Source organism: Nonomuraea sp. NPDC050663 (assembly GCF_044456985.1).
Lineage (GTDB): Bacteria > Actinomycetota > Actinomycetes > Streptosporangiales > Streptosporangiaceae > Nonomuraea.
In genome coordinates, this window is the sequence record NZ_JBITGL010000017.1 from 1 (window position 1) to 112,911 (window position 112,911).

Below are 112,911 nucleotides of genomic sequence, written 5' to 3' on the forward strand. Positions count from 1 at the left end.
GGCTACACGCCTACAATCACCACCGCGGTCACACCGCACTCGGTGGCCAGCCACCTGCCAGCCGCGTTCCTAACCTCTCAGGTCATTACAGCTAGCCGCTCGACTTCCGCGGCAACCGGCGCGGGCAGGCCCGAGGCGACATGGTCCTCGTCCGGATCGTACTCCCAGGCCCAGACGTCACTCACCGGCGGCGTCACGGCGCGCGGCGTCGGTGATCTCCTTGATCTCCGCCAAGACCGTCGCCACCAACGCGCGGTCGACTCCCGTGGCCACCTGCCGCTCCAGCTCACGCAGGCGAGCAGCGGTCACAGGGTGACGGTGAATCGCCACGAACTCACCCCACTGAGCTAGGAAAGCACGCAAGGGCGCCACCGTACTCTGCCGCGCAGCCTGCTCCGTCGCCTGGTCCAGATGCTCCACGAACTGCCCCAGATAGGCCGGCGCGATCTGCGCCACCGCCGCCCGCAACGCGGCCGTCGTCAACGGCGGACGAGGGATCAACGCCTCACCATGCTGATGCGGAGTGGACACCGGCGACCTCCAACCTGCCTATGCGCCCAGCCTACCCACGACAGACGGAATCCTCATCCCTTCAACGCACCCCGACGCCCGCAGGGCCTCATGACCCGTCTCGACAACACATCCCGGCCGCCTTCAGCGCTACACCAATCCGGACGCGGGCATACCCCAACCGCCGGCAAAACGCATTAGTCAAACCGACGCCAACCATGCGATGGATGCTCGGCGGTTGCTCTTCGGCATCCGATACGGCCTATCAACGGGCGTCATTCTTGGACATTCTTCACAGCGACATTGACGGCTGGAGTGGTACATTGGAATATAGAATGACAGTGCCTGATATGAGAGCTGCGGACTTTTAATCCGTAGGTTCCGGGTTCGAGCCCCGGGCGCCCTACCACTCCGACCTGCAAATTCACCCACCTCTAGATCAAAGAATCAAGAGGTGGGTCATGCCTGGGTCACGTCTGGGACAAACCGGCACCAGGGGCCTTTCCGGCAAAGCTCTCAGCGTGGCGGCCGGTTTACGGGGCGACGCCGGAGTTGAATCGTCCGCTTCCGTAGCCTGCGGCCTGTCCTCCGCGTCCACATGCGCCGCCAACGCTGTGGAGGCGGCGCCGTGCCGCAGGTCATGCAGCCGCACCGGAGGCAGCCCACTGGCCTTCACCAGATAGCGGAACCGATAGGTCAGGTAGTCAGGCCGTATCGGCCGGCCATCCTCGCGGGTGAACACCCGGCCGACGGTGTCGAGCCCATCCAGGTGCTGGCGTTGCCGGTGGCGGCGCAAGAGACGGATCGCCTCGGTGTCCAAGGCGATCGTGCGCTGACTTGCCTCACTCTAGGGCGGAACGACTCGCAGCCGGCCATTGACGTGAATGAGCTGCTGGACGACGGTCAGTTCACGGGTCTCCAAACTGACGTCCACCCACCGCAGCCCGGCGAGCTCGCCGCGGCGTAGACCGCGCAACGCGGCCAGCCACCACAACGGATACAACGCGTCCTCGCGGACGTAGTCCAGGAACGCCGTCAGGTGTTCGGTCGTCCACACCGCCACCGCCGGGCGCTGCCCCGTGGCCTGCCACACCGCTACCCGGCTCCGGGTCCAGACCTGGGCATGTGGACGCCGGGTGCGCGGCGATCAGACCTTCGCGAAGCGCCTCGTTGAGTGCCGCCCGCAAGGTGGCGTGGATCCGCTGCACCGTGGATGGCGACAGCGCCTTGCCGTACCGATTGCGCCGCTGAGCCAGATCGGTGAAGAAGCGCCGCAAATCTACTGGGCCAAGTTCCGCCAGCAGGATCTGGCCCAATCCGGGGATCAGGTGGATCCGCGCATGATCGGCGTAACCCTGCCGCGTGCGCTCGCGAATGGGCTGGAGGATGGTCAGCCAGTGGCGCAGCCACTGCGCTACGGTGCACGCTGCACTCACTGCGCCGGGGGCGTCGGCGGCGGCGAGTTCACGGGCAGCGTGCATGGCGTTCTCTGCGCTGTGGAAGCCGCCCCGCCGCGCCCGCTCTCTACGTCTGTTCGGGCCCAATACTTGGATCGCGAAGTACCACGAACCGTGATCTTCTTCGGCCAGGTTGGGGCAGGTCCTGTCCTGATCTGAGCAACCACACCGCTTGTACACCACCGGCTCGCCCATCTTGCTCCCCTCTCCTCCTCTACAAGACGGGCGGATCAGGGAGACATGACGTTGATGAGCGATGATTCACATCCGACTGGCAGCCGCCGTTCACACCATGCGGGAGGTGCCATCTGACAACCACGCATTGCCCGGACAGGCTCTACTGGCATCAAGGCCTCTCGACGGCGGCAAACTCATCCCGGAGATGTGGATGACAGCGCAGCGTCTTGAGACCAAGTCGTTCCTGTGGCACACGCCGGCGGGTGGAGAGCAGCTCGACCGCCCGTGGGCGTAAGGCGGGAGGCAGCCAGGCGCAGACCACGGGGTAGTCCGTGCCGGTGCGCTGGTTGCTGGCGTCGCTGGTACGCCAGCGTGACGGCCCATCCAGAAGAAGTCGGTAGCAGGAAGTTTCGTGGCGAGTTGATCGAGTCGGGTCGGCGGTCGCATGCCTCGGCTCGCCGGAGATCAGGCCACGCTGGTCCGGGACATGTGTGACGCCCGGGTCAAAACGTCCAACAGTTCGCCGGCATGGAGACGTGGACGTCACAACGCCAAAGGGCCAAGGGATCTATCTCCTCAAGGTTCCACGGGGCGCACGCGGCTGCGATACCGCTCCCAGAACGTCGCATTGTCCTCGTCTCCTGAAGCGAGATTGGCGGACACGAACACCGGCACCTCGGCCCCCCGCTCCATCAGGCGGCGGCACACGAGTTCGGTAAGCACCTGCGCGATGAGCACACCCGTCAGCGACGAGACCGCTCCCACCCGGAGTCCCGGCGCGAGCTCTACGCTCGCGTCGCCGGCGGGAGCGAGGTTGTCGATCACGACGTCAGCAAGATCGGCCAAGTGGAGACCGGCAGTGTGCCGCGCCGACGGAGAGCGGGTATGCATGAGGGAGGTGATGGCGACCACGCGGTGTCCCCGCTCGCGTGCCAGCTGCGCCATCTCCACGATGGAGGCGTTCACGCCGGAGTTCGACACGATCAGGAAAGAGTCGATCGGGTCGGGGCGTGCGAGGTCGTAGATCCGCTCGGCCAGACCGGAAACCCGTTCGTAGGTCGGGTCCAGGATCTGCTCCGGATCCACTCCGCCGAACATCACCAGGTCCTTGACGCTCAGCATGCCCGCGGACGCGAGCCCGCCGGCCCGTCCGGTGAGCTCGAGTGCCACGATTCTGGAGTGTCCAGTGGCGAAGGACTGCAGGACGCCTCCGGCGGCCACCGACTCGGTCACCAAGGCGGCGGCCTGGTGTATCGCGGGCATCTGCGTGTCCAGGACCCGGCTGATCAGGGCTGGGGCCTGCGCAGCGAACTCAGATGCGGTCATTGTTCGTCCTCCGGTTCATGAGTTCGGCCGCCACGTCGATCGCGGCCGCCACAACCAGTTCGCCGCTTCCCCTGGCGACCGGGCTGACCAGGGTCTCGTAACTCGTCGGCGTGTCACGGCTCGGCAGATAGCCGAGATAGCCGTTGGCGTAGCCCAGGACGACGACGTCGGTGCCCGGCGCCGCCGTGGCCCGGATCGTCTCTCCCAGATCGAGGAAGAGCTCGCCGGGCACGGCCACCAGCGTGATGGCGCCCATAGCGACCGCCTGCACCTCGATCTCGTACGGATCACGGTGATCGCGGGCCATAAGGTCGCAGGCGATTCGCCGTCCCTGTTCGAGAACGCTCGACCCGCGCCCCCCGGTGACGCTCCCGTCGCCGGACGCCACCGCCTCTGCCGGTTGCTTCGCCGTGAGCCGGATGCCTGCCGACACCGGCGGAACGAGTGTCATGCTCCCCGGTCCATCCGCAGGACGAACACTGGCATCAAGGCGATCGGCCACGAGCGCGCCGAGCCGGTCGATCTCGCGCTCGTCGCGTCCGCGCCGGGTGTGCCTGGTGCTGATGTCTCCAGCGGCCCCGGTGGCCGCCACCACCCAGCGCGCGGGAGTACGGAGCGCGCGCCTGATGCCTCCGCTGAGATCGGCGCTAGCGCTGTGGTTGCCGGACGGGAGAACCGTGGGATGCACGGGCGAGATCACGATCGCCCCTGTGACATGGCCCTGCGCGCTGACCACGAGCACGTCCACCGGGATGTCCATCGCTCGCAACTCCGGGAGGTGTCGACGGCTGGCAAGATCCGAAACCAGAACGCGGGTGGTGTGCAGTTCGGCGTCCCGTTCGTCCGCGAGCGCCGCGGAGGTGGCGCGCATCGCGGCCGACTCCAGGCGTTCGGCGAGCTCTGGAGGTGTCGGTGCGCCGCCGGGGCTGCAGCCCGCTTCCGGCCCCGCATGGGTGTGGGTCGCCGCGACCCAGCACGAGTCGACCCCCACGCCCCTCGCCCTGGCGCGGATGCGCTCCACCACGTCGCTGTTCACGCAGACCAGGTCCGCCACGATGAGGGCGAACCGGTGGTGCCCGTCGGTGAAGGTGACGGCGTGAACCTCGAGGGGATCAAGAACGCCGGACAGTCCCTGCGGGCGGTCGGCGTATCCTCCCATCGCCTCGCCTGCGACAGTCCGCAGGTGATCGACTCCGTGTCCAACTCTCATCTTCAAACTCTCAGGTTTCGGTACGTAGCAAGGATCGGTAAGGCTCTTCGCGCCGAAGGAGCACCGGCCCGCCCTCCAGCGGACCCGCTACTGGCGGTAGCAGGTCCAGCCCGCGATCTGCGAGCGCGGCGGCCAGCCTCGTGTGCAGGGGCCCGCTGGGAGCGACGAACCGGCCGCTCCACGAGACGCGACTGCCCGCCTCGGGAAGGCGGCAGACCGCAGCCGCCGCGGACGCGGCGAGGTCGGCTGCGGCCCTGTCGCAGATCGCGCCGGCCACGGCGTCGTGCTCGGCTGTCGCCACGACTTCGCGAGCGAAGCCGGCGATGCGCGCCACCAACGCGGCGTCACGGTAGAACTCCTGCAAACCCGCCAGATCGGTGCCGCCGAGTTCGCGCTCCAGCAGGCCGGTCAGCCGGGTGGTCGGCCCGGTGCCGTCGTGCGCCGCCGTCGCCGCGCGCATGCCCGCCAGTCCGATCGCGTACGCGCTGCCGCGGTCGCCGAGGGCGGGGCCCCAGCCGTCAACCTTCGCCCTCCGCCCAGACGCTCCGATGCTCAGGACCGTGGTGCCGGTGCCCGCGCAGATCACCGTGCCCGGCCCGGCGAGCGCGCCCGCGTGCGCCAGCAAGCCGTCCTCCACGACCAGCGCCGGGCCGCCGAAGAGCTCCTCAAGGCAGCGGGTGAGCCGGCGCAGGTGAGCCGGATCGCCTGGCATCGCGGTGAGGCCGGCGACTACGGCCGTCGGCGCCGGGGGGCGTGTCAGCATGGCCACGGCTGCCCGGACGCTGTCGAGTATCCGGGCGACGCCGTCCTCGTGCGGGTGATAGGCCAGGCCGGGGCCGACGCCGTACTCGCGGCGTTCTCCGTCGGTGACCAGCAGGCGGAGTTCGGACTTGCCGCCATCGATGCAGGCGACGGCGCTCACTTGGACATCCCCGCCGTCAGCCCGGCAATGATCTGCTTGGTGGCGAAGGCGAAGACCAGGGCCAGCGGCACGAGCGCGATCACCAGGCCGGCGAAGAGCGCCGCGCGGTCGGTCGCGAACTCGCCGAAGAACCGGGTCAGTCCCACTGGGATGGTGTATTTGTCGCTGTCCCTCAGCAGGACGAGCGGGTAGAAGAAGTCATTCCAGGTGGGCGCGAACTGGAAGACGGTGACCACGGCGAGCGCGGGCCGCATGAGCGGCAGCGCGACCGACACGAACAGCCGCCCCTCCCCCGCGCCGTCCAGGCGGGCGGCCTCCTCCAACTCGATCGGCAGGCCGCGCATGAAACCCATGATCACGAAGATCGAGAACGGGATGCCGCTCGCCGCATAGAGGAGGATCAGACCGAACCTGGTGTCGATCAGCCCCATGGACTGGAACATGTAGAACACCGGCAGCAGCCCGAGCTTGGCCGGGATCATCAGACCAGACAGGAAGAACGCCGCCAGCAGCGCGCGGCCGCCGAACCGCCAGCGGGACAGGGCGTAGGCGGCCATCGCCGACACCGCCACGCACAGCGCGACCGCGACCACCGTGACCAGGACCGAGTTGGCGAAGTAGGTCGAGATCGAGGCGGTCTCCCAGGCGCGCAGGTAGTTGTCCAGGTCGAGCGAGTCCGGCAGGCCCACGGGCCGCTGCAGGATGTCGGCGTTGGAGCGAAACGACCCGAGTGCCACCAGGACCAGCGGCCCGAAGGCGATCGCGGCGTAGGTCCACAGCATGAACTGTGCGCCGAGCGGTGCCACCCGCCTGTTCACCCGCCCACCTCCCGCCGGCGCAGGAACCGCTCCAGGACGATGGAGATCCCGAAGACGACGGCGAAGATCATCATGGCGATCGCGGACGACTCGCCGATCGCGTTCGTGCCGCCTTCGAACGCAGTGCGGTAGTAGAGCAGGCCGAGCACGTCCATGGCGCCTCCAGGTCCCCCGTCCGAGCCTCCCAGGGCGTACACCAGGTCGAAGATGTTGAAGCATCCGATGAACGTCAGCACCGTGATGACTCCCACCGCCGGCATGAGCAGCGGGAAGCGCACGCTCCAAAAGGCGCGGAAGGCGGAGGCGCCGTCCATGGCGGCCGCCTCCTCCAGCTCTCGCGGGATGCCGCCCAGCGCGGCAAGGAAGATCAGCATGGGGCCGCCGATCCACTGCCATGCGTTGACCAGGATGAGCACGGGCAGCGCGGTGTCCGGCTCGCCCAGCCACGGCCGCGCCCACGATTCCAGCCCAACCGTGCGCAGCATGAAGTTGATCGGGCCGAAGGATGGGCTCAGCAGCAGCGACCAGATGTAGCCGACGATCAGCGGGCTGATGAGGTACGGGAGGGAGAAGATCGTCTGGAAGAAGCGCTTGCCCCGCGGGTTGCGGTAGAGCAGGACGGCGAGCCCGAGACCGACGGTGTTCTGGATGGCCATGGTGCCCACGAAGAACAGCACGTTGTGCCAGAGGGCGGTGGGGATCTCCTCGCTCAACGGATAGCGGGTCAGCACCTCGCCGTAGTTGCCCAGGCCGACGAACTCCGCCTGGCGGATACCCTCCCAGCGGAACAGGCCGTAGTAGAACGCGGTCACAAGGGGGATGACGACGAACAGCCCGTAGAGCGCCAGCGCGGGCAGGCAGAACGCCACCACCCAGCGCCAGGCGACCCTGTCGGCGCGGTAGCCTCCTCGCTCCCGCGCCGCCAATCGCCGCCCCTGCTTCACTGCGTCGGCTTGAACCACTGGTCAATACCCTGCTGGACGTGTTTGGCCGCCTCCGCGGGGGTGGAGCGGCCGATCACGAGCTTCGACAGCGACTCCGACGCGAGGTCCCAGGCGGTCGGCGTGCCTCCGGAGAAGTACGCGTAGGTGATGTACGGGCTCGGGTTGGCGGTGTAGGCGGCCAGCGCCTCGGCGAGGAGCGGGTCCTCCGGCGCGACGTCAGGGACCGCGGAGATCTGGCGGAGCTCCTTGGAGAAGGCCTTCCCGAATTCGGCAGACGCCATCCAGCGGAGCAGGTCCAGGGCCGCCGCCTTGTCGGGCGTCTTGGCGGATACGCCGAACGAGCCGTCGACGTAGCCGGGCACGAGCGTCTTGCCGACCGCGGCGCCGGGCGCCGGGGGCACGTTGAAGATGCCCATCTCCAGGTCGGGGTTGGCCTTCTCGAAGGCCGCGAGCTCCCAGACCCCGCCCGGGAACATCGCCGCCTTCCCCGAGGTGAACAGGGCCTGGGCGTCTGTGTAGCTGGTGCCTTCGAACTGCGGGCCCCAGTACTTGCTCGTGCCCTTCCAGATCTTCAGCGAGTCCACCCAGGGGCCGTCGGTGAACTTGGCCTGGCCGCCCAGCATCTGCTTGAGGTAGTCGTGGCCGCCGTAGGTGGTGGCGCCGAAGATCTCCTGTTGGATCGGCAGCATCCAGGTGTCGGTCACCGTGGCGGCGAGCGGGGTGAGCTCGGCTGCCTTCAGCTTGTCGAACGCCGCGGTCATCGACTCCCAGGTGGTGGGCGGGGTGATGCCGTGCTTGGCGAACAAGGCCTTGTTGTAGATGACGTGCATGGTCTGTACGGCGAAGGGCACGCCGTACACCTTCTTGTCGCTCTCGCCGCGTGCGCCGTCCAGGACCGCCTCGGGGAAGGCGCCCAGCTCTTGGACCTCCTCAGCGAGGGGGACCAGGCTGCCCGCTGCGACGAGCGGCTGGAGCAGGCCGTAGGAACGTAACTGGGCGACGTCGGGCCCGTTCGCGTCCGCGAGTCCGGTGCGGAGAATCGTGTCGTACTCCGTCGACTTGTACGGCATGTACTTCACCTTGACGCCCGGATGGGCGTCCTCGTAGATCTTGAAGATCTTCTTGTAGGCGGCCACGTCTTCCTGACGCCAGCCCCACACATCGAGAGTGATCTGCTGTGCGGCTCCGCTGGAGGCCGCACTCTGGGGTGCGCTCGGCGCGCACGCCGTGAGCCCGATGATCAGCGGGGCGACTGCGGCCACCACAACGCGGCGAGTGCGAAGCATTGGGATCTCCCTGGATAGGTTGGTCGCACCATGGCGCGGACGCTAATACTGGTATAGACCGAATGTCAACACTTCCATCCTGGCCGCCCCAAGCACGCAAGTGCTCGTAAGATGGGGCAGCCGGCGTGACAGAAATAAGGAGCCTGCTGTGTCAAGGCAGCGACACGAACCCAAGAATGTCGCGCCGGAGATCTTTACCGCCGACGATGGGCAACCCAAGGGCCAGCACATCAAGAACGTCCTGACGGCGCTGGTACACGACTCGCGGGACGGCGAACTACTGCCATCGGAACGCGTGCTTGCCGAACGCTTCGGAGCCGCCAGGATGACCGTGCGGAACGTCATGGTCGAACTGGAGTCCCAGGGCCTGGTGCGACGCGAGGCGGGCCGTGGCACGTTCGTGCAGCACCCGACGCTGGTCCACTCGGAGATCTTCCGCTCGTTCAGCGAGGACATGCGCATGCGCGGCATGGTGCCCGGCGCAAAGAGCTACCGCAGCCGAACGCGACCTGCGCCGCGCGACGTGGCCGCACACCTCGACGTCGCGCCAGGCACCCTCGCCCACTTCATCGAGCGGGTGCGCACGGCGGACGGCGTCCCCATGGCCTTGGAGCGTACGAACCTGTCGGCCGAACGCTTTCCCACCCTGCTCACCGAGATGGGGCGGGACGACTCCCTGTATGAGGTGCTCGGCAGGGTGTACGGCACCCGCCTGGAAACCGCCGAGCAGAGCGTCTCAATCGCCAGGCTCAGCCCGGCGGACGCTCGGCGGCTCGAAGTGCCGGACTACGACCCTGCCTTCCTCGTGGAACGCACCGCCGTAGACGCCATGGGCAACATCGTGGAATACGGCCGGTCGCTGTACCGAGGCGACCGCTACGCCATTCAGATGCATGTCAGCAGGTCAGCCAACCGCTGACGGCCAATCCCTCCCGTACGCCTCTTGTCACCCTGCTGCAGCGGTGTTACGTTCCGCATCAAAATACTGGTCTATACAGGAATTCCTGGATGGTGATCATGAGACGTCCCATCACCGCGGCCGTAGCGGCAATCGCCCTGCTCCTGACGACACCCATCGCTGCCGACGCCAATGCCATGTCATCGGCCGAGCAGGGCGGCCGGAAGATCCGGATGCTCGACTTCAACTTCGCCGGAAACGGCTACAACAAGGGCAGCACTGGCGCGCCCGTGGACGACACGGTGGCCAAGATCTCCGGACTGAACGCCGAGATCATCGGCCTCAACGAGATGTGCTACACGCAGTGGGTGGCCTTACGGGACCGACTGAAGGCCAAGCCGGGCTACGGGGAGCTCTCCGAGCAGGTCGTCGTCACCAACTACAACATCCCCAACTGCTACGACCCGGTCGTCAACCCCGACGGCTGGTATGTCATGGGGCTGATGAGCAAGCACCCGTCCCAGCGGGTGATGTTCGGCGACACCCCCTACCTCGACCTCGGGTACCACTACCGCCAGAGATTCCGCAAGCTCGTCTGCGGCGACGTCGCCGTGCCGAATGCGGCCGTCGTCCGCGCTTGCGTGACGCATACCGAGGTGCCGCTGGTCATCATCAACGAGACCAGCTTCCCCAACGATCCCGTCATAGCCGACGACCCCTACTACGGCCGCTCGATCAACTACGCCCAGGCGAAGCTGATCGCGGACACCATCACACCGATGGCCAGGCAGATGCCGGTCGCCCTGCTCGGAGACCTGAACGAGCTGCCCTTCCTGCCCTCACTCGAGCTCTTCTACGCCAAGTGCGGCGGCCGGGGCGTCTTCAACGAGGTCGACGGCGAGGACCCGCGCTGGCGCGGCAACATCCGGCGCTGGGTACTCGGGACCGAGGACTGCCCGCACCGCCAGGGCGAGTGGACCATGGGCGCCGAGGGTCTTCCCGATGACTACAACCGGCCCTACCAGAGCAATCGGAAGATCGACTTCATCTTCGTCGACCACCGTCACTTCAAGGTCGACGCCGACTCCGGCTGGGTCATCTCGACCCCGTACTCCGACCATCGCATCGTCGTCGGCGACGTGACGCTCCGGCGCTGAGGAGGCGTGATGCGCAAGAGGAAAACGGCCTGCGTGCTGATGGCGGGCCTGCTGCACATCGGTCTCCTCGCCTCACCCGCAGCAGCGGCACGACCGTTGCAGGAGTTCCGAGTCCTGCCCTATCTACAGAGTCCCAGTTCCTCCGGGATCACGCTGACATGGTTCACCGAGGACGGCGGGCCCGGACGGCTGACCGTTCTCGGGCCGGGCATCGGCGGCAGGAGGACCTACGAGGTAGCCGGGGACGCGCAGCCCGATCTGGCCTACACACAGCTCGAACTCGCCGAGGAGATCCCCGGCCTGGACAAGGGATCGTGGCTGCGAGGGCAGGGCAACCACAAGCACACCGCCAGAATCGACGGTCTGCGGCCGGGCAGCCGCTATCACTACACGGTGGAGCAGGGCACCGCAAGGCACCGCGGCAGCTTCCAGACCGCACCGGCGAAGGACCACTGGAAGCACATCAGGCTGATCGCGATGTCCGACTCCGAGACTGAGCCGCGCGGCCGCGTGCAGCGGCGGGAGTGGTCGCCGGGCGCGCTCGCGGCCGGAAGCACCACACGCCCGTCCGCCGAGCCCGGATCGATCTGGGATCGCACCTACGGCACCACCACACTGCTGGGCTCTCGAGTCCTGCGCTACCCCCTCACCGAGGACGAAGGGCTGCGCGCCAACCTGGCGACCGTGAAGAGCCGCGCGCCGGACGCGGTGCTCCTCACCGGCGATCTCGTCCAGGGCGGCGGATACCAGCCGGGCTGGGACGAGTTCTTCCGCCACACCGCGGGCGAGAGCGGCGACCTGCTGACGGGCGTCCCGATCCTGCCCGCCTTCGGGAACTGGGAGAGCTTCGGCGCGCTCAACGGCGGGTACGGCACGCCCCAGGACCGCGCACCGGTCGTACGATCCCGGGCGAAGTACCACGCCTATTTCGACGCTCCCGACAACGGCACGGCCGCGCACCGCGACAACTACTACCGGGTCGACTACGGACCGGTTACGGTGATCACGCTCGACAGCAACAACGGCGAGCCGGACGACCGCGCCGCGGCCTATCCTGCCGCGGAGAAGCTGACCGGCCGCCAGTACAACGGCCCGGGAACCGACACGCAGGAGAACTTCACCCGTGCCGAGTATGAGGCGGCCGGTGGCGGCGACATGTCCGCCTTCAACCCCGGCGGCCCGCAGTGGGCCTGGGCGGAGGAGCAACTGCGCGCGGCCCGCGCCGAGGGCCAGATCGTTCTCGTGCAGTTCCACCACGCGCCCTACAGCAGCGGTGAACACGGTCTGCCGATGAACCACGCCCTCACCTCAGGTCAGGGAGGCACGCCGATGCGGGTCTACCACGAGATGTTCGAGAGGTACGGCGTAGCTGCTGTGATCTCCGGTCACAGCGAGATGTTCGAGCGGAGTTTCGTCGACGGTGACGGCGACGGCGTGGGAGTCCACTACTACGACGTCGGCGTGTCCGGCGACGGTCTGCGCGGCGTTCGTCGCGACGGGCCGACTCTGAACAGCCCGCTGCTGGGCTACAACGCCTTCAGCCGGTGGACGGCCGACCAGAGCGAGCCCGAGACCTGGGAGAACGCTGGGGAAACGCCGCATCTGACCTCAGGGGGCAAGCACTACGGCCACCTGGAGATCGACATCGACCGCGGTCAGGGCAAGGATCGCTCGCCACGCCTGACGCTGACTCCAGTGCACCTGTTCCCCGTGCTCGACGCCGACCTCCGCGTCGTCAGGACCGAGCGGCGAACCTACGACGACCGCACCGTGATCCACATCACCTCCAACGGCACCCCGACCGGCTAAGGAGCAGGCGTGAATCACTTACGTAGCGCACTTGTCATCGCGCTCTGTGCGGCGCTGATCGCGCTGCCTTCGAGCGTTTCGGCCTCGGCCCTGACGACATTCAACGTCTGGCAGTGGAATGTCTCGGGCAACAAGATGCACCACGGTTCGACGACCGACGGGCTGGTCTCCGAGGCCGTCAACTCGATTCTCGACAGCGACGCGCACCTGGTCGCCTTCAACGAACTCTGCTGGGGTCAGTACAAGGCCCTCCAGAGCGCGCTCAGAACGGCGGGGTGGCCCAACGACTCGACCAACTACTCCCGATTCGCCACCATCCTCGGTCCCACCGCGGGAGTGTGCAACGGCAATGAGGACTACGGCAACGCGATCTTCAGCAAGCAGCCGCTCTCACCGGCGAGCCGGTTCACGCTGCCACCGGACGGCACGCGCGAGCAGCGGAACCTCCTGTGCGCCGGACTGCTGACCACTCCAGGCGCGAGGTTCTGCACCACGCACATCACCACCAGCAACGCCCTCGCAGCCAACGGCAAGAAGAACAACGAGAACCAGCTGAACTTCGTGCTGGACCAGATGGAGGCTTACCGCGCGGACGGCCAGACGGTCGTCATAGCGGGAGACTTCAACGCGCAACCAGACTACGGCCGACTCAACAACTGGTACTCCAGCTCACTCAACACCGTGAACAACGGCAACAACACCGGTCACTACCGGGAGATGGACGACAACGATCCCACCGCATGCCTCGGCTACGGCGCGTGGACCGCGAACGCGATACCCGCGGACCCGTCCCCGTGTGCCGCCGTCGAACCGCGCTCGAAAGTCGACCTGATCTTCGTCAGGGAGGACCGGATCGCCGGAACGTATACCGGCAACGCCCTGGCCATCCCCGCCACCTGCGCGGGCATCCCCGAGGGTGCCTGCTCTGACCACCGCATCGTGATCGGCACTGTGCCGGTCCTGATCGGCTGACCCTTCCCCGTAGCCGGCCCGGCTTCCGCTACGTAAGCCGGGCCGGCCCTGTCAGAAGTACGGAGCCCAGCCGGGACCGACCGGGGTGGCTGGGCCGAACTTGTTACCGCCCTTGCCGTTCCAGACGGTCAGCGTTCCGGTTTCGTCGTGCACGGCGCCGATGTCGGTGTGGCCGTCCTGGTTGACGTCACCCAGGGACATCAGCGTGTTCTCGTACGTCTTCCAGCCGGGACCGAGCTCGATGGCGCTGGAGAAGGTGTTGCTGCCTTTGCCATTCCAGACGTGGAGCGTGCCGGTGTCCTTCTTGACTGCGAGCAGGTCGCTGATCCCGTCACCGTTGACGTCGCCTGCGACCGGGCCGGTGAAGAAGCTCCAGCCCGGACCGACCGGGGTCGCTGGGCCGAACTTGTTACCGCCTTCGCCATTCCAGATGGTCAGCGTTCCCGTGGCGGCAGAGAAGAGGTCGCCGATACCGTCACCGTCGAAGTCCGGCGTGGCCGAGGCGCCCATTCCTACGCCTTTCGGGTTCTGCGCGTGGGGAGGGTCTCCCAGCCCAGGAAGTGCGACGCCCCGACAGGGCGTTTCTGCTCGACCCACTTCTTGGCGTACGGCATGTCGTAGCCAAGGCGGTCGTGCATGGCGTTGTAGCCGACCCGTCCTGTACGGACCCGAGGTCGGCATCTATCTCCAGGCGGTCCACGACATCGACCCCGACACCGGCCTGTTCATCGTGACCGAGATGGCCACCGGCCTGCGCTGGGGCGAGATCGCCGGACTCCATGTGTCCGGCCTGGACCCGGCCGGATGCGTGATCCATGTGACTCAGACGTACGCCTACCTGCTGAACGAGACGACCAGCCGCCGGCAATGGCAGCTCAGGCTCTACCCGAAAGGCAGGAAGCAGCGCGACGTACCCATCTGCCATGAGTTGGCCATACTCCTGGCGCGCCACGCGAACGGTAAAAACCCTGGCCAGCCTCTCTTTCCGGAAAACGGCGGCGGCTACATCGACTACGCCAACCAGCGCAACAACGTGCTCCAACCCGCCCTCGAATTTGCCCACCAACGCGGGCTGGCCCAACACATCACCCCGCACGCACTTCGCCACACCATGATCACCATGCTCCGTGACGCCGGCGTAGCACCAGGCGTCATGCAACTCATCGCCGGACACGAGTCTTACCAGACAACCGCCAGATACTCCGGCCAACACACCCCTGCCCAACGCGCACTCATCCTCAACTCCGTCCACCCCATCATCAAGGCAGCAGAAATCTTGTTCAACAATCCAAGAATCGATCATGAATGACGGAACTCCGTTTCGCCGCCATGTTCAAAGGCCTCACGTGAATTCGTCCACGCCCCCTCGTGAGAGCACCTGCCAAGCGCTGCCATGTTCAGCCCTGCTTGGCTGCATGAGAAAATCACGCAGGATAGGTCCGTGGACCTATGGGACGACCCGGTCGAACTACGGATGCAGTTGGTCATCGCGTTGGTCGAGATCGCAGAGCTGCGTGAGGAGAACGACCAGCTCAAGCAGCTGCTCCTGCCGCTAACCACGGCCTCGGGCGAGCGCGATACGTAGGTCCTGTCCAGCCCCCTCCATCCCCGTCGATCAGCCACAGGACGGCTTACCGTATACAGACGCATCATCGTCTCCGCCTGAGAAGCTGGCGTTGGTCGGCCACCATGACGTGTACGCAACCCGCTTCTTCAGCCGCAGTCCGGCAGGAACGGTGAAGCCCGGCGGAGACAGAGTTCTGAGTGTTACCGCTGCCGCCGGTCTTGATCACAGCTCCGCGAGGACGCGAGCTCGTCCTCCGAGTCCATGACAACGGGCCCGACATCTCCCCATCGGCGGTGTCCTCGATCTTCGGCCGCTCACGATGCCTGCCGTTCCTGCCAGGCCGACGGCACGGGCGTAGGACTGGCCATCGTCGCGGCGGTCACCGAGCGCACGGGGGCGCGTCCAGGTGACGAGTTTCCCGGCGACATCGTCTTTGCGGTAAGACTCTCTGCCGCTCCAGAGGGACCGCCCCTGCTCGAGGAGGACGACGAACCCAGCCCGGACCGATTGTGAGATGCTCCCGTCAGCGGATCTGCGAGGCGGCGGGGAGGCCATGGACGAGTCCCATCACCGGGCCGGGGCCAGATCATCAGCTGGTGGGGCGAGAGCCGCGCGTGGCCTCACCTTCCAGGCTCAGGTTTTCGCCTGGTGGGCCGTGCGCGCCATCGTGGAGATGCCGCTGACCGAGCTCGGGCTTGGCACCGCTGTGCGGATCGAGGAGGTGGGGTGTGAGACCGGGCTCCCCGTCGACGATGTGGGCGTCACCGTGTCCGGCGGCGGGTTCATCCTCATACAGGCGAAGGCCGGGATGAGACGGCTGGACGCGCAGACCGAAGATCTGGTGAAGGCCATCGACCAGATAGTGCGCGCCTTCGTCGACGGTATCCACACGAGTTCGGGCGTCCGTCCCGTCGACCACTCGCGAGACCGGCTCGTGATCGCCACGAACCATGACGGGAGCCGCGCCTTCGACCAGCTGGGCATCGTGCTCCTGCGCCTCCGTGGACACCCTGCCGACCTCCCTCTCCGGGCGGCGGCACCGACGATCTCCCAGCGGAGGGCGCTCGAAACCTTCATCGAGGTCGTCGTAACCCGTTGGACGGCCATCATCGGCCATGAGCCCTCCGATGCCGACTTGCGAGCGTTCCTTCAGTGTGCTGAGGTCATCCGGCTGGATCTCAAGGAGCCCGACGGGATCGACCTCTTTCGCAGTGAGCAGGCCCTGCGGGCGGCTCTGGGTGACTCGCTCATCGACGAACCCTTCACCAAACTCGCCGGGCGCGGCAGCGAAGCAACAGCGGTCCAGCGGTGGTGGCGGCGGGAGGAACTGGTCCAGGCCGTGCTCCGCGAGGAAGGGCATATGCAACCCGCGGCCGGCCCGCGACGCAACCGCCTTCCCGCCCTCCCTCAGCCCTACGTGCGCCGCGGCGACCACGATCTCCCCGACGCCGGACCGACGGCGGAGCGTCTCCGCATCGCTGTCACCGGCGGCCCCGGCTTGGGAAAGACCACTCTCGCCATCGACATGGCCAACGAGGCTGCCCAAGACTTCCCCAATGGGCAGTTGTTCGTCGACTTCCGAGGCTTCGGTCCGACCGCCGCCATGTCGTCCGCCGAGGCGGTCGAGGCGCTCCTGGAACAGATGGGCGAGGACGCCGCGGCCGCAGGCAAGAACCCGGAAGGCCGCCGACTGCACTACCTGGACGCGGTCGAGGCGAAGCGGTTCGTCATCGTCATGGACAACATCCAGGATAGTGAGAGCGTCCTCCCCCTGCTCCCGCGCCACGGGCCCTCCGCCGTCATCGCCACCAGCCGCACCAGCCTGGGCACCCTCCTGCGGAGAACCGACGTCACGCACCTTCACCTGACTCCACTGCCGACCCACGAGTCCCGGGATCTGCTGATCCGGCACATAGGCGCCGACCGAGCGTCTGCCGAGCCCGCGGCAGTCGCCACCGTTCTGGCCGCCTGCGGCGGCAACCCCCTAGCCCTGGCAATCGCCGGATGTCACATCCGACACCTGCCCGAGCTGTCACTGGACCAGATCGTGTCCGTTCTGACCGACGCCGACAGCCGACTGGACTTTCTCGACCTACACGAGCCGAGCTCCGCGCTCCGCACCGTCTTCTCCTGGACGTATCTCGCGCTTCCAGCCGAGCTGCGGGATTTCTTCGTCCTGGTCGGTGCGGCCCCGGGCCCTGACATCGACAGCATGGGAGCCGCCGCGCTCGCCAGCCCCGAGGACAGACGAACAGCGTTGGCCCTGCTCCGCCGGTTACGCCATTTCCACCTGCTCCAAGACAGCGCGCACGGTGGCTTCCAGATGCACGAGCTCCTCCGTGACTACGCCCTCTCCCTCTGCCGTGGGGATCGGCGCCTCCAGGACCTCCACGACCGTGCCGGCGAAAGGCTCATCAAGCACTACGCCGACCTGGCCACCGCCACGAGCCCCGGCACCCGTCTCAATAGCCAGGACTCGCCGCGCTTCCTCGCCGCCGTGCGGTACGCCGAGGAACACGGCCTGGAGAGCAAGGCCCGGGCAATCGTGGACTCTCTCATCGAGAACATGTGGTACCACGGGCGATGGGACGATTGCGCGACGATGTTGCGCTCGATCACGGACGACCCATCGAAGCCTGAGGACCCGGAGATCCGGTCCTACTTCCTCCGCCAGTTAGCCGTCACCCTGCGCCGGCTGGGAGCACACACCGAGAGCGTCGAGTACGGCCGGCAAGCCTTGACCACGCTGGGGCCGGGACGATCGGCGCGAGCGCAAGCCGACTGCCGCTATGTCCTGGCGGTCAGTCATGCCTACGCGGAGGATCACGAAGCTGCCCTGGAGCAGTACCACCTCGCCGCCGACGGATTCCGGGAGGCTGGAGCCGAAAGCGGGCTCGCGGACGCCCTGAACGGCATCGGCTGGAGCCTGGCCATGCGGGGAGAACACCAGGAGGCCCTGACGTACTGCACGCGGGCCGCCGACCTGCACGGCGAGCTGAACGTCCTCAATAGCCGGGCAGCCGATCTCGACAGCATCGCTTGCATCCACCAGTTCCTCGGCGATCACAAGGCCGCGCTCGGCTACTTCGAGCAATGCCTTCGCCTGTACAGGGAAATCGGCTACCGCGCCAACGAGGTCCGTACGCTGGACAGCCTGGGCGACAGCGCGCTGGCGTCAGGTGACCGGAACAGCGCCATCGAGCACTGGCTCCTCGCCCTCGCCATTCTTGAGGACATCGGTCAGGGGGACACCGACCAGGTCCGCGAGATACGTGCCAAGGAGGCGGCGGCATCATTCCAGAAATAGCCATCGCCGGACAAGTGGAAGCGATATACTGGCGCAGTAGCTTAGCGGGCCGAATGCTCCGCGGCTTCCCGCGGAAACTCTCAGAACCGGGAGACGCTATGACGAAGAAAAAGCGGCCCACGAATCCGAAGCGACCGAAGCGATAGTACGAGACGGGCGGGCCAACTTCCTCGCCTGTCATTCTTTCCCCGACTCGTATCTCCTGAGCAGTTCACGCACTTCCACTGCCCGCCTGTCCCGTCTGCCCAGTTTGATGTCGAAGATCCGGAGCATGTCCCTGAGCTCGCCGACCGCCTCGCCCACGCGCCCCACGGCGTGGAGCCACTCCGCGTAGAGCCGCCAGGCCCGCACAGCCCCTTTCCCCACGTCGCCCTGCTCCCGCCTGGCCTCCTCCATCACGTACTTGACAAGACGGAGTGCCGCGTCACGGTCGCCCGAGTCCCAGAGCTCGCGCGCATGTCCCATCTGCGCGTCTCCCGCCGACATGGCGACCCCCGCCACCGCGACCGTCGCCGGGCGGAAACTGTCGTCCGGTCGCGCGAGGGGAGCGAACGGCGTCCTGAACGGCAGCGTGACATCGAACTCCGCAGGATGGCCGATACCCGGAGAACCTACCGCGGGGACATGCCTCCTCATCAGGGCTGATACCTCACGGGCACCGACGAGGCGCTCCGCCGGATCCTTGATCAGCAACCGGTCGACGACCTCACCCAGGTCCCGCGGAACCGCTGGCCTTCGCTCACACAAAGGCTGCGGGTCCTTGTACAGATGCGCGGCGTCGAGGTCCGCGGCTGTGGCCGCGAGGAATACAGGTCCCCCCAGCAGCTCGTATACGACGATTCCCAGCGCGTAGAGATCGGCCGCCGCACCTCCCGGGCTGGCTCCCTTCAGAACCTCCGGCGCCACGTATCCACTCGTTCCCGGGCTGAAGTACCTGCTCCTGGTAATCCTCGACTTTTCGGAGTCGACGATGAACGCCACGCCGAAGTCGATAACCTTGATCATTCCCGAAGGACTGACCATGAGGTTAGCCGGCTTGAGATCCCGGTGGACGACGTTCCCCTCGTGCGCCACTGCGAGCGCCGAACACAACTGCACCGCCAGGCACGCCGCCTCCTCCGGCTCGAGAAAGCCGCCCCTCTCATCCTGCAGGTCCTCGACGGTCTTGCCCTCGATGTACTGCATAACGAGGTAGGGAACCTCCCATCCGGAAGAGCCGTGCCAGGCGCCCCGGTGGTGAACGGCCGGGATCGCCGGGTGATCGAGAGCCGCCGTCGCCAGGGCCTCCAGTTCGAACCGTCGGCGCAGGTCGTGGTAGTCGTCCGTCGAGAACGCACCGGTCTCGACGATGGCGGACCTCTCGACCATGAACTTGATCGCGACCTTCCGCTCGAAGTCTCCATCCCACGCAAGCCAGACGTCGCCCATCCCTCCGCGCCCCAGCCTGTGTTTGAGTTCGAAGCGGTCGTGGATTCTGTCCCCGACGTCCACCACACCTCCTGTACGGCTGCCCCACGCAGCCAGAAAAGCCTTTTGGGCTAGCAAATTAATCGGCTCTTATGCACAGCGGAAGCTCATGCTAACCTGACGCCCCCGGAGGTCAAATGAGCCCACCGAACCACGAGGACGGCAATGCCGTCATCCGTATCTACAGTAGCTCTGCCACAACTTCTCAGAAGAGTTGTCCGGCCTACCTAGCCGCCAAAACCGACTACTCGGTGAAACGGCCGGAAAGAAAAAAGTTCTCACGTTTCGCCGACGTGGCTTTCTCACCCTTCAGTGCCGTCCTCGAACTCGTCGAAAACCGCCAGGTGCCGCTGGACGAAGCCTTCTCTCACCTTCCCCTCCGCGGCGACTCGGCGCGTGACATCGCCGGCGAGCTGATCGCCCCGCTGCACGAGGGACTGCTGGCGTGGACGCATGACGCAGTGCGCAACTACCTTCGCGCGCTCGAGGAGGACTGTCACCTCCAAACCGCGACCGGCCTCCGGCCAGCCGGGCCCTGGGTGCGGCCCTATCCATCCAGGGACGCCGTCGTCAACTCCCGTCCCCATGAGCTCTGCGCGTGGGGACGCGGCTACATCTATCGCCACGAAGACGACACCGTCCGTGAGCTCCGCATCCCGGTCATGGGCAGAGCGGGCGCCAAGCGACGAGCCGACGCAGAGCTGGCCACCGCCGCCCACGTGCTGGCGACGGGATCCTGTGTCGACCGGGATGTCATAGACAGGAAACCCGGCCCCTACCGCGGTGGCAAGCCGTTCCCGCTCCTGCCATTCACCGCTTCGTCTCCTGCCACCGTACTCCCGAGCCGGGTCCGTCTCGTGGAGATCGGATGCGTGGACGGGTTAGCGCGAGTGCTCTACGACGATACGGCCGAAGCCGCCAAATCCTTCTTCGTCTCGGCGGCCGCCGACACTCTGAGCGCACTCCGCCGTCCGGTCACGGAGATCGCGGGACGAGACTGCCTTAACTGCAAAATCCGGTCGGAGTGCCGTCGGCTCCACAGCGCTCCCGGGTTCTTGGACATCCGTGACTCGTCCCTCCCGAGACGGATCTGGTCGGTGACGACCGGAAGATACTTCAACGACTGTCCCGCCAAGGCACATTTCCGCGCGCTAAGCCTCCCGCCCGACGAGGAGTCCGAGAAGACCGCGTTCGTACGCCGGGGTGATGCCGTCCACGCGTGGTTGAAGCGGCTGCACGGCAGGAAGCCCAGAAGGCCCTGCGCTCCAGACGACCTCCCGGAGAACCCCGACTCCTGGTCGGCGGGCGAGTGGACGTTGGAAGGCGAGCACGCGCGGCATGGAGCGGCGATGCTCGCGGCTCACCTGGAGGTGTGCCCCTTCCTGGACACGGCGCCCGACAGCACCGCCTACCCCGAGCAGACAGTAGCCGCCGACGACCGGCACGCGGACGTCCTCATCGTGGCGGACGCCGATCTCCTCTACCGGCGCGACGGTTCGTGGGTGTACCGCGAGCTGAAGACCACGGCAGGCGATTTCGTGGCCGACGGCGCCGACCTGCTGACCCGGTACCAGCAGCTCGCACTCGCTGTGCTCTTGTTCAAGACCGGGGCGATTCCTGCGGGCCCGCACTCCGCCGTCGAGCTGGAGCTGCTCACCCCCACCGGACCCGACATCAGGGTGATCGACCCGAACTCGACGTCGGTTCAGGAAAGGGCCAGAGATATGATCTACGGCCTCACCCGGAGCTGGCACGCGGACGAGGAACACCTCGCGATGCCCAGCGAGAAGGTCTGCGGCCGCTGCTCCTACCAACGATGGTGCCCGGTCTCGCCGAGGAACACGCAGGATCGGAGCGCTCCATGACGGACGATCCTCGCCCCCCGTCCTCGCCCACCGCCTTCGATCACGCCAGGGGCGAGGCCTACGACGAGGCAGAATCCCGGCGCATCGTCGGTATGGTGGCAGCGACGGTGGCACAGCTGGCGGACTGGCCGAAAGAGGAGGCTTTCAGTGTTCCCTACCCGCCGCTGGCCCAGCACGTGGTCGACCGTATCGCCCTCATCGGCGTCCTGAGACACCCCGGCGGATACCGCCTGACGCCCTACCGCAAACAGCTGAGTTGCCCCCGAACACTTGCCGACCTCATGACCCTCTGCTGGAGCAGCCCCATCGACGCGTGGCCGTTTCTAAGCCTCCCCGACGACGAGGATCTGGCCGGACTGCTCGTCGAGCTGGATCCGATCCGTCCGTCGGAGCTCTGCCTCAGACTCGCCCTGGAGTTCCGTCACCCGGACGCCCCCGACAGAAGGCTGGAACGGCTCGCGCTGCTGGAGGCGCGTTCACTCTACGAGGAGGCCGGTCATCCCGACGGCTTCCCGGCATTGCTCGAACGACTGATAGACAATCCCGTACTGTCCCGCGAGGACATCGCCTTCCTGAAGCTGGAGCGGATCGGCGGCGTCCAGGTGACCGACGAGCTGATCAACATCCTCTACCTCCGCGTTCACGAGCGATACTTCAGCTCCGCGGAAAAGATAGCCGTCTGTGCCCATTGCGGCCTGGTCCTGGTGCCCGTCAGAGGCGATTCCGGAGATCGCTGGCAGTGCGAGACCACGAAGTGTCGCGGCCACCGCAACGTATTGGTCGGCGCCGTACGCCATGTCGCCGAGGATCTCCACCACGCCGCACGGCCGATCCGCGAGTTCGTCATCGCGCCCCACCGGCTCCGCACATCGGAAGGCTCCAGTCGCCAACCCCCAAGCCCGCTCAGGGACGTCGAATACTGAGAGGCTCGTATGCGTAACCTTCGCAACCACCTCCGTGACGCGTTGTCGGCCATCCCTGCTGCGGAAGCCGCTGAATACGACGATCTCCGCAAGAGGCTCGACTACACCGTTGAGCTTGGGCTCCGTGTCATCGAGCTGGTCAGCCCGCAGCTCGCTCCTATCGACGGGTGGCCCTTGTTCGGCGGGTATCCCTTCTCTCGCGCCCGAGGCCTTGTCGCGGGCGGGCCGGACGACAGGCTCCGCCGTATCCTGCGCGCAGCCCGGTACCACCTGGAGTCCATGCACCGGCGAGAGGTATGGCGTTCCGCCCTGCTGCGGTACCGGCACCTGCCGGAGCGGGACCGCGCGTACGACTTCGCGGAAAGCCTGGCCTGGCCGGCGGTTCGGAAACAACCCTCGCTCGCGGCGCATCGCCTGGAGATGTACGACGCCCTTCTGAGCTCTGCCCCGCCCTTCACCACGAGCCGAATCACCATTGCGGATCCGGGTCCGCATCTCTTCCATGGGCGCACCATCGGTGCTCAGCACATCACCATCCCCGAAGACCTGCCGCCTCCGGTGAACTCCCGTCTCCCTCTGGAGCCCCAGCACCTCCAGGAGCCCTTCAACCAACCCGTGGAATCGCTCCGGCAGACCGCCAAGAAGATGGCGGAGCTCGACCAGCCGAATCAGGGCCAGTCCAAGGCGCTCACCGACTGGGAATCACGGTATCTCGGCATGCAGCTCTCCACGCTGGACGAGGAGAGCGGGCGCTTTGCCAAAGCCGATCGGCTGGTCGTCGACGGTCTGCTCAACCTCATCGGGATTCCAGGAGTGGGCAAGAGCACACTGCGCGACATCCTCGCCACGCACGCCGTGGCCGAACTGGGACAGCGCGTCGTCCTCGTCGTCGGCGATGTCGCCGAGGCACTCCGTGTGGCACAGGGCTTCAACAAGTTGCGTGAGGCCGCCGACCGAAAGATCGAGGAAGGCGTCAAGGCGTACACCGGATGGGACAGGCTGCACGCGATCCCCCTCATCGGAGCATCCACCCGTGACCAGCACACCAGACGGCTGCACCGGCGGCTCCGGCAGGTCTCTCCGCTGCCCCTCCTACATCAGGATGCCGCGTTCGCCTACCTGAGCACCGCCTGCCCGCTCAGCGCGCTGCGGGGTGCGGAGGCGGACGGGCCTCTGCCGTACCAGGAGGCTCCATGCCAGTCGCTGATCCCGCTGGACCACCCCCCCAAGGGGGCGAATCCGCGGCCGACCTCACGGAGGAGAAGCGGAAGCCCCGGCGGGGATGTCCGATCTGGAGCCACTGTCCGAGGCACGATGCCGCACGAGGGCTCCGCGAGGCGACCATCTGGGTCGCCACTCCTGAGGCTCTCACGGTCTCGTCGGTGCCCGTTCAGCAGAACCCTGAACGCATCCGCTACCTGGAGCTGGCCTGCAGGACCGCAGACCTACTGATCGTGGATGAAGCCGACCAGGTCCAGATCAGGTTGGATCACCTCTTCGCCCCGACCGCGACCTTGTACAAGCGGGGCGACGACTCCTGGCTGGACGAGATCAACCGGCACAACGTCGCCGAGTTGGCACGCGAGGGCCGCATCCAGCTCTCCAACGAGATGGTCCAGCAATGGACCGCCGCGCTGGACACCGTCTCGACCGCGGCCAATCGCATCTACGCCATGATCGTGAGTGACGACGAACTTCGCGACTGGCTGGGGTCGGATCTCTTCACCGTCTGGTCGCTCCAGCTCGAGCTCGTGGGCCAGTGGCCCGCGACCCGGCTGCCCGACCGTGTTCCGTCAGCAGCCGAGTGGGTGAACCCCAAGCATGAGACGAGGCAGGAGGCGAGCGCGAAGCTGCTGGCCTACCTGAGCCAGGACCCTGGCGTCGCTCAGGAGTCCCGCGACAAGCGACGCGAAGCGATCCTGAAGATACTCGACGGCTTCCGTGACGATCCGGTTGGCGACAATGACGAGGCCGAGCTCTCCGACGACGCGCCAGCCAGGGAGACGCTCCAACTGGCGGAGCTCGCCCGACGCCTGGTCACCAGCAGGCCGGGCAGCCCGAGGGTGGCCGAGGAGCTCAACGCCCTTCTTGCCCAGCTCGCGGGCTTGCGTGACCCTGAGGAGCTCTCCGGCAACGATCCGAACGCCGAGGTAAGGGAAAACGTCAAAGAGGAGCTCCGTCGGGAACGCCGCAGGTTCGAGTTCACGCTGCTCGTCGCGATCCTGCATGACCGGCTGAACCTACTGACGACGCTCTGGCCCAGAGTGGAGATCGCGCTCAATCTCGATCCCTCCGCCAACGCGCTCTACCACAGCTCCCCGACCGACTACGCTCCGGTGATCCCCGAGTCGCCCATGGGCAACATCCTGGCGTTCCAGTTCATCCCCGACGCCAGGGACGTCTATGCGAAGACGGGCGAGCTGAGGTTCATCCGGTGCACAGGGGTGGGCCGCGAGCTTCTGTCCGTTCTTCCCACTCTGCACGCCGTGGACGGCAGCCATGGACCCAATGTGGTGCTGATGTCCGGAACGAGCTGGGCAGGCGCATCCACCCGTTACCACCTGGCCGAGCCGGTGAAGGCGGTGCTGCATGCCAAGGCACGCGTAGAGGAGCCGAAGAAACCCTCCATCCCAAAGATCGCCATGTTCACGTCCTTTGTCTATGACGCAGTCCAGGACGCCTCACCACGGGACCCCATGAGACCCCTGCAGCTCTCCGGCACGTCGTCCGACCGGAACGACGTGTTGTGGAAGATGCTTCGCGGCCTCGCCGATCCGGATCCGGCGGACCGAGGCGGGCGTTCCAGGTTCACGCAAGAACTCGAAAACCTGCCGCCCGCCCGTCAGCATCTGCTCGTACTCACCGGCAGCTACAAAGACGCCAAAGAAGCGGGCCGAGCTCTCCAGAGCTTTAGAGAGTGGAGGGACAGGATCTGCGTCCTCATCTCTGACGACGAAGAAGCCGCCGACGTCCCGCGGCACGACCAGGACATGAGCCGAGACGCTTCCACGCTCCGTCGTGGCGACCTCGCCACCTTCGGCGCGACCAAGCACACCATCCTCGTCGCACCGCTCCAGTCGGTCGAACGAGGACACAACATTCTCAACGATCAGGAGAAGGCCCTCTTCGGATCGGTCTACTTCCTGGCCCGTCCCCTTCCCACACCTAGCGACGTCAGCGTGCTCATCCACGCGCTCAACGACCTGACCGTCCGCCGTACCCGTCCCGGCGGTACCTTCGACGAGCTCGTCCAGAGCGCCATGTCGCTGGACGCCGCCGGCCTGGAATGGCGGAAGCAGGCCCGCAGGGAGCTGCATTGGCTTGCCAACCGGCAGCTGATGTGGAAACGACTGAGCGACAGCGACCGCGAGTACCTCACGTGGGATCTGCTCGTGGTGATGTGGCAGGTGATCGGCCGGTTGACCCGGGGCGGCGTGGGTGCTCGCGTGCATTTCGTGGACGCGGCCTTCGCACCCAAGCGCGCCGCGGGGCTTCGAGGGGATAGCCCGCGCTCCAGTCTGCTGGTCAGCATGCGCGACGTCCTGGCCCCATATTTCGGGGACGCGCCGGATTGGCAGCGCCGTCCCGCTCCTCCGCACCGGCTCCCGGCGACCGAGGCGAACATCTATCTCGCGGGCGCCCTCTACCGGCCGCTCTACGACGGCCTGAAAGAGCTTCTCCTGCAGTCTCCCAAGGCCGTCCCCCTCCATGGCGACGAGAGGAGATGGCGATGAAGTACGAGTCGATCACCCTGACCGCCTACCAGCCCTCAGAGAACTCACTGGTCAAGCCCTTCCAGGTCCTGCATGTCCCTAAAGAGCTACGGGCGGCGTTCGAGAAGGCCCATCGGTCGGGGCTCGGCGACACCCCCACCGACAAGGTGAAGACCTTTCCCATTAGGTCACTCAATGCGCTCCTTCCCCTGGCCGCACCGGATGTGATCTCGGTGGGCCAGCGGGCCTCCATAGAGGACGATGTCCCGTGGCTCTACGCCCATCACCCCGTGGACGACCGGATCGTCCGAGGGCTGCTGGGGGTCTGGCTCCTCGGCATGCGTGGCGAGGAGGACCTCCGTGAGCACGCCTATGGCCTGCTCATGGGAACCGCCCTACCATGGCAGACCAAGTTCGCCGACCTGGCCGGGCGTGTCTTGGGCGATGGGGAGACCGCCCAGCCCGAACCACCCTTGTACCACCTGCTTCCCGACTACGTGGCCCGCCTCATCCAGCGGCATGGCGAGTTCAGGGGAGCGAACGGACGTTCCTGGTCGTTTCTCGAGACCCCGACCACCGACCGGAGAGCGCAACTCGTTTCATGGCCCCCGCGTGGCGATCTGTCGGAAACACCAGGGGCACTGTTCTCCTACGTCATCACCATCACGGTGCAGACCGTGCCGTTCACCTCGCAGTTCCGGCTGCACGTGCGGACGGGCGTCCGGCGCTGGGTGACCGAAGTGAACGCCCAGGGCACCGTCTACACAGCAGGCCGGTCGGCGTCCGTGCACGTGATCACCGACACGCAGTGGCCTGGAGTATCGGGAGACAGCACCCGGATCGCGATCCACCAGCTTCGCTACGACTCCTGGAGAGCCGAGCACACGTGGCGGTCCATCGACAGGCCCGACCTGCTCCCAGCAGCCAGCCTGGTGCGCTCCGCGGTGGACGCGGCGGATCTGGGGAGGAATCCCAGAAAATACCTGGAGGGACTCGCGGGCATCAGGGCAGGAATTCCCCACCATACGACCATGGGAACCCACGGAGTGGGCGCCGGGCTCATGTCCGCGGACAGAGTGCCGCTCATGGCGTGGATCGACGAGGCAATCTCCCCCGAGTTCACCCGTGCCCCCGCTTGCCGTCGCGCTCCTTGGCCCACCAAGCCGTCCAACGCGCCGAAGAAGCTCCTGGCACCCAGGAAGGTAGCCGAGGCCGATCGCGTGCGGAGTCTGGAGCACATGAAGGCGGAGCAGGCGGTCAGGGAGGCCGTCGAACGACGCCGATTGCTCCGGGAGGCACTCGATGGCGCACCGCTGGTCGCCCGCGTCCATTGGCAGGAAGAAGCGACCCGCGACGCCCTGGTCACGTCCCTAAGCAGATTGCTCGACCTGCCCGCTCCGGACGGCGCGGAGAAAACCCTCACCTGGCGAACGCCTGAGCTCGACGTGATCCTGCAAGTACGGCCCACCGGGGACATCGGCGCCGCGCTGGAGGTCAGCGCCGCCAAGACACCCAGCAGCGAACAGTTGGGCGAGGCTATCGCCAAGCGGCGGAGCGAGATCGCGGACGCCATTAACGACGAGACCGGACCCAGGCCGCTGGTCGCACTGGTAGAGATCGAGAAGGATTTCAAGATCAAGCGTTCCGACTCGAAGTTCGCCGTCCGGCTGGGCTACGCCGACGCCGGAGTGATCACGCAGTTCCTCCAAACCGCCGTAGACAAGGCTCTGATAAAGAACCGTCCCCACCGCGCGAAGATGGCGTGGATCGACGCGTTTCGACAACTCGGAGCCTCACGCTTCCCGCGGCACACCTTCGTGGACACATTCCCAGGGGACCTGCAGTATGTCGCGGTATGGATGGCGAAACGCAGGAAGGACGGCCCTACCCGCCAGGCCATCCGGCAACTACTCGCCATCAGAGTGCGTCCGGCCGACGGCGTGCGCGGAGTGTCGGGCTGGATCGAGGACGAACGCCGCTGGGCACCCTACCCCGAGTACCTGCTGTGGCTGGCCAAAGGCGTCGACTCCCACGCTTCCGCAGGCGAGATCGCGGCGGACGACGAAGCTGCCGAGGACGGCACCCAGAGCTCCTTCTCCCAGTGGGACAAAGAGCAGAAGAACTTGCAGAGGAGAACGGCTGCCTTTCTCCGGCCGCTGCTGGCGCAGCTACGCGATCGGCCGACGCTCTTCATGGTGCATGCGCAAAATCTCCGTGGGGGCTGGCCGTGGCTGAACAACGGCATGGTCATGCGGGATCACATCTGGGTCGACGACGGCGCCCCCGTGCCCGTCGTCCTTTGGGGGAACCGGCTGCGTCTCCTGCGGGTGAGGGACAGCAGCCGCGACGAAACCCCTCAGTGGTACGCCACGGACGGCAACCACGGGATCCCGGCCGGCCTCTGGCCCCTCACCGAGACGCACGGCGAACGGGTCTTCTACAGCTCCACGGATAGACCCGGCACCGCGAAGAAGGCGTCCATCAAGGCACGGAAGGAGGGTGCGCGGATTGACCGGACGGGCAAGGAAGTCCGGGACACCGACAAGAACGCCTTCAACCCCAATCTGCTGGAGATCGCGGTCCTCGCCTGCCAACGCGGAGAAGAGCCCGGCGAGTGGGCCGCCTGCGTCCACCAGTTGCGCCACGCACCCGACATCGACGCGCCCCTGGCCCTTCCCTTCCCTCTTCACCTAGCGAAGAAGGCCGTGGAGTATGTGCTTCCCAACACCAAGGACGATGCCTGACCGCAGCTCAGACCGAGAAGGAGATTTGGATGGACGTTTGCTGTCGGCGTCGCGGCGCCCGTGGGGCTGCGTGTGACGACGGTGGGGGCGAGCCTGGGTTCGTCGTCGAGCCTCGCGTCCCGTCTTCGGCCGTGGATCCAGGTACCAGCTCCCGCGGGAGATGAAGGAACGGCAAAATGAGAACGGTCGAGGGACGGCGCCCACCCTGTCGTTGCTCGTTGGATGCTCTTCAGCATGTGGTACGGCGCACCACTGGTTGCCATTCTCGGACATTTCGGAGGATGAAACCGGTGACCAAAGCGGCACATCGCAGCACAGAACGACAGGGCCCGACACAAGGGCTGTCGACTTTTAATCCGTAGGTTCCGGGTTCGAGCCCCGGGCGCCCTGCCAGCACCTTCCTTGATCCACCGGTCGAGTCAACGAAGATCAACAGGCCCCTGGCAGACCAATGCCAGACCATCCGGTTGGGGATCATGATTTCACCGCTCCCCCGGGTCGCCGAGGGATCATCGCCACTGCCTGTGCGGTGCAAAACGCGGACACTGCTGCTGATCTGGGCATTTACCGGGTGATCAGGCTGCTCTGCGGTACTCGTTGATCAGACCTGCGACGGTCCTTCGACGGTGAATCCGGGAAGTCATGTCGATCAGCTTGCTGGCAGCGTGCAGCGGCGGGCGCAGCGAACGGCCCTGATGCGGGCGATGATGGTTGAAGTGGTGTTCGTACTCGGCCAGGACCTTACGCAGGTGGCGCTCACCATGGATGAGCAGGTGATCGAGGCACTCACGGCGTAGCGTTCTCACGAACCGCTCCGCGAACGCGTTCGCCCGTGGCGACCGTATGGGCGTCTTGATGACCCGCACGCCATTGGCGGTGAACACCTCATCGAATGAGTGGGAGAACTTGCCGTCACGGTCTCGGATGAGAAACCTGAACGCGCCGGCGCGCTCGTCCAGGTCCATCAGCAGGTTCCGGGCTTGCTGGGTGGTCCAGGCGCCGGTCGGGTTGGAGGTGATGCCCAGCAGGTGCACGCGGCGTGTCTCGATCTCCATGACGAACAGGACGTACAGGCGTTTGAGGAACACCGTGTCGACGTGCAGGAAGTCGCAGGCCAGGATGCCGGAGGCTTGCGAGGTGAGGAACTGTCGCCAGGTTGGCGCGGTCTGGCGTGGTGCTGGGCCGAGGCCGGCCGCGGTGAGGATGCGGCGGATGGTGCCCTCCCCGATCTGATGGCCGAGGCCGAGTAGTTCACCCTGGATCCGTCGGTGCCCCCATCGTGGGTTCTCTCTGGCCAGCCGGATCACCAGCTCACGCAGTTCATTCGGGATCGGTGGACGTTCGGTTGCGTTGGGGTACGTCCAGCGTTGGCTGACCAGTCGACGGTGCCAAGCCAGCAAGGTGCCCGGTGTCACGATCCTATGGAGGCGAAGCTGCGTGGGTAGCAGTCGCGCCAGTGCGGCCAGCAGCGCTCGGTCGGCCCAGTCCGGTCGCGGTCGGGAGACCTGACGACGTAGGACGGCGACTTCATGACGCAGCACCAAGATCTCCACGTTCTTGGAAGTGTCGCCCCGCGCGAGTAGCGTCAACCAGCCGAACAACCGGACCATTAGCAGATACAGCAGGCGTAGACACACGAGTGCCGAGGATAGAAGGCCAGGCCAGATGCCATGGACGAGTTTTGGCACGGCACAGGCACACGCTCCACGGGATCAGCCCTACGTGGGGATCCGCGAGGTCAGTCCGACAACGGAAGACCCACCCGACGCCCGAGACCAAACTCCTCCGCCTCATCATCTGTAACCATCGCGTAGATGCCAGGTGGAACTCCGTCGAGCTTGCCCACCTTCGATGCAGCTCCCAGCAGGGCAGCTTCGTCCGCTCCGGTGATGAAGAAGATGTAGATGCCTCCCCATTCCTCTCCGTCGTCGAACACCTCGACCTCGTCGGATTCTTCCAGCTCGGCCAGGAACTCTTCGATCTCATCGATCCATGGAAATTGATATTCGGACTTCGGAACTCCTTCTCGCGGTACCAGCGGGACATGGATCTCTACCAGCCTGTTTGCCATGCGCGACATCGTGTCAGGCACCGACGGGGTGCATCACACCGGGTTGTTCCCGGTGTGATGCGGGCCATTTACGGGCCAAGATCATCCCAGCCCTTGATCCATACCCATCCGCCCTGCTCAAATACCTCATGCACGACGAAGGTCGGATCCGCTTTAATCGGTAGGTTCCGGGTTCGAGCCCCGGGCGCCCTACCACTCCACACCCTATCTGACCAGGGGTTTCTTGGCTTTCCGAGCTCCTCTGTGAGGTGAGAACGGCCGAGTTCATGCTCGTCACATGCTCTTCGGCACGGGTTCGGCATGTCGGCAGGCATGTATGGAAGGCCGAATGCCCCACAGAGACGGCGGTCAGCAAGTCGCCGCGCACTCCTTAATGTACCTAGGTACGTTAGAGGTATGGCAGGGATCGAACGGGTCACCGGACCCACCCTCGATGTCCTCGAAGCGCTCCTCCGAGCGCACCAGAAGGACGAAGAGCTGCACGGCTGGGCCATCATCAAGGCCACAAGGCGCAACGGCCCCACGGTCTATCGCGCTCTCGACCGGCTCCACGAAGCCGGATGGATCGAACGACGCTGGGAAGAGCTCGAACCCGACAACCCCGGCCCCCGGCGCCGCTACTACTCCCTGACCGGCGAAGGCGTCCCCGCCGCTCGCGAGCTGCTCGAGCAGCGCCGCCCTGCGGCGCTGCGGCCCAAGACGGCGTTCGGCTTCGCCCCTCCGTCTTGGCTTCAGGGGCTGGCCAGGGGTGCTCGTTGACCAGCTGGGAGATCTTCCTCGGTGTGCTGCTCGGGCTGCTCGTGAACGAGACCTGCGAGGTGTCGCCCTGGCTCGCCAAGAAGCTAGTCCGCCGTGCCGCCTATCTTCAGCTTCGCGATCCGAAGGAAGCCGCCGGGCGCGCAGAGGAATTGACCGGTCTGATCAACGACCGGCCAGGCAAGTTGTTCAAATTGGCAACAGCTGTTGCTTTTCGGGCGAGCGGGGTTGTCGTGGCCTCGCGGTACGCCATCAACGGATGGGTGAGGACGATCTCCACCAGGGTGGAAAAGCTCAGCGTGGCAAAAAGCCTTCGTGAGGCCATGCCAGCGGTGTTTCTTGCGCTACTTGCCCTTGCAGCGCCCAACGTGAGTACTAGGTGGAAGCGGCAGCGACAGCTGCGGGCGATCCTTGAGTATTACAGGTCCATGCCAGAAGAGGGCCCGGGTTCGCTAGCTGAGTTGCGCGAGCAAACCAGAAAGTCGGTGATGGCTAACATTCGATAATGATCGAGTGGCGCTCCTCCGACTGGATGCACAACCACCAGTCTTGGTTCCGCTACAACCCATGAAGGCGGCCACAACCCCCGAAAGAGGCGCGCGGCTGGTCCTGGGTTCCCGAAACGTGAGCAGAACCGCCAAGGCGGCCTGGTCGCCGGGTTCTATAAGCAGCACCGGGTGCTCGACGGCGATCCGTTCTACGTCGAGGTCTGACGCCGTAGGGCATGATCCGATCATGCCCTACGCCGCAATTTCTGCGTCGGCCTTGACCACGTACACCTACCAGGGCCTCGGCACCGGACACCTTGTCTTGCAGGCGTAGCGACAGGAGGTGTCGCTCTCCTGGAACGTGGCCAGGCCGGCGCTCTTGACCCGCAGGGTGGCGGCGGTCACATGGTCGCCATATGGGCTCTGAACTGCGAATCAGCTTCTCGGGTCTCCTCAGCTCGCATCGTTGGCTGTACGACGACGTGCTGGCCCAAGTGATCGGCCTGTGGGGGTTCTACCCGGCGAGGGGGAAGGAGTGGTTGGCGTGGAGCAGGCCGTGCGGGTCGTACTGGGTCTTCAACTTGACGAGCCGGTCGTAGTCCGCGGGTGCGAACGCAGAGCGGATCTCGTCCCCGCTGAGCGGGCCGAAGGTGAAGTTGAGGGAGCATCCGAGCGCGTCACCGGCAAACGGCGCGAGAGCGGCGCGGTGTGTCTCACGTACTACCTGCTGTTCACCGGCTTGCACCGGTGACAGGACCCACACCGCATAGGTGGCGTCCCGGTGCCCGATGGCGTTGGGGGTGCGGGGTTCGCGAGCGAGAGCGCCACCCAGGTGCCGTACTCCCACCACGGTCATGACCGGAGCTGAAGGGCCGGCGGCCTTCGTCAGATCTGCCAGGTCCCGCGGGCCGAGGTCGTTCACCAGGACGTTTCGCGACCGGTAGGCGTGAGGTTGGTCGGGCTCGTCAAACACGGTGCCGGAGTCGGCGTAGGGAAGTTCGCGGAGCGTGTCTCGCAGAATGGGCCCGAGCGAACGCAGCGGTTGGGCCAGCCGGCGCCCGTCCTCCTGCGGGCCGGCGTAGGAGATGGCGATCTGGGCGACCTGGCGCCCTCGCAGGGGTTCGGGCAACATCGGCAGGTCTGGGTAGGTCAGGGTGGACACCGCCGAGGTCATCTCATCGGGCATGGTGGCGGTCCAGCGGTGCCATGCCTCCAGCACGTCGGGTACCTGTTCGACCTCAAAGGACAGGCTGCCGCCGTAGATGCGGGCGACCGGGACCAAGTCGATCTCCATTGCGGTGACCACGCCGAAGTTGCCGCCACCACCGCGCAGTCCCCAAAACAGGTCGGGGTCGGAGTCCGCGGTGACCTGATGGAGTCGTCCGTCGAGGGTGACCAGGTCGATGCGGCGCACGTGGTCGGCGGCGAAGCCGTACCGCCGGGCCAGCAGGCCCACCCCGCCGCCCAGTGTGTAGGAGACCGCGCCCACACCGGGGGAACTGCCCGAAAGCGGTGCCAGGCCGTGTGGCGCGGCCGCCTCGATCACCTGCTGCCAGGTCGCGCCCGCCTCGATGCACGCGACGCGGGTCTGCGGGTCGACGCGCACGCCGGACATGCGGCGCGTGTTGATCAGCACGCCCTCGGTCGGAGCGGCGAGGCCGTGGCCGCTGGCCTGCACCGCCAGCGGTGAGCGGGTCTCGGCGGCGAATTCGACTGCGGCCTGCACATCCTGAGTTCCGGTCACGGCCACGATCACTGAGGGTTTGTGCGGTTCGAGGAGCTGAAAGCCGAGCCGCTGCTCGTCGTATCCCTCGGTGCCGGGCAGGTACAGCGGGCCGCGCGTGCGTTCGGCGAGTTGCCTGGTGTTCATGCCGCCCAAGCTAGAAGGCCTTGAGGACACATCTTGTCCACAACAAGGGCCATGCTGAATCTGTGAGCAAAAAAGCTGGGTCATCCCGTCAGGATCTGCCGGGGCGGCTGCTGCGCCTGCTGTCTCTTCTGCAGAGCCGACGCGAATGGTCGGGCGTCGAACTCGCCGACCGGCTCGGCGTCAGCGGTCGCACCGTACGCCGCGACATCGACCGGCTGCGCACGCTCGACTATCCCGTGGAGAGCATCACTGGCATCGCAGGCGGCTATCGATTGTTGTCCGGTCGGAACCTGCCGCCGCTGATGCTGGACGATGAGGAAGCGATCGCGGTCGCGTTCGGACTGGTCACGGCGGCGGGCAGCAGCATCGGAGGGATCGAGGAGAGCTCGATCCGGGCCTTGGCGAAGCTGGAACGGGTCCTGCCGCCCCGGCTGCGCCCCAAGCTGTCGGCTGTCGGGGGCACTACCGTAGCCATACCCGCGCGCGGCGCTCCCCGCGTCGACCCGGTGTCCCTGGCCGTTCTCGCCTCGTGCTGCCGCGACATCCAGGTGATGACCTTCACCTATCTCGACCGCTCCGACGCGGGCAGCACGCGCCGCGTCGAGCCGCACCATCTGGTCACCGTGGCGGGCCGGTGGTACCTGATCGCCTACGATCGCGATCGGGCGGGCTGGCGTACCTTCCGAGTTGACCGGATCACGCACCCTCGCCCCTTGCCCGACCGTTTCCTCCCGCGTCCGCTGCCCGCACCCGACCCGGCCACCTACCTCACCCGGTCCTTCGCCACCGCCAGATACCGCCACACCGCCCGTGTCGAGGTGGCGCTCAGTGCCGACCAACTGCTGGCCCGGCTATTCGCTCACCTCCCTGGAGAGATCGAGCCAAACGGGCCGGACGCGTGCACCATCCACCTCAGCGCGGAGTCCGCCGAACTGATCACCCAGTACGTCGCGGCGATCGCAGCGCTCGACGCCGTCTTCAGCCTGGTGAGCGCCTCAGGGGAGGTCCAGGCACGTCTCCGCGACCTTCGGCAACGGTTGCCGTATTGAGGTGGCGCTGCACATGACGGTCATGACTGACCACCATGCCGGACTGGGCCAATCGGGCGCTCCATCTTCGGCATCGGGGATCACTGGGGCAGCCGGGCTGACCGCTGTCGATCACGGCGTCCGGCGACGTCGGCCGGGTGCCGAGCCTTCAAGAACCAACGTTTCGAGAGCTTGCTCGGCCGGCCGCCTGGGGGGTGTCAGGGGCTGTTCCGCTAGGAGGTTTGTGCGTCGTGCTTGTCACGGTTGGCCAGGACATGGTCCATGTGGGTCTGTGCCCAGCATCTGAGCTCGCGTGTCAGGTGGTGGAGTGAGAGGCCCAGGTCGGTCAGCTCGTAGGTGACGGTGACGGGCACTGTGGGGGTCACGGTGCGGGTGAGCAGGCCGTCGCGTTCCAGGGCCCGCAGGGTCTGGGTCAGCATCTTCTGGCTGACGCCGGCCAGCAGCCGGGCGAGCTCGGAGAAGCGCATCGCCTTCGGGGCGGGTGACGCGCCCACCGGCCCGGCAACGCCTGCTGATTCGCCGCCCAGAGCGCACAGGATCAGGACAACCCACTTGTCGGAGATCCGGTCGAGGAGCTGACGGCTGGGGCACACCGCCAGGAACGCGTTGTACTCCGCCTTGGCCTGCGCCTTCTCGGCGGCCTTCGTCGTCGCCACTGATCTCGCCCCTCACCCTCAGAGTTAGTTACGCACTCTCGAGTGCCTACTTCCCATTGGGAAGCATATCTCCAATGCTTGTGCAAGGGGCCAGGAGATACCAACCCCCCAGCAGGAAGCGAAAGGCACGACGATGACCACGCCATCCACATCCCTCCCCGGCGGCGCCTGGACGTTCGGTGATTCGATCGTCACCCGGTTCGGCTACGGCGCGATGCAGCTCGCCGGCCCGTGGGTCATGGGCCCGCCCGCCGACCGCGACGGCGCCCTGGTCGTCCTGCGCGAGGCGGTCAGCCTCGGGGTCACCCATATCGACACCAGCGACGCCTACGGACCGCGCATGACGAACGAGCTGATCCGCGAAGCGCTGTACCCCTACCCGCAGTCGCTGTTCATCGCCACCAAGGTGGGCGCGACCCGCGACGCGCAGGGCGGCTGGCCCACCGCCCGGCGTCCCGAGGACCTGCGCAAGCAGGTCCACGAGAACCTCGACTCCCTCGGCGTTGAGAGCCTGGACCTGGTCAACATGCGCATGGGCGACGCACAAGGCCTCCAACCTGGCTCGATCGCCGAGGCGTTCGAGACGCTCGCCGACCTCCAGCGAGAGGGTCTGATCCGCCACCTCGGGGTCAGCAACGTCACCGCGGAGCAGGTCGCCGAGGCGCGCGAAATCGCCCCGATCGTGTGCGTGCAGAACATGTACAACCTCGCCCACCGCCACGATGACGACCTCGTCGACCAGCTCGCCGCCGACAACATCGCCTACGTGCCGTTCTTTCCCCTGGGCGGCTTCACACCGCTCCAGTCCGAGACACTGTCTCAAGTCGCGAGCCGACTGGAGGCGTCGCCGATGTCCGTCGCGCTGGCCTGGCTGCTACGGCGCTCGCCGAACATTCTGCTCATCCCAGGCACGTCCTCCACCGTCCACCTGCGCGAGAACATCGCGGGCGCCGGACTGTCCCTGTCCGAGGAGGATGTGGCCGAACTGGACAGCATCGGCCGCTGAACGAGCGCCGGCTCAGCGGCACGGACGATCACTGCTGGTGCTGTGACCGGAAACGATCACCGGGTTGGGTGAAGGGGCCAGGCTGCCGGTGTGACGGGCCGACCATCCCAGCGGATGCCCTTCTCGCTGCGAATGCGGGCGCGTTCGCGGCGTTGAGCGGCGAACACGTCGGGATGGCGGGCGTTGGCGTTGCGCCAGCGCAGGGAGGAGTGCAGGGCTCGGGTCTGGATGGCGTGATTCGGGTGGTCGGAGCTGGCCAGGGTGGAGTGGCGCAGAGGACGAGGTGGGCCTCGATCGGGTTGGCCCAGGAGGCTTGGGTCGATGTGAACAGTAGCTTGACCTTGTGTTTCTTGACCCAGGTGCGGATGCGCCAGTTCTTGTGCGCCGACAGATTGTCCAGGATCACGTAGATCGGTGCGCCGTCGGGACGAGCGGGCCGGATCGATTTCAGGGCGGCCAAGGTGTGGTCGATACCCTTGCGCACCCGGTTGACGCCCCACAACAGATCATCACCAACGGAGTAGCAGCCGTGGAAGTACCGCACGCCCTGGGTACGGCGGTAGGTGGTCGGCAACCGGTTCGGTTGCCTGGCGGGTGCCCAGCCTGTCCCGGTCGAAGGCGCAGGAGCGCTCGGGGCGGTGGGTGAGGGCGCACGCGATCTCGTCCAGCTTCGTGCCGAAGTCCGGGTCGGGCTCACCCAGAAGAGTGTGCAAACTTCGAAGAAGTCACAGACCAGCAGTGCATGGGCCTGGCCGCGCAAGAAGTCGGTCCAGGCGGTGTGTGCCCGTTCTGGAGATGGATCGATGCCGTGGGCTTTGAGCATCCCGAGACCGTGGAGGCAGCGACCTTGATGCCGAGCGCGGCCAGCTCTCCGTGGATCCGCCGGTATCCCCACGAGGAGTTCTCCCGGGCCAGCCGCAGCATCAGGGCGCGGATGAGACGGACGGTTCGCGGGCGTCCCCGCCGCCGATGAGCACCGGCTATGGCGTGCCGGCGCCGCGACAGATCATGATGCCAGCGCAGGATCGTGTCAGAGCGGATCAGCAATGTGAGGCGGCGCAAGGTGTCCATCGGGCAGAGGATGCAGCAGCCCCGCGAGGCGGAACCGGTCCTCCCGTGCGAACGCGGGCTTTGTTCACTTGCCGTTGCAGAACGGTCAGCTGATGCCAGAGCACACAGATCTCGAATGTCCTTCTCGCGATCGCTCACGGACAGCAGCCGCAGAAATGAGAAGACGGTCGTCACCGTGAGGTAGGCCAAGCGCAGCACCACCGATCATCATGCCGTTCGCCGAGGCACTCAAAACACTCACTGGCCCGAGATCGCCCATTCTGCCTACGACCTGCGCGGACGAACATATTCGGCACCCGCAGCCATCAACCCACATGATCGATTGCAGTCCAGCAAGAAGGCCCACCCATGCGGATCAGTACAGGATCAATACAGGTTCCATCTAGGGGCCACACGAATAATCAGTTCTCAGCGCCGGGCGCCACCCGGACCCCCGTTCCACATCTCAGATGGGACTGACGTGGGCAGATTTAGCCGTTCCACCGTGGCCCTTTTCGCTGAAGACATCGCATTCACGGCGCTGGCGCCAGCGCCGTGAATGGGATGCCTGCAGCCTTGGCGTGGTGCTCCGTTAGGGCGGGTGCGTCCTCGTGCAATTCGCTGGAGAACACGGGACCAATCAATGCCAACCCCACCACGCGCTCAGTCAATTATTCGCTGATCGCAGGCCCGTGCATCACGCACATGGAGATCAGGGACTACGACAGCGACGACGTCGTCAAGTACCGCTCGATCAACGCCGGCACGAAAGTGGATGGAAAAGTCCCGGAGGCTGGCGACGCCCCCGGAGACCTGTCGGGACGGTACTACGTCGTGATCACACGCGGCTGCTACGGATCCAAGGTCACCATCTCCAGCTAGGCAGAGTCTCCCCAAGCGCACAGCAACGTTCCGACCCATAGGGAGCCGGGCTGGTCTGGGGTCGGATTCGGGCGACAGCTACGGATGTCGCCCGACATGAAAGACGAGCCCCCGCCCGCCCATCTCAGGAGAAGCGCGCTCCGGCCTTGCGCCTGCAGAAAATTCCGTCCGTGCAGATCAAGCGGCGTGTGAGTATTCGTCGAGGATGCCGCCAAGCCGGTCGCGTCGGCGGATGGAGCTGCCCCGAGGCCTCGGCCTGGAAGATCGTCCACTGGTGGCCTACGGTGCCGCGAGTGGGCCTGCGGCACCGGTTGGCCCGCCAGCCCTGGTGCAGCAGGTGTAGGCGGGTGCGTGGCCGCCGCGGCCCGGCTCGCGTCGTGGAGCGCGCCGGGCGGCTCGACGCGCTGGTCAACGATGCGGCGTCGGCTCCCTCACCCGGCGGAGCACGTCCACCGACCTGGCCGTGGTGGGCCCGCTGTCGGTGGCGTATTCACCGTCCAAGACGTTCCTCGATCGCCGTCACCCTCCAGTACGCCAGAGAGCTGCGGGACACCGGCATCCCGATCAACGCCGCCTGCCCCGGCTTCCTCGCGACCGGCCTCAACGGCTTCCGCGGCGTGCGCACGCCCGAGCAGGAGGCAACGGTCGCGATCCGGCTCTCCACCCTGCCGGACGGCGGCCCGACCGGCGCGTTCTTCGCGGACGCCGGGATGGTGCCCTGGTGACAGCCCTTGCCCGAGGGTGCTTACGGTATGAATGATCGCAAATGCGGTAATTCATCACGACCGGGTGAGCGGAGGTGGTCTCGATGGCGGACGGCGACACGGCCGCGGGACGGGTGATCTCCCCCATCCTGATCGGACGCGAGGAGGAGCTCCGCCGCCTGGTCGCGGCGGTGAGCCGGCCGCCCGCGGTGGTCGTGCTCGAAGGCGAGGCCGGCATCGGCAAGAGCAGGCTGCTGGCCGAACTCGCGGCGCTGCCCGTGATGGCCGGCAGGCGGCTGCTGCGCGGCGGCGCCCGGCGCATCCGGGAACCGTTCCCGCTGGGCCCGCTGATCGAGGCGCTGCGCGGCACCGGCGACTCGCTGGCGAGCGTCGGCCTGTCGCCGGTCGCGGGCGCGTTGCGCGCTCTGCTGCCCGAGCTGGCACCCGTGCTGCCGCCCGCCCTGGAGTCCCTGGACGACCGGGCCGCCGAGCGCCACCAGCTGTTCCGCGGTCTGGCCGAGGTGCTGCGGGCGCTCGGCCCTGTGGTGCTGGTGGTGGAGGATCTGCACTGGGCCGACGAGCAGACGATCGAGTTCCTCGCCTACGCGCTGGCGGTGCCGCTGCCGGAGCTGTCGCTCGTGCTCGCCTACCGGGGAGAGGAGGCGGGCGGCTCGGTCCGGGAGGTGACCGGGCGTCCCGCGGACCCGGTCTTCCACGACCACATCGTGCTCAGGGCCCTGGACGCCGACCAGACCGGCGCGATGGCCGCGGCGATCCTGGGCGAGGCGGGCGTCACCGCCGACTTCGGCACGCATCTGTACGAGCTCTCCTCGGGGCTTCCGCTGGCCGTACAGGAACTGATGGCGCTGCTGCGGGCGCGCGGCGCGCTGATCAGGCTGCGCAGCGGACGGTGGGCGCGCAAGGCGGTGGCCGAGCTCGACGTGCCGCCGGGCGTGCGCGACTCGGTGCGGGAACGGGTGGCACGGCTGCCCGAGGCCGCTCGGGTCGTGGCGGAGGCGGCGGCGGTGCTGCAGGTGCCGGTGCGGCTGGACGAGCTGGCCTCGGTGAGCGGGCTGACCAGGGCGCAAGCCGTGGCCGGGGTGGACGAGCTGCTGGTCTCCGGCCTGCTGGACGAGCAGGCCGGGGCGGTGGCGTTCCGGCATGTGCTCACCGCCCAGGCGGTGTACGGCGCGATCCCGCTCGGCCGGCGGCAGGAGCTGCACGGGCGGGCCGCCGCGGCCGTACGGGCCCTGAAGCCGGTGCCGCTCGGCCAGGAGGCCCACCACCTGCGCCAGGCCGGGCGGCTGGCCGACTGGGTGGAGGCCGCCGAGCAGGCCGCGGAGCAGGCCTCGCAGCTCGGCGACGACGCCGAGGCCGTCCGCATCCTGGAGGACGTGCTGCGTCACGCGCCTCTCGACCCGGAACGCCGAAGCCGCCTGGCGGTACGGCTGGGCTGGGCCGCGCCGCAGGTGCTGCGCCCGCCGAAGGTCATCGACCTGCTGTCGCAGGCGCTGGAGTCGGAGCGGCCGGGCCTGCTGCGCGGCCAGTTGCACTTTCTCATCGGGTTGCTCCAGGAAAGACACGGTGAGGACCCCGGCGCGCAGCGCCGGGCCTTCGCCGCCGCCGTCGGCGACCTGGCCGGCCGGCCCGACCTGGCGGCCTGGGTGATGGCGGCGCTCGGCCGGCCGATGGACGCACGGGTACCGCTGGCCGAGCACGTCGTGTGGCTGGAGCGGGCGCTGGCGGCGGTGCCGGCGATCGGCGACCCGGTCGAGGAGGTGTTCATCCTCGGCAAGATCGCGACCTCGCTGGGCGGGTACGGCGACGCCCGCTGGCTGGAGCTGACCGGCGAGGTGCGCCGCAGGACCGGCGGCCGGCCACGGCACCGCCAGGAGGTGGGCGCCTACCGCTCCATCGCCGAGAACGCGTGCCTCGCCGGTAACTACGAGGTCGCCGCCACGCTGCTGAGCGCGGCGATGCGGGAGGCGGCCGGTGAGGAGTCCTCGCGCGAGCCGCTGGCGCGCTGCCGCCTGGTCGCGCTCCTGCTGGCCTGCTGCCAGGGCCGGTGGGACGGTCTGGAGGAGGAGACCGCGCTGCTGCTCGAGGAGTACGGCGGGCGTCCGTTCGACCGGCTCGGCGCCGAGACCGTCGCGGCCTGCCTGGCGCTGGCCCGCGGCGAGCTCGAAACCGCCCGGCGCGAGCTGCCCGACGTCGCCGACAGGGCCATGGTCATGGGCGCCTACGAGCTGCTGCCGCTGTCGGTGGCCGGGTTCCTGCGGCTGTCCACGGCGAGCGGCGAGGCCCGGGCCGCACTCGGGGCGACCGAGGCGGCGGTCGCCGTGTGGGAGACCAAGGGGCTCTGGCCGCTGGCGGTGCGCGCGTTGCCCGCGCTGGCCGAGGCGATGGCGGCCGCCGACCGGCAGGACGAGGCGCTCGCGCTGGTGGACCGGCTGTCGGTACGGCTCGGCGACCTCGACGCACCGATGGCCGCCCCGGCGCTGGCCCACGCCCGCGCTCACCTCACCGCATCGGACGAGGCCGCCGCGGCGCACTTCCTGGAGGCGGCGGCCGGATACGAGCTGCTCGGCGCGCCGTACGAGGTGGCCCAGGCACGCGAGCTGGCGGCCGGGCGGCTGTTCGAGGCCGGGGATCCCGGAGCGGGCGAGCCTCTGCGAGAGGCGATGGCGACGTTCCGCGACCTGGCCGCCCGGTGGGATCTCGACCGTGCCGCGCAGCTCGCCCGCAGGCACGGCGTGACGGTTAAGGGCCGCTATCCCGGCGGTCCGCAGGGTTACGGCGCGGACCTGTCCCCCAGGGAACGCGAGATGGCCGACCTGGCCGCCGCGGGCCTCACCAACCGGGAGATCGGCCAGCGGCTGTTCGTCTCGCCCAGGACGGTGGAGAAACACCTCGGCGCCGCGTTGCGCAAGCTCGGGCTGCGCTCCCGTGCCGCTCTCGGCGCGCACCTCGGCACCGAGCACCCCCGTAGTGACCCGCCCGGTCCGTGAGCCGGGAATGGGGTGGCCTACCCATAGCCCCTAGCGGACGTGCGCACGACGCTTATGGCATGTCCGAAACCGACTCTCCCGACGGCGAACAGGGCGACGCCGACCCGGCGCGGAAAGGACCGCCGGAGAAGCCGGTCATCGAACCCCTTGACGACGCCCCCGAAGGGTTCGAGCCCGTCTGATCTTCCCCCCTCTGCACCCCCGAAGGGTTCGAGCCCGTCTGATCTTCCCCCCTCTGCACCCCCGAAGGGCAATTCCGCATGTTCCCACGCAGGTCACCGCATGATCCTCCCTCCGTCAGGCCACGCCGTACGAGCGCGCTGCTCGCGGTCTCGGCTCTCGCGCTCGGCGCCCTCACGGTGCCCGGCACCCCCGCCCTCGCCCGGGAACCCGCCCCCACGCCGGGTCAGGTCACCGGCCCGGTCGCGCTGACCGGGCTGGGCCCGGGTGACCGTACGATCACGCTGATCACCGGAGACCGGGTACGGCTCAGCGACGCGGGCGGCGGCACCTACTCCGTCCGGCCGGAGTCGAGCGTGCGCCCCGACGGCACCAGCGCCCAGCTCTCCACGCTGGCCACCCCGGACGGCGTCTACGTCACCCCGAGCGACGCCGTGCCCGCCATCAACGCGGGCCGCCTGGACCGGGAGCTGTTCAACGTCACCTACCTGGCCGAGAACGGCTACACCGACGACCAGGCCAAGCAGTTACCCGTCATCGTGCAGTACCCCGGCCGGCACGACGACCGGGCGGTCGCCTCGGCGGCCGAGGCCATCCCCGCCAGCGAGCCCGTGCTCGCGCTGGAGAGCGTCAACGCCGCCGCGCTGCGCGTCACCAAGGCCGAGGCGGGCACGTTCTGGACCGCGGTGCGGGCCGCGCCCGACGCGAACGGGCTCGCCGGGCGGGCGGCGCTGCGCGGCGAGATCGCCAAGGTGTGGCTGGACGGCAGGGTCGAGGCCGACCTCGCCGAGAGCGTCCCGATGATCGGCGCCCCGCAGGCGTGGGCCGGCGGGCACGACGGCGCGGGCGTGAAGGTCGCCGTCCTCGACACCGGAGTCGACGCCACGCACCCCGACCTGGCCGGCCGGATCACCGACAGCAGGTCCTTCATCCCCGGCGAGGAGGTGCGGGACGGCCACGGCCACGGCACCCACGTCGCCTCCACCATCGCCGGCTCCGGCGCGGCGGCCGGCGGCAAGCACAAGGGCGTCGCGCCCGGCGTCGAGCTGATCGTCGGCAAGGTGCTGTCCGACGGGGGGTCCGGCAGCGAATCCCAGATCATCGAGGGCATGGAGTGGGCAGCCGCCTCCGGCGCCAAGGTGGTCAGCATGAGCCTGGGCGGCGAAGCCACCGACGGCAGCGACCCGATGAGCCAGGCGGTCGACGCGCTCAGCGCGTCCACCGGCGCGCTGTTCGTGATCGCCGCGGGCAACACCGGCGAGGGCGGCGCCGAGACCGTCGCCACCCCCGGCACGGCCGAGGCCGCGCTCACCGTGGCCGCGGTGGACAAGAGCGACCAGTGGGCCCCTTTCTCCAGCCAGGGACCGCGCGTCGGCGGCGGGCTCAAGCCGGACATCGCCGCTCCTGGCGTCGCCATCGCCGCGGCACGCGCCGCGGGCACCAGCATGGGGAGCCCGATCGACGAGCACTACACGGCCGCGAACGGCACCTCGATGGCCACCCCGCACGTCGCCGGAGCCGTCGCGATCATGGCGCAGCGGCACCCCGGCTGGACGGGCGCGCAGCTCAAGGCCGCGCTGATGTCGACCGCGAAGGACGACGCGCTCAGCGTGTACAAGCAGGGCGCCGGCCGCGTCGACCTGGCCACGGCGTACGCCCAGCAGGTCTTCGCCGCCACCGGAGGGATCGACTTCGGCGCGGTGGAGATCGGCACCGAACCCGCCACCCGGGAACTGACCTACACCAACCTGGGCGGCACGCCCGTCACGCTGGCGCTCGCCGCAACCCTGAGCGGGTCGGACGGCGGCGCGATCGAGGGCGCGCTGAGTCTCAGCGCGACGACGCTCACCGTGCCCGCCGGAGGCACCGCCACTGCGACGGTCACCGTCGCCCCCAAGGCACTGGCGAACCTGGACAACTACACCGGCGCCGTCACCGCGACCGCCGACGGCGTCCGGCTGCGCACCCCCGTGGGCGTCGTCCGCGAAACGCCCAAGGCCACGCTCACCATCCGCACCCTGGGCCGCGACGGCAAGCCGCTGACTCCCTGGGCCCAGGACACCATCGACGTGTCCGGCGGCAAGGGCGTCCTCGGCGGCGTCCTGGTGCCCGCCGAGGGCACCACGACCGTCCGTGTCCCGCACGGCGTCATCAGCGTGGCCCAGTTCGTGGAATGGGTCGACGACGACGACCGGCTCAACCTGGCGATGCTGTCCGTGCCGGAACTGACCGTCACCAAGGACACCGAGATCACGCTCGACGGCCGGAAGCTGAGCCAGGTGCGGTTCAGCACCCCGCAGCCCGCCGAGCCGCTGAACAACTATGCCTACCTGGCCTATCAGCGGACCGTCCTCAACGGCCACTCCTACATGGGCTTCACCTGGCCCCGCGCGCCCTACGGCGGAGCCGCCCAGCTCTGGGCGCTGCCCACCGAGAAGGTCACCAAGGGCGCCTTCCGCTTCCACACCCGCTTCACCCTCGGCCGGGCCGAGGTCGCCATGAGCGTGCTCGGACGCGGGCGCGACAGGCTCACCCTGCACCCGAGGACCTCGCTGCACGGGATCAACCCGGCCGGGGTGCACGAGCAGAGCGACGGCCACCCCGGCTTCGTACCGTTCACCGGGACCCGCGACTTGGAGGTCGTCGACGTCGGCGAGGGCAGGCCCGAGGACCTCGCCGGCCGCGACCTGCGCGGCAAGCTCGTCCTGCTGGAGGCGCCGATGTCGGAGGGCGTGTTCGGCGCCACGTGCGGCGTGCAGATCGAACGACTCGGCCCGATCCGTGACGCCGGAGCGGCAGCGGTCGCGTACTTCCCGAAGCCCGGCTCCGGCTGCGCGATCCCGCTGCCCCTGACGCAGATCCCCTTCACCGGGGAGGCCAAGCCCATCGGTGTCGCCACGGCGTCGCTACCGTCCGGCGAAGGGCTCGCCCTGCGCGCCCGGCTCACCGGCGGCAAGCCGGTGACCGTACGGGTGACCGGCACCGAGGAGACGCCCTACAGCTACACCTTCGCCCCCTACGAGGAGGGCCGGGTGCCCCGCTCGCTGCACTACAGCTTCGGCGAGCGTGACCTGGCCAGGGTCGACCTGGACACCCACGTCGTCGCCCCCCACACCTACGACGACTGGCGGTACGCGCACAAGCCCGACGACGTCATGCCGCTGTCGTCGAGTCTCGCCGGGTGGGGCGTTCCCCGGCTCGGCCTCCGGGAACGCCGCGACTGGATCGGTCCGCTCGACAGCGGGAAGCTCTGGTCGCACGGCATGGAGGAGATGCGCGGCACGCCCATCGACGCCCGGGTGCCGCAGTGGGCACTGGAGGTGTTCGACCAGCCGGTCCGCGTCCGACAGAGCTGGATGACCACGCCGTTCACGCCCGGCGCCGCGACCGGCTCGGACAAGGTCTACAAGCTGGCCAAGCCGGGCGCGAACCTCGGCGCGTTCTTCCGGTGCATGATGTGCGTCCAGGGCGACAAGCTGTGGGCGGAGTTCGAGCCCAGCTACGGCTCCCCGGGAACCAGGCAGTACAGCGGCGGCTACTGGCCGACGAACGACCTGACCAAGCCCGGCTTCGAGGTCCGCCTCTACCGGGACGGCACGGAGATCCCGCGTGCCGAGGCCGGCGGCTCGACCATCCTGCCGGTCTTCACCCTGCCGCAGCAGTCGGGCAGCTACCGGCTGACCGCCAGGAACGACCGGCACGACAACGAGTGGACCTTCACCGCCCCGGCCGCAGGGGCCGAGCGGCTGCCCGGGTCCTTCTGCTCGCTCGACGTGCTGTACGGCACGGCGGAGCCCTGCAAGCCGGCCCCGGTCGTGTTCGTCAGCTACGACCTGGGCGACACCCTGGACGCCGCCAACAGCGTGCGCGCCGGGCGGACCCACACCTTCACCGTCTCCCCCTACCACGCCCCGTCCCGGTCGAAGATGCCGGAGATCGCCGGCCTGCGGCTGTGGGCCAGCACCGACGACGGCGCCACCTACACCCCCGTCCCCGTCAAGCGCGACCGGGACGGCACCTACACCGCCACGACCCGCTACCCCGCCCTCGCCGCCACCAAGGGCGCGGTGACGCTCAAGGTGGAAGTCTGGGACCAGGCGGGCAACACCCTGAAGCAGACCACCATCCGAGCCTTCGACCTGCGCAAGTGACCACCTGACCGTCGCCCGGCCGGGCCCCGTCCACCCGGCCGGGCGACGGCTGTCACTGCGCCTGCCGCGTCCATGCAGTCCAAGCTGCAGGTGAGGGCCGCCCGCCCGGCCCTTTTTCGATGCCGGCGCCTCGACCCCGCCGCCGCGCGAGATCTTGTGCCAGGCATACGCCGACCTGCAGAGGCCCGCAGCTTCTCGGCCACCTACAGCGGCGACAAGCCCCTGACGACCAGCTCACGCTTGGCTCGCGCCGGCCGGGGTCAGACCACCACCGTCCGGATAACGCATCCCACCGGCATACCTCAACCACCCGGCGGGCGCGCAACCACGCCGCACGCTCAACTTCCCGACGCCCGGGAGTCGATGAACGGTCGCGGCACTCCCGAAATCCATACACACATGACCATCCACGACCGCGCATACCGGCGACATACCACCGCTCCATACGATCCGTTGATGGATGCAAGTCAAGGAACGAAAGGGCACCATGCGACTGAGCACCATCCTTCGGCATGCGGCGATCGTCGGGACCGCGAGCCTGACGTTGTCGATCGCCGGCGCCGGCGGCGCTTCCGCCTCTGCGTCGGCTGACAAGACTCTCAGCGGCAGTTGCTCGTCGGACCCCAAGGGTTTCAGCGGCTCGGCACGCTACTACTTCAACGGCGTTGGGCGTGACGTCTTCACCAAGTTCACGTACGCGATCGGCGGTAGGGCCGGATCGAAGACCGACGTGGCCATCGATGTCTATTCGGACAAGAACAACGCACCCGACACGTGGTGGAGCGGTTGGAGCACCGACAAGGCCAAGGTGGGCACGAAGAGCGTGACCGTCAGTATCCCCGCCTCCTCGAAGGACAAGGTCTACGTCAAGTTCTGGGTGCGCTGGGACCTTCCGGGCCTCGACCCCACGTGCAGCTTCCAGACCAAGCGGATCTAGCGGCCAATGAACCGCCGCGCACTCAGCGCGTCCCTGCTGGCGCTGGTGGCGGTCACGTCATGCTCCACCGGCGGTGAGCAGGAAATGCCGCCGGTTTTCGTCGCCGCCTCCTCAACGGGGGCGATCGTGTACGACCCGCAGACCGAATCGCACCGCGGATACGCCTCGGACGGACAGCACATATGGACGGATACGCAGGCTGCCGTATGCGCGTCCCGGTGCCCAGAAGCGGCCTTCTCCACCGCAACCCGGAAGGTGCTGAGCCGGAGGGGCGATGCGGACACGGTCATCGCCGAAAACGGCACGCTCCAGATCCAGCGTTCCGACGGCAAGAAGGAGAGCCATCCGGTCGCCGACGTGGAGAACGTCCTGTGGCAGGAGAGCCCCGACCGGATGACGGCTCTGCTGCTCTACACCGACCCCCGCCTGCCCGGCGCTGACATCCTGCGCTTCCAGCGCGACGCTCACGGATGGCGAGCTACAGGGGAGCGCGTGCCCGCAGGGGGGTTCTGGGGTGGCTGCGTCGGCGGAGACTGGGCGGTCCTGACCGGCGAGCGCGGAGGAGTACTCAAGAAGGGAACCCTCATTCCCCTGCAGGTCAATCTCGACCAGCCCGGGGAATGCGTGGCCGGTACGCACGGGGGCGCGGTGGTGTCCCGCTACGTCGACCAGCGCGGAACCCATCACACCGAGGTTCGCGGCATCGACCCGAGCGGGCGGCAGACGTGGTCGCGCGATGTCGCCGCTCGGGCCAGTGTGATCGCCGACCCGTCCGGCACGGTGGTCGGCCTGGTCCACGATGGCGAACTGGAGTTGCTCAACATCAAGGGGGAGGTCCGCGAGCAGCGCGAGGACGTCCTCGCGGCCAGCTTCACCGAGACGGGCCGCCTGGTGACGGTGAACGCCGACGGCAAGATCACCTGGGAACTGGCGCCCGGCGCAGCCAGGGCTGAGAAGACGGTCAGCGCTCTAGGTGTACTTGGCCGAGATCTTGGTGACACATGGCCGCAGCTAGCTGATCACATAGAAGACCTCCGGGCTTAGTGGAGTTAGCCGCTTCACCAAACACACGGAGGTCTTCATGGCACACGCTAACGCCCGACTGACGTTCCACGGCCGATGCCTGCTGGTCCGCCGTGTCGTGCAGGAAGGCCGCCCCGTCGCCCATGTCGCCGCCGAGCTGGGCGTATCACGACAGTGCGGACACCGCTGGGTCGCTCGATTTCGCCAGGAAGGCTGGGAAGGCCTGCCAGAACGGCGCAGCGGCCCGCGCCACCCGCCCCGCCGCACCCCACCCGAAACCGAGCAGCGGGTGCTGGCCGCCCGCGCCGACCTGCGCGCCGGACCTGACCGGCTCGCACCCGTGACCGGCGTGCCGGCCCGCACCATCACCCGCATCCTGCGCCGCCACCACATCCCCGTGCTGGCCGCCTGCGACCCGCTGACCGGCACCCCGATCCGCGCCGTACGCCACAGCGCCAACCGCTACGAACACCCCGCACCAGGCGACCTGATCCACCTGGACGTCAAGAAACTCGGCCGCATCCCCGACGGCGGCGGCCACCGCGCCCACGGCCGCGACCAAGCCGCCCGCGGCCGCGGCATCGGCTACGACTACCTGCACACCGCCATCGACGACCACACCCGCCTGGCCTACATCGAGATTCTGACCGACGAGAAAGGCCAGACCTGCGCCGCCTTCCTCACCCGCGCCGCCGCCTTCTTCCACGCCCACGGCATCACCCGGATCGAACGGATCCTGACCGACAACGCCAAGAACTACCGCATCAGCCACGCCTTCCAGCAAGCCTGCACAGCCCTCGGCGCCCGCCAGAAGTTCACCCGCCCACACTGCCCGTGGACCAACGGCAAAGACGAACGCCTCAACCGCACCCTGACCACCGAATGGGCCTACCGCCAGCCGTATGACAGCAACCAGCACCGCACCGACGCCCTCGGCCCCTGGCTGACCTACTACAACACCCAGCGACCCCACTCAGCCCTCGCCGGCCAGCCACCCATCAGCCGACTGACACCAAGTCCATGACCAAGTACATCTAGGGCGGCAATCGGTGCCCCCGCACGGGTGAGCATGGGCTCCCGGCTCCCACGCCTCTATCGAGATCGCTCGGCAACTCCGCCTGTCTGCTACCTGTGGGTGCGCTGCCTCATGTAGGCCTGGACGGCCAGCGCCAAGATCGTCGAGCGGCACGTTGCTGAGCAACCGTGCCACCATCGGGACAACCGATCTTGCCGGTGTCAGCGTGCTAGAGCCTTTCGAGGTCGGCGATCGGATGCTCTCGGAGGAGGAAATGATGGATCGGTGGTCCGTGCTCCCACTGCATGGTTGCGATCTCCACTACAGGGTCGGCGGCGGCGATGGCATGCCCGTGGTGTTCTCGCATGGCGCGGGAGCCGATCATGTGATGTTCGACGCCCAGAGCGAGTACCTGAGCGCTCGCGGGTTCCGGGTCGTCACCTGGGACCTGCGCGGCCACGGACTGTCCCGCCCGGCAGGGGTCCCTTTCACCGCCGAGCAGGCGATCGTCGATCTGCACGCGCTCATCCAGCACCTGGAACTGGATCGGCCGGTCCTGGTCGGGCAGTCTCTTGGCGGCAACCTCAGCCAGGCGCTCATCCGGCGACATCCAGACCTCGCCCGAGCGCTGATCGTCATCGGCTCCACGTGGAACACCGCACCGCTGTCGTGGAAGGAACGCCTGCTGCTCAAGGCGGCCACGCCCAGCCTGTTGATGATCCCCGCCAGGAGCCTGCCACGCGTGCTGGCGGAGGCCAGCGCGCAAACGCCGCAGGCGCGGGCGGACGCGCGACGAGCCTTCTCCCAGCTGACCAAGCAGGAGTTCGTGCGTGTATGGCAGGCCACCACCGACCTGCTTGACCCCGCCCCGCACTACCGCACACCGGTACCGCTGTGCCTGATCCGGGGCATGGCGGACCAGACCGGCAACATCGCCACAGCCATGCCACGATGGGCCGAGATCGAGGGCGTGGAGGAGGTCGTCATCCTCGGCGCCGGCCACATCGCCAACCAAGACGCTCCGCACGTGGTGAATGAGGCGATCGCAGCGTTCCTGAAGAGCCTCCTTCCTGCCTGACCTTCCTTCACGTGTGCGCCGCGGGCAATAGGTCGAACCTCTCCAACCCGCCCGGCCGACAGACATCGGATTGCGGGAAGGACCCGACAAAGGGGACGCTGGCTGGGCGGCGTGTCGATGCGAGCATGCAGGCTCGACTACCGGCTCGTCGGAACATCGCGGGCCAGGTTGACCGGCTGGGCAGCAAGACCGAGGCGTTGATCACTCTGCTGACCCGCGTGTCAAGCGCGTCAGCGTACTGCTGCCAGAGCGCCAGCCGACCTTCGCCGCTTGGAGGGTTCGGTGCAGTTGGGCGGCGTAGGCGCGGGGGTGGGTGGTGTTGCCGTTGTGGCCGCCGGGGAACTCGGTGACCTCGGCGCCGAGCAGCGTGGCCAGCTCCTGTGCGCAGCGGTGGTCGAAGACGATGCGCGGCGTGGTACGGCCGGCGGCAGGAATGATGCGGGTCGGGGTGTGCGCCAGTTCGTTGACCGGCAGGGTGTCGTTGATCAGGGCGGTGAAGTCGTTCTCGATGAAGAAGCCGAAGTTGGCGATCCGCCCCGAGGTCATGGGTTGCGGCGTCAGGCCGGGCTCGGCGTCGGGGTTGGCCGGGTCGATTCCCAGGACTCCGGCGACCGCCTTGAGTGTCGGAGCGAGGCCTTCCTTCCGGTAGAGCTGCTGGATCTCGGCCAGCTCGGCTTCGTGGCGGGTTCGGTCCTGGGCGGGCAGCAGGCGGGGCGCGACCGGCTCGTGCGCGATGAGGGTACTGAGCTGCCCGGTGTGCCGCAGGGCCAGGTGGAGGCCGATGGCTGCGCCCAGGCTGCAGCCGAGCATGGCCGCCGGTTCGTCGGTGACGGCGGTCAGCAGTCGGTGGACGTCGTCGGCGTGTTCGGTCAACGTCACACCGCTGCCGGGGTCGTCCAGGGTGCTGCGGGACAGGCCGCGCCGGTCGTAGGTGATCACGGTGTAGGCGTCGGCGAGCTGCTTGACCAGATCGACGCTGCGTCCGGCGTCGCCCTCGCCGCTTTGGGAGATCAGGAGCGTGGGGCCGTTGCCGCGCATCTCGTAGTAGAGGGTGGCGCCCGGGACGGACAGGTAGTCGGTTGTCGTGGTCATGGAGGGTCCTTTCATCCAGGTTCGCGTCCAACGTATTCCAGCATTATTGATACATCAACATTGATGCATCTCCTTTGATGTAATCTAGGTCACGTGAACGGAGTGGACCTGTTCCTTCTGGGGCGCACCCTGATGAAGATCGGTGAAGAGGCCCTGCCCACCGAAGAGCTGGGCGACCGGCCTGGGAGTGCCCGGATCGTGTTGATCGTGGTCAGCGACGTCCGCACGCATCCCGGCAGCGCGATCAGCGAGATCGTGACCCGCACCGGCCTGCCTCAGAGCGCCGTGTCGGCGGCGGTTGCCCGGTTGCGGGAGGCGGGTGCCGTCATCACGGAACCCGATATCCGCGACCGCCGACGGCTTCTCGTCCAACCCGCCCCGGAGATCTCCAGCCGCGTGGAGCAGGTCCGCTCGACCTCCATCGACGCAGCCCTGGCCAAAGCGCTGGCCATCGACGACCCGGACAGGGTCACCGAGATCATCGCCCTCCTGGAGGAACTCGCCCGAAACCTGTCTCCCCAGGCGCTCAGCCGCCTGCGTGCCTGAGGGCCACGCGGCGGGCTGCCGAACCACAGGGCGAACGCGCCGGCCAAGCCGTGAAGATCGCCGCCGTCTTCGGGGCGGGAGCGGAGGAGGGCCTGACCGGGCCGTTGCGGGGGTACGACCCATCCGGGCGCGGCGCCGCGTTGTTCGCGTTCTTCGCCAGGACGGCCGAGTTCGAGCGCGAGCCCATCCGGCAGAAGTCGCTGGAGGGGCCAGGTCTCCGCGCGTGAGCGCGGATGCCACGACGGATCTCCCGAAGCATTCGACGACGACGTGATCGCCTACGGTTCGGGAGATCGCGGCCAAGCTCGTCACCCCCGCCGGCAAGAACAAAGGCCGGCGCTCGCCGTTGGCCAGCGTCTATCGCGTGCTGGCCGAGGATGCCGATCCCGGCCTCGGCGCCTGACCGCCCTGGCCACGCCGAAGCTCAACCGCCCTCGTGAGCACCATCGTGGAAGGGACGCAAACCCCGGGCCGAATCGGCGCGAGAGAAGGCATAGCGGCCCAGGAAGTCCTGGATCGGCGACATCCGCGCGCCACCTGCTGGCCGGGGGAGCCGCGAACCGGGCGCACCCGTGTCCAAGAGTTCCCTTCGCTCCAGTCGTCGGTGCCGCTCACCGATCGACAGGCACGCCGATTCGAAGTCGTCCTTCCACGCTTGCTCCGGCACACCGAGGCTCTCACTCCAAGCGATCACGTCGGTGTAGCCGTACAGCGGCACTGGACGGCAGGACACGGGCCAAGGCCGCCAGGACGGCCTCGCCGTACGGGAGTGGAACACGCAGATCAGGTGACCCGGCGCGCCCAGGCCCGGGTGGGCGGCCGCCGGAATGCGGTAGACACCTACCAGGGGGTGGCATGTTCGGTGAGGATGTGGCGGTGATGAAGGTGTCAGCGCGTGAGAGCGAGGTCCTCGCGGCGCTGGGCGCGGGGTTGTCCAACGCGCAGATCTCCCACCGCATGCGCATCTCGGTGCGCACGGTCGAGGGGCATGTGTCGTCGTTGCTGCGGAAGTACGGCGTCGCCGACCGGCAAGCCCTCGCCGCGCGGGGCGGCGGCGGGGGTGCGATGACCCTGCCCGGCGACATACCCGGGTTGCCGCGCTCGCGGACCAGCTTCGTCGGGCGCCGGGCCGAGGTCGAGGCGGTCCGGGCGGCGTTGGCGCGGGGCCGGCTGGTGACGCTGGTCGGCCCGGGCGGGGTCGGCAAGACCCGGCTCGCGGAGGTGGTCACGTCCGCGGTGGCGGCCGAGTACCGGTACGGCGCGGCGTTCGTCGATCTGGTGCCGGTGTGCGACGGCCGGATCGGGCATGCGGTGGCGGCGGTGTTGGAGGTGGCCGAGCACGCGGACGGGCAGGAGGCGGTTCTGGCCCGGCTGCGTCGTGGCCCGTCGCTGCTGGTGCTGGACAACTGTGAGCACCTCCCCGACGCGGTCGCCGAGTTCGTCGAGCGAGTCCTGGCCGCGAGCCCGGTGACGATCCTCGCGACCAGCCGGGAGCGGCTCGGGCTGTCCGGTGAGGTGGTTCACCCGGTCGCGCCGCTACCGTTGGGCTCGGACGCCGAGGAGTTGTTCCGCGATCGCGCGGAGCTGGCCCACCAGGCTGGGCCGTACGATGCCGTGACCGTCGCCGACCTGTGTGCGCGGCTGGACGGGCTGCCGCTCGCGATCGAGTTGGCCGCGGCGCGCAGCGCGTCGCTGGGCGCTGCCGGGCTGTCGACCGGGTTGGGTGACCATCTGCGGCTCTTGGCCGGCGGGCGCGGTTCCGTGGTGCGGCACCGGTCGCTGCGCGGGGTGATCGGGTGGAGCCATGACCTGCTCACCGAGGACGAACGGGTGGTGTTTCGCCGGTTGTCGGTGTTCGTCGGCGACTTCGACCTGCCTGCGGTGGCCGCGGTCGCCGGGATGGGCGCGGCCGAGGCCGCCGACGTGCTGGGGCGACTGGTCGACAAGAGCCTGGTCCAGCACCGGGAGGGCAGCTGGCGACTGCTGGACACGATCCGGGCGTTCGCCGCAGAACGGCTCGCGGACGAACCCGAGCACACCGAGGTACGGCGGCGGTACCTGCGCTGGGCAGCCGACCTGGCCGCCGGTCTCGCGGAACGGGCCGGTACGGCATGGCACGGCGAGTTCGACGCGGTGGCGGGCGATCTCCGGGCCGCGCTGACCGGCCAGGAGCAGCCCGACGCGGAGGCGCACCGGCTCGCGCGCACCCTCGGCCGGCTCACGTTCGCACGCGGCTATCTGTGGCAGGCGCCCGATCGGTTCGCCCACGCCGCCCGGTGCGCGCCGGATGCGAGCGAGGCGGCTCGGGATCTGGCCAGCGCGGCGGACTGCGCGCAGGTCGGCAACGACGCCGACCGGGGGTTCGAGCTGCGGCTGGCCGCCGCCGACCGGGCGCGGGACGCGGGCGCGGGCAACGCGCGGGCCGTCGCGCTGGCGCAGGCCGTCGAGCTGACCGGCCGGTTCCCGCTGGCCTTCCGTGACGAGATCCCGTTCGAGCGGCGCCGCGCGCTGCTCGCCGAAGCCGCTGCGGCCGGGGATCCGGACGATCCGATCGTCGCCGCCCGGCTCGCCTGTGCCGCGCTGTGGACCGCCCACGCGGACATCCTGCGGCCCGAGGCCGAGCTGACCAGGGCTGCCGTCGCGGCCGCTCGGGCGACCGGTGACCCGGTGCTGATCAGCGCAAGCTTGGACGCGGTGCGCGCTGCCGCGATCAACGACGGGCGCGTCGCCGAGTGGCACCGGATCGCCGCCGAGCGGCTCGAGCTGCTCGCCCCGCTCGACCCGCACGTCCCGGAACACGCGGTCGAGATCAGCGACGCACGCGGGCTGTCCTCCCTGACCGTGGTGGCCACCGCCGACCTGCCGGCCGCCAGGTCGACCGCGCGGCTGATCTCTGACGCCGAGCTGTCCGGCGACAGCGTGTACCTGGCGGCCAGCAAGACCGTTCCCGTGCTCGTCCTGTCCGGCGACCTCGACGACGCGGTGCAGCTCGCCGAGGACATGTGGACGGGCTGGCACCGCGCCGACCGGCCCCGGGCGTTCTTCGTCTGGCTGACGATGCCGTTCGCCGTGCTGGCGCACGGCCTGCGCGGTGACCAGGAGCGCGTCGCGCAGTGGCGGGCCCGGGCCGCGGCCATGGGCGACCCGGTGAGCATGGGCTGGCCGGAACTGGACCCGCTGATCACCTGGGTCGACGCCCAGCTCGCGCTGCGGCTCGGTGACCTCGACCAGGCCGCCGAGCTGGCCAAGCGCGCCCGGCGGCTGCCGTCCAGTTCCTGGTACCGGGTGCTCGCCCGCGCCGCCACCGTCGAGCTCGCGGTGGTCGCCGGCGTGCCGTCCGCCGGGACCGAGCTCGCCGCGGCACAGGCCGAGAGCGCCGGCCACGACTGGGCCACCGCCACCCTGCTGCGGGCCGCCGGCCGGCTCCACGGCGACGCCGACGCACTCGCCAGGTCGGCCGAGGTGTGGCGGCGGATGGGCGCCCGGTTCGAGCATCAGGTGACGGTAGAGCTGCTCGCCGGTCCGAAACCGCCGTAAGTGGTGGTCGCGTACCGGGCACGTGGTCACCACGCATGCGGCGGTCACGCGACGGCTGCGACGCTGTGTCGCACGGCCGGCCAAGCCGCAGAGCTTGGCCGGGCTCTCGACAACGAAGGAGACACCGCGATGGGCAAGGTCACCACGGGCGCCACGATGTCACTCGACGGCTACATCGCCGGGCCCGGAGAAAGCGGGTTCGACCTGCTGTTCCAGTGGTACGGCAACGGCGAGGTCGAGATCCCGCCGCGGCTCCGCATAAGCGCGGCCAGTGCCGCGCTGGTCAAGCCCGAATGGGACGACACCGGCGCGCTGATCGTCGGCCGTCACCTCTTCGACATGACCAACGCCTGGGGCGGACGCCACCCGATGAACGTCACCACGGTGGTGCTCACCCACCAGCGCCCCGACGACCGTCCGGAGGATGACGACAACTTCGTCTTCGTCACCGAGGGCATCGAGGCAGCCGTGGCCAAGGCCCAGGAGCTGGCGGGGGACAAGAACGTCGCCGTCAACGGCGGGGAGATGGCCCGCCAGTGCCTGGAGGCCGGCCTGCTCGACGAGGTCGGCATCGAGCTGGTACCGGTCGTGCTGGGCGGCGGGAAGACCCTGTTCGGCGAACTCGGCAGCGCGCCGGTGCAGTTCGACGGCCCCTTCGCGGTCGTCGAGGGAACCGGCGTCACCCACCTGCGCTACCGGGTCAGGAAATAGGAACCCCGACAGGGCGACGACTTCGCAGGCGACCTGCGCATGATGGCAACCGGGCGGGCCGGACGCCGAGTGAGGGAGGATGCGCGATGACCGACCATGCTGTACGGCTCGCTCAGGTGGCCCGGGGCTGGGACGAGGCCGCCGACGGGTACGAGGCCTACTACGTCCCCCGCTTCGCCCCCTGGGTCGCCACCGCGGTGCGGGCGCTCACCCACGGGCCACTGCCCGAAGGGGCCGATCCTGGTCCCGTGCTGTGGGACGTTCCCAGAGCTGGACGCGCTGCGCAAGCACCTGCCAGGGCACGAGATCGTCGGCATCGACCTGTCCGCCGGCATGGTCCGACGGGCCCGCGAACGCGCCACCCGCCATCGGCGGGCATCCGTCGTCCAGGGCGACGCCTCGACCCTCGACCCGCAGTGGACGGACACGTGCGCGGCCGTGGTGTCGGTGTTCGGGCTTCAGCAGTTGCCCGAACCCGACCTCGCCATCCGGTCGTGGGCCGCTGCGCTGCGCCCTGGCGGACGCCTGTCCGTCGTCTTCTGGCCCGCCGTCACCGAGGACGACGGCCCGTTCGCCCTCATAGCCGACACCGTGCGAGCCCGTGTGCCCGCCGGCGACAGCTCCTGGGAACACCGGCTCCTGGCGGCGTTGACGACGCAAGGCCTCGCGATCGAGTGGGACGAGCATGTGTGCCACCCCATCTCCCACCCGGACGCGACGACGTTCTTCAACGCCCACACCCGATCGGGGCCGCTCCGAGCACTCGCCGAGGCCCACGGCGAAGCCTTCGTCGATCAACTACGCGAGGCCTTCCTCCGTCGCGCTCCGGCCGGTGAATGGCGCCACCGACCACGCGCCCGCCACCTCATCGCCCACCGCTGACCGGCAACCTGCCGAGCACCGGGTCCGCCCATGCGTGGAGGATCCGCTAGGGCGATCAGAACCCGCGGCGGGGCGGGCAGGCCTGCGTAGGGCCAGATCTCTGGGTCGTCGGCCAGCGGTGAACGTCAGCCGGGGCGCGGCAGGTGGACGGCAGCCTGCGCACCGAGCGGTTGCCTTCATTCGATTCGCGTCAGGTCGATGACAACGAGCTCCTTCCCGAGCGGGTAGTACACCAGCCGGCCGTCACCCAGGGCGGGCTGGACGCTGACCGATTGGCCGTTCGCGTCTGGCCGCAGTCCCAGGTCGGCTGATCTGCCGGTGGCCAGGTCGTACAACGCCTGGCCGCCCTTCGGCGGGTTGACCGTCATGAAGCGGTCGGCTGCCAGTCCGATCGCCGCCCAGTCCGGTAGGTCGCGCTCATCCGACCCGTCACGTAGCCGGTAGAAGTCCGTCTCGTCCGGGCGCTTGCCGGCGCACATCACCACCCCGCATCTGACGTACTTCTCCCCCGGACGGATCAGCGCCTCGCTCACCTCGCCGGTTTCGGCGTTGAGCAAGGTCTGGAAGCTTGTCTCGTTGTTCGGTGTGTACCTTCCGGGCGTGCCCACCCACGGCCAGCGCAGGATGTGATGATCTTCGGCGTCGGCGACCGGCCGCACAGCGCCTCCCGCGAGGGGAACGGTGAACACGCCGCCTTCCATGACCGAGAACGCCAGCCGGTCGCCGACCACGGTGAGCTTGTCACCGCCGCCTTCGACAGGGCGGTCCGTGGCGATGGCCTGCGGCGTGCCGCCCTCGATAGGCACCGACCAGAACGTCGTGACCCTGCGGCTCTCGGTCGCCTCGATCGTCTGCCAGACGATCTTTCCGGCGCCTACCGCGAAGTTGCCGGCGAACACACCCTTCGGGGTTCGAATCGTGGCCAGCTTGCGGATGTCGCCCGTCTCCAGGTCATAGGCGTGGATGGCGTCGGTTTTCTCGAAGCTTGCCCAGGTCTCCATCAGCAGCGTGCGATCGTCGATGAACAGCTGCGGGCGCAACGTCCGCCCGTTGGATGACTTGGCCGGGATCTTCCAGACAGCTCTCGGCCAGACGTCCTCGACACGACCGGCACCCATGGCCGCAGGCTTGCCCGACGGCGACGACGATGACGGCTTCGCACTCGCAGGCTCGTCGGGGGCCGGACTTCCGGTCGCGGGTTGGCTCGCGACCGGGAGCGTCGGGTTCACCGCGGTAGGGCCGGACTCCTTGCCACCGTCGCGAACGGCGATGCCGATCCCGCCCGCGACCACCGCCACCATGGCGGCGGCGAGCATGGCATGCTGACGCGCCTTGCGCCGCCGGGATCTCATCGCGACATGCGCGGACAGCCCACGCGGTGCCAGAGGGGCGCCCTCGGAGGCGCGGACGAGGGCGTTGCGCAGGTCGGCTTCCCACTCCTCGGTCATTCGGCACTCCCGTTGGTCGCCATGGGATCGGGCACAGTGGCGCGGAGCTTGCTCAGGCCGAGCGATGCGTGGCTGCGGACGGTCCCTCTCGAGACGCCGATCACCCGCGCGATCTCGGCGTCGGTCAGCTGTTCGTAGTAGCGCAGCACCAGTACGGCACGCTGCTTTCTCGGCAGGTTCCGGACCGCACGCCAGAGCCCCTGCTCGGCCTCGGATGGCAGCACATCCAGGTGCGCCCGCTCGGGCAGATCCCAGGTGAGATGCTCGCGCCTGCGTAATCGCCAGGCGCTGACGTGCAGCCTGGCCATGATCGCTCTGGTGTAGCCTTCCGGGTCCTGCTTACGGCGCACACGAGTCCACGCCCCATGCAGTCTGACGAGGGCTTCCTGAGTGAGGTCGGCCGCGTCATGGGCGTTTCCACTCAGCACGTAGCCATATCGCAGCAGGGCATCCGCCCGTTTAGCGACGAAGTCCGCGAAGCCGGAGTCGTCGTCCAATGACTTGCACCTTTCCTCGGTCTGCCACCTCCTAGACGAGATCGACCTTCAAAGTGTTGAATCATCGGCCGCCGTGACCTCGACCCCGTCGGCTGTCCGGCCATCGTCACCAGCGCTCCGCACCGCCGGCTCCCCCGGGTTCCCATACCGCGCGGGGAAGGCAGGCCAACAGCCGTGTGGCGAGGGGGTTGCTGTCTCTCGGCCGGCGGGTGCTCAGGTGGCCTTGACAGCCGACAGGTCGAACTCGAGCGTGATCTCGTCCGAGATCATCACCCCGCCTGCCTCCAGGACGGCGTTGTAGGTGATGCCGAAGTCCTTGCGGTTGATCACTGTGCTGCCTTCGAAACCGACTCGCGTCAGGCCCTGGGCGTCGACCGCTGTCCCGGTGTAGTCGAGCGGGATGGTGATCTGCCGGGTCACGCCGCAGATGGTCAGGTCGCCGGCGACCTCGAAGTTGTCGCCGATGATGTGCTTGACGAGGGTCGAGGTGAAAGTGATCGCCGGGTGCGCGGCCACGTCAAGGAAGTCGCTGGTGCGTAGGTGGGTGTCGCGGATCTCGTTCCTGGTGTCGATGCCGGCCACGTCGAGGATCAGGCGGACGGTGGAGCCGGCGGGATTGTCGGCGTCCAGGTAAGCGGTGGATTCCTGGAGGGGGATGCTGCCTCGCACCTTGGTCACCATCGCGTGGCGTGCCACGAAGCCGAACCGGCTGTGCAGGTGGTCGATGGTGTAGGTGCCCGTGAGGTTGTTGGGAAACATGCGCACTCCAATAGTTCAGCACTGAAAGATTCAGCACAAAGGTATATAAGTTTATTTCAGTGCGCAACATTTGAGTACGATGGCGCTCATGACTCGATGGCTCAACGACGACGAGCAGCGCGCTTGGCGTGCGTTCGGGCTGGCCAGCCGCCTGCTGACCGATCGGCTGGAGCGCGACCTGCTGGCGGCGGCCGACATGCCGCCCACCTACTACGAACTCCTCGTCCTGCTCTCGGAGGCGCCCGAGCGCACACTGCGGATGAGCGAGTTGGCGCAGTGGACCAACTCGAAGGGCAGCCGCATCTCCCATGCGGTCAACAAGCTCGAGGACAAGGGCTGGGTTCGCCGCGAGCACTACGCGGGCGACCGGCGTGGATGGCTTGCCGTACTGACAGACGACGGCCTCGCCGCGCTCCGGGCCGCGGCTCCCGCGCATGTGGCCAGCGTTCGCGAGCACCTGATCGATCTGCTTACCCCTGAGCAACTGGGCCAGTTGGAAGAGATCAGCCAGGCACTACTCGCCCACCTCACGGGGCGTGGCCCGGGAAGCGATCTTCAGTAGCGGCAGCTCGGCACGTCGTTCGCGCTCGCGAACAGATGTGGGCGGTGCGCGTTGTAGTGATCGGCGTACTCCTCCAGGGCTGATCGTAGGCCGGCGGCGTCTTCATCACCGCGACCTTGCCTGCAGGGCGTCTGGGGATCAAGTTGCAGATCAAGCACCACGCGATGAGCTATGAAGCGGTACAGGCTTGATCTGAGGCTTGACGACCCGATCTGGTTGCGGCCACTCTCCCCGCATGGGCTTGGGGGAACGCGTTCGCTACCAGACCTCCTTCACGGACTCGGCCCGCTGGGATGGGTTCGTGTTCCGTCCCGGCGACATCGTGATCAGCACTCCGGCGAAGTGCGGCACGACGTGGCTGCAGATGATCTGTGCCCTGGAGATCTTCGGGAGCGCGGCATTCGACCGGCCGCTCGACCAGATCTCGCCGTGGCTGGACGTCCTGCTGCGCCCGCTCACCGAAGTGCTGGCCGACCTCGAGGCACAGGCGCACCGGCGGTTCATCAAGACCCATACGCCCCTCGACGGATTGCCCTTCGACGACCGGGTCACCTACCTGTGCGCAAGCCGGGACCCTCGGGATGTGGCCGTGTCCCTGGACAGCCATGCCGGCAACACCGACCGGGCCGTGTCCCTCGCGTTGCGGGAGGATGTCGTGGGCGCCGTGGTCCTTGACGGGTTGCTGGCCACGGCTCCGGCCCTGCCGAGCGGGACCGCGCGCGAGCGCTTCTGGTCCTGGGTCAATCCGGCCGCGCCGGGGAAGGCCGTGTCCGACCTGGAGATCATGCTTCACCATCTGGACACGTTCTGGCAGGTCCGCGACCAGCCGAACATCGTGATGCTGCGCTACGAGGACCTCCTTGACGACCTCGAAGGGCAGATGCGCTCCATAGCAGCCCGGCTCGGGATCGCCATCACCGAGGCAGCCTGGCCGGACCTGGTCCAGGCCGCCACGTTCGCGGCCATGAAGGGCCGGGCCGGCGAGCTTGCGCCCGAAGCCAGCCATGACGGCTTCTATCGTGACTGCAGCCAGTTCTTCCACAGCGGATCGACAGGCCAGTGGCGGCAGGTCCTCAGCGAGGAGGAGCTCCCCCGTTACGCCGCCCGAGTCGCCGAATGCGCGCCCGCGGATCTTGCCGCCTGGATCCATCGGCCCGCGCTGCCGGTGGCGGGCAGGTTCTAGGGGCCGTGTGCGAGTGACGCCGCGCCGGGGCTGAGCGCGGAACTGGTGGTGGACGGCATCGTGGCTGCCTAGCCTGCGTACCCGTCGCGCCGGCCGCAGGACAGAGTCTCTAGCCGGCGGGTCTCGCCACCCGCGCCGCCAGTACCCCTCAGTCCAATCGACCACCAAGATGTTCGAGCACGGTCTCGGCGATGTCCCCCAGAACCGTGATCTGCTCCTCGGTCAGCAAGTCGACCATGTGCGCCCGCACGGATGCGACGTGGAGCGGCGCAGCCTCTTCGATCGCCTGCATCCCGCCCGGAGTGAGCACGATCACGGCCCCCCGCCCGTCGGTCTCGCACTCCTCACGCGTGACAAGGCCGCGCTCCTCCATCCGGCTGATGTGCCGGGAGAGCCGGCTCTTGGACCACAGCATGCGGTCAGCCAGCTCCTGCGATCGGCAGCGCCGGTTGGCACGCGAGCTGAGCGCGGAGAGCACGTCGTAGTCAGCGTCGGACAACCCCGAATCGCGGTGCATGTCGCGCGAGATCTGGGCATCGAGGAGCAGGCGCATACGCCGGTACCCGAGCCAGGCGCGGAATTCTTGTTCGTCAAGCCAGCGAGTCATGGGGCCAACCGTAGTCCTAGTTGACATGTAAACCAAAGTGCTCCAGCATCTGGTTTACACGTAAACCAAGTGGAGGACGACTCATGCCGACTTTGAAGATCATCGTTGCCAGCACCCGCCCCACCCGCATCGGCCGTACCATCGGCGACTGGGTGGCGGCGCATGCCGCCGGCCACGGCAGCTTCGACGTCGAACTGGTCGACCTGGCCGAAGTCGGCCTGCCCTTCCTCGACGAACCTGAAGACGCGACCACCGGCCGCTACGTGCACCAACACACCAAGGACTGGAGCGCGACCATCGATTCCGCCGACGCCTTCGTCCTGGTGATGCCCGAGTACAACTACGCCTTCAACGCGCCGCTGAAGAACTCCCTGGACTTCCTCTACCGCGAGTGGGAGCACAAGCCGGTCGGTTTCGTCAGCTACGGCGGGCTCTCCGGCGGCCTGCGCGCCGTCGAGATGCTCAAGCCCGTGCTCGTCAAACTTCGAATGATCCCGGCGGGCAACGCCGTGACCATCTTCCGCCGCCAGGCGATGGACCAGGATGGCAGGCTGATCGTCGACGCCCACCTGCAGTCCTCGGCCGACGGCATGCTGAACGAGCTGCAGACACTGACGCGGGTCATGTCCTCCCTGCGTGCCCTGGCCTGACCCTAAGCGCGGCCGCTAAATGGCCACACGGCGGCCCCGCATGGCGATCGGACGCACTCACAATCACCGCCGACGCTCGTGCGAGTCCACGCTGCGATGACCAGCCGTCAAAGGTCAGCCTTCTGCCTGATCGGACACCCGGACGAGACGCCACGGTCGGGCAGGACGAAGTCGACGCCTGTGGCGCCGGGCGCCACGCCCTGGCGACGTTGACCGAGCTCGCCTCCTCCCGAGGACCCGCCCCCATCGACCAGACCGAGCGAATTCACAGCGTGCCCTACGACCGCATCCCGCACACCCTCGTGGCCGCGACACGATGAGCCGACGCGCCGCATGACGGACCCGCCGGCGTCCGCGGCGCAGCGCTGCCGGACTGGCCCCACGCCGCGAACGTGCCCCATGGACCGACCAATCACACCGGCCAGACGTTTCCGGTCCCAGCCACACACAGCGAACGCGTGCCGTACGGCAGGCTCCCGAACAGCATCGCCGCCCTGGTGTAAGCCCTGTTCAGCGCATCAGCAACCGTTGTGGACAGCCTGACAACACCGATTCCTTGTGGACACCACACCAAGCCGAAACCTTGGTTCTCGCCACGACAGGAATCACCCCAGGAGACCCGATGAAGCTGCCCGCATCCGCTGCCATCCTCGCGGGAGCCGTACTGACCGCTTCGTTGATCGGAGCGCCCGGGGCGGCGGCGGCGCGGGCGGGTGGCGCCGGAGCGCTTCCCGCGGTGAGCATGGCGGCCACCGTGAAGGCGGCGCAGATCGACCCGCGCCGGGCGGACACCACGCTCACGCCGGGCGCGAAGGCGAGCGTCCTGCTCGTCGAGCAGGCGCTGCGCGACCGGCGGTTGCTCGACGCCAGGTGGGTGGACGGCTACTTCGGCACCACCACCGTCACCGCGTACGCGAAGTACCAGAAGTCGCTGGGCCTGTCCGGGCTGGACGCGAACGGGCTGCCGGGCAAGCACTCGCTGACGAAGCTCGGGGCCGGCCGCTTCAGGGTGGTCGACGTCGTCGAGCCGGGCGGCCGGGTGACGGTGGACGGCTACGTCGTCAACGCCAGGACGAAGGCCATGCTGACGGAGGCGGAGCGGCTGTTCGGGCGCGGGTTCACCCTGGACCAGGGTTCTTACAACCCGGGCGGTGATCCCACGTCCGCCGGTACGCACGACGGCGGCGGCGTGGTCGACATCTCGGTGCGCGGTCTCGATCCGGCCGCCCGCACCGCGGGGGTCCGCGCGCTGCGCAGGGCCGGGTTCGCCGCCTGGCTGCGCAATCCCCGGCAGGACACCTGGCCGTGGCACATCCACGCCGTCGCCATCAGCGACCCGAGCCTGTCCACCCAGGCCCAACGCCAGGCCGGCGACTACTACCTCGGCATGAACGGGCTGTCGGGGCGTGGCCCCGACGACGGCCCCAGGGTGCCCATCCGCACGTGGGAGGAGTATCAGCGCCGCTGATCCCCCAGTGTCAGCGCCGCCGATCCCCCCAGTGTCAGCGCCGCCGATCCCCCACCCCCTGATCCCCTACTTTCAAGGAGAGACACCATGAGAGCGCCTACCAGGATCCTCATGTCCGCGACCGCCGCCCTGGCGCTCAGCGCCGCCGTTCTCGGCACGGCCTCGCCGGTCTCGGCCGCGAGCCGCGACGGCGTCTGCGACACCGGTGAGTTCTGCTACTACTTCAACAGCAACAACCAGGGCTCGATCTCCGACTTCGCCGGCTCGGTCGCCGACTACGCCACCACACAACCCAGCTGCTACGACTTCAAGGGCCCCGGCGCCGGCAAGGGCCAATGCATCAAAAACTCCGCCGCCTCCGTCTGGAACCGCAGCACCAAAACCGTCCGCGTCTACTTCAACACCGGCCACGCCGGCCAGTACCAGGACTTCGGCCCAGGAAGCCGCGCCAACCTGAACGCCACCCTGAAGAACCAGAACGCCTCCCACCAGTTCTCCCCCTCGACCTCGGCGCGCAGCAACCTGTCGTTCTCGACCTACGCGGCGATGGGGCGCATCACCTGCGGCTTCGACGGTTACACCAGCACCTCGGGCCGCCACGAGGGCATCGACATGGCGCGCGGGGTCGGCTCCAACGTGCGGGCGCTGGTCGCGGGCGAGCTCATCAACGTCCAGTACGGCTCCACCGGCCGGGCCGGCCTGTCGACGATCGCCATCTACGTCCGCTCCGTGAACAAGACGGTCATCTACCTGCACACCGCCCCGCTCTCCTCGCTGCGGGTGGGTCAGCAGATCGCGAAGGGCCAGCTCATCGCCACCGAGTCCTGGCGCGGTGTGTCCACGAAGGCTTCCGCGCACACCCACGTCGAGATGCGTCCCGGCCGCCAGCTGCGCGCCGCGAAGAGCGTCGGCGACCCTCACCTCCAGAACCCGAACCCCACCTCCTTCTGGAATTCCCAGGGCTACAACGTCCGATGACCTCCGAGGCTCCGATGAGGAAGGCGAACGTGTCTTCACGATCTGTACGGCTGAGCGCCGGCGTCGCCGCCGCGATGATGTTCGGCGGCGCGCTCCTGACGACGGCCACGCCCGCCGCAGCGGCCGCCCGCGACGGCGTCTGCGACACCGGCGAGTTCTGCTACTACTTCAACAGCAACAACCAGGGCTCGATCTCCGACTTCGCCGGCTCGGTCGCCGACTACGCCACCACACAGCCCAACTGCTACGACTTCAAGGGCCCCGGCGCCGGCAAGGGCCAATGCATCAAGAACTCCGCCGCCTCCGTCTGGAACCGCAGCACCAAAACCGTCCGCGTCTACTTCAACACCGGCCACGCCGGCCAGTACCAGGACTTCGGCCCAGGAAGCCGCGCCAACCTGAACGCCACCCTGAAGAACCAGAACGCCTCCCACCAGTTCGTGAGCGGCGGCGGTGGAGGCACCCCGGCCGGCTGCAAGACCGACGGCTCCGACACCAGGCTCCCGACGACGATCCTCGTCTATCGCAAGTCTCTCGGCCGGGTGGAGCGGGTGGACTTCAAGACGTACGTCAAGAACGTGCTGCCCAACGAGTGGGTGTCGAGCTGGCCCGCCGAGTCGCTCAAGGCCGGCGCCCTGGCGGTCAAGAACTTCGGCTGGTACTGGGCGCTGCACTCCAACAAGAAGACGCCCGGCGGCCAGTGCTTCGACGTCTACGACCACACGTCGAGCCAGGTCTACAAGCCCGGCTCCGCGAAGGCCGTGACCAGCGCCGCCGTCGACGCGATCTGGGGAACCAGGCTGACCCGCGGCGGGAAGATCTTCCGGGCGCAGTACTGCTCGACCACGACCGCCTGCGGCAACTGGCGCGACGGCGACTGGATGTCGCAGTACGGCTCGCGCGACAAGGCGAGGGCGGGCTGGAGCTACACCGCCATCCTGAAGCACTACTACAGGGGCATCGCCCTCGGCTGACCTCGATCTCCCCGCCGTGTGCGCACACGGCGGGGATCGTCATCCGCCGACGATGAGCTGGAAGTTGATCGGCCGGTTCCCGGGAAACACGAGCGCCCCCGAAGCGTCGACCATCTTGAACCGCACGTAGCACAGGCCCGGCTTGCGCGGCGTGGTGACATCGGTGCGGATGTCGACCGTCTCGCCGGGCGGGGTGTCCGGGATCGGCACGTCGGAGATGGTCTGGCACTGGTCGGCGCCCTGCTGCGCGACGTCGAGGCGGCGCAGAGAGTAGCCCTTCCAGAGCACGGTGCCGGCGTTCTTGAGCTGCCAGACCTTCGTCATGGTCTCCCCCTGTCCCACGCGGGTGCAGTCGGGGAGCGTCACGTCCTTGATGAACATGGCCGCGTCGCCCTTGTGCAGGGGCGCGGCGGCGGGCGGGTTGCTGGAGCGCACCGGACAGTCCGCGGGAGTGAGCGCCGCGACCGATGCGGTGATCGCCGGCGCGTGGCCGCGCGCCTCGGGCTCGCCGCCGAGACCAGTGAGCAGCGCGATCAGTGCCGCCGCCCCGAACGCACCGATGCCCGCCGCGATCATGATCGGCTTGCTGGGCTGAAACCGTTTTCCGACCGGTTGTGCGGGAGCCTCGACAACCGGACGTTCCTCCGTGACCCCCGTCGATCTGACCGCCAGGCTCGCCGCCTCCCAGCGCTCCCGATAGTGGGCCGGGTCAGCGCCGCAGGCCTTGACGAACTCGACGGTCGTCTCCCAGCTCGGGAGCCGGTTGCCCTTGGTGGCCTCGTGCAACGTCGTATGGGAGATCGCCCCCGACCGGCCGGACATCTCCCGGAACGGTGGATTACCGACCGCGTCGCGTAACTCCCGAAGGACTGTCGCGAATTCCTCGATCGTCGCCGTCCGAGCACCTCTGTCGTCCACCGTGCGAAGCTAACAGCACCCGTAGCGCGCCCTCAACCCGAACTGTCATCCTCGCCGCAAGGTGTCGGGCTCCGTCATTACCTCCCTGGTAATCGACAGACAGCGTCGGGTGCCAGAGGATCATGGCATGACTGCAGGCACCCGTGACATCGTGGAAGAACTGTTGAGTCGGATGGCCAAGGGCGATCACGACCGTACGGCGGAGCTGTTCGCCGAGCCGATCGACTGGCAGCTCAACTGGCCCGCTGAAGGGCACCCGGCGGTGCCGTGGATCCGGGCACGATCCAGCCGGGCCGATGTAGCCGACCATTTCCGATCGCTGGAATCCCACCATGTGCCTGAGCTGAACGGCACATCGGTGACCCAGATCCTGGTGGACGGCACGCACGCCGTCGTATTCGGAGAGATCGCGCAGACGGCTCGGGCCGATGGGGTCGCCTACACCTCACCGTTCGCGCTGCACCTCACCGTCGAAGACGGGCTGGTCACCCGCTATCACATCTACGAGGACAGCCTGACGGTGGCGCGGGCCTTCAGCACTCAAGCATGATCGCAAAGAGCTGACGACTTCTGTCTGACAAATCCCCGCAGTTCCACGGATTCCTTGAACCGGCGAAACGTCCGCGGCGTATCGGCAGATGTACCCGCAGTTGCTGAGCGCTGATCGAGGTGCCGGGAATCGACAATTTAGGGACAAATCACCAAAACCCAGCGATCTACCTCGCGTGTTCATACGATTGCGTTTAGTAATGCCGGGGAGGTCCGCGGGATCTGCGATCAGCATCGCGAAGAGATAACGCGCGTCCGCCATCGGCACAAGATTGTGACATTAGTGCGTTAGTGTCACGTGAGCCCGGCGACCTGGGGCGGATCGAAATCGTTCCTAGGTCGCCAAGGGTGTTCAGCAGGAGTCCTGGCCGACCCCGCGCTGAACTTGGATGGAGTCATGATGTGCTTCGTCGGGCAGTGGCATCACGGTCGATTTCCACCAAGGCTGATCGCCCGTGATGCCCACTGCGTCCCGGACATGTTCTACCACCTCTGCAGGCAGAGCCATGAGGCGGATATCCCACCAGGTCTTCGCCGCTTCCACATTGCGGGCGTCCAGGGACACTTTCAGGGGACGGGAAGCCCCCGGCGAAATGCGGTAGAAGTAGGTGTATTTGTCGTTGGTCTCGCTGCCGGTCACCGCCACCACCCAGGTCTTGCCTTCAGGAGGCCTGATCGGGACCTTGATCGAGAAGCAGGGGGAGGCATACTCTCCCGTCTTCAACACCGGCAAGAGCGGCTCGGACACGGGCTCGTCCACGACCGCGCCGTAGACCAGGGTCACCGCGGTGACGACGGCGGGAACGCCGACAGCCACGAGAACGATGCGTCGCCACGTGTTCTCCAGCCACCCGATCAGCCCAGCCTTTCCTGGCGGCGTGACCTGTGGAGCGGGCTCGGCCTCGGACTCTGCTGAGGCCGGGGGGTCGGACGTGGGGTCCGCCGGCGGGTCGGCACCGACGCCGACATCATTGTCAGCAGTCATGGAAACCTCTCATGTAATCGTTCGGGGGAATAGCAGGACAAGCGTTGCGGGTGCAACGGGAAAGAAGGTTTACCGAAACGCCAGGCTTCGGCCAGCGGACCCTCACATCATTGGACGTGATCCTCTTGGGGCGCCGCCCGGTGATATTTCAATGCACCTGCAACTGATGCGTAATGATCAGTTGCGCGGGACTCCACCTTTCCCCTCTGTACGCGAACGCGGCGCATCTCTTATCTGGATACGCCGCAGAAATCCCGGGACCATCTGTGGATAACAGCAGAGCCTACTGCTAGATCACGAAAGATGTCCGACATGCCGGAATCAGGTGCGGGTGCCGGTGTCACGGCTCGACGGACTGAACCAGTACACGGACAACGGCACGCTCAGCACGTTCGCGACGAGCAGGCATGTGAGCCCTCACTAGAACTGAAGACGCGGTTCGACGCCCTTCCCAGAACAATGCTCCGATAGCCGAAACCCAGGGGCGGGAACGTCAAGGGAATACAAATCCTAGCGGGGGAAGACGCGCGGGCAAGTCGGCCATGGAGGACAAACCCAACACAACCGTGCAGGAATTAACTCCTGAGTCATAGGAAACACCGCCAAACGCACCCGCCCCGCCACACCATGCCGCAGCTCAGGCACCTGGAATGTGACGTAGACACCCACCTTCCGGGCTCCTCTTACCACGACACGCAGGGCATCCACGTACTTGACATGCTCGGCGTGTCGAGGAGGAAGTTGAACCGCCACTCGCGGGCTGACCGTCACGAATGTCCCGGGGCACGGGTCCCGGGTGACCGGGACAGAATCTCCGCCTCACGAGCGAACATGGCTAAGCCGTACGGCTGAGAAAAGGCGAGCCCGCCGGCGGATGAGTGCGGTTCCCTTCTCCTGCGAAGGTCGTCCCACAGGACTCACACCGAAGGAGAACCCGTGCGATCCACACCATCCGGTGGCAGAAGGCGTCTGGCCGCACTGATGATCGGCCTGTCAGTGGCCGGCGTCTTCGGCGCCACGGTGTCCGCGCCCGCCCACGCCCAGCCGAGGGATCCCTACAGCCCGACCTACCAGGACTGGTTCGACGAGGACAACTGGGAGCACGGCCAGGTCTACTACGAGGACGGCGCCCCGTTCATCATCAGCCTCTGCTACAACCCCAGCATGGGCTTGTACAACTGCCCGCGCTGGTTGTGACCCGGTGACGTCCTGCGGTGGCCGGGTCACCCGGCCACCGCAGATGGTCATGTGCGTATTTTTCAGCGGTACGGCGCCGCCCGGCCGGTCATGATGGCCGCACGGACGCCGATCCTCGCTGAGAAGGAACCGATCATGCCCACTGTCATCGTTGGACACGACGGCCCGCTGGCCGGCCGGCGGTTCCCTCTCGGCGACACGCCCATGACCTTCGGACGCAGCCATGACTCGTCCGTGGTGATCGCTTGCGGGCGTGCCTCGCGCTCCCATGCCGAGGTGCGGCGGGAGGGCGGGCGGTACGTCCTGCGCGATCTCGGCAGCCGCAACGGCACGATGGTCAACGGCCGCCGCGTCACGACGCATGTGCTGCAGCCCGGCGACACGATCACGATCGGCAACGAGCGGTTCCGCTTCCTGGCCTCCGACGATGTGGCGACGATCGCGGCGACCTCCCTGCTGCCGCCCTCCGGACCTCTGCGCGTGACCGTCGCGGGCGGCGGCCCGGTCGGGCTGAGCTTCGCGCTGCTCCTGGAGCATCTGATGGGCCCGCGGGTCGTGGTGACGGTCTATGACGGCCGCTGGATCGAGCAGGGCTCGCGGATCGTGTGGAAGGGCGGCGAGCACGGCAACGTTCGGCGCCAGCAGGTCGTCACGGTGCAGAGCCGCCAGTACCTCAACCTCCCCGAGCAGGTGCAGGAGCGCCTGTTCGCCGCCGGGTCGTTCTCCGAGATGTGGCCGCCCGGGCCCGATTCCATCCGCGGCCACGCCCCGCGGAACCTGCGCATCTCCTATATCGAGGACACCCTGCTGGACCTGGCCAACGACAGGGCCGGCCGGATCCGGCTGGTCCCCGCCCGCTTCAGCCCCGACGAGCACGGCGAGGCCGCCAGGCAGGACCACGTGCTGGCCATCTGCGAGGGTGGCCGGTCGCGCACCCGCGAGCACTTCGCCGCCAAGTTCGGCACCGCCGACAGCTCGATCTACTCCCTCAACGGCCGGCACCTGCAGGATGTCGTGCTCGGCCTTCGGGTCAAGTCGCGCCTGCCCGACGCGATGAGCGTCCTGCTGACGGTGTCCCAGAACCGTTTCCTGCTCAACGCCCTCGACGGCGAGGGCTTCCTCAACATGCGGCTGACCGACGAGGAGGCCAAGGAGGTCGTCGGGATCGACCCGGTCCGGCACGTGTTCGAGGACTGCGTCGCCGCCAGCCCCTGCATGATGGGCCGCGACGGCCACGGCGACTTCCACTGCTCCACGCACGGCACGCTCTTCCTGCCCGCCCTGCTCAAGGGCTCCGCCCTGTGGCGGCGTGTCAGGGAGGGGCTGGCCATGTTCGGCGTCGAAGAGGACGACCTGAGCGCCGTCACCGCCTTCCGCCTCGACATGGTGCAGCGACCCCGGTTCACGGCGCGCCTGCACGCTCCGACCGCCTCCACCCCCGGCACGTACGGGTTCCTGCTCGGCGACGCGGCCAACGCCATCCACTTCTGGCCGGGCCGCGGGCTCAACAGCGGGCTGGCCTCGGCCATCTCGCTGGCCCGCTCGCTCAGCCAGACCTGGCGCGGGCAGCCCTTCCGCGACGCCGACTTCATCCGCCACGAGGCGGCCATGGCGATGCTGCAGTACCGGCACAAGAGCCGCGCCTGGCAGGCGATGGTCACCACCGACGAGCAGGGTGTCACCCAGGCCATCAAGGACAAGATCGCCGTCGGCCTCGCCGAGGACACCTCGGCGACTCGCGACGCCGACATCGACGTGCTCATGGACCGGCTGCGCCGCATCCGCGGCCGTCTCGCGCCGCGTGTCTCCGGCCTGCCGGACGACAACCTGCTGCGCGCCCATCTCGGCAGGCTCTCGGCCGAGACCCTGCGGAGCCTGGCCATCAGCGGCGCCTGGGACACCCTCGTCATGGGCGGCGAGGAGGTCGACATCGACATCTTCTACGGCCAGGAGCCCGACAGTCGCCAGAGCGCCGAGCCGGTATGGGCTCCCCGGCTGGCCCGCGAACGCGACGAGCACACCAAGGTGGTGTCCAGAGGCACGCTCAGGCCGCTGCGTCCGGCGCGCGATGTCAGGCTCGCGGGAGCCGGGCGCCAGGTGCGGGCCGCCGGTCGGCTGTCTTCACAGGCCTGACTCGGTCGGGTCCGCTCATGTCGTACGTCCCGCGAGAGGTCGGGGCTGCACGGCCTGCGCGGTGAGGGCGGGCAGGGCATGGTGTTCACCGGCGTCGGGGAGGCGCGCCTGCACGGCCCGGCTTGGCGCCGGTCCCAGCCAGGATCGTGGCGGCCCGGCTCAACTGCCCGCTTGCCGGAGACTGATGAGGTTGCCGTCAGGATCGCTGAGGATGGCGAAGACGCCTCCGGGCTGCCTGCTCGGGGGACCCAGGAATGCGACGCCGCGCTCGGTGAGTGTCCGGTATTCGCCGTCGAGGTCCTCGCAGTCGATGACCAGACCGCGCAGCGATCCAGGCGGCATCTCATCGAACCACGTCACCAGCGTCAGGCTGGTCTGCGCGCCGTCGATGCCGACCTGGATCCAGCGCATGTCATCGCCGAAGGTGGATTCGGCGACGAGCTGGAAGCCGAGTTGGTCGAGGTAGAAGGTCCTGGCGCGTTCCTGGTCGCTGACCGGTACCGACACTACGGAGACGAACTGCATGGCGCCCTCCTATCGGGTTTCGCCGATACCCTAACATTGGACGATGGCACGACCACAGGCCGGCGAGGATCCGTTTCGAGCAATCGCCGATCCCACCCGGCGGAGGATCATCGAGCTGCTCGCAGAACAGCCGCGCACGCCCGGCGAGCTCGCGAAGAGCTTCACGACCTGCCAGTCGACCGTCTCGGAGCACCTGGGCATCCTGCGCCGAGCCGGTCTGGTGAGCTACACCGAGCAGGCCGGCCGCCGCACCTACACGCTCACACCCTCTCCGCTCGCGGAGGTCGCCGCCTGGTCCGCGTCATACGCCCGGCCGCCCGAATGACCTCGCCGAGGCTCAACGGAACTCAAGCCGGGCACGCAAAGGAAGATGTACGAGGTCCAGGGCGTGCGCAGGATTCACTCTGCGGAAGAACACGTCATGGACACACGTGAAGAAGTCGTTCTCGCCGTGGATGCGGTAGCCCACCCCGACGCCTACGTCGACTACGACGGGCAGGTCCGGATGGTCGAGCGAGGTATCGGCGAGTTGTGGGAACCGTACATGGAGAACGTGGCGCTCTTCGCCGACCTCGGCAACACCCGCGACGGACTGCGGGAGTTCCAGTTCATGGACCAGGTCAAGTAGACGGCCACTCCCCCGTTTTTTGACGAATCAGGGGAATGGCCCTCGTTAATTCGGGGCACCGATCGGCGATATTCCCTCCGCTGTCCTTCCAGCCGAGGGAGTCCATAGATGCCGTCCGGCCTGAACACCGGCGATTCCGCCTGGGTGCTCGTGAGCTTCGCCATGGTGCTGCTCATGACGCCGGGTCTCGCGCTCTTCTACGGAGGCATGGTCAGGTCGAAGAACCTGATCAGCGTTCTCTACATGAGCTTCGTCTCGATCGCCGTGGTGACGGTGATCTGGTTCGTGTACGGCTACGGCCTGGCCTTCGGGCAGGATGTGGGCGGGGCGGGGCTGATCGGCTGGGGTGACTGGGAGTTCTTCCAGACCACCCCGTCGGTGCTGGACGGGAAGATCCCGCTCTACGTCTTCTCCTTGTTCCAGCTGGTGTTCGCCATCATCACGCTGGCGCTGGTCAGCGGCTCGGTGGCCAACCGGGTCAGGCTCGGTCCGTGGATGATCTTCGGTGTGGTCTGGATGACGCTGGTCTACCTGCCGGTCGCGCACTGGGTCTTCTCCAAGGGCGGCTGGATCAACCGCTGGGGTGCGCTCGACTTCGCCGGAGGCCTGGTCGTCGAGCTCAACTCCGGCATCGCCGGGCTGGCACTGGCGCTGGTGCTCGGCCCGTCTCTGCGCTTCCGTCGCGAGGGGCCGCCGCAGCCGCAGAACGTCCCCATGGTGATGACCGGCATGGGGCTGCTGTGGTTCGGCTGGTTCGGCTTCAACGGCGGCTCGGCGCTGACCGACGGCGCTCTGGCCGCGAACGCCGTGGTGAACACGATGATGTGCGGCTGCGTGGCGATGATCGTGTGGATGTTGCTGGAGCGCAGGCGCTTCGGGCGTTTCTCCCGGCTGGGCGGCACCACCGGCGCGCTGGCCGGGCTGGTCGCGATCACTCCGGCCTGTGGATACGTCAACCTGTTCGGGGCGACGGTCATCGGGATCGTGGCCGCCGTCGTGTGCACCTACGCGGTGGAGGTCAAGACCTCCGTCGGCTACGACGACACCCTCGACGTGGTGGGCATCCACGGCGCGGGCGGCATCGTCGGCGTCGCGCTGCTGGGCCTGTTCGCCACCGGCAAGTACGGCAGCCCGATCGCCGGGCTCTTCTACGGCGGGTCGATCTCGCTGCTCGGCAAGCAGCTCGTCGCGATCCTTGCGGTCGGCACCTACACCTTCGTCCTGACCTACCTCATCGGCAAGATCGTGAACCGGCTGTTCAAGCTTCGTGCCAGCGCCAGCCAGGAGAGCGAGGGCCTCGACACCGAGCTGCGCCTCGGCTGAGGATCACACCAGGGCACGCATCAGGATGAAGGCGCCCAGACCGGTGCCCAGCGTGACGATGACGTTGGCCGCCGCCCTGGCGTACCTGCCGTCCTGGAACAGGTGGACGGTCTCCAGTTCGAAGGTGCCGAAGGTCGACAGCGCCCCGCACAGGCCCGTCCCGATGAGGGCCTGCGCGGCCGGCCCTCCCGCTGCTCCGGTCAGCCCTCCCAGGATGGCGGAGGCGAGGATGTTCACCGCCAGCGTGCCCAGGGGGAAGGACGTGCTCGTCCGGCTCTTCACGGCGACATCGATGACGTATCGCAGGACAGAGCCGAAGGCACCGCCCAGCAGAAGCAGCAGGACGGTCATGAGGATCCCTCCGCGTGGTGCGGCAGCAGCCCGCCCAGCCACAACCCCACACCCAGCACGATCCACCCGCCGACCACGCTGACCAGGGTGTACGTCACCGCCTGGCCGCCGCCGAGCAGGTCCATGCCGGCGATCAGGTGGGAGAAGGTGGTGAAGCCTCCCAGGTAGCCGGTCACCAGCAGCGGCCTCACGAACGGTCGCGGCCTGCCCTTCAGCAGGTAGGTCGTGATGATCCCCACCAGCAGGCAGCCGAGCAGGTTCACCGCGAGCGTTCCCCACGGGAACCCCGTCCGGGCTCCTGGCAGCGCTTCGGTGATCAGCCAGCGTGCGAGGGTGCCGAGCGCCCCTCCTACGGCGATGTCCAGCAGCGCCGCGGCGGTGAGGCCGGGATGCCTGGGGCGCGCGTGGCGGCCCCGGTCCAGGACGGCGGCCTCGGCCCTTTCCCGCAGCGTGATGTGCTTGTCGAAATGCCCCATGGACCCGAACTCACTGCTTTCGCGGTCTCGGCGCGGGCACGCCGAGCAGCCGCCGTCGCACCGCGTCCCAGGCCGTGTGGAAGGCGGCCTGGACCTCCGGCGAGCGGTCGCCGAAGAAGCGTGCCCACGCGCCTCTGTCGCCGGGGAGCACGCCCGCCCCCGCCCGCAGCCCCGTCCCTGCCAGCACCTCGTGGAGCGCGTCGGCGATCTCCTGGGCCGGGCGGGTGCCCGTGACGACGTACAGCGTGGACATCACGCCGAAACCGGCCATCACCGCGGGCCCCGTCACGGGGTCGTCGCCCGGGACCAGGCGGACGGGGTCGGCGAACACCAGCCCGCCGTCGGGATCGCGGACCTCCACATCGGTGCAGTACGCCTGGTAGGCGTGCCGCTCCCCCCGCGCCAGGCGCCCGGCCAGGACCGTCTCGCCCAGGACGGCGGTCGCGTCCGGCGCCAGCGTGACGCACAGCCGTTGGTAGAAGCACGCGCCCCCGAAGGGGATCGTGGGATCGGGCAGGTACTCCAGGTAGCCTCCGGGACCGACCTCGATGTCGATCAGCTGCGTGGCGTAGTCCTGCTCCATGCGATACAGCCGGGTGGCGCTCTGGGTGGTCAGGTGGACGGCGGAGCCCGCCCCGCAGGTCACGTCCAGGCGGTAGCGGTCGCCCTGCAGCACCCCGCCGCCGGACATCATGAGCATCACGTACGGCAGGCCAGGCAGCTCCGGGTCGTAGTAGTGCGGACGCGTGATGTGCAGCGGCGCCTTCTGGAAGTGGCCGGTCAGCTCCGTGCGCTCGCCGATCCGCCGGAAGGCCAGTTCCAGCACGCCGACCTTGCCCGGGCTGCCGACCGGCAGCGTGTCGGGACGGCTGCCCCGCCGCAGCACCGCGGCGGGGACCCGGCCGGGTTGGTAGCGTTCGGGCGCCAGCCGGTCGATCACCGCGCCGCCGCCGGGGAGGTCCGTCAGGCCGGAGCGGTACACGCGGCCCCCGCCCGGCTCTGGATGAGGTCGGCCACCTCGTCCACCCCTGTGCCGGTCAGGCAGTCGGTCAGGACGACCGGGCCGTCGCCCCGCACCATCCGGGCGTCGCGCTCCATGACCCCCAGGTCGGTGCGGACGTACTGCGCGATATCGATCTTGTTGATGACCAGCAGGTCGGAGTTCGTGGTGCCGGGACCGCGCTTGCGCGGCATCTTCTCGCCCTCGGCGGTGTCCAGCACGAAGATGTACATGTCCGCCAGCACCGGGCTGAAGGTCAGGGTCAGGTTGTCGCCCCCGCTCTCGAAGATCAGCAGGTCGATGTCGGGGAAACGGTCGAGCAGGTCGGCGGCCGCCGCGAGGTTCATCGTCGGGTCGTCGCGCACCGCCGTGTGCGGGCAGGCGCCCGTCTCGACGCCGACGATCCGCTCGGGGTCGAGAATCCCGGCCAGGGTGCGCCGCACGTGCTCGGCGTCCTCCTGGGTGTAGATGTCGTTGGTGATGACCCCGATCCGGTGGCCCCGATCCCGCAGGATCGGCACGAGAGCCTCGATCAGCGCGGTCTTGCCCGAGCCCACGGGGCCGCCGATCCCGACTTTGAAGACCTTCTCCAGTTCCATGCTCTCTCCAGATCTCAGGTGACGAACAGCCGGGCGGGTGCCCGTTCGTGCGTGGCCGCGACGGTGTCGGCGACCGGGACCGAGCTGTGCAGGTCCGCCGGCTCCTCGACGGCCTGTGCCATGCGTGCCGCCGCCTCCAGATCCGGGCGCGCCTCGCGCAACAGCGCCTGTGCCCGGCGGAAGTCCGTACGGCCCAGCCGTACCGCCGCGGTCGCGTAGCTGGCGGCGAAGGCGTAGAGATCCCCGGCGACGGCTCGTTGCTCGGTGACGCCGAGACCCGCGTACAGCGCGCCCACGACGACGGCGTGGTTGCCCGGCGTCGTCCTGCCGCCCACCAGCTCCGCGAGCCGTACGGTCTCGGGGACGGGGAAGGCGAAGGCGGCGGTGTCCAGGACCTGCCGTCCGGTGCGCACCGAGGCGGTGCGCTGCTCCCGGACGAGCTTGATCGCGTGCAGCCTGCGGTCGGTCTCGACGAGCCGTGCCCAGTCACCCGCGCGCGCCGCGCGGTGGGCCAGGACCAGCGCGGCGGCGTCGCCCGGGCCCACAGCGTGACGCAGCAGGTCGGCCAGCAGCCCGTGCAGGTCGTCGGCGAGCCCGAGCTGGGCGTAGCCTTCGAGCCCGTGCGAGAGGGTGTACATCCCGCTCGGGAAGGCGGAGTCGGTCAGCTGGAGCTGGGCCAGCAGCGGTCCCAGCTCCTCGACGTCGTGGGCGGTGCTCATGCCAGGAAGAACAGCCGGTTCAGCGGCAGGCTCTTGGCGGGTTCGATGTGCACGGGCTTGCCGTCCACGGTGACCTTGTAGGTCTCCGGGTCGACGCGGATGTCGGCCAGCGTCGAGTTGCGCACCATGTGCCGTTTGTCGACGGTCCGGCACTGGCGCACCGGCCGGATCAGGCGCCGCAGCCCGAGCCGGTCGGGCACGCCCGCGTCGATGGCCGCTCCGGACATGAAGGTGACGCAGGTCTGCGACAGCGCCGGGCCGTACGCGGCGTACATCGGCCGGAAGTAGACCGGCTGCGGGGTGGGCAGCGAGGCGTTCGGGTCGCCCATCGGGGCCCAGCTGATCAGGCCGCCCTTGATGACCATCGCCGGCTTGGCGGCGAACGTGGCGACCGGCCACAGGACGATGTCGGCGAGCTTGCCGTCCTCCAGCGAGCCGATCGTGTCGGCCATGCCCGAGGCGCGGGCCGGGTTGATCGTCAGCTTGGCCATGTAGCGCAGCACCCGGAAGTTGTCGTTGCGGGAGGAGTCCTCCGCCAGCGCGCCGCGCTTGTCCTTGCAGTGGTGGGCGATCTGGAAGGCACGCGTGAACGACTCGCCGACCCGGCCCATCGCCTGGGAGTCGGAGCCGATGATGCTGATGATCCCCAGGTCGTGCAGCACGGTCTCGGCCGAGACGGTCTCGGCCCGCACCCGGCTCTCGGCGAACGACACGTCCTCTGGCACGTCGTAACTGAGGTGGTGGCAGACCATCGTCATGTCGAGCAGCTCGTCGATCGAGTTGACCGTGTACGGCAGCGTCGGGTTGGTCGAGGCGGGCAGGACGTTCGGCTCGCCGGTCACCCGCAGGATGTCGGGGGCGTGGCCGCCGCCCGCGCCTTCGGAGTGGTAGGTGTGGATGGTCCGGCCGTTGATGGCGTTGATCGTGTCCTCGACGAAGCCGGCCTCGTTCAGCGTGTCGGTGTGGATGGCGACCTGGATGTCGAGCTGGTCGGCGACCGACAGCGCGCAGTCGATCACCGCGGGCGTCGATCCCCAGTCCTCGTGGATCTTCATTCCGCAGGCGCCCGCCCGGATCTGCTCCTCCAGTACGGCCGGCAGGCTGCTGTTGCCCTTGGCCAGCACCCCGATGTTGATCGGGATGCCCTCGTAGGCCTGGAGGATGCGGCCGATGTTCCAGCCGCCCGGCGTGGTCGTGCAGCCGCGGCTGCCGTCGGCCGGGCCGGTGCCGCCGCCGACCAGGGTGGTGATGCCGTTGCTCAGCGCGTGCTCGGCCTGCTGCGGGGCGATGAGGTGCACGTGGGCGTCGATCCCGCCCGCGGTGGCGATCAGGTTCTCGCCCGAGATCACCTCGGTGTTCGCGCTGATGATCAGCCGCGAGTCCACGCCGTTCTGCGTGTGCGGGTTGCCCGACTTGCCGACGCCGACGATCCTGCCGTCCTTGACGCCGATGTCGCCCTTGACGACGCCCAGGACCGGGTCGACGATCACCGCGTTGGTGATGACCAGGTCGAGGGCGACGGAGGCGCCGGAGGCGGGGTCGGCCGCCATGCCGTCGCGGGTGGTCTTGCCGCCGCCGTACTGCGACTCGTCGCCGTAGTGGCCCTCGGTGTAGTCCTTCTCCACCTCGATGACGAGGTTGGTGTCGCCCAGGCGGATCCGGTCGCCGACGGTCGGCCCGTACATCGACGCGTACTGCTGGCGGCTCATGCTGGTCATGCGGATCAGCCCTTCTTCCTGGTGCCCGCGGGCTTCTTCTTCGGCTGCTTGGCGGGCTGGGGCTCCGGCTCGTGGAGGTAGCCCCGCTCCCGCATCCGCTCGAGTGCCTCGCGGCGGGCCTCGCCGGAGCGCACGCCGCCGTTCAGCAGCCCTCCGAAGCCGACGATGCGCCCGCCTCCGCCGTACTCCACCAGCGTGACCCGCTTGGTGTCGCCCGCCTCGAAACGCACGGCGGTGCCCGCCGGGATGTCCAGACGCCTGCCGTACGCCTGCTCCCGGTCGAAGCTCAGGGCGCGGTTGGCCTCGAAGAAGTGGAAGTGCGAGCCGACCTGGACGGCGCGGTCGCCGGTGTTGTGCACGGTGAGCGTCACCCGTGCCTGGCCGGCGTTCAGCTCTATGTCGCCGTCGCCGTAGATGTATGGGTCATCCGACATGGATCCGTGTCTCCTTCGGCCGGTCCTCGTGATCATGGGTGTGGTCGTGCGGGATCGTCTCGGCCAGCCCGTCGTCGCCGTGGCCGTACCAGCGATGCTCGGCCTCGGCGGCGCGCCGGTGGATCAGGGTGCTGAGCGAGGCGGGGCTCAGCAGGGGCCCCGCCGTTCGCGCCCCGGGCCGGACCGGCGCGGGGACGAACGAGGCAGGCACCAGGACGACCTCTTCGGCGCCCACCAGCCGGCACCGCTCGATGCCCTCGTCCACGTCGGGCTCGCCGCCGCTCAGCGCGACCTCGACCCAGCGCACCGGCGAGTACTGCCAGACGAGCCGGGCGACCCTGAACAGCTCGGCGTCGGGCTCCGGCCCCATCGCGGGCGCCACCAGCAGCACGGCCGTACGGGCGGCGGAGCCCGAGGCCAGGGCCCGGCCGACCGCGCCGCGCAGCCAGCCGACCAGATGGCCGGAATCGGCGAGCGGCCGGGCCAGGAGCAGATCGCCGCGCCGCCGGCCGCGCGCGGCCCAGCGCAGGCTCTGCGCGGCCACCCCCGGCAGGTCGGACTGGCGGCCCAGGGTCATCGGCACGACCACCGTCGGCACGGCCGGGATCGCGGACTGCAGCTCGCGGCCCGCCGCGCAGACCAGCGGCGCGTCCGGACCGGGCAGCGGCGGCAGGGCGCGGCCGTCGAGGCTCTCGGCCCCTGCGGCGAGCAGGATCCGGTGGCTCATTCCCCGCCGACCGGGTCATGGCAGGACACCAGCTTGGTCCCGTCGTCGAAGATCGCCTCGACCTGCATCAGCCCCAGCAGCCCGCGAACGCCCGGCATGACGTCGTCGGGACCCACGACCTGCTTGCCCAGCTCCATGCACTCCGCGACGGATTTGCCGTCGCGGGCCGCCTCGACGATCGCGAAGCTGATCAGCGCGACCGTCTCCGGATGGTTGAGCTTCAGGCCGCGGTCCTTGCGCTGCTGCGCCAGCTGGGCGGCGGTGAACAGGAGCAGCTTGTCCACTTCCCTGGGCGTGAGGTTCATCGGAGATCCCTTTCTGCGACAGGCACGCGTCAGGCGCGCCGGATCCTGGAGAGCATCGGCACGGCGGCCAGGAACACCCAGGTCACCAGGACGAACGGCCAGGTCAGGGTGTGGCCTGCGACCACCGCGAACAGGGCGCCGATCCCGGCGCTGAACCCGGCCGCGGCCACCACCCCGAGCAGGGCGTAGAGGGCGCTCACCGGGGTGGCGACGACGAACGTGCCGAACAGCGCGAGCCCGGTCAGCACGGAGTTGTAGCCGTACAACCCCGCCGCCAGATCGGCCGCCTGGGCGCCGAGGACCCAGCCGGTGGCCAGCCCCGCGAGGCTGGACACGAGCGCCACCACGCCCAGCCTCCACCCCGCGATCACCAGGCCCGCCAGGAAGATCAGGCCGACGTACCACTGGTCCTGGAAGAAGACCTGGCCGACGCCGTTGAGGGTGCCCTGCCACAGGTGGGTCCAGCTCAGCTCCGTGCCACTGGCCGCCGCCGCACTCGCGGGAACCACCCCGACCCGGCTGAACGCCGACCCGCCGATCACGACCGCCGTCGTCACCACGCAGAAGGGAGCGGTGAAGGCGGGCAGGTCGTACGGCTTCAGCAGCACGTTGAGCGCCGAGGTGAGCACGCTCCCTGCGGCGGCACCGAAGATCACCAGGAGTACGGTCATCCACCTGACATCCAGGTAGAGCACCAGCCCGACCCCGATCAGGGTGCCGCAGAAGCCCTCCAGGCCGGGGGCCACCCGCTCGCTCCAGGAGACCCCGAACAGCCGCGCCGTGACCGTGGCGGCCACCGTGCCGAGCAGGCCGAACACCCCGAACTGCCACCCACCCGCGAACAGCGCGACCAGGAAGACCAGGCCGGTCCAGGGGCTGGACTGGAAGTCCACCTGGGCGATCCCCCTGAGGATCACCAGGGCCCCTTGAAGGGGTCGAGATGTCGTCTCTGCCATGGATCCAGACCGTTGCCCGCACTCTCGGATGATGAGCCGGACCTCTGCTGACTGGTCACGACACGTTGTCACCTATCCGATAGTTCGAGAAGTGAAGCTCGGCGTTGCTTATGGAGTCACTAAAGAGGCAGGTCAGCGGGCCGCTTGCCCAGAGGTGGCGACGTTCTGGCTGGCCGACGGGGGTGCCAACCTGAGGGCGGCCACGCCGTACACCGTGCGGAGCGAGGTCCGCGTCGAACACCCGGCCGCGGAGATCGTCCGGGACGGCACGGCGGGGGTCGTGGCCGGCGCGGGGCCGCTGAATCCGATCGAGGGCAAGGCCCCGACGACGGTCGGCAAGGTGTTCTTCATCGGCAGCGACCTCCAGCCCCACTGGTGCGCCGCCACCTCGGTCCAGTCCCTCTACCGGAACGTCGTCGCCACCGCCGGGCACTGCGTGATGGACGTCGAGGCGCCGATGGGCGCCCTGGACAAGTGGGCCTTCGTGCCCGGCCACACCGAGGGTGCGGCGCCCTTCGGCCTCTACGTGGGCAAGCAGGCGGCCGTGTCCGACCACTTCGAGAACTACCGGACCTACGACCACGACTTCGGCTTCGCCAACGTGTACGACGGGGTCACCCTCGGCCAGGACGGCGCGCTGGCGGGTTCCGGGCGGCTGGGCGACAACGTCGGCGGGCAGGGCTTCGCCTGGAACCGGGTGGTCGGCAGCAGACGTGACCTGTTCGGCTACCCCTCGGGCGGCGACAGTCTTGCGACGTCGTCGGGCGCGACCTTCGCGGTGAGCAGGCCGGGGCGGCCGGAGGAGCGGCTGATCGGCGTGGCCTCGCCGTTCGCCAACTCCCTCGGAGCCATGTGGCTGGCGACCTACTCCACCCGCAGCCGCCTGGGCTACCTCGACGGCATCACGGTCAGCGTCGCCGACACCGACGGCGACGGCGTGTTCGACACCAGCGTCTCGTCCTACTTCGACAGCGTGGCCGCCGGGGTGTACTCAGCCGCCCGCCACACGTCCACCGGCCCGATCGCCTGACCTGGCGGGCAGGACCCGCCAGGTGCGCTCCCCCGTCAGCGCGACCGTGACTGCAGTGACCCGGCGATCCGGTGCCCCGTCCACCGCTTGAACCTGCGCAGCGGCTCCAATCGGCTCGCCGCCCGGTCGAGCCGGTAGTACAACCCCGGCGGAAGGTACGGCAGCAGCGGCGAGTGACGCTGGCCGAGCAGCGCGAACATCTGCGCCGGCTCCAGGCGCAGGTAGCGCGGCAGGTCCTCGTAGAACCGCGCGCTGTAGCGGGCGGCGCTCTGGACCGGCAGCAGCGCGGCCTTGCGCTCCCGCTCGTAGGCGGCGAGCGCGGGCTCCAGGGCGGAGTGACGGTCGATCGCGCCGGCCAGCGCGATGGCGTCCTCGATCGCGAGCGTGGTGCCGGCGCCGATGGAGTAGTGCGTGGTGTGCGCGGCGTCGCCGAGCAGGACGAGGTTGCCGCGGTGCCAGGAGCGGTTCGTCACGGTCTGGAAGCGCAGCCACTGGGCGACGCCCTGCCCGCGCCCGATGAGCCGGTGCCCGTCGAGCAGGTCGGCGAACAGCTTCTCCAGCAGTGCCAGGCAGCCCGTCTCGTCGGCGCGGTCGAGCCCGAGCCCCTGCCACGTCTCGGGCGCGCACTCGATCACGCAGGTGCTGCGCTCGCCGTCGAAGCGGTAGCCGTAGCACCAGATCCAGCCGTGCTCGGTCTCCACGAAGGCGAAGGTGAAGGCGTCGAAGACCCTGGTGGTGCCGAGCCAGATGTAGGTGTTGCCCCCGGTGGCGACCTCGGTGCCGAAGTCGTGGCGGCCGCGCAGCGAGCTGTTCACGCCGTCGGCGGCCACCACCAGGTCGGCGTCCGTGACCTCGTCGGCGATCTCGCGCTCGAACTCCACCCGCACGCCGAGTGCGGTAGCCCGGTCGGCCAGGATGCCGAGCAGCCGGTGGCGGCCGATGCCGAAGCCCGGGTCGCCGCGGTGCGTGGTGGTGCGGCCGCCGACGAGGGCCATCCCATCCTGCCAGCGCACGGACGCCTCGCCGATGGCGCGGGCCGACTCGGGGTCGCTCTCGCGCAGCCGGTCGAGCAGGCTGCCCCAGTACGTCACGCCCCAGCCGTAGGTCGAACCCGCGGGGTTGCGCTCGAACACGGATACGTCACACGAAGGGTCGCGCAGCTTCATCAGGATCGCGAAATACAGGCCCGCGGGGCCGCCACCGACACACGTCACCTTCTGTACTTCGTTTGGCACAGGGTAGTTATACGCGTACAGCCTGCCACCCCAGGTGTTACGCCACGCCGGACTGTTTGCATTCTCATTATCGATAATGATAACGTCGCTATCGTGGAGAATTCGACAGCCCGCTGGGCCGAACTGGCACTTCACCCGGTCCGCATCCGCATCCTGGCCGCCGCGGCCGGTGCTCGCCGTACCGCCTCCGACCTCGCCGGCCTGCTGCCCGACGTGCCCCAGGCCACGCTCTACCGCCAGATCGCCACCCTGGCCAAGGCGGGGATGCTGGAAGTGGTGGAGGAGCGCAAGATCGGCGGAGCGACGGAGCGCGTCTACTCGGTGCCGGAAGGCGGCGTGACGCCCACTCCCGAAGCCCTGGCCGCGGCCTCCCCCGAAGAGCACGCGCGGCATTTCACCGCGTTCGCCGCCGGCCTGCTGTCGGAGTTCTCGCGCTACCTCGCCAGGGAGCACATCGACTTCGTGGCCGACGGTGTCGGCTACCAGCAACTGGTGCTGCACCTGGATGACGAGGAGTTCGTCCGCTTCGCCCAGGGTTTCGCCGAGCTGGTCCAGCCCCTGCTGGCCAACAAGGCAGGCGCTGAGCGCACACCCCGGCTGCTGGCGACGATCCTCCTCCCGCTGACGAAAGGCTGACGCATGGCAACGCTGTCGATCGAGGTCCGCGACCTGACCAAGAAGTACGGCGAGCTCACCGCCGTCGACAACCTCAGCTTCACGGTCAGGCCGGGCGCCGTCACCGCCTTCCTCGGCCCCAACGGAGCCGGCAAGACCACGACCATGCGCATGATGGTCGGCCACGTCGCCCCCACCTCCGGCAGCGTGACGATCGGCGGGCAGCCGTACCGCGACCTGCCCCACCCGACCACCGTCGCCGGCGCGGTCTTCGACGCCGCCTCCTTCCACCCGCACCACTCGGCCAGAGACCACCTGAGGATCTACGCCGCGATGGGCGGCCATCCCCCGAACCGGGTCGACGACCTCCTCGACCTGCTCGGCCTCACCCACGCCGCCGGACGCAGGACCGGCACCTTCTCCACCGGCATGCGTCAGCGGCTCAACCTGGCCACCGCCCTGCTGGGCGACCCCCGCGTCCTGCTCCTGGACGAGCCCGGCAACGGCCTCGACCCCGAGGGCACGGCCTGGCTGCGTTCGTTCCTGCGCACCCTGGCCGACGAGGGGCGCACCATCCTGGTCTCCAGCCACGTTCTCAGCGAGGTGCAGCAGATCGCCGACGACGTCGTGATCATCCGCCAGGGCAGGCTCCTGGCCGCCGGCCCCCTGCACGACCTCGCCGCCGCCCACACCCCGCGCACCCACGGCCTCACCGCCCACCAGCCCAGCCTGGAGGAACTCTTCCTGGCCCTGACCGGCGAACGGACGAACACATGAAGCCCCTCATCCACGCCGAACTCCGCAGACTGCTGGCCACCCGCATGTGGCTGGGCACCCTGCTCGCCGCCGCCCTCCTCGGCGGCGGCCTGGTCGGCCTGCTCGCCCTCGTCGGCCCCGAGAACTTCGACCCCCCGATGCCCGGGCTGCACACCGAAGCCGGAGTCCGGGCCGTCCTCGGCTTCCTCGGCTACACCGCCTTCATCCCCGCCGCCATCGGCACCCTTGCGGTGACGTCGGAATACCGTCATCGCACCATCAACTTCACGTTCCTCTACTCCCCCGGCCGCTGGCGGGTGCTGGCCGCCAAGCTCGTCGTGTACGGCTTCGCGGGCATGATCTACGGGCTCGTCCTGTCGGTCACCGCAGCCGTATCGCTGTTCGGCGCAGCTGCCGCGCGGGGGCTCAGCTTGGGGTTGCCCGCCGGGACCATCGTCGAACTGCTCGCCCGCCTGGCCGTGGCGATGGTCGCCTACACGGTGCTCGGGGTCGGGATGGGGGCGCTGATCCGGCACCAGATCCCGGCGTTGTTCGTGGTGGTCGGGTATCTGTACGGGGCGGAACTGTTGCTCATCATGATCCCCGGGGTGCGCGAGCTGTACCCGTGGCTGCCTGGGGGCGCTACCGCGGCGTTGACCGACTTCACCGCGGTGGCTGATGCCATGGCTCAACAGCTTTCCAGTGAACCGGTTCGATTGTTGTCGCCGTTGGCCGGGGCCTTGGTTCTGCTGGGGTATACGGCTTTGGCGAGCGGGGTGGCGTTGGTGAAGCCTCTGCGCCGTGATGTCGCCTGACCGCTGTGTCCGAAAGCACCGCATAGACTCCCCGCCCATGAGGGCAGAGATCATCACCGTTCGCCGCATCCAGGTCGATCTGGCAGGTCAGCGGGTGCTCGACGACGTCGCCCTGTCAGCCCGCCCCGGCCAGATCATCGCCGTCACCGGCGAGAACGGCGCGGGCAAGTCCACCCTGCTCCGCTGCCTCGCCGGTCTCCAGGTCCCGACCAGCGGTGAGATCGCCGTCCTCGACACCCCTCCGACCGACACGCCCGCCTTCTGGCGTGATGTCGCGTTCGTCGCCGACGAGCCCGCCTGGTATCCCGGCCTCGGCGTGCGCGAGCACCTGGAGATGGTCCTGTCCGTCCACAAGGGCGGCCGGATGTCCGCGGGGGCCGCGCTGTCGGCCGTCTATCTCGACGGGCGCGACGAACGGCACCCGCTGACGTTGTCCACCGGGCAACGCCAGCGGCTGTCCCTCGCGATGGCCCTCGTCAGGCCCAGCCGCGTGCTGCTCCTCGACGAACCCGAACGCGGGCTCGACGCCGCCTTCCGTCCTCGCCTCGCCGCGCTTCTGCGCGCTTACGCGGGCGAGGGCGGCACGGTGGTGATGGCCACCCACTCCCCTGACCTCGCCGAGGCGTGCGATGCGGTCAGCCTCACCTTGGAGACGACGCCGTGAATCGCTGGCAGGATCGGTACACCACGCTGTTCGGCCTGCTCGTGCTGGTCGCGATCGTGGGGCAGCCCGTGGTGTCCGCGCTGGGGTCGCTCGCCGCGCATGCCGAGCCCGCGCGGATCGGCCCGGGGCTCGGGCTCGCGGCGGTGGCGTATGCCGGATATCTGGCGCTTGTGCGGGCGGTCGGCCCGGTGGCGCTGTCCGCCGCGGACGCCTCCTGGCGGCTGCTGTCGCCCCTGCCCCGCCGTACGGTGCTGGGCAGGACGACCGCGGTCATGACCGCGGTCGCGGTGCTGTGCGGGCTGGCGCTCGGCGTGGTGCTCCTGTCCGCGCTCGGCGCGCCCGACCACACCCTGGTACGGCTGGCGGCGGCGCTGGTGCTCGGCCTCGGCGCGACGATCGGCGGCATGGCGCTCGGCGTGATGGGGCAGTCCTCGCCCGCCTGGGACGGCTGGCTCCAGGCTCTGACCACGGCCAGCGTGGCGGCGGCCATCCTGCTGACGGTCCTCGGCAGCGGGCCCGGGAGGACCGTTCTCGCGTCGGTGGCGGGCGCTCCCTCCTGGCCCGCCGCCGCGCTCGCGGCGGCCGTGACCGCCTTCCTCGTCCGGCGCGCCTGGCGGGAACAGCCCAGGGTGCCCGCCCGCGCGATCCAGGCCGCCTCCGTCAGGACCGGGCGGGTCACGCAGGCCGCCGTCGCGCTCGATCCCGGTGCGCTGACGTGGGCGGCGGAGGACGCCCACTGGCGGGGCCGTACGCCGGGCTCGAAGGTGTGGCCGGTGACGGGGGCGTGGGTGCTCGGCTGGCAGGAGCTGCGGCGGCTGGGACGGCGCCCGGTTCGCGTTGCCGTACTGGGTCTGTCCGCCGGGGTGCCGGCGCTGGCCGTCATGGCGGGAGCGCCGGGGTTGGCGGCGGTGCTGGCGTTCGCGGGCGGGCTCGCGGCGGCGGTATCGGCGACGTCGGGTGTCCGGCGTGACGGCGACAATCCGGCGTTGCTCCGGCTCCTGGCGGTGGGACGGCGCCGCGCGCTCGCGGTCAGGGCGGTGCCGTCCGCGCTGGTCAGCGCCGCATGGCTAGCAGCGGCGCTCGGCGGGATGACCGCCGCGAGCGGGTTGACCGTCGCAGGCGGGATGACCGTCGCGAGCGGGATGACCATCGCAGGTGGGATGACCGTCGCAGGCGGGATGACCGCCCCGAGCACGCTGCTCGCGACCGTGTGGTGGCTGTTTGGACCGGCGTGCGCCCCCGCCCTCGCCGCGGCGGCGGAGCGCATGGCCCTTCGCCGGCCGGTCGACCATTCGATGCCCGTCATCGACACGCCCGGCGGCGCCATCCCGACGGGTCCCCTGCTGTGGGCGGCCACCGGCGTGGACCTCGCCGTCCTCGGCATCGCCCCCACGCTCGTGGCGGTCGCCGTCCAGCCCGCCGATCTGCTTCCGTGGCTCGCGGCGCAGGCGCTGACCGGCCTGACCGTCCTCGGCGGCCACCTCTGGCTGCGCAGATAAGCGCCGCCGCTGGCTATCCTGTGGCACGTCGAGCCGCGAACCACCGGGAGGGCGATCCGAGTGACAGCCTCCCGACCTGCGACAACCGTGGTGGCCCACGCGGTCATCGCCTCGCTGACCCTGCTCACCCTCGCCGGCGCCTGGCACCTCGGCGCCGCCCTCTGGCAGATCCTCGCCGCAACCGGCGCCGCCGTCCTCCTCCACATCGGAGCGACCCGGCAGCACCCGTGGAAGGGCTACACGACAGCAGCGCTGGGCATGCTGGTCCTGGCGTTGACGCCCTTCCCCGGCTGGTCGACCGTCATGCTGCCCTCGGCCGTGTGGTTCCCCTACCTGTTGTGGCGGCTGACCGTCCAGCTCCCGCTGCGGTCCTCGATCAAGGCGCTGGCCGTCGCGGCGCTCGGGATCGTCCTCACCGAGCTGGTGGCGTGGCTCCGGCTGCCCGCCGGCGTCCCGGTGTGGAGCCGCCTGACCGAGGGCGGGCTGTGGATGCTCGTGGTCAGCGGCGTGTGGCTGGCGGCCCTGCTGGTACGGCGCAGGCACGAGGCCCGTCAGCGCGCCGAGGGCGAGCGCCTGGCCGAGGCCGTCGCGGACGAACGAGCCGGCATCCGCCGCGACCTGCACGACGTGATCGCCCACACGGTGACGGTCATGGTCGCCCGGATCGAGGCGGCGGCGGTGACGACGACGGACCCGGCGACCCGCCGGGAGCTCGGCGACATCGCCGAGACCGGGCGTGACGCCCACCAGGGTCTGCGGGCGATGCTCGCCACGCTGGGACCGCGCGCCGGCTCCGCGCCCGCGCAGGTGCCGATCTCCCTCGACGCGATCCCCGACCTCGTGGCCTCCGCGGCGAGCCCGCTTCACACGGTGACGTTCGAGGAGGTGGGCGAGCGGCGTTCGCTGAGCCTGAGCGCCGAGGTCGCGGCCGTGCGTGCCGTACAGGAAGGTGTCACCAACGCGCTGCGCCACCTCGAACCGCCGGTCACGGTGGCCGTTTCGCTCCGCTGGGCTCCCGGCGAGGCGGCGGTGGAGGTGCGCGACGACGGCGGCACGGCCCGCCGCGCCGCGGGGAGCCACGGGACCGGGCTGATGGGGGTCGAGGAACGGGTGCGTACGGCCGGCGGCACGCTGTCGATCGACCAGGGCGACCACGGGTGGGTGCTGCTCGCCCGGCTGCCCACGAAGGAGGGGGCATGACCAGGATCCGCGTCATGCTCGTCGACGACCAGGAGTTGTTGCGGGCCTCGCTCCGCACGGTGCTGTCAGCCGACGAGCGCATCGAGGTCACGCACGACGTCGGCGACGGCGGCGCGGCGATCGAGGTCGTCAGGCGTCACCGCCTCGACGTCGTCCTGATGGACATCCGCATGCCGCGCGTCGACGGGGTCGCCGCCACGGCGGAGATCGTCAGGATCGCGCCGGAGACGCGGGTGCTCATGCTGACGACCTTCGACGACGACGAGCTGGTCGTGGCCGCCATCCGGGCCGGGGCGAGCGGCTACCTGACCAAGGACGTTCGGCCCGCCGCCCTCGCGCAGGCCGTGTGCGACGTCGCCTCGGGCACGGCGGCGCTGGCCCCGGGCGTGGCCGCGACGGTCCTCGATCTTGTACGGCAGGCGCCGATGCGCCGGGCGGCGGCCCTCGACGGCCTCAGCCCGCGCGAGGCCGAGATCTTCGGCCTGCTCGCCCGCGGCCGCTCCAACAGCGAGATCTGCGCCGAGCTGGTGCTGAGCGAGAACACGGTGAAGTCGCACGTCAGGGCCGTGCTGCAGAAGCTGGACCTGCGCGACCGCGTGCACGTGGTGATCTACGCCTACGAGAACGGCCTGGTCGGCCGCCAGGATTTGCCGGGCTGAGCATGCCGCCCCGCCGGGTGCGGCTTCTGTCGGTCCGCCCGCATAGTGTGACCCCATGCCAGATCGTGTGAACGGAGTGCCCGCGCCGCCCACCGACTCGGTGATCGAGTTCGCCGACTGGGACGGCGACGACCTGTCGGGCCGCGTGTTCGAGCGGGTGGCGTTTCGCGACGTCGACATGACCGAGGCCACGAGCACCGGTGCGACCTTCGTCGAGTGCACCTTCCGCACCACCCGCTTCAACGCCTCGACCCACACCGACAGCGCCTTCGTCAACTGCACGTTCGTCAACAGCTCGTTCTTCGACGCGACCTTCTCCGGCTGCAAGTTCGTGGGCAGCATGTTCGAGCGGTGTTCCTTCGACCTGATGAAGGTCGAGGGCGGCGACTGGTCGCTCACCGGCCTGCCGGGGGCGGCGCTGGGGGCGGCGTCGTTCGTCGGGGTGCGGATGCGCGAGGCCGACCTCACGGGCGCCAGGTGCGAGGGGGCCACCCTGCGCGACGTCGACCTGGCGGGGGCGATGCTGCACAGCGCGAACCTCGTCCGGGCCGATCTGCGCGGCAGCGACCTGTCCACGCTCGACCCGCTGGTGGTGCAGCTGAGCGGGGCCCGGGTGGACATCACGCAGGCGGTCGCCATCGCCACGGCACTCGGCTTGAACGTCGCGCCGTAGAGGGCCTATTTGGTGCGGTGCGGTGTCACTCTCGTGACCGTCACCGATTTGACCGGCTTCTCGCCGGGCTCGTCCGGTGCCTCCACGGCCACGTTGCGCATCTTCCCCACCCGGTCCGTGCGCACGTCGTAGGTCAGCGTCGCCGATTCGCCCGCGTCGAGTTCACCCGTCCACACCAGGATGGGCGAGTCGTAGGTGACCGTCCCCTTGCTGGCGCGGAAGCCGCCGACGACCCGCCCGTGGTGATTCACGTCGGTGAGGTCGTCGGTGTAGGTCCCGGAGCCGGCCACGCCTCCGATGTTGGTCGCCTCGATCGTGTACCGGACCGTCCCCCCGATCTTGACCACGGTCTTGTTCACCCGCTTGACCACCTCGAACTCCGGTTGGCGCCCGCATTCGAGTCGTGCGTTGAACGGGAAGTCGTGGATCTCGCCGCCGTTGTCCTCCGTCGTCCCGTGGGTCAGCCGCCGCACCACGACGTTGCCCTCGATGTTGGCGGAGTTCTCGTCGACGAGGTGGGCGCTGGGCGCGAACACGGTGCCTTCGATGGAGTCGCCCTGCCCGGCGGGGAGCAGGATGCGGGTGGCGGTCGGGAAGTCCCACAGGATGTACGGCGCCTGGCCGCCGCTGACGCCGGCGAGCTGGGGAGTCCAGGTGAAGTCGTCGCCGACGCCACTGGTGTCGACGACGATCAGCAGCGGGGTGCGGGCGGTCGGCTGGTCGCGGAAGGAGAGCTCCGACAGGCGGCTGAGGTCCTCGGCGTCGATCTTCAGGACGTTGGTCATGCCTGACGTCAGGTGCACGTAGCCCTGGGCGCCGCTGGGCGGCGGGCTGGGCAGCGGGGCGCCGCTCGCGTCGCGCAGGACGACGGTCGAGGTGCAGGCGGCCAGTTGGGTGGCGCGCTGCCGGTAGGTGGCGAAGAGCGCGGGGAAGTTCATGCCGGTCGGGGCGCTGATGGACGCCGCGGGCTGGTGCACGGTGAGCTCGATGCGGGGCAGCGTGCCGTACGCACCACCGCCGGTGATCTGGGTGTTGACCTCGACGTTGTTCTGGTCGACGTTGCGCACCGTGCTGCCGGTCAGGTCGCCGATCTTGACGTAGCTGTTCTGGAGCACCTGGATCAGCCCGTCGCCGGTGGTCGCGCCCCACAGGATCCTGCCGTCCACCAGGAGGGAGGTGGGCCTGGCGTCTCCTGGGGCGGTCCAGGGGCCGGGCGTCTGCAGCGCCACCCGGTAGTTGTCGCCGAGGACGAGGTCGCCGCCGAGGGCCATGGTGCCCTCGTTCTCGTTGCTGGCCACGTTGGCGTCGGTCTCGACCACGGCGGTGTAGCCGCGGTTGCCCTCCACGGGGTTGTACGGCACGCGCGCCGTGGCGGGCGCGGCGACGAGCGCCGCCGTCACCGACGTCCCTGCGAGGAGTCTCAGCCCGATCGAATGCACGCCCATGAGGCACAGCCGACCACCGCCCCAGCCGCCGGGACCATGCCGACAGGCCGGGAGCCGCGGAGCTTTCCCCAATGCGGTGGATACCTATAGGGGTATTTGACCAGCCACTTCACCTCACATAGGGTCGAGTCAGGCAAATACCCAGGGGGGTATATCAATCGTGATCTTCACCCAGTACTACCTCGACTGCCTCTCCCAGGCCTCCTACCTGATCGCCGACGAGAGCACCGGCCACGCCGTGGTCGTCGACCCGCGCCGCGACGTCTCCGAATACCTCGCCGACGCGCGCACGCACGGCCTGACCGTGGCCGGCGTCATCAACACGCACTTCCACGCCGACTTCGTCGCCGGACACCTGGAGCTGGCCGACGAGACCGGCGCGTGGATCGGGTACGGCACGCGCGCCGAGACCGAGTACCCGATCAGGAAGCTCGCCGAGGGCGAGCGCATCCCGCTCGGCGACGTCACCCTCCAGATCATGGAGACTCCCGGGCACACCCCGGAATCCATCAGCGTCCTGGTCTTCGAGCACGCGGACGACGCCGTGCCGTACGGCGTGCTCACCGGCGACGCGCTCTTCATCGGCGACGTCGGCCGGCCCGACCTGCTCGCCTCCGTGGGCGTCAGCGCCGAGGAACTCGGCGCGATGCTCCACGACAGCGTGCAGAACAAGCTCATGGCCCTGCCCGACGAGGTGCGGGTCTTCCCCGCCCACGGCGCCGGCTCCGCCTGCGGCAAGAACCTGTCGACGGAGAAGCAGTCGACCATCGGGCAGCAGCGTGCCACCAACTACGCGTGCGCGCCGATGAGCCGCGACGCTTTCGTCGCGCTCGTCACCGCGGGTCAGAGCGCGGCGCCCGGCTACTTCGCCTACGACGCCGAGCTCAACCGCAAGGACCGGCGCCGGTACGACGCCGCCGCGGCGGCGCGGCCGCTCGTGGCCGCCGAGTTCGACGGGCTGCGCGCCGGCGGCGCGGTGGTCGTGGACGCCCGCTCGCCTCAGGAGTTCGCCGCAGGCCACCTGCGCGGCTCCGTGAACGTGCCCGCGGACGGGCGCTTCGCCGAGCAGGCGGGCACCGTCCTCGACCCGGCGGACGAGCTCGTCGTGGTGGCGCCGGAGGGCCGGGAGGAGGAGGTCGTCACGCGTCTGGCGCGGGTCGGCTTCGACCGGGTGTCCGGGTATCTGCGCGATCCCGAGGACGCGCTGGAGGAGCTGGCCGGAGAGGTCACGCAGGCGAGCCGGGTCACGGCCGCGCAGCTGCGGGCGGCGCTCGCCGGTGGCGACCCGCCGGTCGTCGTGGACGTCCGCGGGTCCGACGAGCGGGAGGGCGGCTTCATCGAAGGCTCCTGGCACCTGCCGCTGAGCGAGCTTCCCGGCCGCGCGGGCGAACTTCCCGCCGACCGGCCGATCGTCGTGCACTGCGCGGGCGGGCACCGCTCCTCGATCGCGGCGAGCCTGCTGCGGCAGCGCGGCTTCGGCGACGTCTCCGACATCCTCGGCGGCTACACCGCCTGGACCCTGATCTGAAAGCGGCCACACCCTTGAGTAACAGCACCACCCTCACCGCCACGGCCCTGCACGGCCTCGTCCAGGACGGCCGCGCCCCGCGCCTGCTCGACGTGCGCACGCCCGCCGAGTTCCGCACCGCCCACATTCCCGGCTCGACGAACGTCCCCCTCGCCACCCTGCGCGAGCACCGCGACGACCTCCTCCCCCACCTCGGCGCCGACACCGTCCTCGTCTGCCGCTCCGGCGCCCGCGCCGCCCAGGCGGCGCGGCTGCTGCCAGGCCTGCAGGTGCTCGACGGCGGCGTGAACGCCTGGGAGCTGGCCGGCGCTCCCCTGACGCGCGGTCCCGAGCGCTGGGACATGGAGCGCCAGGTCCGCCTGGTCGCCGGCTCGATCGTGCTGGTCAGCGGCCTGGCCGGGGTGGTCGTCCCCGGCGCCCACCTGATCGGCACGGCGGTCGGCGCCGGTCTGGCCTTCGCCGCGCTCAGCAACACCTGCGCGATGGGCATGCTGCTGGCCAGGCTCCCCTACAACCGCGGACCTCGCCCCGACCTCCGCCAGGTGATCGCAGAGCTGCGGACCGCGGCGTGACGATCCTCATCGTCGCCGCCTCGCTGCTGGTGGGCCTGAGCCTGGGCGTGATGGGCGGCGGCGGGTCGATCCTGACGGTGCCGATCCTGATCTACCTGGCCGGCCAGGGCACCAAGGAGGCCATCGCCACCTCGCTCCTCGTGGTCGGCGTCACCAGCCTGGCCGCGCTGGTCCCGCACGCGCGCGCCCACCGCGTGCGCTGGCGGGCCGGGCTGCTGTTCGGCGGGTTCAGCATGGCGGGCGCCTACGCGGGCGGCCGGCTCGCCGAGCACGTCCCCGGCCCGGTCCTGCTCATCGGCTTCGCCCTGATGATGCTCGTCACGGCCGCCGCGATGCTGCGCCGGCCGCGCCAGGGCGACGAGCCCGTACGGCCCAGCCTCCCGCTCCCCCACATCGCCCTGGAGGGCCTGGTGGTCGGCGCGGTGACGGGTCTGGTGGGTTCCGGGGGCGGCTTCCTGATCGTCCCGGCGCTGGCACTGCTCGGCGGGCTGCCGATGGCGGCCGCGGTCGGCACATCGCTTCTCGTCATCGCGATGAACTCCTTCGCCGGCCTGGCCGGTCACCTGTCCGGGGTGACGATCGACTGGAGGCTAGCCCTGACGGTGACCGTGGCCGCCGTGGTGGGCAGCCTCGTCGGCGCCCGGCTCGCGGGCCGCGTCCCGCAGGCCACGCTGCGGAACGCCTTCGGCTGGTTCGTCGTGGCCATGGGTGGTTGTGTCCTGATCCGCCAGCTTCCCGTCGGCACCGCCTGGGCCTGCGCGGCCCTGGCGGCGGTGCTGGCCGTCGCCGTCACGGTCCGGGTACGGCGAGCATAGAGTGAAATGGATACCCCGCTGGGTATCCATGGTCGTCACGAAGGAGCTTCCCGTGCAGGTGGACGAAGAATCGATGCGCCCCGTCCTGAACCGGCTGCGGCGCGCCCAGGGCCAGCTGGCCGCGGTGATCTCCATGGTCGAGACGGGCCGCGACTGCAAGGACGTCGTCACCCAGCTCGCCGCGGTGTCGCGGGCGCTCGACCGGGCCGGGTTCAAGATCGTGGCCAGCGGCATGCGCCAGTGCCTGGCCGACGACAGCGACTCGCCTCCCATGACGGAGGAGGAGCTCGAGAAGCTCTTCCTCGCCCTCGCCTGACCTCACCCTCGCCTGGCTCAGAGCATGCGCAGCGCGTCGGCCGAGCTCGGGTCTCTCGGCGTGTAGATCTCCAGCCGGTGGTCGGGGCTGTCGGGCTGCAGCCACACCTGGTAGTCGACGCTCGCCGCGCCCACCGTGGGGTGGCGCAGGTGCATGGTCCCCACGGTGCAGTCGGAGACCTCCCCGATCGCCCACATCCGCGCGAACTCGTCGCTGCGCATCGTGAGCTCCCCGATCAGCGCCGCCAGCCGCGCGTCCGTCGGGAACCTCCCGGCGGTGAGCCGCAAGTAGGCGACGTGGATGCGGGCGAGCTCCTCCCAGTTGTGGTGCAGGTCGCGGCTGTGGGGGTCGAGGAAGAACATGCGCGGGATCGACGGCCGGCGGCCGGGCTCCCACGGCGCGTCGAAGGGGACGTGCTCGGCGAAGAGCGCGTGACCGGTGCGGTTCCACGCGAGCACGTCGCCCCGGCGGCCCAGGACGATCGCCGGCGTCGTCTCGCCCAGCGCTCCCAGCAGCGAGAGCACCCGCGGGTGCGGCTCCTCGGGCGGCGGCTCCGACAGGCCGGGCGCGGCCGGCTGCTGGGCGAGGTTGTGCAGGTGGGCGGTCTCGACGCGGTCGAGGCGCAGCACCCGCGCGAGGGCGTCGAGCACCTGCGTGGACGCCGTCCCCGCCTGCCCCTGCTCCAGGCGCGTGTAGTAGCCGGCGCTCACGCCCGCGAGCTGGGCGAGCTCCTCGCGCCGCAGCCCCGGCACCCGGCGCGCGCCGCCGAACGTGCGCAGCCCGGCCTGCTCCGGCGTGACCTTGTCGCGGCGGCTCTTCAGAAAAGTCCCCAGTCCTTCCACACGATCGAGCCTAGGCCGGTGGCCGAGCCCGTGGGTAACCCTGTCAGGTGCACCCTCAGCAGGGGGATGGCTGCTCATCCCGACCTGCAGGATCGTCGGCGTCATGTCTCGACAGCTCGCAACGCACCGCCCGCCCGGCCTGAAGGCCTGGCTCGGCCTCCTGATCGTTCTCGGCCCCGTCCTGCTGGTGTCCATGGACGGGTCGATCCTGTTTCTGGCCATGCCGCGCATCAGCCAGGCGCTCTCCCCGACCGCCGACCAGGCCCTGTGGATCCTCGACATCTACGGCTTCGCCGTCGGTTCCCTGCTGATCGCCTTCGGCTCCATCGGCGACCGGTACGGCAGGCTGCGGCTGCTCATGATCGGCACGACGGCCTTCGGGCTGAGCTCGGCGGCAGCGGCGTTCGCGCCCACTGCCGAGCTGCTCATCCTCGCCCGCGCCCTGATGGGGGTGGCGGGGGCGACGCTCCTGCCGTCGGCGCTCGCCGTACTGAGTGAGTTGTTCGCCGACCCGCGGCGCAGGGCGCAGGCGATCGGCATCTTCGCGGCGGCGTTCGCGGCCGGGTTCGCCATCGGGCCGGTGTTCGGCGGGCTGCTGCTGGAGCGGTTCTGGTGGGGTGCGATCTTCCTGATCAACCTTCCCGTCGTCGCGCTGTTCCTGATCTTCGCGCCGATGGTGCTGCGCGAGGTGCGCGCGACCCGGCGGGGCGGCGTCGACGTGCTGAGCGTCGTCACCTCCGCGGCCGGTCTGCTGCTCACGATCTACGCGCTCAAGCACCTCGCCGCCGAGGGCGTGGACCTCGTCCCCGTCCTGCTGGGGGTGGCCGGGCCCGCGTTGCTCGTGTGGTTCGCCGTCAGGCAGCGCTCGCTCGAACACCCGCTGATCGAGTTCTCGCTCTTCCGCGACCGGGTCTTCACGGTGGCGGTCATCACCGGGCTGCTGCCGCTGGCCGCGTGGTCGGCCTCGGCCTACCTGGCGGGTGTCTACCTGCAGTCGGTCCTGGACCTGCCGGTGCTGGACGCGGCCCTGCTGGCGCTTCCCGGCGCGGCGGTGCTCACCCTGACCTGCGTCGTCACGCCGTTCGTCGTCGACCGGATCGGCAAGCGCACCGCGCTCCTCGCCTCCCACTTCTCGATCGCGGGCGGCCTGCTGCTCCTGCTCCCGGCGGCGGTCACGGGCGGGGCGGGCTGGTACGTGGCCTCGACGGTCATCGCGGGCCTCGGCTACGGCATCAGCTTCAGCGTCGTCGCCGACACCGCCGTGGGCGCCGTCCCGGCCGAGCGGGCGGGTGCGGCGGGCGCGATCGCCGAGACCAGCAACGAGATCGGCAACGCGCTCGGCATCGCCCTGCTCGGCTCGCTCGCGGTGCTGGTCTTCCGGCTCCAGGGCCCGGAGCTCGCTCCGACCCTGGAGGAGACACTGCAGCTCCCGTCGCTCGCGCTCGCGGCGGCGGAGCAGGCCAAGGCGGCGTTCGTCACGGGCCTGCACGTGGTCGCCGCGGTGGCCGCGGTGCTGCACGCGGCGCTCGGTGTCCTCACCCTGCGCTGGCTGGCCCGATGATCCGGCCTCAGCGGATCACCCCGGGCGTCCAGTGATCACCGTAGGCCGCCCGCAGCTCCCGCAGCCGCCAGTCCGCTCCCGTGACCCTCCCCCTGCACAACGGGCTCCCGCACCCGCACTCCACGTCGCGGCGGGACGAGCGCGGCGAGCCCGGCGTCGTCGATCTCCTGCCCGCCCAGCCGCATCACCACGGTCCCCGAGGGAAGGGCCGACGCCGCGAACAGGCCGAACCCTTCGATGGGCGACGGCCTGACCTCGACCTGGGGCGACAACCAGCTACCGCCCTCTGACGTGCCGTCGTGCGTCATCGGCCAGCTCCTCCACCTCGGCGACGCTCCGCCCCAAGATCCGGGCGATCTCTTCGTACGGCACCACGAACAGCTCGCGCAAGACGAAGGCGAGTCTGGCCGCCTCCGGCAGGGTCTCCAGGAGCACCAGCAGCGCGAGTTGCACAGAGTCCGACAACCCCGAGCCCGCGACGGGTCCCGTGGCGGGCGGGGCGCCGCGCAGCCGGTCGACGCACACCCTGGCCACGACGCTGGCGAACCAGCACGTGGGGTCCTGGACGCGCACGCGCTCCCACGCCTCCGCCACGGCCGCGTCGGCGTCGTCGAGCGAGCCGAGCAGCCGGTAGGCGACGGCGGTCAGGTGCACCCGGTCGGCGGCGAAGCGTTCGGCGAGGAAGGAGTCGTCCATGCCCCACTGACGAAGCGCGGGGCCGGAACGTGACACGGAAATAGCCACACAATGTGCCCGCGCCATTTATTGCCTAGTTAATTCCTCACCGGTGACCGGTGAAAATCTCACTAGGAACAGCTCTGGTTATCCGTAAGTATTGCAGGAGTAAACAGCGAATTAAGGAGGCAAGGTTGTTAGAACAGTACGAACTTCACTGCCTTGCCAATCCATTGTTCTATGACGCCTTTTCAGAAGAAAGGGCGGATTATCCGACCAAATCCACCCCGGAGGGCTGGCTCCACGCCCCCACCGACACGTGGATGCACTACGCCCCCGAAGGTCAGAGCCTGCCCGCGCAGGGCTGGAAGATCCACGCCAGCGCCGGCCTCGACGACGCGGAACGGGTCATCTCCACGGTCTGGGACTACTGCGTGCCACGGAAGATCCCCTTCAAGTTCCTGCGCAGCCGAACAGTCGTCGCGATGCTCAACAGCAAGGCGGCCGACCGCGGCTCCAGCGGCAAACTCGTCACGATCTACCCCAAGGACGACGTCCAGCTCAAGGAGACCCTCGAAGAGCTCGACGGCCTCCTGACCGGCACGCCGGGGCCGTACATCCTCAGCGATCTGCGCTACGGCCAGGGCCCCCTGTACGTCAGGTACGGAGGGTTCGTCCCCAAGAAGGTGCTCGGCGACGACGGCCGGCTCGTCCTGGCCATCGAGAACGACCAGGGAGAACTGGTCCCCGACAGGCGCGGCCCCGGCTTCGCCGTACCCGCCTGGATCGAGCTGCCCGCCTTCCTCGAACCCCATCTCGCGGCGCGCAACGCGGTCACCATGCAGGGCCTGCCGTACGAGATCGAGAGCGTGCTGGCCTTCTCCAACGGCGGCGGCGTCTACCTGGCCACCGACAAGAGCGACGGCCGGCGCGTGGTCCTGAAGGAGGCCAGGCCCCACGCGGGCCTCGACACCGCCCGCCGCGACGCGGTCGCCCGGCTCAGGCACGAGAAGGCGATCCTGGAAAGACTCCAGGGGCTCGACGCCGTGCCCCGGCTGAAGGACAGCTTCTCGCTCGGCGAGCACGAGTTCATCGTGATGGAGTTCGTCGACGGCAACCCGCTGCAACGCCAGATCGTCCAGCGTTTCCCGCTCGACCAGCGCGACCTGGCCGACTACACGGCCTGGGCCGTCGAGACGGCCGAGCGGGTCGAGCGGGCGGTCGCCACCATCCACGAGCGCGGCGTCGTCTTCGGCGACCTGCACCCCAACAACATCCTGATCACCCGGGAGCGGCGGGTGGTGCTCATCGACTACGAGGTCTCCTCCCTCGCGGCCGATGACGCCACCGCGACGCTCGCCAACCCCGCCTACGCCGCGCCACGCGGCTGGCGCGGACTCGACGTCGACCGGTACGCCCTGGCCAGCATGCGGCTCAACCTCTTCGCGCCGCAGACCACGGTCATGCTGCCCCTCGACCGCGGCAAGGTCTTCCACCTGGCCGAGCTGATCCAGGAGCAGTTCCCGGTGCCGGCCGAGTTCATCAGGCAGGCGGTCAGGACCATGGCGGGACCGCCGCCGCTGAGCCCCGCCAGGCTGCGGACGGCCATCCTTTCCAGCGAGACCCCCGACCGCACCGACAGGCTCTTCCCCGGCGACCCGGCGCAGTTCCAGCCGGGCGGCGGCACCAGCCTGGCCTACGGCGCGGCCGGCGTGCTCCTGGCTCTGGGCGAGGCCACCGACGAGCAGCTCGACTGGCTCACGCGGCACACCGACCCGTCGGTCAGCGGCTTCTATGACGGCCTGCACGGCGTCGCCTACGTCCTCGACGAGCTCGGCCACCACCAGGCGGCGCGAGAGCTGGCCGGGCGCTGCGAACAGGTCGGGCACCTGGGGCTCGACCTGTTCGGCGGCCTCGCGGGCATCGGCCTGGCGCGCATGCGCCTCGGCCTCGACGCCGGCGACATCGTCGAGCTCTGCGCCGACCGGCTCGGCGGCCCGGACGACGTCCCCGACATCAGCGGCGGCGACCATCCCCGCGCCGGCCTGATGTACGGCTCGTCCGGCGTCGCCCTCCTGTTCCTCCACGCCTACGAGCGATCGCGTGACCCGGAGCTCCTGGAGCTCGCCAGGACCGCGATCAGGCAGGACCTGCGCAGGTGCGTGCGCACCGACGACGGCTCGCTCCAGGTCAACCAGGGCTGGCGCACGCTGCCCTACCTCGACGAGGGCTCGGTCGGCATCGCGCTGGTCATCGCCAGGTATCTCCGCCACGTCTTCGACGACGAGTTCGAGCGGGCCCTGGCCGACACGATGCTCGTCACGCGCGGGCGCTACTTCGTCCAGCCGGGTCTGTTCGCGGGCCGGGCCGGGATGATCGCCGCACTTCGCGGCCTCCAAGGATCCGGTGACGATCTCGATCGGCTCGTCTCCGGTCTGGCCTGGCACGCCCTGCCGTTCATGGGCGGTCTGGCCTTCCCCGGCAACCAGCTCCTGCGGTTGTCGATGGATCTCGCAACGGGCACCGCCGGCATCTTGCTCGCACTCGGCGGTGCGTCCCTGCCATTCCTCGACCCCTCAGGAGGTGTGACCGGGTCCTGCCCTTGTCCGGCCAATTAAGAGCACTTCATTCAGAAAGGCAACGATCATGACCCTGCTCGACCTCCAGACCCTCGAAGTTCCCGGCGGCGGCCACGGCCACGGCGGCGGCAGCACCCTGACCGTCCTGGGATGCAACTCCCACACGCCGAGCAACCTCAGCCTGCTGATCTGCCACTAGGCGAACGCCGATGCCCGGGAGCCCTCGGTGAGGGCTCCCGGGTTTCGTCCGACGAAGGGAGGCCGCGTGCGGGCGGCGGACCGGCTGGTCACCAGAACCCTGCGACAGGCGGGCGTCTGGACCATGCTGCTGGCCCTGGCGTCGGTGGTCACCTCCGTGGCCCTCCTCGCCCTCCCCTATCTGATCGGCAAGGCGGTCGACACCCCCGGCCAGAGTCTGTGGCCGGTGCTGGCCGCCGTGACCGCGGCCGCGCTGGTCGGCTGCGACGCCCTGGCCGCGTGGGCCTCCGGCGCGAGCGGCGCGAGCGCCGCCGCCTGGGTACGCCGCCGGGCCGTACGACACGTGCTCGGCGTGGGGCCGCGCCTGACCCGGCGTTTCACCGAGGGCGACCTGGCCACCAGGATCGGCCTCAACGCCGAGGAGACCGGCCGCGCCCCCGACTCCATCGTCTCCGGCCTGAGCCTGCTGATCCCCTCGGCCGGCGCTCTCGTCCTCCTGATCGTGATCGACCCCTGGCTGGCCGTCGCGCTGACGGCCGGCCTCGTCGTCATCGCCCTCATCCTCAAGGCGTTCCTGCGCACCTCCACCGACCTGGCAGCCGGATACCAGGAGGCCCAGGCCGAGCTGGCGGGCCGGTTCCTCGACGCGATCAAGGGCGCCCGCACGATCGCCGCCGCGCACTCGGCGGAACGCGAGGCGGGCCGGATCCTCCACGTCCTGCCCCGGCTGAGCACCCACGCCATGGGCCTGTGGCGCGCGAACGCCGACGCCGCGGTCCGTGCCGGGCTGCTGGTGCCGCTCCTGGAGATCGTCGTGCTCTGCATGGGCGGATTCCGCCTGGCCGCGGGCGAACTGAGCGTCGGCGAACTCTACGCGGCCGCGCGCTACGTCGTGCTCGGCACCGCGCTCGGCTCTGCGGTGGGCCAGCTCGCCGGGCTCGCCAGGGCCCGCGCCGCCGCCGCCCGGCTGACCGAGCTGCTCGACGAGCCCGCCACCAGGTACGGCAGGAGTGAGCTGCCGCCGGGACCCGGCACCCTGGAGATCCGCGGCACCGACGGCCTGGACCTGGCCATCATGGGCGGCAGCTGCGTGGCGATCGTCGGGCGCAGCGGATCGGGCAAGTCGCGCCTGGCCGAGCTCGCCGGGCGCATGGCCGACCCGCCGCAGGGCACCGTCAGGCTCGACGGGGTGCCGCTGCCGTGGCTGAGCCGCGCGGCGCTGCGTGGCGCGGTCGGCTACGCGTGGGAGCGGCCCGCGATGCTCGGCGACACCGTGGCGGGCATGATCGCGCTGAACGGCCGCAAGGCGCCCGTGATCCGCTCGGCCGAGCACGCCGGGGCCGACGCCTTCGTGCGCCGCCTGCCCGAGGGCTACGACACCCCGCTCGCGCAGGCGCCGATGTCCGGCGGTGAGCGCCAGCGGCTCGGGCTGGCCCGCGCGTTCGCGCAGGGTGACCGGCTGCTGATCCTCGACGACGCGACCTCCAGCCTCGACACGGTCACCGAGCATCAGGTGCGCCAGGCCCTGTCGCGCGACAGCCGTACCCGCCTGATCGTCACCCACCGCGTGGCCACCGCCGCTGCGGCCGACCGGGTGATCTGGCTTGAGGACGGCCGCGTGCGCGCCGAAGGGCCCCACGAGCGGCTCTGGCAGGACCCGCGTTATCGGGCGGTGTTTGCATGAGGCTCCGTGCCCTTCGCGGCGGCGCGCGCCTGGGGCTGATCCGGCAGATCCTCGCCTCCAGGCCGCGGCTGCTGTGGGCGCTGGCCGGCTGGTCGGTGGTCGAGGCGCTGCCCATGGCGGTGCTGGGCATCGTGCTGGCCCACGCCATCGACGACGGCTTCGCGGCGGGCGAGCCGGTGACGGGCCTGCTCTGGCTCGGCGCGCTGGGCGCCGCCTGGGTGATCGGCGCCGTGGGCGCCCGTCAGGTCGTCATGACGATCGCGAGCCTGGTGGAGCCCTTCCGCGAGGCGCTGCTCCGCCGGGTCGTGAACGGCGTGCTGCACCGCGCCGACGGCGACACCGCCGCGCTCGCCCGCACCAACCTGCAGGTGGAGCTGGCCCGCGACGCCCTCGCCGCGGTGATCACCGTCCTGCGTTCCTTCGTCTTCAGCCTGGCCGGGGTGGTCATCGGGCTGGCCGCGCTCGTCCCCGAGCTGGTGCTGCTCATCCTGCCGCCGGTGTTCGCCGGACTGGCGCTGTTCGCGGCGTCGTTGCCCGCTCTGGCCCGGCGCCACCGCGCCTTCCTGCTGGCCGACGAGGCCACCGCCGAGGCCGTCACCGCGATGGCCGCCGGGCTGCGCGACGTGAGCGCCGCCGGGGCGGAGGAACGTATCGGCGACCAGGTCGTCGCCCGCGTCGACGCCCAGGCGCGCGCGGGCACGCGGCTGGCCGGGCTCACCGGGGCGCGCACGCTCACCCTGGCCGTGGGCGGCTGGCTGCCGGTCGTGATCGTTCTGGCGAGCGCGCCCTCGCTCGGCGCCGGGCCCGGGGTCGTCCTGGGCGCGCTCACCTACGTCACCCAGTCGCTGGTTCCCGCGCTGAGCAACCTGTTCGAGGGCCTGGGGGCCAACGGGGTACGGCTGGGCGTCTCGCTGGGGCGCGTGCTGGAGTCGGCGCCCATCCCGTCGCCCCGCTCCGTCCTGGAGGGCGGTCGCAGCGGCGGGGCCCGGCTGCGCGGTGTGCGCTTCGCCTACGGCCCGCATGCCGAGCCGGTCCTCGACGGGCTCGACCTGGACCTGGCCGAGGGCGAGCACCTGGCCGTGGTCGGGCCGAGCGGCATCGGCAAGTCGACGCTGGCCTCGCTGCTGGCCGGGCTGCTGTCGCCCGACGCGGGATGGGTGCTGGTCGGGGGCATCAGGGCCGACCTGATCGACCCGGTCAACCGGGTCCTGGTGCCGCAGGAGGCCTACGTCTTCAGGGGCACGCTGCTGGAGAACCTCATGTACCTGGGCTGCGGCGAGGTCATGTCCGCGGTGCGCGCGGTCGGGGCGGAGGACCTGGTCGCCCGGCTGGGCGGGCTGGAGTCCGAGATCGACCCGGCGCTGCTGTCGCCCGCCGAGCGCCAGCTGATCACCCTCGTGCGCGCCTACCTGTCGCCCGCCCGCCTGGTGATTCTCGACGAGGCCACCTGCCATCTCGACGCCGCCGCCGAGGCGCGGGCCGAGGAGGCCTTCGCCCGGCGCGGCGGCACGCTCGTCGTCATCGCCCATCGGATCAGCTCGGCGGTCCGGGCCCGCAGGGTGCTCGTCATGGACGGCACCGGCGTGATGCTCGGCACCCACGAGGACCTGCTCGACCGCTCCCCTCTCTACGCCGACCTGGTAGGACACTGGAGGATCGCGTGAACGACCCCTTCCGCTGGCTCGAGGACCCGAGCAGCCGGGAGACCCGGGACTGGCACCTGCGCCAGGACGAACTCTGGAACCGTCACCTGTCGAAGCTCGCCTGGCGCGAGGAGGCCATGGCGCAGATCAGGGCCATGTCGGCGGCGGGTGAGGTGTCGGCGCCCACGTGGCGCGGCGAGCACCAGTTCATCACCAGGCGCGCGGCCTGGCAGGACCACGCCGTGCTTTACCGCGACGACAAGGCCCTGATCGATCCGAACCTGCTCGACTCCAGCGGCGCCACGGTGCTCGACGACTGGCAGCCCGACCTGGAGGGCCGCCAGGTGGCCTTCCAGTTGTCGCGCGGCGGCGACGAGCGCTCGGCGCTGTACGTCGTCGACGCCGACACCGGCCAGATTGTCGACGGCCCCGTGCCCGACTGCCGATACTCCCCCGTGGCCTGGCTGCCCGACGGCAAGGCCTTCTACTACGTGCGCCAGGGCGCCGTCTGGCTTCGCCGGGTGGGCGGGCCGGAGGAGCGGCTGTGCAAGGGCCAGGGCATCGGGCTGAGCCACGACGGGCGCTGGCTCGTCGTCGCCCAGGACCGCGATGTGCGGATCATCGACCTGCCCGAGTCGACGACGCGTGCCGTACAGGAGGGGGTCCAGGCTCGCACGGTGGCGGCGGTCGGCCCCGACGGGCGCTTGTACGTCGCGACCGATCGCGACGCGCCGCTCGGCCGGTTGTGCGTGGCCGATCCCGGGCGTCCTGACGAGTGGCGGGAGCTGGTGCCGCAGGATCCCGAGGCGGTGTTCGCCGGTTTCGCCGTGCTGGAGACCCGGTTGCTGGTGGCCTGGCTGCGTGACGCGGTGTCCGAGGTGACCGTGCACGATCTCGACAGCGGGGCCAGGATCGGCGAGGTGCCGCTGCCGGGTCCCGGCTCCGTCGGGCCGATCAGCGTGCGCGGCGACGAGGCCTGGTTCGTCTACACCGACTACGTGACGCCCTCGACCGTGCTGCGCTACCCCGGCGAGGCGCCGGTCATGGAGGCCGAGATCCGCTCCGAGCGGGTCGAGGCGATCTCCGCCGACGGCACCAGGGTGCCGGTGCTGGTGTTGTCGAGGCCCGGCGACAGCGGCCCGCGCCCGACCATCCTGTACGGCTACGGCGGCTTCGGCATTCCGCTCACCCCCGCCTACTCCACCTACATCCTGCCGTGGGTGTTGTCAGGGGGTGTCTTCGCGCTGGCCGGGGTCAGGGGCGGCGGCGAGCGCGGCGAGGAGTGGCACCGGCAGGGCATGCGGGCCGACAAGCAGAACAGCTTCGACGACTTCGTCGCCTCGGCCTCCCTCCTCATCGAGGGAGGCTGGACCACGCCGTCGCAGCTGGGCGCCTGCGGCGAGTCGAACGGCGGGCTGCTCGTGGGCGCGGCGATCACGCAGCGTCCCGAGCTGTTCGGCGCGGCCGTGATGTCGGCGGCCGTGCTCGACATGGCCCGCTACGAGCTGTTCGGGATGGGCGCCTCGTGGCGTCAGGAGTACGGCTCGGCCGACGTGCCCGAGGAGCTGGAGTGGTTGATGGCCTACTCGCCCTACCACCACGTGCGCCCTGGGGTGCGGTATCCGGCGACGCTCTTCACGGTGTTCGAGGGCGACACCCGGGTGGATCCGATGCACGCGCGCAAGATGTACGCGGCCATGATGGAGTCGGGGGTCGAGCACGTCTACCTGCGGCGTGAGCGCCACGTGGGCCACGGGCGGCGGGCCTACAGCAGGGGGGTCGAGCTGGCCGCCGATCTGCTCGCCTTCTTCCGCCATCACCTGCGCTGACGCCATCGGATGAGGCCGAAACGTCCCAGGGAGGCGGGCCACAACCAGCCCGCCTCCCTGGCGATCTCGACGGCCTCCACCCTGGTGCGCGCCCCGACCTTCATCAGGATGCGCGACATGTAGTTGCGGACGGTGCCGTCGGAAAGGCACAGCCGTACGGCGGCGTCCTCGATCGTCGCCCCCTCGGCCACCACGCCCAGCACGTCGAGCTCGCGCGCGGTCAGGGGGTTCTCGGGTGCCTTGAGCGCGGCCACGGCCAGCTCGGGGTCGATCACCCGCTCCCCCTGCATCACCCTGCGGATGCAGGCGGTCAGCTCGCTGGGCCTGGCGTCCTTGACGACGAAGCCCTGCACGTCGGCGGCGAGGGCCCGGCGCAGCGCGGTGGGCGTGGCCAGGCCCGTGAGGATCACCGCCCGGCACGACGGCAGCTCGCGGCGCAGCTCCGCGACGGCGGTGAGGCCGTCGAGTCCTGGCAGGGCGATGTCGACCAGGGCCACGTCGGGGCGGCAGCGTAAGGCGGCCTTGACGATGTCGTTGCCGTTGTCGACGTCGTCGACGACCTCCATGTCGGGCTCGGAGTCGATCAGAGCCTTGAGTGCACCCCTGATCAGGTGCAGGTCTTCGGCGAGCAGGATCCTCGTCACAGCTACCCCCAACGATCTGTGCACAGATGGTCACTATCAGCTAGATCGGTGGGGGAACGCAAGGGATTCCGGAGTAAAGGACCTTGACTCGGGTTATGGCATCGATTTCAGGTCGGCCGGATCGAACTCCAGCGCGGACGACAGCCGCCTGAGCGCGTCGATGACCTCCAGCAGGCCGTCGTGGCCGAGAGCCCCGATCACGCGATCCGCCGCCGCCTCCAGGTCGGGGTCGATGGCCTCGATGGCGGCCCGGCCCGCCGCCGTGGGGCACAGGAGCTTGGCACGGCGGTGGGCGGGGTTGGTCTCGTATTCCGCCAGCCCCTTGTCGACGAGCAGGTCGGCCACCCGCTGCACGCCCTGGCGGGTCAGGCCGCGCAGCCGGGCGATGCCGGCCACGGACATGGGCGTGTCGAGGACCGCGCTGAGCACCTGCCACCAGGCCACGGTGATGCCGGCGGGCCGGGCCAGCGCGTCGCCGAGGGCGAGGAACTGGCCGTTGAGCCGGTAGACCGTGAGCGCGGCGTCGGTGAGCATGGGACCGTGCGGGTAGGTCATGCCGAGGACAGTACCTCCCAGGCCGACTGGTCCTTCTTGCCGAACAGCCGGTACCACGCGTCGAGCACGACCGGCGGGTAGACCTCCAGCTTGGCGAAGATCTCCCGGGCGAACTCGACGGGGGCGTAGGCGGCAGCGGTGATCAGGTCGCCGTCGGTCACCGCCGGGGAGTCGACGTAGCGCTCCGCGCCGGCGTACCCCTCGGCCATCGCGAGGTAGAAGGGCGCGTTGCTGGTGTGGCGGCGGGTGTCGAGCAGTCCGGCGCGGGCCAGGCCGAGCGTGGCCCCGCAGATCGCGGCGACCGGCACCCCCGCTTCGAGGAAGGCCGCGGCCTTGCCGGCGAACGGGGCCAGGGAGTCGCCGCTCTCCCACGGCTCACCGCCGGGCAGGACCAGCATCGCGGAGCCGGACGGCTCGACCTCGGACAACTGCACGTCGGGCAGGATGCGCAGCCCGCCCATGGTGGAGACGGGGTCGAGCGTCAGTGCGGCGGTCACGACACGCTGCTCGGCGAGCCCGGCGGTGACGTAGCCGGACTCCCAGTCGGACAGGCCGTCGTACACACCCATGTAGATCGTGTTCATGACAATATACTGTCATTTCGACAGCATGCTGTCAATCGAAAACATGCGAAGATGATCCCCATGGCAGAGATCGTCGGAGGCGGGCGCCCGGTCAACGATGCCGAGCGCCGCGTGATCGCCCATCTGCGCGACCACGCGCCCGACGACTGGCTGCTCCTCCACAACGTCGAGGTGCCACGCGGCGACGACGTCTTCGAGGTCGACCTCCTGGTCATCACCGGCCACTCGCTGGTGGTGATCGACGTGAAGGGCACCAGGGGCCGCATCGAGGTCGCCGGCCCGCGCTGGTTCCCGTCGAGGAGCCCCGCGTACGGCTCGCCAGCGGTCAAGCTCCGCGGCACCGCCAGGGCGATCAAGGGCCTGCTCGTCGACAAGCACCGCGAGCTGGAGCGCGTCTACGTCGACAGCCTCGTCGTGCTGACCGCGCCCGACGCCAAGCTGGTCGACCCCGACAACCGCGACACCGGCCATGTGAGCGGCCTGCCCGGCCTCATCGACACCCTCGGCGACGTGCGGCGGGTGCGGCGCGGCGGCACCACCGACGCCAGGTCCTACCGCGGCGCCATCCTCGACTCGCTCAACGCGATGGTCCGCCGCAGCACGGCCGCGCCCAGGTTCGGCCACTGGGAGGTGGAGGAGGAGCTCGGCGGCGACGCCAAGGTCACCGAGTATCGCGCCTTCAACGCCACCCTGCCCGGCAGCCAGACCGTGCTGCTGCGCGTCTACCAGGCCGATCCGATGGCCGACAAGGCCACGCGCGCCGCCGAGCTGCAGCGCATCGCCAACGCCTACCAGTCGCTGGCCATCCTGCCGCCGCACCCCAACGTGGTGCGCCCGCGCGACTTCTTCGCCATCGACGACGAGAGCCGCTTCGTCCTGGTCCTCGACGACGTGCACGGCGAGGCGCTCCAGCTGCGCAGGCAGGTGGGCCTGGGCGTGATCAGGGAGATGCTGGCCGGACTGGCCCACGCGCACGCCCACGGGGTGATCCACCGCGCGCTGACCCCGGCGAGCGTGCTGGTGACCGACGACGGTCACGCGATGCTCACCGGCTTCGACTACGCCAAGCCCGGCCCGCGCGCCTACACCGTCGCGCACGAGCTGGGCAACGTTCTCGACACGCAGTTCGTGGCGCCCGAGTGCCAGAACCGCCCCGACCTGATGAACGCCGCCTCCGACGTCTACGCGGCCGGGGTGATCGCGCAGCGGTTCCTGGCCGATCCGCCCGAGGTGGTGGCGCGCATGCTCGACGTGTCACCGGCACGACGGCCGTCGGCCGCGCAGGCTCTGGCGGCGCTCGACCGGCCCGCCGCGGAGTTCGCCGCCGAGCCCGTCGCGGAGACCCGGCAGGACCCGTGGTGGCGGCGGCTCTTCCGCCGCGACTGACGCTACTCACGGGTAACTGAGTATCCGAGCGCTTACCGGCCCCGGAGCGCCGGAACGAGACTCGATTCCATGCGATTCTGGATATTTCCGGTCACGGTGGTGGTGGCGCTCTTCGCGATCTGGTTACTGATCTTCCTCGACGTGCCCCTGTCCACCCTGCTCTCGCTCGCCCTGGGCTTCGTCAGCCTGGCCTGGCTGGTCGGCCTGCTGATCATCCCGTGGAACCTGTACTTCGGCGCGCTGCGCGCCGTGGGCAGCATGGAAGAGTCGCGCAGGCGCGGCATCGAGATCGACGCCCACCACGAGGAGGAGGCGCGCAGGATCGCCCGGCGCATGCTGCGCCTGGCGATCGGCGGCCACCTGCTCTCGGCCGTCGTGGTCGGGGTGATCAGCTACTTCTCCGGCAGCCAGGTGGGCTACTACTTCGCCGGGTTCTACCTGCTGAGCACCCTCTTCCGCCCGGCCGTCGCCTACTTCGGCCACCTGCGCCGCCGCATCACCAGCCTGTCGACGAGCGCGACGCATCCCCGCGACGACGTGCTGACCATGCGGGAGTCCGTCCAGCGGCACGAGCAGGAGCTGAAGCGCATGGCCGAGGAGAACGGCCACCTGCGCGACGAGATCGCCTTGCTGCAGGGACGGGTCCACGACGCCGAGCGCAGGGTCAACGGCATCTCGCAACGCTTCGCCGAGACGGTGAACGGCATGGCCGACAACCACGAGGTGATCACCGGGCTGAAGGCCTTCATCCGGTTGCTGCGCGCCGAACAGTGAGGAGCCCGGCGCAGGATGCGGCAAGCTTGGGCCCATGAGCCTGACCGCGCGGGTGGCCAAGGCCGCCGAGATCGCCCTGGCCGGCCGCAAGCACGTCACCTTCCTCGACGTGGTGACCGGGCTGCGCTGGCTGCACACGCGCCACGTCGACACCTGGCGCCAGGGACGCGCGGCCACGCTCTCCGAGCTGGCCGCGGTCGACGACGAGCGCATGGTCCAGGCGGCGGCGCTCCTGCGCGACTGGGCTCGGGCCCAGGGTCTCAGGCCCGCGGCGGTGCCGTACGTCTCCGGCAGCCGTGACCGGCGCGAGCTGCGCTTCACCCGCGAGGGCGACCAGGAGGCCTTCCGCACCCACTGGCTCTCCCCCGATCTCAGCGAGGCCAGGGTCAGGCAGCTGACGGCGGAGAAGGTGCCCGACCTGGTCGTGGTCGTGCCGCAGAAGGCGTGGACGTGCGCCGACTGCGGCGAGACCGGGCCTTACCTGATCATGGAAGAGGATCGGCCGCACTGCCTGACCTGCACCGACCTCGACCACCTGGTCCTGCTGCCCGCCGGCAACGCCACGCTCAGCCGCCGGGCCAAGAAGGAGAGCACCCTGTCGGCGGTGGTCGTCGAGTTCAACAGGCGCCGCAAGATCTACCAGCGCGTCGGCGTGCTCGTGGAGGAGGCCGCCCTGGCGCTAGCCGAGGAGCAGTGCCTGGCCGACGAGGAGGTACGCCTGCGCCGCCGCGACCGCGACCGGGAGCGGCGTGACCACCAGGACGTGGAGTACCAGGCGCGGATGGCCGCCGAGATCACCCGGCTGTTCCCCGGCTGCCCGGCCGGGCGCGCCGAGGAGATCGCCCTCCACGCCGCCCGGCGCGGCAGCGGCCGGGTGGGCCGCACGGCCGCCGCCAAGGTGCTCGACGAGAACGCGATCACCCTCGCCGTGGTGGCCTCCGTGCGCCACCTCGACACCGACTACGACACCCTGCTGATGCAGGGGGTGCCGCGCATGGTGGCGCGGGAGCGGATCCGCGAGAAGATCGAGGCTAAGCTCGCCTCGTGGAGATGAGGGAACGGCTGCTGGAGTTCGCCCTGAGCCTGCCCGAGGCCTGGGAGGACGAGCCCTGGGAGGGCGACACCGTGGCCAAGGTGGCCAAGAAGATCTTCGTCTTCCTCGGCTCCCCCGACGGGTTCACGGTGAAGCTCACCAGCCAGGCGCACGGCCACGCCATGACCGTGGAGGGCGCCGAGCCCGCGGGCTACGGGCTGGGCAAGTCGGGCTGGGTCAGCGTGCCGTACTCCAAGGCGCCCGGTTTCGAGGTGCTGCGCGACTGGGTCGAGGAGAGCTACCGCAACGTCGCGCCCAAGCGGCTGGTCAAGCTACTGGACGGCCAGGCGTAGGGCGAAGCCGACGAGCACCACGCCGGTCACCCGCTCGATGCGGCGGCGCATGCGCGGCGTGCGCAGCAGCGTGCCCAGCCGGTCGACGACCAGGATGTAGAGGGTGAACCAGAGCGCGTAGAGCCCGGCGAAGATCGCCGAGAGCAGCACGGGCGACTCGGTGGCCATGAACTGCGGCAGGAAGGTCACGAAGAAGAGCAGGACCTTCGGGTTGAGCAGGTTCGACAGCAGGCCGCTGCGGATGTGACGCGCGGTGGGCGCGCCCGGCTCCGCGCCGCGTCCGCGGGCCCGAAGCGCCTGGACCCCGAGCCACAGC

The 112,911-nt window shown here is 69.2% G+C and carries 108 protein-coding genes and 2 pseudogenes (1 of these 110 only partly in view); 66 read left to right on the plus strand and 44 right to left on the minus strand.

Going from position 1 to position 112,911, the window contains the following annotated elements:
- Nucleotides 1–177: 177 nt before the first annotated feature.
- From ACIBH1_RS37775 to ACIBH1_RS37785, 3 genes are all read right to left on the minus strand, one after another.
- Nucleotides 178–531 carry a hypothetical protein gene (locus tag ACIBH1_RS37775; protein ID WP_397318844.1) on the minus strand — a complete coding sequence of 118 codons (354 nt, stop codon included), beginning with the start codon at nt 529–531 and terminating at the stop codon, nt 178–180.
- A 418-nt stretch (nt 532–949) separates the two neighbouring features.
- Complete coding sequence (locus tag ACIBH1_RS37780) at nt 950–1,330, minus strand: hypothetical protein (RefSeq protein ID WP_397318845.1); 381 nt, start codon at nt 1,328–1,330, stop codon at nt 950–952.
- A gap of 27 nt (nt 1,331–1,357) precedes the next feature.
- Complete coding sequence (locus ACIBH1_RS37785) at nt 1,358–1,603, minus strand: hypothetical protein (protein ID WP_397318846.1); 246 nt, start codon at nt 1,601–1,603, stop codon at nt 1,358–1,360.
- A gap of 100 nt (nt 1,604–1,703) precedes the next feature.
- On the opposite strand from ACIBH1_RS37785, the gene ACIBH1_RS37790 reads away from it, so the two are divergent.
- Nucleotides 1,704–2,126: a hypothetical protein gene (locus ACIBH1_RS37790; RefSeq protein ID WP_397318848.1), complete on the plus strand. Its 423-nt coding sequence runs from the start codon at nt 1,704–1,706 to the stop codon at nt 2,124–2,126.
- 594 nt (nt 2,127–2,720) lie between these two features.
- Here the strand turns inward: ACIBH1_RS37790 and ACIBH1_RS37795 are convergent.
- The 6 genes from ACIBH1_RS37795 to ACIBH1_RS37820 all read right to left on the minus strand — a co-directional run bounded on the left by ACIBH1_RS37795 (nt 2,721) and on the right by ACIBH1_RS37820 (nt 8,650).
- Nucleotides 2,721–3,470, minus strand: coding sequence for a sugar isomerase domain-containing protein (locus ACIBH1_RS37795; RefSeq protein ID WP_397318849.1), 750 nt, complete (start codon nt 3,468–3,470; stop codon nt 2,721–2,723).
- Nucleotides 3,457–4,629: a hypothetical protein gene (locus ACIBH1_RS37800; RefSeq protein ID WP_397318850.1), complete on the minus strand. Its 1,173-nt coding sequence runs from the start codon at nt 4,627–4,629 to the stop codon at nt 3,457–3,459. Before ACIBH1_RS37800 ends, ACIBH1_RS37795 begins: the two co-directional genes overlap by 14 nt.
- Before the next feature lie 61 nt (nt 4,630–4,690).
- A complete protein-coding gene (locus ACIBH1_RS37805; protein ID WP_397318851.1) occupies nt 4,691–5,602 on the minus strand; it encodes an N-acetylglucosamine kinase in 912 nt (303 codons plus the stop codon).
- Entirely contained in the window at nt 5,599–6,420 is an 822-nt protein-coding gene (locus ACIBH1_RS37810; protein ID WP_397318852.1) for a carbohydrate ABC transporter permease, read from the minus strand. Before ACIBH1_RS37810 ends, ACIBH1_RS37805 begins: the two co-directional genes overlap by 4 nt.
- A complete protein-coding gene (locus ACIBH1_RS37815) occupies nt 6,417–7,346 on the minus strand; it encodes a carbohydrate ABC transporter permease (protein ID WP_397318853.1) in 930 nt (309 codons plus the stop codon). The genes ACIBH1_RS37810 and ACIBH1_RS37815 overlap by 4 nt, the downstream gene beginning before the upstream one ends.
- Before the next feature lie 14 nt (nt 7,347–7,360).
- Nucleotides 7,361–8,650 (minus strand): ABC transporter substrate-binding protein, encoded by a 1,290-nt coding sequence (locus ACIBH1_RS37820; protein WP_397318854.1) that lies wholly within the window; start codon nt 8,648–8,650, stop codon nt 7,361–7,363.
- A gap of 148 nt (nt 8,651–8,798) precedes the next feature.
- Here ACIBH1_RS37820 and ACIBH1_RS37825 point away from each other — a divergent pair, with 148 nt between their 5' ends.
- From ACIBH1_RS37825 to ACIBH1_RS37840, 4 genes are all read left to right on the plus strand, one after another.
- Nucleotides 8,799–9,569, plus strand: coding sequence for a GntR family transcriptional regulator (locus ACIBH1_RS37825; RefSeq protein WP_397318855.1), 771 nt, complete (start codon nt 8,799–8,801; stop codon nt 9,567–9,569).
- Between the two features lie 98 nt (nt 9,570–9,667).
- On the plus strand, nt 9,668–10,705 hold the full coding sequence (locus ACIBH1_RS37830; RefSeq protein ID WP_397318856.1) for an endonuclease/exonuclease/phosphatase family protein: 1,038 nt from the start codon (nt 9,668–9,670) through the stop codon (nt 10,703–10,705).
- A gap of 9 nt (nt 10,706–10,714) precedes the next feature.
- Nucleotides 10,715–12,514, plus strand: coding sequence for a metallophosphoesterase (locus tag ACIBH1_RS37835; protein WP_397318857.1), 1,800 nt, complete (start codon nt 10,715–10,717; stop codon nt 12,512–12,514).
- Between the two features lie 9 nt (nt 12,515–12,523).
- Nucleotides 12,524–13,486, plus strand: coding sequence for an endonuclease/exonuclease/phosphatase family protein (locus tag ACIBH1_RS37840; RefSeq protein WP_397318859.1), 963 nt, complete (start codon nt 12,524–12,526; stop codon nt 13,484–13,486).
- 51 nt (nt 13,487–13,537) lie between these two features.
- Here ACIBH1_RS37840 and ACIBH1_RS37845 read toward each other — a convergent pair whose 3' ends face one another.
- Both ACIBH1_RS37845 and ACIBH1_RS37850 read right to left on the minus strand, forming a co-directional pair.
- Nucleotides 13,538–13,996: an FG-GAP repeat domain-containing protein gene (locus tag ACIBH1_RS37845; RefSeq protein WP_397318861.1), complete on the minus strand. Its 459-nt coding sequence runs from the start codon at nt 13,994–13,996 to the stop codon at nt 13,538–13,540.
- A gap of 2 nt (nt 13,997–13,998) precedes the next feature.
- A complete protein-coding gene (locus ACIBH1_RS37850) occupies nt 13,999–14,124 on the minus strand; it encodes a hypothetical protein (protein ID WP_397318862.1) in 126 nt (41 codons plus the stop codon).
- Nucleotides 14,125–14,225: 101 nt separating this feature from the next.
- On the opposite strand from ACIBH1_RS37850, the gene ACIBH1_RS37855 reads away from it, so the two are divergent.
- From ACIBH1_RS37855 to ACIBH1_RS37865, 3 genes are all read left to right on the plus strand, one after another.
- The gene (locus ACIBH1_RS37855) at nt 14,226–14,795 is read left to right on the plus strand and encodes a tyrosine-type recombinase/integrase (protein WP_397318863.1); all 570 of its coding nucleotides are present in this window, start codon (nt 14,226–14,228) and stop codon (nt 14,793–14,795) included.
- 132 nt (nt 14,796–14,927) lie between these two features.
- Entirely contained in the window at nt 14,928–15,071 is a 144-nt protein-coding gene (locus tag ACIBH1_RS37860) for a hypothetical protein (RefSeq protein ID WP_397318864.1), read from the plus strand.
- Nucleotides 15,072–15,708: 637 nt separating this feature from the next.
- Nucleotides 15,709–18,360, plus strand: coding sequence for a tetratricopeptide repeat protein (locus ACIBH1_RS37865; RefSeq protein ID WP_397318865.1), 2,652 nt, complete (start codon nt 15,709–15,711; stop codon nt 18,358–18,360).
- Nucleotides 18,361–18,537: 177 nt separating this feature from the next.
- Here ACIBH1_RS37865 and ACIBH1_RS37870 read toward each other — a convergent pair whose 3' ends face one another.
- Nucleotides 18,538–19,851 carry a serine/threonine-protein kinase gene (locus ACIBH1_RS37870; protein ID WP_397318866.1) on the minus strand — a complete coding sequence of 438 codons (1,314 nt, stop codon included), beginning with the start codon at nt 19,849–19,851 and terminating at the stop codon, nt 18,538–18,540.
- Between the two features lie 113 nt (nt 19,852–19,964).
- Here ACIBH1_RS37870 and ACIBH1_RS37875 point away from each other — a divergent pair, with 113 nt between their 5' ends.
- Genes ACIBH1_RS37875 through ACIBH1_RS37895 form a run of 5 tightly spaced genes read left to right on the plus strand, consistent with a single transcriptional unit; the run spans nt 19,965 to nt 29,072 of the window.
- A complete protein-coding gene (locus ACIBH1_RS37875) occupies nt 19,965–21,692 on the plus strand; it encodes a PD-(D/E)XK nuclease family protein (protein ID WP_397318867.1) in 1,728 nt (575 codons plus the stop codon).
- Nucleotides 21,689–22,615, plus strand: a complete 927-nt coding sequence (locus ACIBH1_RS37880; protein WP_397318868.1) for a hypothetical protein — start codon at nt 21,689–21,691, stop codon at nt 22,613–22,615. The genes ACIBH1_RS37875 and ACIBH1_RS37880 overlap by 4 nt, the downstream gene beginning before the upstream one ends.
- A gap of 9 nt (nt 22,616–22,624) precedes the next feature.
- Nucleotides 22,625–24,067, plus strand: coding sequence for a hypothetical protein (locus tag ACIBH1_RS37885; protein WP_397318869.1), 1,443 nt, complete (start codon nt 22,625–22,627; stop codon nt 24,065–24,067).
- Nucleotides 23,998–26,349 (plus strand): hypothetical protein, encoded by a 2,352-nt coding sequence (locus ACIBH1_RS37890; protein WP_397318870.1) that lies wholly within the window; start codon nt 23,998–24,000, stop codon nt 26,347–26,349. The genes ACIBH1_RS37885 and ACIBH1_RS37890 overlap by 70 nt, the downstream gene beginning before the upstream one ends.
- Entirely contained in the window at nt 26,346–29,072 is a 2,727-nt protein-coding gene (locus tag ACIBH1_RS37895) for a pPIWI_RE module domain-containing protein (RefSeq protein ID WP_397318871.1), read from the plus strand. Before ACIBH1_RS37890 ends, ACIBH1_RS37895 begins: the two co-directional genes overlap by 4 nt.
- A gap of 575 nt (nt 29,073–29,647) precedes the next feature.
- On the opposite strand, the gene ACIBH1_RS37900 is transcribed toward ACIBH1_RS37895, so the two are convergent.
- Nucleotides 29,648–30,709: an integrase core domain-containing protein gene (locus ACIBH1_RS37900; RefSeq protein WP_397318872.1), complete on the minus strand. Its 1,062-nt coding sequence runs from the start codon at nt 30,707–30,709 to the stop codon at nt 29,648–29,650.
- 101 nt (nt 30,710–30,810) lie between these two features.
- Nucleotides 30,811–31,143 (minus strand): hypothetical protein, encoded by a 333-nt coding sequence (locus ACIBH1_RS37905; RefSeq protein WP_397318873.1) that lies wholly within the window; start codon nt 31,141–31,143, stop codon nt 30,811–30,813.
- 396 nt (nt 31,144–31,539) lie between these two features.
- On the opposite strand from ACIBH1_RS37905, the gene ACIBH1_RS37910 reads away from it, so the two are divergent.
- A complete protein-coding gene (locus ACIBH1_RS37910; RefSeq protein ID WP_397318874.1) occupies nt 31,540–31,902 on the plus strand; it encodes a PadR family transcriptional regulator in 363 nt (120 codons plus the stop codon).
- Nucleotides 31,899–32,405 carry a hypothetical protein gene (locus ACIBH1_RS37915; RefSeq protein ID WP_397318875.1) on the plus strand — a complete coding sequence of 169 codons (507 nt, stop codon included), beginning with the start codon at nt 31,899–31,901 and terminating at the stop codon, nt 32,403–32,405. The genes ACIBH1_RS37910 and ACIBH1_RS37915 overlap by 4 nt, the downstream gene beginning before the upstream one ends.
- A gap of 496 nt (nt 32,406–32,901) precedes the next feature.
- Here ACIBH1_RS37915 and ACIBH1_RS37920 read toward each other — a convergent pair whose 3' ends face one another.
- Nucleotides 32,902–34,257, minus strand: a complete 1,356-nt coding sequence (locus ACIBH1_RS37920) for an FAD-binding oxidoreductase (RefSeq protein ID WP_397319055.1) — start codon at nt 34,255–34,257, stop codon at nt 32,902–32,904.
- A gap of 62 nt (nt 34,258–34,319) precedes the next feature.
- Here ACIBH1_RS37920 and ACIBH1_RS37925 point away from each other — a divergent pair, with 62 nt between their 5' ends.
- On the plus strand, nt 34,320–35,306 hold the full coding sequence (locus tag ACIBH1_RS37925; protein WP_397318876.1) for a helix-turn-helix transcriptional regulator: 987 nt from the start codon (nt 34,320–34,322) through the stop codon (nt 35,304–35,306).
- Nucleotides 35,307–35,518: 212 nt separating this feature from the next.
- Here the strand turns inward: ACIBH1_RS37925 and ACIBH1_RS37930 are convergent, their stop codons facing one another.
- Nucleotides 35,519–35,962 carry a winged helix-turn-helix transcriptional regulator gene (locus tag ACIBH1_RS37930; protein ID WP_397318877.1) on the minus strand — a complete coding sequence of 148 codons (444 nt, stop codon included), beginning with the start codon at nt 35,960–35,962 and terminating at the stop codon, nt 35,519–35,521.
- Nucleotides 35,963–36,095: 133 nt separating this feature from the next.
- Between ACIBH1_RS37930 and ACIBH1_RS37935 the strand changes: the two genes are divergently transcribed.
- Complete coding sequence (locus ACIBH1_RS37935) at nt 36,096–36,968, plus strand: aldo/keto reductase family oxidoreductase (RefSeq protein ID WP_397318878.1); 873 nt, start codon at nt 36,096–36,098, stop codon at nt 36,966–36,968.
- A gap of 56 nt (nt 36,969–37,024) precedes the next feature.
- On the opposite strand, the pseudogene ACIBH1_RS37940 reads toward ACIBH1_RS37935, so the two are convergent.
- Nucleotides 37,025–37,660 (minus strand): annotated as a pseudogene (locus ACIBH1_RS37940) (transposase); the annotation flags it as partial.
- 1,063 nt (nt 37,661–38,723) lie between these two features.
- Here ACIBH1_RS37940 and ACIBH1_RS37945 point away from each other — a divergent pair.
- The 9 genes from ACIBH1_RS37945 to ACIBH1_RS37985 all read left to right on the plus strand — a co-directional run bounded on the left by ACIBH1_RS37945 (nt 38,724) and on the right by ACIBH1_RS37985 (nt 50,996).
- On the plus strand, nt 38,724–38,900 hold the full coding sequence (locus tag ACIBH1_RS37945; RefSeq protein ID WP_397318879.1) for a hypothetical protein: 177 nt from the start codon (nt 38,724–38,726) through the stop codon (nt 38,898–38,900).
- A gap of 347 nt (nt 38,901–39,247) precedes the next feature.
- Entirely contained in the window at nt 39,248–39,625 is a 378-nt protein-coding gene (locus tag ACIBH1_RS37950) for a hypothetical protein (protein WP_397318880.1), read from the plus strand.
- An 83-nt stretch (nt 39,626–39,708) separates the two neighbouring features.
- A complete protein-coding gene (locus ACIBH1_RS37955; RefSeq protein ID WP_397318881.1) occupies nt 39,709–42,612 on the plus strand; it encodes an AAA family ATPase in 2,904 nt (967 codons plus the stop codon).
- Nucleotides 42,613–42,671: 59 nt separating this feature from the next.
- Entirely contained in the window at nt 42,672–42,794 is a 123-nt protein-coding gene (locus tag ACIBH1_RS37960) for a hypothetical protein (RefSeq protein ID WP_397318882.1), read from the plus strand.
- 78 nt (nt 42,795–42,872) lie between these two features.
- Complete coding sequence (locus ACIBH1_RS37965) at nt 42,873–46,943, plus strand: S8 family peptidase (protein ID WP_397318883.1); 4,071 nt, start codon at nt 42,873–42,875, stop codon at nt 46,941–46,943.
- A 460-nt stretch (nt 46,944–47,403) separates the two neighbouring features.
- Entirely contained in the window at nt 47,404–47,880 is a 477-nt protein-coding gene (locus ACIBH1_RS37970) for a hypothetical protein (RefSeq protein ID WP_397318884.1), read from the plus strand.
- Between the two features lie 6 nt (nt 47,881–47,886).
- Nucleotides 47,887–48,924 carry a hypothetical protein gene (locus ACIBH1_RS37975; protein ID WP_397318885.1) on the plus strand — a complete coding sequence of 346 codons (1,038 nt, stop codon included), beginning with the start codon at nt 47,887–47,889 and terminating at the stop codon, nt 48,922–48,924.
- A gap of 37 nt (nt 48,925–48,961) precedes the next feature.
- The gene (locus ACIBH1_RS37980) at nt 48,962–49,927 is read left to right on the plus strand and encodes an IS481 family transposase (protein WP_397318886.1); all 966 of its coding nucleotides are present in this window, start codon (nt 48,962–48,964) and stop codon (nt 49,925–49,927) included.
- 166 nt (nt 49,928–50,093) lie between these two features.
- On the plus strand, nt 50,094–50,996 hold the full coding sequence (locus ACIBH1_RS37985; protein ID WP_397318887.1) for an alpha/beta fold hydrolase: 903 nt from the start codon (nt 50,094–50,096) through the stop codon (nt 50,994–50,996).
- Nucleotides 50,997–51,197: 201 nt separating this feature from the next.
- Here ACIBH1_RS37985 and ACIBH1_RS37990 read toward each other — a convergent pair whose 3' ends face one another.
- Nucleotides 51,198–52,088: an alpha/beta fold hydrolase gene (locus tag ACIBH1_RS37990; protein ID WP_397318888.1), complete on the minus strand. Its 891-nt coding sequence runs from the start codon at nt 52,086–52,088 to the stop codon at nt 51,198–51,200.
- A 93-nt stretch (nt 52,089–52,181) separates the two neighbouring features.
- On the opposite strand from ACIBH1_RS37990, the gene ACIBH1_RS37995 reads away from it, so the two are divergent.
- From ACIBH1_RS37995 to ACIBH1_RS38015, 5 genes are all read left to right on the plus strand, one after another.
- Nucleotides 52,182–52,634 carry a MarR family transcriptional regulator gene (locus ACIBH1_RS37995; RefSeq protein ID WP_397318889.1) on the plus strand — a complete coding sequence of 151 codons (453 nt, stop codon included), beginning with the start codon at nt 52,182–52,184 and terminating at the stop codon, nt 52,632–52,634.
- 50 nt (nt 52,635–52,684) lie between these two features.
- Nucleotides 52,685–52,861, plus strand: coding sequence for a hypothetical protein (locus tag ACIBH1_RS38000; RefSeq protein WP_397318890.1), 177 nt, complete (start codon nt 52,685–52,687; stop codon nt 52,859–52,861).
- Nucleotides 52,862–53,489: 628 nt separating this feature from the next.
- Nucleotides 53,490–56,171 (plus strand): LuxR C-terminal-related transcriptional regulator, encoded by a 2,682-nt coding sequence (locus ACIBH1_RS38005; protein WP_397318891.1) that lies wholly within the window; start codon nt 53,490–53,492, stop codon nt 56,169–56,171.
- 129 nt (nt 56,172–56,300) lie between these two features.
- Nucleotides 56,301–56,882 (plus strand): dihydrofolate reductase family protein, encoded by a 582-nt coding sequence (locus ACIBH1_RS38010; protein ID WP_397318893.1) that lies wholly within the window; start codon nt 56,301–56,303, stop codon nt 56,880–56,882.
- Nucleotides 56,883–56,978: 96 nt separating this feature from the next.
- Nucleotides 56,979–57,764 carry a class I SAM-dependent methyltransferase gene (locus tag ACIBH1_RS38015; RefSeq protein ID WP_397318894.1) on the plus strand — a complete coding sequence of 262 codons (786 nt, stop codon included), beginning with the start codon at nt 56,979–56,981 and terminating at the stop codon, nt 57,762–57,764.
- Nucleotides 57,765–57,940: 176 nt separating this feature from the next.
- Here ACIBH1_RS38015 and ACIBH1_RS38020 read toward each other — a convergent pair whose 3' ends face one another.
- The 3 genes from ACIBH1_RS38020 to ACIBH1_RS38030 form a co-directional block, all read right to left on the minus strand.
- The gene (locus ACIBH1_RS38020; RefSeq protein ID WP_397318895.1) at nt 57,941–59,212 is read right to left on the minus strand and encodes a hypothetical protein; all 1,272 of its coding nucleotides are present in this window, start codon (nt 59,210–59,212) and stop codon (nt 57,941–57,943) included.
- A complete protein-coding gene (locus tag ACIBH1_RS38025; protein WP_397318896.1) occupies nt 59,209–59,709 on the minus strand; it encodes a SigE family RNA polymerase sigma factor in 501 nt (166 codons plus the stop codon). The genes ACIBH1_RS38020 and ACIBH1_RS38025 overlap by 4 nt, the downstream gene beginning before the upstream one ends.
- A 213-nt stretch (nt 59,710–59,922) precedes the next feature.
- Entirely contained in the window at nt 59,923–60,468 is a 546-nt protein-coding gene (locus tag ACIBH1_RS38030; protein ID WP_397318897.1) for a YceI family protein, read from the minus strand.
- Nucleotides 60,469–60,556: 88 nt separating this feature from the next.
- Between ACIBH1_RS38030 and ACIBH1_RS38035 the strand changes: the two genes are divergently transcribed.
- Entirely contained in the window at nt 60,557–61,030 is a 474-nt protein-coding gene (locus ACIBH1_RS38035; protein WP_397318898.1) for a MarR family winged helix-turn-helix transcriptional regulator, read from the plus strand.
- 235 nt (nt 61,031–61,265) lie between these two features.
- Entirely contained in the window at nt 61,266–62,213 is a 948-nt protein-coding gene (locus tag ACIBH1_RS38040; protein WP_397318899.1) for a sulfotransferase domain-containing protein, read from the plus strand.
- Between the two features lie 148 nt (nt 62,214–62,361).
- Here ACIBH1_RS38040 and ACIBH1_RS38045 read toward each other — a convergent pair whose 3' ends face one another.
- Nucleotides 62,362–62,820 carry a MarR family winged helix-turn-helix transcriptional regulator gene (locus ACIBH1_RS38045; protein ID WP_397318900.1) on the minus strand — a complete coding sequence of 153 codons (459 nt, stop codon included), beginning with the start codon at nt 62,818–62,820 and terminating at the stop codon, nt 62,362–62,364.
- A gap of 83 nt (nt 62,821–62,903) precedes the next feature.
- Between ACIBH1_RS38045 and ACIBH1_RS38050 the strand changes: the two genes are divergently transcribed.
- The 4 genes from ACIBH1_RS38050 to ACIBH1_RS38065 all read left to right on the plus strand — a co-directional run bounded on the left by ACIBH1_RS38050 (nt 62,904) and on the right by ACIBH1_RS38065 (nt 66,890).
- A complete protein-coding gene (locus ACIBH1_RS38050; RefSeq protein WP_397318902.1) occupies nt 62,904–63,470 on the plus strand; it encodes an NADPH-dependent FMN reductase in 567 nt (188 codons plus the stop codon).
- Between the two features lie 622 nt (nt 63,471–64,092).
- Nucleotides 64,093–64,938: a peptidoglycan-binding protein gene (locus ACIBH1_RS38055; RefSeq protein ID WP_397318903.1), complete on the plus strand. Its 846-nt coding sequence runs from the start codon at nt 64,093–64,095 to the stop codon at nt 64,936–64,938.
- Nucleotides 64,939–65,025: 87 nt separating this feature from the next.
- Nucleotides 65,026–65,916: a peptidase inhibitor family I36 protein gene (locus ACIBH1_RS38060; RefSeq protein ID WP_397318904.1), complete on the plus strand. Its 891-nt coding sequence runs from the start codon at nt 65,026–65,028 to the stop codon at nt 65,914–65,916.
- A 29-nt stretch (nt 65,917–65,945) separates the two neighbouring features.
- A complete protein-coding gene (locus ACIBH1_RS38065) occupies nt 65,946–66,890 on the plus strand; it encodes a SpoIID/LytB domain-containing protein (protein ID WP_397318905.1) in 945 nt (314 codons plus the stop codon).
- A 39-nt stretch (nt 66,891–66,929) separates the two neighbouring features.
- Here ACIBH1_RS38065 and ACIBH1_RS38070 read toward each other — a convergent pair whose 3' ends face one another.
- Nucleotides 66,930–67,712, minus strand: a complete 783-nt coding sequence (locus tag ACIBH1_RS38070) for an NBR1-Ig-like domain-containing protein (protein WP_397318906.1) — start codon at nt 67,710–67,712, stop codon at nt 66,930–66,932.
- 223 nt (nt 67,713–67,935) lie between these two features.
- Between ACIBH1_RS38070 and ACIBH1_RS38075 the strand changes: the two genes are divergently transcribed.
- Complete coding sequence (locus tag ACIBH1_RS38075) at nt 67,936–68,358, plus strand: nuclear transport factor 2 family protein (protein WP_397318907.1); 423 nt, start codon at nt 67,936–67,938, stop codon at nt 68,356–68,358.
- 351 nt (nt 68,359–68,709) lie between these two features.
- Here the strand turns inward: ACIBH1_RS38075 and ACIBH1_RS38080 are convergent, their stop codons facing one another.
- Nucleotides 68,710–69,342: a hypothetical protein gene (locus ACIBH1_RS38080; protein ID WP_397318908.1), complete on the minus strand. Its 633-nt coding sequence runs from the start codon at nt 69,340–69,342 to the stop codon at nt 68,710–68,712.
- A gap of 936 nt (nt 69,343–70,278) precedes the next feature.
- Here ACIBH1_RS38080 and ACIBH1_RS38085 point away from each other — a divergent pair.
- Nucleotides 70,279–70,539 (plus strand): hypothetical protein, encoded by a 261-nt coding sequence (locus ACIBH1_RS38085; protein ID WP_397318909.1) that lies wholly within the window; start codon nt 70,279–70,281, stop codon nt 70,537–70,539.
- Between the two features lie 135 nt (nt 70,540–70,674).
- Nucleotides 70,675–72,672: an FHA domain-containing protein gene (locus ACIBH1_RS38090; protein WP_397318910.1), complete on the plus strand. Its 1,998-nt coding sequence runs from the start codon at nt 70,675–70,677 to the stop codon at nt 72,670–72,672.
- A gap of 159 nt (nt 72,673–72,831) precedes the next feature.
- Here ACIBH1_RS38090 and ACIBH1_RS38095 read toward each other — a convergent pair whose 3' ends face one another.
- A complete protein-coding gene (locus tag ACIBH1_RS38095) occupies nt 72,832–73,197 on the minus strand; it encodes a glyoxalase superfamily protein (protein WP_397318911.1) in 366 nt (121 codons plus the stop codon).
- Nucleotides 73,198–73,240: 43 nt separating this feature from the next.
- Here ACIBH1_RS38095 and ACIBH1_RS38100 point away from each other — a divergent pair, with 43 nt between their 5' ends.
- From ACIBH1_RS38100 to ACIBH1_RS38110, 3 genes are all read left to right on the plus strand, one after another.
- Nucleotides 73,241–73,522 carry an ArsR/SmtB family transcription factor gene (locus tag ACIBH1_RS38100; protein WP_397318912.1) on the plus strand — a complete coding sequence of 94 codons (282 nt, stop codon included), beginning with the start codon at nt 73,241–73,243 and terminating at the stop codon, nt 73,520–73,522.
- A gap of 96 nt (nt 73,523–73,618) precedes the next feature.
- Nucleotides 73,619–73,825, plus strand: a complete 207-nt coding sequence (locus ACIBH1_RS38105) for a hypothetical protein (protein WP_397318913.1) — start codon at nt 73,619–73,621, stop codon at nt 73,823–73,825.
- A 108-nt stretch (nt 73,826–73,933) separates the two neighbouring features.
- On the plus strand, nt 73,934–75,148 hold the full coding sequence (locus tag ACIBH1_RS38110) for an ammonium transporter (RefSeq protein ID WP_397318914.1): 1,215 nt from the start codon (nt 73,934–73,936) through the stop codon (nt 75,146–75,148).
- Between the two features lie 3 nt (nt 75,149–75,151).
- On the opposite strand, the gene ACIBH1_RS38115 is transcribed toward ACIBH1_RS38110, so the two are convergent.
- From ACIBH1_RS38115 to ACIBH1_RS38160, 10 genes and pseudogenes are all read right to left on the minus strand, one after another.
- A complete protein-coding gene (locus tag ACIBH1_RS38115; protein WP_397318915.1) occupies nt 75,152–75,499 on the minus strand; it encodes a fluoride efflux transporter FluC in 348 nt (115 codons plus the stop codon).
- Entirely contained in the window at nt 75,496–75,975 is a 480-nt protein-coding gene (locus tag ACIBH1_RS38120) for a CrcB family protein (RefSeq protein WP_397318916.1), read from the minus strand. The genes ACIBH1_RS38115 and ACIBH1_RS38120 overlap by 4 nt, the downstream gene beginning before the upstream one ends.
- Nucleotides 75,976–75,985: 10 nt before the next feature.
- A complete protein-coding gene (locus ACIBH1_RS38125; protein WP_397318918.1) occupies nt 75,986–76,957 on the minus strand; it encodes an urease accessory protein UreD in 972 nt (323 codons plus the stop codon).
- Complete coding sequence (ureG, locus tag ACIBH1_RS38130; RefSeq protein WP_397318919.1) at nt 76,939–77,574, minus strand: urease accessory protein UreG; 636 nt, start codon at nt 77,572–77,574, stop codon at nt 76,939–76,941. Before ureG ends, ACIBH1_RS38125 begins: the two co-directional genes overlap by 19 nt.
- 14 nt (nt 77,575–77,588) lie before the next feature.
- The gene (locus ACIBH1_RS38135) at nt 77,589–78,293 is read right to left on the minus strand and encodes an urease accessory protein UreF (RefSeq protein ID WP_397318920.1); all 705 of its coding nucleotides are present in this window, start codon (nt 78,291–78,293) and stop codon (nt 77,589–77,591) included.
- Nucleotides 78,290–80,011: an urease subunit alpha gene (ureC, locus tag ACIBH1_RS38140; protein ID WP_397318921.1), complete on the minus strand. Its 1,722-nt coding sequence runs from the start codon at nt 80,009–80,011 to the stop codon at nt 78,290–78,292. The genes ACIBH1_RS38135 and ureC overlap by 4 nt, the downstream gene beginning before the upstream one ends.
- A gap of 137 nt (nt 80,012–80,148) precedes the next feature.
- Nucleotides 80,149–80,445: pseudogene (locus ACIBH1_RS38145) on the minus strand (urease subunit beta); the annotation flags it as partial.
- Nucleotides 80,435–81,172, minus strand: coding sequence for a sirohydrochlorin chelatase (locus ACIBH1_RS38150; RefSeq protein ID WP_397318922.1), 738 nt, complete (start codon nt 81,170–81,172; stop codon nt 80,435–80,437). The pseudogene ACIBH1_RS38145 and the gene ACIBH1_RS38150, both read right to left, overlap by 11 nt.
- Nucleotides 81,169–81,477, minus strand: a complete 309-nt coding sequence (locus tag ACIBH1_RS38155) for an urease subunit gamma (protein ID WP_397318923.1) — start codon at nt 81,475–81,477, stop codon at nt 81,169–81,171. The genes ACIBH1_RS38150 and ACIBH1_RS38155 overlap by 4 nt, the downstream gene beginning before the upstream one ends.
- A gap of 29 nt (nt 81,478–81,506) precedes the next feature.
- Entirely contained in the window at nt 81,507–82,394 is an 888-nt protein-coding gene (locus ACIBH1_RS38160) for an urea transporter (protein WP_397318924.1), read from the minus strand.
- Between the two features lie 193 nt (nt 82,395–82,587).
- Between ACIBH1_RS38160 and ACIBH1_RS38165 the strand changes: the two genes are divergently transcribed.
- A complete protein-coding gene (locus ACIBH1_RS38165; RefSeq protein WP_397318925.1) occupies nt 82,588–83,463 on the plus strand; it encodes a hypothetical protein in 876 nt (291 codons plus the stop codon).
- Nucleotides 83,464–83,498: 35 nt separating this feature from the next.
- Here the strand turns inward: ACIBH1_RS38165 and ACIBH1_RS38170 are convergent, their stop codons facing one another.
- Entirely contained in the window at nt 83,499–84,698 is a 1,200-nt protein-coding gene (locus ACIBH1_RS38170) for an FAD-dependent monooxygenase (protein WP_397318926.1), read from the minus strand.
- 93 nt (nt 84,699–84,791) lie between these two features.
- Between ACIBH1_RS38170 and ACIBH1_RS38175 the strand changes: the two genes are divergently transcribed.
- Genes ACIBH1_RS38175 through ACIBH1_RS38210 form a run of 8 tightly spaced genes read left to right on the plus strand, consistent with a single transcriptional unit; the run spans nt 84,792 to nt 91,579 of the window.
- Nucleotides 84,792–85,334 carry a helix-turn-helix domain-containing protein gene (locus tag ACIBH1_RS38175; RefSeq protein ID WP_397318927.1) on the plus strand — a complete coding sequence of 181 codons (543 nt, stop codon included), beginning with the start codon at nt 84,792–84,794 and terminating at the stop codon, nt 85,332–85,334.
- A 3-nt stretch (nt 85,335–85,337) separates the two neighbouring features.
- Nucleotides 85,338–86,090 (plus strand): ABC transporter ATP-binding protein, encoded by a 753-nt coding sequence (locus ACIBH1_RS38180; protein ID WP_397318928.1) that lies wholly within the window; start codon nt 85,338–85,340, stop codon nt 86,088–86,090.
- On the plus strand, nt 86,087–86,884 hold the full coding sequence (locus tag ACIBH1_RS38185; protein WP_397318929.1) for an ABC transporter permease: 798 nt from the start codon (nt 86,087–86,089) through the stop codon (nt 86,882–86,884). Before ACIBH1_RS38180 ends, ACIBH1_RS38185 begins: the two co-directional genes overlap by 4 nt.
- A gap of 37 nt (nt 86,885–86,921) precedes the next feature.
- Entirely contained in the window at nt 86,922–87,548 is a 627-nt protein-coding gene (locus ACIBH1_RS38190; RefSeq protein ID WP_397318930.1) for an ATP-binding cassette domain-containing protein, read from the plus strand.
- Nucleotides 87,545–89,047 (plus strand): DUF6297 family protein, encoded by a 1,503-nt coding sequence (locus ACIBH1_RS38195; RefSeq protein ID WP_397318931.1) that lies wholly within the window; start codon nt 87,545–87,547, stop codon nt 89,045–89,047. Before ACIBH1_RS38190 ends, ACIBH1_RS38195 begins: the two co-directional genes overlap by 4 nt.
- Before the next feature lie 60 nt (nt 89,048–89,107).
- The gene (locus ACIBH1_RS38200) at nt 89,108–90,247 is read left to right on the plus strand and encodes a sensor histidine kinase (protein WP_397318932.1); all 1,140 of its coding nucleotides are present in this window, start codon (nt 89,108–89,110) and stop codon (nt 90,245–90,247) included.
- Entirely contained in the window at nt 90,244–90,906 is a 663-nt protein-coding gene (locus ACIBH1_RS38205) for a response regulator (protein ID WP_397318933.1), read from the plus strand. The genes ACIBH1_RS38200 and ACIBH1_RS38205 overlap by 4 nt, the downstream gene beginning before the upstream one ends.
- Before the next feature lie 55 nt (nt 90,907–90,961).
- Nucleotides 90,962–91,579, plus strand: coding sequence for a pentapeptide repeat-containing protein (locus ACIBH1_RS38210; RefSeq protein ID WP_397318934.1), 618 nt, complete (start codon nt 90,962–90,964; stop codon nt 91,577–91,579).
- Nucleotides 91,580–91,584: 5 nt separating this feature from the next.
- Here ACIBH1_RS38210 and ACIBH1_RS38215 read toward each other — a convergent pair whose 3' ends face one another.
- Entirely contained in the window at nt 91,585–93,024 is a 1,440-nt protein-coding gene (locus ACIBH1_RS38215) for a collagen-binding domain-containing protein (RefSeq protein ID WP_397318935.1), read from the minus strand.
- Between the two features lie 160 nt (nt 93,025–93,184).
- On the opposite strand from ACIBH1_RS38215, the gene ACIBH1_RS38220 reads away from it, so the two are divergent.
- The 4 genes from ACIBH1_RS38220 to ACIBH1_RS38235 all read left to right on the plus strand — a co-directional run bounded on the left by ACIBH1_RS38220 (nt 93,185) and on the right by ACIBH1_RS38235 (nt 96,255).
- Complete coding sequence (locus ACIBH1_RS38220) at nt 93,185–94,552, plus strand: rhodanese-like domain-containing protein (protein ID WP_397318936.1); 1,368 nt, start codon at nt 93,185–93,187, stop codon at nt 94,550–94,552.
- 14 nt (nt 94,553–94,566) lie between these two features.
- Complete coding sequence (locus ACIBH1_RS38225; RefSeq protein WP_397318937.1) at nt 94,567–95,124, plus strand: rhodanese-like domain-containing protein; 558 nt, start codon at nt 94,567–94,569, stop codon at nt 95,122–95,124.
- The gene (locus tag ACIBH1_RS38230) at nt 95,121–95,939 is read left to right on the plus strand and encodes a sulfite exporter TauE/SafE family protein (RefSeq protein WP_397318938.1); all 819 of its coding nucleotides are present in this window, start codon (nt 95,121–95,123) and stop codon (nt 95,937–95,939) included. Before ACIBH1_RS38225 ends, ACIBH1_RS38230 begins: the two co-directional genes overlap by 4 nt.
- Before the next feature lie 73 nt (nt 95,940–96,012).
- Entirely contained in the window at nt 96,013–96,255 is a 243-nt protein-coding gene (locus ACIBH1_RS38235; RefSeq protein ID WP_397319056.1) for a metal-sensitive transcriptional regulator, read from the plus strand.
- Nucleotides 96,256–96,272: 17 nt separating this feature from the next.
- Here ACIBH1_RS38235 and ACIBH1_RS38240 read toward each other — a convergent pair whose 3' ends face one another.
- Nucleotides 96,273–97,097 carry a helix-turn-helix transcriptional regulator gene (locus ACIBH1_RS38240; RefSeq protein ID WP_397318939.1) on the minus strand — a complete coding sequence of 275 codons (825 nt, stop codon included), beginning with the start codon at nt 97,095–97,097 and terminating at the stop codon, nt 96,273–96,275.
- A gap of 103 nt (nt 97,098–97,200) precedes the next feature.
- On the opposite strand from ACIBH1_RS38240, the gene ACIBH1_RS38245 reads away from it, so the two are divergent.
- Nucleotides 97,201–98,658 (plus strand): MFS transporter, encoded by a 1,458-nt coding sequence (locus ACIBH1_RS38245; protein ID WP_397318940.1) that lies wholly within the window; start codon nt 97,201–97,203, stop codon nt 98,656–98,658.
- Nucleotides 98,659–98,693: 35 nt separating this feature from the next.
- Here ACIBH1_RS38245 and ACIBH1_RS38250 read toward each other — a convergent pair whose 3' ends face one another.
- Nucleotides 98,694–98,966 carry a hypothetical protein gene (locus ACIBH1_RS38250; protein ID WP_397318941.1) on the minus strand — a complete coding sequence of 91 codons (273 nt, stop codon included), beginning with the start codon at nt 98,964–98,966 and terminating at the stop codon, nt 98,694–98,696.
- Nucleotides 98,935–99,354, minus strand: coding sequence for a sigma factor-like helix-turn-helix DNA-binding protein (locus tag ACIBH1_RS38255; RefSeq protein ID WP_397318942.1), 420 nt, complete (start codon nt 99,352–99,354; stop codon nt 98,935–98,937). The genes ACIBH1_RS38250 and ACIBH1_RS38255 overlap by 32 nt, the downstream gene beginning before the upstream one ends.
- Before the next feature lie 173 nt (nt 99,355–99,527).
- Between ACIBH1_RS38255 and lanKC the strand changes: the two genes are divergently transcribed.
- From lanKC to ACIBH1_RS38280, 5 genes are all read left to right on the plus strand, one after another.
- The gene (gene lanKC, locus ACIBH1_RS38260) at nt 99,528–101,951 is read left to right on the plus strand and encodes a class III lanthionine synthetase LanKC (RefSeq protein ID WP_397318943.1); all 2,424 of its coding nucleotides are present in this window, start codon (nt 99,528–99,530) and stop codon (nt 101,949–101,951) included.
- Nucleotides 101,952–101,979: 28 nt separating this feature from the next.
- Complete coding sequence (locus ACIBH1_RS38265; RefSeq protein ID WP_397318944.1) at nt 101,980–102,111, plus strand: SapB/AmfS family lanthipeptide; 132 nt, start codon at nt 101,980–101,982, stop codon at nt 102,109–102,111.
- Nucleotides 102,112–102,177: 66 nt separating this feature from the next.
- Nucleotides 102,178–103,794, plus strand: a complete 1,617-nt coding sequence (locus ACIBH1_RS38270) for an ABC transporter ATP-binding protein (protein WP_397318945.1) — start codon at nt 102,178–102,180, stop codon at nt 103,792–103,794.
- Nucleotides 103,791–105,458: an ATP-binding cassette domain-containing protein gene (locus ACIBH1_RS38275; protein ID WP_397318946.1), complete on the plus strand. Its 1,668-nt coding sequence runs from the start codon at nt 103,791–103,793 to the stop codon at nt 105,456–105,458. The genes ACIBH1_RS38270 and ACIBH1_RS38275 overlap by 4 nt, the downstream gene beginning before the upstream one ends.
- Complete coding sequence (locus ACIBH1_RS38280; protein WP_397318947.1) at nt 105,455–107,266, plus strand: prolyl oligopeptidase family protein; 1,812 nt, start codon at nt 105,455–105,457, stop codon at nt 107,264–107,266. The genes ACIBH1_RS38275 and ACIBH1_RS38280 overlap by 4 nt, the downstream gene beginning before the upstream one ends.
- Here the strand turns inward: ACIBH1_RS38280 and ACIBH1_RS38285 are convergent.
- From ACIBH1_RS38285 to ACIBH1_RS38295, 3 genes are all read right to left on the minus strand, one after another.
- A complete protein-coding gene (locus ACIBH1_RS38285) occupies nt 107,254–107,910 on the minus strand; it encodes a DNA-binding response regulator (RefSeq protein WP_397318948.1) in 657 nt (218 codons plus the stop codon). The two genes, ACIBH1_RS38280 and ACIBH1_RS38285, sit on opposite strands and share 13 nt — an antisense overlap.
- A gap of 93 nt (nt 107,911–108,003) precedes the next feature.
- Complete coding sequence (locus ACIBH1_RS38290; RefSeq protein WP_397318949.1) at nt 108,004–108,465, minus strand: MarR family winged helix-turn-helix transcriptional regulator; 462 nt, start codon at nt 108,463–108,465, stop codon at nt 108,004–108,006.
- Nucleotides 108,462–109,049 carry a type 1 glutamine amidotransferase family protein gene (locus ACIBH1_RS38295; protein WP_397318950.1) on the minus strand — a complete coding sequence of 196 codons (588 nt, stop codon included), beginning with the start codon at nt 109,047–109,049 and terminating at the stop codon, nt 108,462–108,464. The genes ACIBH1_RS38290 and ACIBH1_RS38295 overlap by 4 nt, the downstream gene beginning before the upstream one ends.
- A 60-nt stretch (nt 109,050–109,109) precedes the next feature.
- Between ACIBH1_RS38295 and ACIBH1_RS38300 the strand changes: the two genes are divergently transcribed.
- The 4 genes from ACIBH1_RS38300 (at nt 109,110) to ACIBH1_RS38315 (ending at nt 112,595) form a co-directional block, all read left to right on the plus strand.
- Nucleotides 109,110–110,435 (plus strand): NERD domain-containing protein kinase family protein, encoded by a 1,326-nt coding sequence (locus tag ACIBH1_RS38300; RefSeq protein ID WP_397318951.1) that lies wholly within the window; start codon nt 109,110–109,112, stop codon nt 110,433–110,435.
- A gap of 69 nt (nt 110,436–110,504) precedes the next feature.
- Nucleotides 110,505–111,209 carry a hypothetical protein gene (locus ACIBH1_RS38305; protein ID WP_397318952.1) on the plus strand — a complete coding sequence of 235 codons (705 nt, stop codon included), beginning with the start codon at nt 110,505–110,507 and terminating at the stop codon, nt 111,207–111,209.
- A 34-nt stretch (nt 111,210–111,243) separates the two neighbouring features.
- On the plus strand, nt 111,244–112,263 hold the full coding sequence (locus ACIBH1_RS38310; protein ID WP_397318953.1) for a DUF2293 domain-containing protein: 1,020 nt from the start codon (nt 111,244–111,246) through the stop codon (nt 112,261–112,263).
- Nucleotides 112,260–112,595: an MmcQ/YjbR family DNA-binding protein gene (locus tag ACIBH1_RS38315; RefSeq protein WP_397319057.1), complete on the plus strand. Its 336-nt coding sequence runs from the start codon at nt 112,260–112,262 to the stop codon at nt 112,593–112,595. The genes ACIBH1_RS38310 and ACIBH1_RS38315 overlap by 4 nt, the downstream gene beginning before the upstream one ends.
- Here ACIBH1_RS38315 and ACIBH1_RS38320 read toward each other — a convergent pair.
- Nucleotides 112,575–112,911, minus strand: partial view of a LysE family translocator gene (locus ACIBH1_RS38320; protein ID WP_397318954.1) — the 3' portion only. Its footprint extends 236 nt past the window's final position; only the last 337 of its 573 coding nucleotides appear in the window; its start codon lies beyond the right edge, outside the window — the gene reads right to left on this strand; its stop codon occupies nt 112,575–112,577. The two genes, ACIBH1_RS38315 and ACIBH1_RS38320, sit on opposite strands and share 21 nt — an antisense overlap.

Bases quoted from the DNA above. Each gene is read 5' to 3' on its own strand.
- ACIBH1_RS37795 (WP_397318849.1), bottom strand. From the start codon at position 3,470: ATGACCGCATCTGAGTTCGCTGCGCAGGCCCCAGCCCTGATCAGCCGG.
- ACIBH1_RS37800 (WP_397318850.1), bottom strand. From the start codon at position 4,629: ATGGGAGGATACGCCGACCGCCCGCAGGGACTGTCCGGCGTTCTTGAT.
- ACIBH1_RS37820 (WP_397318854.1), bottom strand. From the start codon at position 8,650: ATGCTTCGCACTCGCCGCGTTGTGGTGGCCGCAGTCGCCCCGCTGATC.
- ACIBH1_RS37830 (WP_397318856.1), top strand. From the start codon at position 9,668: ATGAGACGTCCCATCACCGCGGCCGTAGCGGCAATCGCCCTGCTCCTG.
- ACIBH1_RS37835 (WP_397318857.1), top strand. From the start codon at position 10,715: ATGCGCAAGAGGAAAACGGCCTGCGTGCTGATGGCGGGCCTGCTGCAC.
- ACIBH1_RS37845 (WP_397318861.1), bottom strand. From the start codon at position 13,996: ATGGGCGCCTCGGCCACGCCGGACTTCGACGGTGACGGTATCGGCGAC.
- ACIBH1_RS37850 (WP_397318862.1), bottom strand. From the start codon at position 14,124: ATGCACGACCGCCTTGGCTACGACATGCCGTACGCCAAGAAGTGGGTC.
- ACIBH1_RS37855 (WP_397318863.1), top strand. From the start codon at position 14,226: ATGGCCACCGGCCTGCGCTGGGGCGAGATCGCCGGACTCCATGTGTCC.
- ACIBH1_RS37875 (WP_397318867.1), top strand. From the start codon at position 19,965: ATGAGCCCACCGAACCACGAGGACGGCAATGCCGTCATCCGTATCTAC.
- ACIBH1_RS37880 (WP_397318868.1), top strand. From the start codon at position 21,689: ATGACGGACGATCCTCGCCCCCCGTCCTCGCCCACCGCCTTCGATCAC.
- ACIBH1_RS37885 (WP_397318869.1), top strand. From the start codon at position 22,625: ATGCGTAACCTTCGCAACCACCTCCGTGACGCGTTGTCGGCCATCCCT.
- ACIBH1_RS37895 (WP_397318871.1), top strand. From the start codon at position 26,346: ATGAAGTACGAGTCGATCACCCTGACCGCCTACCAGCCCTCAGAGAAC.
- ACIBH1_RS37905 (WP_397318873.1), bottom strand. From the start codon at position 31,143: ATGGCAAACAGGCTGGTAGAGATCCATGTCCCGCTGGTACCGCGAGAA.
- ACIBH1_RS37910 (WP_397318874.1), top strand. From the start codon at position 31,540: ATGGCAGGGATCGAACGGGTCACCGGACCCACCCTCGATGTCCTCGAA.
- ACIBH1_RS37920 (WP_397319055.1), bottom strand. From the start codon at position 34,257: ATGAACACCAGGCAACTCGCCGAACGCACGCGCGGCCCGCTGTACCTG.
- ACIBH1_RS37935 (WP_397318878.1), top strand. From the start codon at position 36,096: ATGACCACGCCATCCACATCCCTCCCCGGCGGCGCCTGGACGTTCGGT.
- ACIBH1_RS37945 (WP_397318879.1), top strand. From the start codon at position 38,724: ATGGAGATCAGGGACTACGACAGCGACGACGTCGTCAAGTACCGCTCG.
- ACIBH1_RS37955 (WP_397318881.1), top strand. From the start codon at position 39,709: ATGGCGGACGGCGACACGGCCGCGGGACGGGTGATCTCCCCCATCCTG.
- ACIBH1_RS37960 (WP_397318882.1), top strand. From the start codon at position 42,672: ATGTCCGAAACCGACTCTCCCGACGGCGAACAGGGCGACGCCGACCCG.
- ACIBH1_RS37965 (WP_397318883.1), top strand. From the start codon at position 42,873: ATGTTCCCACGCAGGTCACCGCATGATCCTCCCTCCGTCAGGCCACGC.
- ACIBH1_RS37970 (WP_397318884.1), top strand. From the start codon at position 47,404: ATGCAAGTCAAGGAACGAAAGGGCACCATGCGACTGAGCACCATCCTT.
- ACIBH1_RS37975 (WP_397318885.1), top strand. From the start codon at position 47,887: ATGAACCGCCGCGCACTCAGCGCGTCCCTGCTGGCGCTGGTGGCGGTC.
- ACIBH1_RS37980 (WP_397318886.1), top strand. From the start codon at position 48,962: ATGGCACACGCTAACGCCCGACTGACGTTCCACGGCCGATGCCTGCTG.
- ACIBH1_RS37990 (WP_397318888.1), bottom strand. From the start codon at position 52,088: ATGACCACGACAACCGACTACCTGTCCGTCCCGGGCGCCACCCTCTAC.
- ACIBH1_RS38005 (WP_397318891.1), top strand. From the start codon at position 53,490: ATGTTCGGTGAGGATGTGGCGGTGATGAAGGTGTCAGCGCGTGAGAGC.
- ACIBH1_RS38010 (WP_397318893.1), top strand. From the start codon at position 56,301: ATGGGCAAGGTCACCACGGGCGCCACGATGTCACTCGACGGCTACATC.
- ACIBH1_RS38015 (WP_397318894.1), top strand. From the start codon at position 56,979: ATGCTGTACGGCTCGCTCAGGTGGCCCGGGGCTGGGACGAGGCCGCCG.
- ACIBH1_RS38020 (WP_397318895.1), bottom strand. From the start codon at position 59,212: ATGACCGAGGAGTGGGAAGCCGACCTGCGCAACGCCCTCGTCCGCGCC.
- ACIBH1_RS38030 (WP_397318897.1), bottom strand. From the start codon at position 60,468: ATGTTTCCCAACAACCTCACGGGCACCTACACCATCGACCACCTGCAC.
- ACIBH1_RS38035 (WP_397318898.1), top strand. From the start codon at position 60,557: ATGACTCGATGGCTCAACGACGACGAGCAGCGCGCTTGGCGTGCGTTC.
- ACIBH1_RS38040 (WP_397318899.1), top strand. From the start codon at position 61,266: ATGGGCTTGGGGGAACGCGTTCGCTACCAGACCTCCTTCACGGACTCG.
- ACIBH1_RS38045 (WP_397318900.1), bottom strand. From the start codon at position 62,820: ATGACTCGCTGGCTTGACGAACAAGAATTCCGCGCCTGGCTCGGGTAC.
- ACIBH1_RS38050 (WP_397318902.1), top strand. From the start codon at position 62,904: ATGCCGACTTTGAAGATCATCGTTGCCAGCACCCGCCCCACCCGCATC.
- ACIBH1_RS38055 (WP_397318903.1), top strand. From the start codon at position 64,093: ATGAAGCTGCCCGCATCCGCTGCCATCCTCGCGGGAGCCGTACTGACC.
- ACIBH1_RS38060 (WP_397318904.1), top strand. From the start codon at position 65,026: ATGAGAGCGCCTACCAGGATCCTCATGTCCGCGACCGCCGCCCTGGCG.
- ACIBH1_RS38070 (WP_397318906.1), bottom strand. From the start codon at position 67,712: ATGTCCGGCCGGTCGGGGGCGATCTCCCATACGACGTTGCACGAGGCC.
- ACIBH1_RS38075 (WP_397318907.1), top strand. From the start codon at position 67,936: ATGACTGCAGGCACCCGTGACATCGTGGAAGAACTGTTGAGTCGGATG.
- ACIBH1_RS38080 (WP_397318908.1), bottom strand. From the start codon at position 69,342: ATGACTGCTGACAATGATGTCGGCGTCGGTGCCGACCCGCCGGCGGAC.
- ACIBH1_RS38090 (WP_397318910.1), top strand. From the start codon at position 70,675: ATGCCCACTGTCATCGTTGGACACGACGGCCCGCTGGCCGGCCGGCGG.
- ACIBH1_RS38095 (WP_397318911.1), bottom strand. From the start codon at position 73,197: ATGCAGTTCGTCTCCGTAGTGTCGGTACCGGTCAGCGACCAGGAACGC.
- ACIBH1_RS38100 (WP_397318912.1), top strand. From the start codon at position 73,241: ATGGCACGACCACAGGCCGGCGAGGATCCGTTTCGAGCAATCGCCGAT.
- ACIBH1_RS38105 (WP_397318913.1), top strand. From the start codon at position 73,619: ATGGACACACGTGAAGAAGTCGTTCTCGCCGTGGATGCGGTAGCCCAC.
- ACIBH1_RS38110 (WP_397318914.1), top strand. From the start codon at position 73,934: ATGCCGTCCGGCCTGAACACCGGCGATTCCGCCTGGGTGCTCGTGAGC.
- ACIBH1_RS38115 (WP_397318915.1), bottom strand. From the start codon at position 75,499: ATGACCGTCCTGCTGCTTCTGCTGGGCGGTGCCTTCGGCTCTGTCCTG.
- ACIBH1_RS38120 (WP_397318916.1), bottom strand. From the start codon at position 75,975: ATGGGGCATTTCGACAAGCACATCACGCTGCGGGAAAGGGCCGAGGCC.
- ureG (WP_397318919.1), bottom strand. From the start codon at position 77,574: ATGGAACTGGAGAAGGTCTTCAAAGTCGGGATCGGCGGCCCCGTGGGC.
- ACIBH1_RS38135 (WP_397318920.1), bottom strand. From the start codon at position 78,293: ATGAGCACCGCCCACGACGTCGAGGAGCTGGGACCGCTGCTGGCCCAG.
- ureC (WP_397318921.1), bottom strand. From the start codon at position 80,011: ATGACCAGCATGAGCCGCCAGCAGTACGCGTCGATGTACGGGCCGACC.
- ACIBH1_RS38150 (WP_397318922.1), bottom strand. From the start codon at position 81,172: ATGAGCCACCGGATCCTGCTCGCCGCAGGGGCCGAGAGCCTCGACGGC.
- ACIBH1_RS38155 (WP_397318923.1), bottom strand. From the start codon at position 81,477: ATGAACCTCACGCCCAGGGAAGTGGACAAGCTGCTCCTGTTCACCGCC.
- ACIBH1_RS38180 (WP_397318928.1), top strand. From the start codon at position 85,338: ATGGCAACGCTGTCGATCGAGGTCCGCGACCTGACCAAGAAGTACGGC.
- ACIBH1_RS38185 (WP_397318929.1), top strand. From the start codon at position 86,087: ATGAAGCCCCTCATCCACGCCGAACTCCGCAGACTGCTGGCCACCCGC.
- ACIBH1_RS38190 (WP_397318930.1), top strand. From the start codon at position 86,922: ATGAGGGCAGAGATCATCACCGTTCGCCGCATCCAGGTCGATCTGGCA.
- ACIBH1_RS38205 (WP_397318933.1), top strand. From the start codon at position 90,244: ATGACCAGGATCCGCGTCATGCTCGTCGACGACCAGGAGTTGTTGCGG.
- ACIBH1_RS38210 (WP_397318934.1), top strand. From the start codon at position 90,962: ATGCCAGATCGTGTGAACGGAGTGCCCGCGCCGCCCACCGACTCGGTG.
- ACIBH1_RS38215 (WP_397318935.1), bottom strand. From the start codon at position 93,024: ATGGGCGTGCATTCGATCGGGCTGAGACTCCTCGCAGGGACGTCGGTG.
- ACIBH1_RS38235 (WP_397319056.1), top strand. From the start codon at position 96,013: ATGCGCCCCGTCCTGAACCGGCTGCGGCGCGCCCAGGGCCAGCTGGCC.
- ACIBH1_RS38245 (WP_397318940.1), top strand. From the start codon at position 97,201: ATGTCTCGACAGCTCGCAACGCACCGCCCGCCCGGCCTGAAGGCCTGG.
- ACIBH1_RS38250 (WP_397318941.1), bottom strand. From the start codon at position 98,966: ATGACGCACGACGGCACGTCAGAGGGCGGTAGCTGGTTGTCGCCCCAG.
- ACIBH1_RS38255 (WP_397318942.1), bottom strand. From the start codon at position 99,354: ATGGACGACTCCTTCCTCGCCGAACGCTTCGCCGCCGACCGGGTGCAC.
- ACIBH1_RS38265 (WP_397318944.1), top strand. From the start codon at position 101,980: ATGACCCTGCTCGACCTCCAGACCCTCGAAGTTCCCGGCGGCGGCCAC.
- ACIBH1_RS38275 (WP_397318946.1), top strand. From the start codon at position 103,791: ATGAGGCTCCGTGCCCTTCGCGGCGGCGCGCGCCTGGGGCTGATCCGG.
- ACIBH1_RS38290 (WP_397318949.1), bottom strand. From the start codon at position 108,465: ATGACCTACCCGCACGGTCCCATGCTCACCGACGCCGCGCTCACGGTC.
- ACIBH1_RS38295 (WP_397318950.1), bottom strand. From the start codon at position 109,049: ATGAACACGATCTACATGGGTGTGTACGACGGCCTGTCCGACTGGGAG.
- ACIBH1_RS38300 (WP_397318951.1), top strand. From the start codon at position 109,110: ATGGCAGAGATCGTCGGAGGCGGGCGCCCGGTCAACGATGCCGAGCGC.
- ACIBH1_RS38305 (WP_397318952.1), top strand. From the start codon at position 110,505: ATGCGATTCTGGATATTTCCGGTCACGGTGGTGGTGGCGCTCTTCGCG.
- ACIBH1_RS38310 (WP_397318953.1), top strand. From the start codon at position 111,244: ATGAGCCTGACCGCGCGGGTGGCCAAGGCCGCCGAGATCGCCCTGGCC.
- ACIBH1_RS38315 (WP_397319057.1), top strand. From the start codon at position 112,260: ATGAGGGAACGGCTGCTGGAGTTCGCCCTGAGCCTGCCCGAGGCCTGG.